We start from the raw sequence: 111591 nt of genomic DNA, 5'->3' as shown, positions 1-111591 counted from the left end.
CTCGCCGCAACACGCGAAAATCGCAAATTCTGGCGAAAAGCCAACACGACACCGAAAGAAAAAACGACAAGCTCGGGCACAAAAAAAGCTCGACTGGGTGGTCGAGCGCGACAACACTGGTTTTCGAGTTTTTATGCAAATCGCTTGGACGAACGAAGCAACCTCCGCTGTAGGATCGCGCCCATTATTCGGGCCGCACCTTACAACAATTTTACATTACTTCCAGCCAAGGGGAATTGCCGGATATCCAATACCCGTCGGCACGCTTCCGCCCGCATCAGCGCCAAGGGACATGCGGCGAATACCGCGAGTGGAGACGACGCGGGCAAGCCCGGAAGAGACCGTCAGGCGGGCCTGCAGACGGGCGACCTGCTCAGAGTTGCAGGTGCAGGAACGCGGCCACGCCCGCCATGAACATCTGTACCGACAGCGCGATCAGCAGCATGCCCATCACGCGCTCCAGTGCGGTCAGCACGCTCTCCCCCAGCCAGCGGAACAGGTAGGTGGAGCACAGCAGGATCACCGCGGTGGCCAGCCAGGCGCCGACCAGCGCGATCGCCCAGTCGGCGGTGCGTCCCGGCTGGGTGTTGGTGAGCAGCAGCAACGCGGCCATCGCCGAGGGCCCGGCCACGCCGGGGATCGCCATCGGCACGATGAAGGGCTCGCCGCCGCCGGACTTGCCGAAGATGCCACCACCATCCGCCGGCGGGAACACCATGCGGATGCCGATCAGGAACAGCACGATGCCGCCGGCGATGCTGATCGAGTCGGACTTCAGCTGCAGCAGGTTCAGCAGCCCCTGCCCGCCTATCAGGAAGCCCAGCAGCACGCCCAGCGCGATCAGCAATTCGCGCACCATCACGCGGCGGCGGCGCTTCGGCGGCACGTCCTTGAGCAGGCTGAGGAAGATCGGGATGTTGCCCAGCGGGTCCATGATCAGGAACAGCATGATTCCCGCCGCCAGCGTGGTCATCTGCGTTTCCATTCAGCGCGCCCCCGTTCGACGATGCCCGTTCGTCATGCCGTTTCCCGCAGATCGAGCGCATGGCCACGCACCGACGCGGCCTGCGCGCCGAGCAGCCAGACCATGGCTTGCGCCGTCGCATCCGGCAACGGGTGCTGCATGGTGTCCTCGCCGAAGTACGCCTGCCGGCGCAGCCGGGTGCGCATCGGCGCGGGCAGCAGCGCGTGCACGCGCAGCGGACTCTCGTCGGTCTCCTCGTGCAGGATCGCGGCGAAGCGCTCCAGCGCCGCCTTCGAGGCGCCATACGCGCCCCAGTGCGCGCGCGCCAGCCGCGCCGGATCGTCCAGCACGAACACCACCGCGCTGTCAGCCGCCTCCTGCAGCAGCGGCAGGCAGGCCTGGGTCAGGGCGAACGGCGCGTTGACGTTGACGTGCATCGCACGCAGCCAGTCGTCGGGCTTGTGCATGGCGAGCGGCGTGAGCCCGGCGAAGCTGGCCGCGCAGTGCGCAATGCCGTCGAGCCGGCCGAAATCGTGGCGCAGGCCGTCGGCCAGTGCGGCGTACTCGCGCGGCGTGGCGGTTTCCATGTCCAGCGGATGGATCACCGGCTCGGCCAGGCCCTCGGCCAGCATCGCGTCGTACAGCTGTTCCAGCTGGCGCTTGCGCTTGCCGCTGACCACCACGGTGGCGCCGGCGCGTGCTGCAGCGCGCGCCACCGCACCGCCCAGGCCGCCGTAGGCGCCGGTGACCAGCACCACGCGACCGGCCAGCGTGTCGCTTGCGGGCATCCAGTCCGCGGGAAGACGCGCCGTCGGCAGCGTCATTCCTGCGCTGCCCCGGTCACGTCGCCGGCCATGCGCGCCAGCTCGCCGGAAGCCTGCAGGTCCACCACGATGTCGCAGCCGCCGATCAGCTCGCCCTCGATGAACAGCTGCGGGAAGGTCGGCCAGTTCGCGTAGTGCGGCAGGGCCGCGCGGATCTCCGGATCAGCCAGCACGTTCACCGCATGGAACGGCGCGCCGGCCTGCTGCAGCGCCTGTGCGGCGCGGCTGGAAAAGCCGCACATCGGAAACTCCGGCGTGCCCTTCATGAAGAGCACGATCGGGTGCGCGGCGAGCAGCGACTTGATTCGCTCGTTTACGTCCATGGCTGGATGCTTCATCTTTACAATGCAGGCGAACCGGTATTGTATCAGCCGTTCATCGGCAACCGATGCCGCCACGCCCTCTTCCCCCAGCCACCCTCAAGGAGCCACTCATGGCGATCGAACTTCCCCCGCTGCCCTACGAAAAGAACGCGCTCGAACCGCACATCTCCGCCGAGACGCTGGAGTACCACTACGGCAAGCACCACCAGGCCTACGTGACCAACCTCAACAAGCTGATCGAGGGCACCGAATTTGCGGACGCGGCACTGGAAGACATCATCCGGAAGTCGTCCGGCGGCGTGTTCAACAACGCCGCGCAGATCTGGAACCATACCTTCTACTGGAATTCGCTGAGCCCGAAGGGCGGCAACGAGCCCGCCGGCAAGCTGGCCGACGCGATCACCAAGGCGTTCGGCTCGTTCGAGAAGTTCAAGGAGGAGTTCACCAAGTCCGCCGCCGGCAACTTCGGTTCGGGCTGGACCTGGCTGGTGCAGCGCCCGGACGGCGCGCTGGGCATCGTCAACACCTCCAACGCGGCCACCCCGATCACCGGCAGCGACAAGCCGCTGCTCACCGTGGACGTGTGGGAACACGCCTACTACATCGACTACCGCAACGCCCGCCCGAAGTACCTGGAGGCGTTCTGGAACCTGGTGAACTGGAAGTTCGCGGCGAAGAACCTCGCCTGAGCCTTCCCGGTGCCGGAACGAAAGGCGGGGCCATCGCGGCCCCGCCTTTTCCGTATCCGCGCTCGCCGCAGGTAGCTGCAATCGCTACAATGCGCCGGTTTGCGCCACCACAATCCGGAGACCCTATGAGCGACCAGCCCCAGTACCGCCGCATCCTGCTCAAGCTCTCCGGCGAGGCGCTGATGGGCGCGGCCGACTACGGCATCGACCCGAAGGTGATCGGCCGGCTGGCCGACGAGATCATCGAGGTGCGCAAGGCCGGCGTGGAAGTCGGCGTGGTGATCGGCGGCGGCAACATCTTCCGCGGCGAAGGCCTGGCGGCGTCCGGCATGGACCGCGTCACCGGCGACCACATGGGCATGCTGGCCACCGTGATGAATGCGCTCGCGATGGCCGACGCGATCGAGAAGCGCGGCGGTTACGCCCGCGTGATGAGCGCGATCCAGATCCATGACGTGGCCGAGGACTTCATCCGCCGCCGCGCGATCCGCCACATCGAGAAGGGCCGCATCGCGCTGTTCGCGGCCGGCACCGGCAACCCGTTCTTCACCACCGACTCGGCCGCCGCCCTGCGCGCGGTGGAGATCGGCGCCGACCTGCTGCTCAAGGCCACCAAGGTCGACGGCGTGTACACCGCCGACCCCGCCCGCCACCCGGACGCCACGCGCTACGACCAGCTCACCTACGACGAGGTGATCCAGCGCAACCTCAAGGTGATGGACACCGCCGCGATCGCGCTGTGCCGCGACCACAACACGCCGCTGCGCATCTACGACATGACCGTGCCGGGCAACCTGCTGCGCATCATGCGCGGCGAACCGGTGGGCACCCTGGTCCGCAACTGAACCGGCCCCGCGATGCGCGCTGCTATACTCGCCGGCTAGCCAGATCCACCGGGACACGCCCATGATCAACGACATCAAGACCGATGCCCAGACCCGCATGGGCAAGAGCATCGACGCGCTCAGGCACGAGCTCACCCGCCTGCGCACCGGCCGCGCCAGCACCGCGCTGGTGGACGGCATCAAGGTGCCTGCCTACGGCTCGGAGATGCCGCTGAACCAGGTGGCCTCGGTCGCGCTGGGCGACGCCCGCTCCATCATCATCACTCCGTTCGACAAGAGCCTGGTCGGCCCGGTCGAGAAGGCCATCCTGGCCTCGGACATCGGCATCACGCCCACCACCGCCGGCACCGTGATCCGCCTCAACATGCCGCCGCTCACCGAGGAACGCCGCCGCGAGCTGGCCAGGCACGTGTCGCACGAGGGCGAGAACGCGAAGATCGCGATCCGCAACGTGCGCCGCGACGCGATCCAGAAGGTGAAGGACCTGCTCAAGGACAAGCAGATCAGCGAGGACGAGGAGCGCCGCGCCGACGACGAGATCCAGAAGCTCACCGACCGCTTCGTGAAGGACGTGGACGGCGTGGTGAAGGCCAAGGAAGACGAGCTGATGTCCATGTAGTTAGGTGCCGCGGCAAAACCGGAGCGCCCGCGCCACCTCGACGCTCGCAACGGCAAACCCGCAGGCACCACGTGTTTCCCTCTCCCCGCCGGGGAGGGGGCAAAGGGAGAGAGGACACGTTGCGACAACCTCGCAACCAGGCTCGCGTCCATGCAACCCCGCCGCGAGCGCCCGCCCCTCATCCGCCCCTATGGGGTGCCTTCTCCCCGGCGGGGAGAAGGAAACCGATGCCTCCGACCATGACCACTTCCTCCGCCATCCCACGCCACATCGCCATCGTGATGGACGGCAACGGCCGCTGGGCGAAAGCGCGCCGCCGGCCGCGCAGCTTCGGCCACAACGCCGGCCGCAAGGCGGTGCGCGAGGTGGTGGAGTGCTGCTTGCGCGAGGGTGTCGAGGCACTCACCCTGTTCGCCTTCTCCAGCGAGAACTGGCAACGTCCCGAGGAGGAAGTCGGCGCGCTGATGACGCTGTTCCTGCGCGCGCTGGACAAGGAAACCGGCGAACTGCATGCCCAGGGCGTGCGCCTGCGCTTCGTGGGCGACCTCACCGCCTTCGACGCGCCACTGCGCGAGCGGATGCAGGCCGCGATGGCACAGACCACCGGCAACCGCAAGCTGCATCTCAATGTGGCCGTGAACTACGGCGGCCGCTGGGACATCGTGCAGGCGGCGCGACAGGCCGCCGCCGCCGTCGCGCGCGGCGAGCTGCGTGCCGAAGCGATCGACGAGGCCGCGCTGGGCGACCGGATGTGCCTGGCCGAGCTGCCGCCGCTGGACCTGTTCATCCGCACCGGCGGCGAATGCCGGCTCAGCAACTTCCTGCTGTGGCAGGCGGCCTATGCCGAACTGCATTTCACCGATACCCTGTGGCCGGACTTCGACCAGGCCAGCCTGCACCGGGCGATCGAGGAATACGGCCGGCGCGAACGCCGCTACGGCCGCACCGGCGACCAGCTCGCCACGGACAAGGGGTAAGAAGCCTTGCTGCGCCAACGCGTATTCACCGCCCTGCTGCTCGCGCCGCTGGCGATAGCCATGATCCTGCTGTTGCCCACGCCGTGGTTCGCCCTGGTGATCGCCGTGGTGTTCCTGGGTGCGCTGGAGGAATGGACCCATCTCGCCGGCGTGCAGAAGCCGGCCACGCGCATGGCCTTGCTCGTGCCGGCCGCCGTGTCGTTTGCCCTGCTGTGGCTTGTACACGGCCGCGCGTCGACGCTGCTGCTGGCGTTGGGCGTGGCCTGGTGGCTGGCAGCTTGCCTGTGGCTTCGTCATTTCGCCTTCGGCGCTGCGCCGACTCCGGAAAACCGCGCCCTGAAACTCGCGGCCGGTGCCTGCGTGGTATTCCCTGCGTGGGTTGCACCGGTCGTCCTGCACAGGCGCGAGCCGCACGGCCACTGGTGGGTGCTGCTGGCGCTGCTCATCGTGTGGGCAGCCGATATCGGCGCGTATTTCAGTGGGCGCAGCTTCGGCAAGCGCAAGCTGGCGCCGCAGATCAGCCCGGGCAAGACCTGGGCGGGTGCGTACGGCGCGATGGTTGCCGGCGTGCTGGTCGCCCTGGCCGGCGGCTGGCTGCTCGACCTGCGCGGCATGGCGCTGCTCGGCCTCGGCGCATTGGCCGCGGTCACCGTGGCCATCTCCATCGTGGGCGACCTGTTGGAAAGCCTGATGAAACGCCATGCCGGCATCAAGGATTCGGGCAGCATCTTCCCCGGCCATGGCGGCCTGCTGGACCGGCTGGACAGCGTGTTCGCGGCACTGCCGGTGTTTGCGCTGGGCATGCAATTGCTGGGGTTGTGAGATGAGGCTGAGGCGATGAAACGAATCGCGGTACTCGGCGCCACCGGCTCGATCGGCACCAGCACGCTGGACGTGATCGCGCGGCATCCGGACCGCTTCCGCGCCAGTGTGCTGGGCGCGCACCGCAACGTGGCGGCGCTCGCCGGGCTGTGCGTCGCACACCGTCCCGAGCTGGCGGTGATCGCCGACCCCGCGCTGGAAGGCGAGCTGGCGCGCCGGCTCGGCGCCGCCGGCGTGCGCTGCGCGGTGGCCAGCGGCCATGCCGCGCTCACCGCCGCCGTGTCCGGCGCATTGTGCGACACCGTGGTGGCCGCGATCGTGGGCGCCGCCGGGCTGGACTCCACGCTTGCCGCCGCGCGCGCCGGCAAGCGCCTGCTGCTGGCGAACAAGGAATCCATCGTACTGGCCGGCCCCTTGCTGCTGGAGGCGCTGCGCGCCGGCGGCGGCGAACTGATTCCGGTCGACTCCGAGCACAACGCGATCTTCCAGTGCCTGCCCGGCGGGCGCCCGGACCTGCGGGCCAGCGGCGTGCGCAAGCTGATCCTCACCGCCTCCGGCGGCCCGTTCCGCGGCCGCACGCGCGCCGAACTGGCGACGGTGACGCCGGACCAGGCCTGCAGGCACCCGAAGTGGTCGATGGGCCGCAAGATCTCGGTGGACTCGGCCACCCTGATGAACAAGGGCCTGGAAGTGATCGAGGCGCACCACCTGTTCGGCGCGCCGGCGGACGCGATCGAAGTGCTGGTGCACCCGCAAAGCCTGGTCCACTCGCTGGTGGAATACGCGGATGGCTCGGTGCTGGCCCAGCTCGGCAACCCCGACATGCGCACCGCGATCGCCCATGCGCTGGCCTGGCCGGAACGGGTGGCGGCGGGCGTGGCCCCGCTGGATCTCGCCGCCAGCGGCACGCTGCAGTTCGAGGCACCGGACCTGGCAACCTTCCGCTGCCTCGCCCTCGCCTTCCAGGCGCTGCTCGCCGGCGGCGATGCGCCGGCCATCCTGAATGCGGCGAACGAGGTGGCGGTGGAAGCCTTCCTGGCCGGTGCGCTGCCGTTCCTGGCGATCGCCGAGGTGGTGGAAGCCGTGCTCGCGGAACTGCCGCCGCAAGCCGCGGTCGATGTGGAGTCTCTGGTCGCGCGCGACGGCCAGGCGCGGGCCACGGCCCGGCGCCTGCTGCGGCGGGCTTGCTGATATCCTGTCACCGATGGTTTCCTCTCACGGCGTTTGATGAATTCCTTTTTCGGCTCGGTGTTCTGGTTGCTGGTCACGCTGGGCGTGCTGGTGACGTTTCATGAGTTCGGCCACTACTGGGTCGCGCGCCGCTGCGGCGTGAAGGTGCTGCGCTTCTCGGTGGGCTTCGGCAAGGCGGTGTGGAAACGCATCGGCCGCGATGGCACCGAGTACCAGATCGCCGCGATCCCGCTGGGCGGCTACGTGAAGATGCTGGACGCCCGCGAAGGCGTGGTGCCGTCGCAGTTCCAGAACCAGGAATTCACCAGCCAGCCGGTGTGGAAGCGCATCCTGATCGTGCTGGCCGGACCCGGCTTCAACCTGATCTTCACCGTGGCCGCGCTGTGGCTGATGTTCATGCTGGGCCGGCCCGATGCGGCACCGATCGTCACCGCCAGGCCGCAGGGCATGGCGGCCGTGGCGGGCATCCAGCCGGGCGACCGCATCCTGCGCATCGACGGCCGCGAAATGCATACGTGGAGCGATTCGCTGGACGCGATCGCCAACGCCCTGCTGGGCCGCAGCCCGCTGCCGGTAACCGTGCGCGACCCCGACGGCGCGCAACGGCAGTTGCTGCTGCCGCTGGACAAGCTGCCGCTCGGGCAGCCTATCGACCAGTACCTCGTCACCCTGGGCCTGCAGCTGGCGCCGCCGCCGCCGGTGGCCGCCACCGTGCTGGACAGCCAACCGGCCGCATTGGCGGGCATGCGAGGCGGTGACCGCATCCTCAGCGTGAACGGCCAGCCGGTGGCAGACTTCGAGGCGATGGGCAAACTGGTGCAGCAGGACGCGGCCATCTCGCCCAAGCTGGCGATCGTGGTCGAGCGCAACGGTCGCACGATCCCGCTGGAAGTCGTGGCGAAACATGAGTCGCTGCAAGGCCAGCCCGCCGACTGGATGATCGGCATCAGCGCGCCGCCGATGGAGGCCGCCACGCTGCGCTACGGCCCGCTGCGCGCGCTGCGCGAGGCGCTGGCCGGCACCTGGCGCAACGTCACGCAGACCTTCGCCATGATCGGCAAGATGCTTGGCGGCGAGGCCTCGCCCAGGAACCTGTCCAGCGTGATCGGCATCGCGCAGATGGCCAACACCAGCGCCCAGATGGGCCTGGCCTGGTTCCTGCAGTTCCTCGCCATGGTGTCGCTGAGCCTGGCGGTGCTGAACCTGCTGCCCATCCCCGTCTTGGATGGCGGCCACCTGCTGTATTACCTTATTGAGTTGCTCAAGGGCAGCCCGCTCAGTGAACAGGCCATGGCGATCGGCCAGTACATCGGGATGGTGCTGCTGTTCAGCCTGATGGGCCTGGTGTTCTACAACGACATCCACCGCCTGTTGCTGTCGTGACGCCGATGACCCGCGCTCCCGGTTCGTCGACGCCACAAACGTTCGTGCCCGCCGCGCCATCGCGCGGCGGCTTGCTGCACCCGGTGCTCCTCGCGGACACCAGTTCTTTCTCGCGGCGGGGTACTGTCCTGCTGCGTGCCTTGATCGGGCCGGCGGCCTGATCGAAACCATCCACCGGAACCGACGATGAAGCGTATCGCCGCCCTGCTGCTGCTTGCCTCCCTCTCCGCCAAAGCGTTCGCCTTCGATCCGTTCGTGATCTCGGACATTCGCATCGACGGCCTCAGCCGCATCTCTGCCGGCACGGTGTTCAACTACCTGCCGATCAGCCGCGGCGACCGCATGACCGACGCCGTGGCGCAGCGGGCGATCCGTGCGCTGTACCAGACCAAGTTCTTCAGCGACGTGGAGATGGAGCGTGACGGCAACATCCTGGTGATCAAGGTGACGGAGCGGCCGTCGATCGCCAAGCTCACCATCCGCGGCAACAAGGACATCAAGACCGACGACCTGATGAAGGGCCTGAAGTCGATCGGCCTGGCCGAGGGCGAGACCTTCGACCGGCTGGCGCTGGACAACGTGCAGCAGGAGCTGATCCGCCAGTACTACAACCGCGGCAAGTACAGCGTCTCGGTGATCCCGCACGTGGTGCGGCTGGAACGCAACCGCGTGGCGATCGACGTCGAGATCCGCGAGGGCCAGGTGGCGAAGATCAAGGAGATCAACATCGCCGGCAACCACGCCTACACCGACAAGCAGATCCGCTCGGACTTCGAGCTGGGCACGCCGAACTGGATGTCCTGGTACTCGAAGAACGACCAGTATTCGCAGGAAAAGCTCAAGGGCGACCTGGAGAAGCTGCAGTCCTACTACATGAACCGCGGCTACGCCGACTTCGGCGTCGACTCCACCCAGGTGACGATCGCGCCGGACAAGCAGTCGATGTACATCGCCGCCGACGTGAAGGAAGGCGAGATCTACAAGATTGCCGACGTGAAGCTGCTCGGCACCCTGGTGTTGCCGGAAGCCACGCTGCGCCAGCTGGTGTTCGTCAAGCCCGGCGAGGTGTTCAACCGCGGCGCGATCGAGAACAGCACCAAGGCGATCAAGGCGCTGCTGGCCAACATCGGCTACGCCTACGCCAAGGTCACGCCGTATCCTAAGCTGGACAAGGACAAGCGCACCGTCGACCTCACGCTCTACATCGAGCCGGGCCAGCGCGTGTACGTGCGCCGCGTGATCTTCGAGGGCAACACGCTCACCGAGGACAACGTGATGCGCCGCCAGATGCGCCAGCTCGAGGGCTCCTGGTACTCGCAGGCGGCAATCGACCGCTCCAAGATCCGCCTGCAGCAGCTGGGCTATTTCAAGAAGGTCGACGTCGACAAGAAGCTGGTGCCGGGCTCCAGCGACCAGGTGGACGTCACCGTCAAGGTCGAGGAGCAGTCCGCCGGCAGCCTGCAGTTCGGCGTCGGCTACTCGCAGTACTCGGGCATCATCCTGTCGGCCTCGGTGTCGCAGCGCAACCTGTTCGGCACCGGCGACAGCGCGTCGATCAGCGGCGAGCGCAGCAGCTACTACACCCGCTTCGACGTCAACTACTACAACCCCTTCCTCACCGACAACGGCGTGGGCATCGGCTACAACGCCACCTACTCCAAGACCGACTACGGCAACGTCGACAACAGCGAGTTCGCGAACTACTCCACCAGCCAGAAGGCGTTCTCCACCTACCTCGGCATCCCGATCACCGACTTCCAGAGCATCCGCGCGGGCCTGGGCCTCAGCAGCAACAAGATCAACTCGATCGCCGGCTACACGCCGCAGCAGCTGATCGACTACCAGAACGAGATCGGCAACCAGACCGTGCACTCGATCATCGGCACCCTGGGCTGGAACCTCGACACCCGCAACGGCTACTGGGCACCGACCCGCGGCGGCGTGCTGTCGCTGAATTCCGAAGTGGCGCTGCCCAGTTCCACGGTGAAGTACTGGAAGCTGACCGGCGAGGCGAACCACTACTGGCCGATCGGCCACGGCTTCGTGCTCTACCTCGACGGCCAGGTGGGCTACGGCAAGACCTACGGTCAGAACGGCATCAGCGATGCGCAGTTCGACCAGCTCAAGGCCGCCTACGCCGCCGCCGGAACGCCGGTGCCGACCGACATGCGCAACGACTTCCCGTTCTGGGAGAACTTCTACTCCGGCGGCGTGCGCGACGTGCGCGGCTTCCAGGACAACACGCTGGGTCCGCGCATCTGCTCGGGCACCGGCCAGCCGAGCGCCGACGGCACCTGCCAGAACAGCTACTACTCCTATGCGCAGCCGATCGGCGGCGCGTTCAAGGTACTGGGCACCGCCGAGCTGTACCTGCCGCTGCCCTTCCTCAAGGACGTCAACACCGCCCGCGTGTCCTGGTTCGTCGACGTGGGCAACGCCTACGCGAACTGGCAGAGCTTCGACGCCAGCACGCTGCGCGCCTCCACCGGCCTGTCCCTGCACTGGCAGTCGCCGATGGGCCCGATGATCATCAACTTCGCGATGCCGTTCCGCACCCAGCCCGACGACGGCCACTACGAGGAACGCATCCAGTTCACCTTCGGCTCCACGTTCTGACGCGAGCAGCAGCGGCTGCGGTCCGGCAAAAAGCGCGGCCTGCCGCGCTTTTTGTTTTGTGACACACGAACCGGGCGCTGCCGATACAATGGCCGCCCCGCCGCGGAGAAGCTCTTGAGCACGCATCCCAGCCATACCCTCGCCGACCTGGCCGAACGCTTCGGCCTGCGCCTGCGCGGCGACGGCAGCCGCCGCATCGAGGGCGTCGCCACGCTGGCGAACGCCGGCGCCGGCCAGCTGGCCTTCCTCTCCAACGGCAAGTACGCCGCGCAACTGGCCGCCACCGGCGCTGGCGCGGTGATTCTGCGCGAGGAGCACCTCGCCGATTGCCCGGTCGACGCCCTCGTCGCTGCCGATCCCTATGTGGCCTACGCCAAGGTCGCCGCGCTGTTCGACCGCCTGCCCGCCGCGGCGCCCGGCATCCACCCCAGCGCCGTGGTGGACGCTGGCGCCAGCATCGGTGCCGGCGCCAGCATCGGCCCCTGCTGCGTGGTCGCCGCCGGCACGGTGATCGGCGAAGGCGCCGTGCTCGGACCGCACTGCATCGTGGGCGAGGATTGCACGGTGGGCGCGCAGTCGCGGCTGGTGGCGCGGGTCACCCTGGTGACGCGGGTGACCCTGGGCATGCGCGTGCTGGTGCATCCCGGCGCGGTGATCGGTTCCGACGGCTTCGGCCTCGCCTTCGAGCGCGATCACTGGGTGAAGATCCCCCAGCTAGGCGGCGTGCGCATCGGCGACGACTGCGAGATCGGCGCCAACACCACGATCGACCGCGGCGCGCTGGACGATACCGTGCTGGAGGAGGACGTGCGGCTGGACAACCAGATCCAGATCGCCCACAACGTCTTCATCGGCGCGCATACCGCCATGGCCGGCTGCTCGGCGGTGGCGGGCAGCGCCAGGATCGGCCGCTGGTGCCAGATCGGCGGCAACGCCGGCGTGCTCGGCCATCTGGAACTCGCCGACCGGGTTACCATTACCGCCAAGAGCCTGGTCACGCACTCGATACGCGAGCCGGGCGAGTATTCCTCCGGCACCCCGCTGCAGGACAACCGCCAGTGGCGCAAGAGCGCTGCCCGCTTCAAGCACCTGGACGATTTCGCGCGCCGCCTCGCGGCGCTGGAAAAGGGAAAGAACGATGAGTGACAACGCCGCGACCGTGACCCTGCCGGTGAACGTGGAACAGATCCAGCAGCTGCTGCCGCACCGCTATCCGTTCCTGCTGGTCGACCGGGTGATCGAGATCGTGCCCGACCAGAGCGTGGTAGCGCTGAAGAACGTCACCATCAACGAGCCGTTCTTCAACGGCCACTTTCCCGGCCATCCGGTGATGCCGGGCGTGCTGCTGGTGGAGGCGATGGCGCAGGCCGCAGGCCTGCTCACGCAGATCAGCAACCGCATCAAGGGCAACACCGGCAATCCGCTGTTCTACCTGGTCAAGGTGGACAACGCGCGCTTCAGCGCGCCGGTGGTGCCGGGCGACCAGCTGCGGCTGGAGGTGTCGGTGAAGCGCGTGATGCGCGGCATGGGCCTGTTCGCCGCGCGCACGCTGGTGGACGGCAAGGAAGTGGCCAGCTGCGAGCTGATGTGCGCGGCGAGGTCGGACAAATGATCCATCCCAGCGCGCAGATCGACCCGGCGGCGAAGATCGGCGCCAACGTCAGCATCGGCGCCTACAGCGTGATCGGTGCCGAGGTGGAGATCGGCGACGGCACGGTGATCGGCCCGCACGTGGTGATCGAGGGGCCGACGAGGATCGGCCGCGACAACCGCATCGCGCAGTTCGTCTCGCTGGGCGGCGACCCGCAGGACAAGAAGTGGGCCGGCGAACGCACCGAGCTGGTGGTCGGCGACCGCAACCTGATCCGCGAATTCGTCACCGTCAACCGCGGCACCGGCGAAGGCGGCGGCATCACCCGCATCGGCAACGACAACTGGCTGCTGGCCTATGTGCATATCGCGCACGACTGCCAGGTCGGCAATCACGTGGTGTTTTCCAACTACTCGGCGTTGGCCGGGCACGTGGAAATCGGCGACTGGGTGATCATCTCCGGCTACGCCGGCGTGCACCAGTTCGGCAAGGTGGGGGCGCACGCCTTCATCGGGATGGGCTGCCTGGTCGGCGCCGACGTGCCGCCGTTCCTGATGATGGCGAACGAGCAGGGCGGCCGCCCGCGCGGCATCAACAGCGAAGGCCTGAAGCGCCGCGGCTTCGACAGCGCGCGCGTCGCCGCGATCAAGCGCGCCTACCGCACGCTGTACATGGCCGGGCTGTCGCAGGCCGAAGCGCGCGAACAACTCGCCGCGCAGGCACAGGACAGCGCCGACGTGCGCGCGATGCTGGACTTCATCGAACGCAGCGAGAGGTCGCTCGCCAGATAAGCGCCCCGCTTATCTGGCAATCAGGCACGGGTCTTTGCTCTTGCACTACGCATGACCAACACACAGCCTCCACTCATCGCCCTCCTCGCCGGCGAAGACTCCGGCGACCAGCTCGGCGCCGACCTGCTCACCGCCCTGCGCAGGCGCTGGCCGGACGCCCGCTTCGTCGGCATCGGCGGCAAGCGCATGCAGGCGCAGGGCTTCGAATCCTGGTACGACATCCACGAACTGTCGCTGTTCGGCTTCGCCGAGGTGGTGTCGCACCTGCCGCGCCTGCTCAGGCTGCGCAAGGCCCTGGTCGCGCGCCTGCTCGCCGCGCGACCGGCCGTGGTGGTCGGCATCGACGCGCCGGATTTCAACCTGGGCGTGGAACGGCGGCTGAAGCAGGCCGGCCTGCGCACCGTGCACTACGTCAGCCCATCGGTGTGGGCGTGGCGCGAAAAGCGCGCCGAAAAGATCGGACGCTCGGCCGACCGCGTGCTCTGCCTGTTTCCGATGGAACCCGCGATCTACGCGCGGCATGGCGTCGATGCGCGCTTCACCGGCCACCCGCTGGCCGACCGCTTTCCGCTGGTGTCCGACCGCGCCGCCGCGCGCGAGGCGCTGCAACTGCCGCAGGACGCCCCGGTGCTGGCCGTGCTGCCGGGCAGCCGCGGCAGCGAGCTGGCCCGGCTGGGCGAACCCTTCCTCGACGCCGCGCGGCGCGCGGCAGCCGCCCTCCCTGGCCTGCGTGTGGTGATACCCGCCGCCAACCCGCGCATGCTGGAAATGCTGCGTACCCGGCTCGCCACGACCACGCACGATGCCTCCGCACCGTTGCTGCTGGACGGCCACGCCCACGAGGCGATGCAGGCTGCCGACGTGGTGCTGCTCGCCTCCGGTACCGCCACGCTGGAGGCGATGCTGGCCAAGCGACCGATGGTGGTGGGCTACCGGGTCTCGCCCGCCAGCTACCGCATCGCGAAGCTGCTGCGCATGCTCAAGACCGATGTCTACGCGCTGCCTAACATCCTCGCCCGCGCCTGCGGCATGGGCGAGCACACGGTGCTGGTGCCCGAGCTGATGCAGGACGACTGCACCGCCGCGAAACTCGCCGACGCCACCCTGGCGCTGTTCAACGACAGCGAGCGCCGCGGCGCCATCGTGAGCGCGTTCGAGCAACTGCACCGGGCCTTGCGCGCGGATCTGGACGGCAGCGCGGCGGATGCGGCGGCCGAGGCGATCGGCGAGTTGATGGAGCCGCCCGGTCCCCTCTCTCCAGGGCCGGGGTGAGGGGCACGCTCGCGATAAAGCTGTATCAGGGCATGCTCAGATTCTGTCCTTTGCAAGCCTCGGCCCCTCTCCTCAATCCTCTCCCCGGAGGGGAGAGGAGGCGAACGTGCCGTGCGGATCTGTATTCACTCAACATTTTGACTAACGTGAACATCTCGACTTCGGCAGGTCATGTTTTTTTAAGAGCGGGGGTGGACGAGGCCGGCCGCGGCCCGCTGGCCGGCCCGGTGGTGGTGGCCGCGGTGATCCTCGACCCCGGCCGCCCCATCGCCGGTCTCGACGACTCCAAGAAGCTCAGCGAGAAGCGGCGCGAGACGCTGTATCCGCTGATCCTGGAGCGCGCGCTGGCGCACTGCGTGGTCGTGGTCGAGGCCGAGGAGATCGACCGCCTCAACATCTTCCAGGCGACCATGGCCGGGATGAGCCGCGCCGTGGCCGGCCTCGCGCCCGCCGCGCAGCAGGCGCTGGTGGACGGCAACAAGCTGCCGAAGGACCTGCCCTGCCCCGGCCGCGCCATCGTGGGCGGCGACGCGCTGGAGCCGGCGATCAGCGCCGCCTCGATCCTCGCCAAGGTGACCCGCGACCGCCTGATGGTGGCGCTGGACGCCAGCCATCCCGGCTACGGCTTCGCCGTGCACAAGGGCTACCCCACGCCGGCCCACCTGGCCGCGCTGCAACGGCTCGGTCCCTGCGTGCAGCACCGGCGCAGCTTCGCGCCGGTACGCCTGCTGCTGGACCAGGCAAGCCTGTTCCCGGGCGGCGCCGGCTGCTGATCGCTGCTAGTGAAATCGGCCGGCACAGGCCACCGGTCCATGCAACTTTTTCCTGCGCGGGAGCATCATTCACTGCAGGAAACCACGTCCGCATGGACGCGTCCGCGGCAGCGGCGACGTCCCGCCAGACCGGCCCCGCCGACCGCCGCCACCGTTGCGCACAACGCGCATCGCCGACCGCAGGAGTCGTGCCATGATGCTCCCGTCCAGCCACCCGAACGCTCCCCCCGTACCGGCCGGCATGTTCCCGCCTGCACCGGTCGAGCCAGCCACCGACGGCGTCGGGAAAAACTTCCCGCCGCACGCCGACTACAACCTCCAGCCACTGCAGGTGGACAGCCTCGGCCACTACCTGCCGCCCGGCGAGGAACCGGAGGAGGAGCGCTTCCACGTCCGTTGAATGGCGGCGCTTCCCTGGTCCTGCGCCGCTCGCTACGCTGGCGGCACTGCACGGGGGAAGGGACGAGATGCGCCGCATGGCAGCCGTACTGCTCGGACTGATGTTCTGCGTGGCCGCCCATGCCCATGTGCAACCGGGCGACACGCCACCGGACGCGCTCGGCACGACCCGGGACGGTCGGCAGCTGAGGGTTTCGTCACTGCACGGCAAGGTCGTGGTGGTCAGCTTCTGGGCCACCTGGTGCGGCTACTGCATGAAGGAGATGCCGGTACTGGCGAACCTTCAGTCGTTGGCGACCCGGCGCGGCCTGCCGCTGCAGGTGGTCGCCATCGACTATCGCGAGGACCGGCGCACTTTCGTGAGCACCGTGCGCGTCTTGCGCCCGCGCCTGCCGGGCCTGCTGATGACCTGGGACCCCGACGGCACACTGGGCAGGCCCTACGGCAGCGACCAGGGCATCCCGGTGATGGTGATGCTGCACCGCGACGGCCGCGTGGCCCAGGTACACGTGGGCTACGGCGAGGACATGCTGGACAGCCTGGTGGCCGAGATCAACGCCCTGCTCGTCGAGCCCGCGCCGGTCGTGGCGGCCGCCGCGGCGCACTGACCGCGCGCCGCGCAAACCACGCACAAGTCAATCTTGCCGCTGCACACGGCGCCGGGTAGCCTGCAAGGCCTGACTGCGCCTGATCGCATGACCATCCGCTATACCCATCTGCACCTGCACAGCGAGTATTCGCTGGTCGACTCGACCATCCGCATCAAGGCGATGGTCGCCGCGTGCGCGCAGGCGGGCATGCCGGCGGTGGCGCTCACCGACGAATGCAACATGTTCGCGCTGGTGAAGTTCTACAAGGCGTGCAGCGCGGCGGGCATCAAGCCGATCTGCGGCAGCGACCTGTGGATCGCCGCGCCGGACGATCCGCGCCCGTGGCGGCTCACCCTGCTGTGCCAGCATCGCGAGGGCTACCTCAACCTGTCGCGCCTGGTTTCGCGCGCGTGGCAGGAAGGCCAGCACGGCGGTCGCGCCCTGGTGGAAGCAGGCTGGCTCACCGCGGCCGCGACGGATGGCCTGATCGCCCTGCTCGGCCGCGAGAGCGAAACGGCGCGCGTCGCGCTGTCGCAGGGCCACGACGCCGCGCTGGCAAAGCTGCGCCCGCTGACGCGGCTGTTCCCGGATCGCCTCTACCTCGAACTCGTCCGTTGCGGCCGCGAGGGCGAGGAAGCGTGGAATTCGGCCGCGCTGGCGCTGGCCGTCGAGCTGGACCTGCCGGTGGTGGCCAGCAACGACGTGCGCTTCCTCAAGCGCGACGACTTCGAGGCGCACGAGGCGCGCGTGTGCATCCACCAGGGTCGCGTGCTGGCCGACCCCAAGCGCCCGCGCGACTACAGCGACCAGCAGTACCTGAAATCCCCCGAGGAAATGGCCGCGCTGTTCGCGGACATCCCGGAGGCGCTGGAAAACACCGTCGAGCTGGCCAGGCGCTGCAACCTCGAACTGACGTTCGGCAAGTACTACCTGCCCGACTTCCCGGTACCCGAGGGCTACGACCTCGACAGCTACATCCGCGAACTCGCGCGGCAAGGGCTGAAGGAACGCCTCGCCACCGCGCCGCTGGCCGCGGGCTGCAGCCTCGCCGACTACGAGGCGCGGCTGGAACGCGAGCTGGGCATCATCATCGAGATGGGCTTCCCCGGCTACTTCCTGATCGTGGCCGACTTCATCAACTGGGGCAAGCAGAACGGCATCCCGGTCGGCCCGGGCCGCGGTTCGGGCGCGGGCTCGCTGGTGGCCTGGGTGCTGAAGATCACCGACCTCGACCCGCTGCAGTTCAACCTGCTGTTCGAGCGCTTCCTCAACCCCGAACGTGTGTCGATGCCGGACTTCGACATCGACTTCTGCATGGACCGCCGCGACGAGGTGATCGACTACGTGGCGCGCAAGTACGGCCGCGACCACGTCAGCCAGATCATCACCTACGGCTCGATGGCGGCGAAGGCGGTGCTGCGCGATTCCGGCCGTGTGCTCGGCATGGGCTACGGCGCGGTGGACAAGATCGCCAAGCTGATCCCCGCGCGCCCGCTCGATCTCACCCTGTCCGACGCGCTGGGCCGCACCGAGAAATCGAAGAAGGAACCCGAGCGCGTCGTCAAGGAATTCTGCGAGCTGTACGAGCAGGACGAGGACGAGGCGCGTCCGCTGATCGACCTCGCGCTGAAGCTGGAAAGCCTCACCCGCAACGCCGGCAAGCACGCCGGCGGCGTGGTGATCGCGCCGACGCCGCTGACCGACTTCGCGCCGCTGTACTGCGAAGCCGGCGGTGGCAGCGTGGTCACCCAGTACGACAAGGACGACGTGGAAGCCGTGGGCCTGGTGAAGTTCGACTTCCTCGGCCTGCGCACGCTCACCATCATCGACTGGGCGGTGAAGGCGATCAACGCGCGCCGCGCGCAGAGCGGCGAGGAACCGCTGGACATTTCCAAGCTGCCGCTGGACGACGCCGCCACCTACGCCGAGGTCTTCGCCAAGGCGAAGACGGTGGCGATCTTCCAGTTCGAATCGTCGGGCATGCAGCGCATGCTGAAGGACGCCCGGCCCGACCGCTTCGACGACCTGATCGCACTGGGCGCGCTGTACCGCCCCGGCCCGATGGACCTGATTCCCAACTTCGTGGCGCGCAAGCACGGCCGCGAGGAAGTGGTCTACCCCGACCCGCGCGTCGAACCCGTCCTGAAAGAGACCTACGGCATCATGGTCTACCAGGAGCAGGTGATGCAGATGGCGCAGATCGTGGGCGGCTACACGCTCGGCGGCGCCGACCTGCTGCGCCGCGCGATGGGCAAGAAGAAAGTCGAGGAGATGGCGAAGGAGCGCGCCAAGTTCCGCGCAGGCGCGGCCAAGGACGGCGTCGGCAGCGACAAGGCCGACGAAATCTTCGACGTGATGGAGAAGTTCGCCGGCTACGGCTTCAACAAGTCGCACGCCGCCGCCTATGCGCTGGTCTCCTACCAGACCGCGTGGCTGAAGACGCACTACCCCGCCGAGTTCATGGCCGCGACGATCTCGTCGGACATGGACAACACCGACAAGGCGGTGACCTTCATCGACGAGTCGAAGGCGATCGGCCTCGCCGTGCTGCCGCCGGACGTGAACGCGTCGGAATTCATGTTCGTGGCCGTCGAACCGAAGGTGATCCGCTACGGCCTGGGCGCGATCAAGGGCGTGGGCCAGGGCGCCTGCGAGTCCATCGTCGCGGAACGCCGGCGCGGCGGCGCATACAGGGATCTCGCCGACTTCTGCCGGCGCGTGGATCCCACCAAACTCAACCGCCGCGTGCTGGAAGCGCTGATCCTCTCCGGTTCGCTCGACGCGCTGGCGCCCAACCGCGCCAGCCTGATGCTGCAGCTGCCCGACGCGATCAAGGCCGCCGAGCAGCACCTGCGCGACCGCCAGTCCGGCCAGAACGACATGTTCGGCGCCGTGATGGGCGCTTCCGCGCCGGTGGTGCAGATCGACCTGCCCACCGCGCCCGACTGGCCGCTGGAACAGAAACTGCAGGGCGAGCGCGACACGCTGGGCCACTACCTCTCCGGCCATCCCGTCGACCCGTGGCGCGAGGAACTGGCCCAGCTCGCCACCTGCCCGCTGGGCGAGATCGCCGAACGCTACCAGCCGCCCCGGCCACGCAAGAGCGACGGCGACGACGGCAACCGTTTCCGCCGCGGTCCCGACACGCCGTGGATCGCTGCCGGCATGGTCGTCGCCGTGCGCAAGCGTGGCGACAGCGACGCCTTCGTGCGGCTGGAGGACGGCACCGGCGCGATCGAAGTGAGCTTTTTCGGCGAGCTGTACCAGCAGGTCGCGCCGCTGCTGGTGCGCGACGAGATGCTGATCGTCGAAGGCGGCCTGCGCATCGACGAATTCTCCGGCGGCGGCTTCCAGATCCGTGCCCGCAGCGCCACCACGCTGGCCGACGCGTGCCGGCGCCATGCACGCCTGCTGCAGGTGAAGCTCAACGGCATCACCCCCGGTTTTCCCGAGCAGCTGCGCCATGCCCTCGCCGGCTACCGCGGCGGCCGCACCAGCGTCAGCCTGCACGGCTACCACAACGCCACGGCCCAGGCCGACCTGGAGCTGGGCGAGGACTGGCGGGTGGAAGCCATCCCCGACCTGCTGCGCGCGGTGCGTGCGTTGCCGGGGGTGCAGGCGGTGCGGTTGCGGATGGTGAAGGGCGAGTCTTGAAGTTTCCGGCCTGCATGCAAGCTCAGAGCCAGAGCCTTTATTGATCTCACCGCGCCGCCTTCCTGGCGGCTCGGTGAGTCGGCAGGGCCGGCATCGCCGACCCTGCCTCCGCCGCGCAGGCGCCAAGTGCCTGCGCGCGGGCGGCACATCCCTGTGCCGCCATGGCTGGCGCCGCAAGCGGCGCCAGCCATACGCGCCCGTTCCCCCGTTTTTTACGCGCCCGGTATACTGCCGGGCTTCCGCGTCACGAACCCCGGCGAATGAATCCCAACTTCCTCGAATTCGAACAACCCATTGCCGAGCTCGAGGCGAAGATCGAGGAGCTGCGCCATACCAGCAACGGCCAGGCGCTCGACATCGATGAGGAAGTCGACCGGTTGCGCGAGAAGCTCAAGCTCAAGACCAACGACATCTTCAGGAACCTCAGCTCGTGGCAGATCGCCCAGCTGTCGCGCCATCCGGCGCGGCCGTACACGCTGGATTACATCGGCGTGATGTGCGAGGAGTTCCACGAGCTGGCCGGCGACCGCATGTACGCCGACGACGGCGCCATCGTGGGCGGCCTGGGCCGCATCAACGGCCGCGCCGTGATGATCGTGGGCCACCAGAAGGCGCGCGACACCAAGGGCAAGCTCAGGCGCAACTTCGGCATGCCGCGCCCCGAGGGCTACCGCAAGGCGCTGCGCCTGATGAAGATGGCCGAGCGCTTCGGCCTGCCCGTGCTCACCCTGATCGACACCATGGGCGCCTACCCCGGCATCGGCGCCGAGGAACGCGGCCAGAGCGAGGCGATCGCGCGCAACCTGCTGGAGATGGCCGACCTCAAGACGCCGATCATCTGCACCGTGATCGGCGAAGGCGGCTCCGGCGGCGCGCTGGCGATCGGCGTGGGCGACCGTACCAACATGCTGCAGTACTCGACCTATTCGGTAATCACGCCGGAAGGCTGCGCCACCATCCTGTGGCGCAGCGCCGAACGCGCCAAGGACGCCGCCGAGGCGCTGGGCCTCACCGCGCCGCGCCTGCTGGAACTGGGCCTGATCGACAAGCTGATCCGCGAACCGCTGGGCGGCGCGCACCGCAACCCGCGCTCGATGGCGATCCGCCTCAAGGCCGTGCTGATGAAGCAGCTGGACGAACTGCAGGCGGTGCCGACGGCGGACCTGCTGGAACAGCGCTACGCCCGCCTGCGGGGCTATGGCGCGTTCCAGGAATAAGGAACACGGCCCGAGGGCTGCGATCCACGGCGCGACAACGCGCCCGGCGTTACCATCGGCTGCACTGCCACGCCGCCGGGAAATGCCATGGCCCACGACAAGCTCGCCGTACTGATCGACGCCGACAACGCGCGCCCCGCCATCGTCGAGGGCCTGCTGGCCGAGATCGCCAAGTACGGCACCGCGCACGTCAAGCGCATCTACGGCGACTGGACCAAGCCGGACCTCAACGGCTGGAAGGAAGTCCTGCTGCGCCACTCGATCCAGCCGATCCAGCAGTTCCGCTACACCGTGGGCAAGAACGCCACCGACTCGGCGATGATCATCGACGCGATGGACCTGCTCTATTCCGGGCGCTTCGACGGCTTCTGCATCGTCTCCAGCGACAGCGACTTCACCCGGCTCGCCTCGCGCATCCGCGAATCCGGCCTCACCGTGTACGGCTTCGGCGAGAAGAAGACTCCCGAGCCGTTCCGCACCGCCTGCGACAAGTTCATCTACACCGAGGTGCTGGTCAGCGTGGGCGAAAGCGAGCCCGCGGCCGCGCCGAAGCCGCGCTCGGCCAAGGAGCTGCGTGGCGATGCGCGGCTGATGAACCTGCTGCGTGGCACCATCGAGGCCGCCTCCGACGAGGCAGGCTGGGCCAGCCTCGGTGCGGTGGGCAGCATCGTCAACAAGCAGTCGCCCGACTTCGATCCGCGCAACTACGGCTATGCCAAGCTCAGTGGCCTGATCAAGGGCATCGGCCTGTTCGAGATCGAGGAACGCCACATCGGCAACGGCAAGCACCTGTACCTGCGCCTGCGCAGCGGCAAGAAGTGAGCCACCCGCTGCCGGCACTGCTGTCCGAGGCACTGGGAAAGGCACCGCCGGGACCGTTGTGCGTGGCGTACAGCGGCGGCCCGGATTCCACCGCCCTGCTGCACGCGCTGGCGCAGCTGCCCGCGGCACGCACCCGCGGCCTGCGTGCGCTGCACGTCGACCATGGCCTGCATGCGGACAGTGCGGCCTGGGCCGAACACTGCCGCCGCTTCTGCGCCGGTCTCGACCTGCCCTGCGAGATGGTGCGCGTGCAGGTCGAAACGCATCGCGGCGAGGGCATGGAAGCCGCCGCCCGCGATGCCCGCTACGCCGCTTTCGCCGCCCACCTGCGCGCGGGCGAAACCCTGCTGCTGGCCCATCATCGCGATGACCAGGCCGAAACCGTGCTGCTGAAGCTGCTGCGCGGCGCCGGTCCGGAAGGGCTGGGCGGCATGCGCGGGCGCCGGCCGCTGGGCCGCGGCGAGCTGTGGCGACCGCTGCTCGACGGCATCGCGCGCGAACCATTGCGCGATTACGTCGCCCTGCACGGCCTGCCCTGCATCGACGATCCCGCCAACGCCGACACCCGGCTCGCGCGCAACCAGCTGCGCCACGAGATCCTGCCGCGCCTTGCCGCGCACTGGCCGCAGGCGGTGGATTCGATCCTGCACAGCGCCACGCTCAGCCGCGCCGCCGCCGACGCCTTGCGCGGGCAATGGCTGGCGGCATTCGATGCGTTGCGCGACGAGGACAATCGCAGCCTCGACGCCGCCGGCTGGCTGGCGCTCGCCCCCGCGCTGCGCGGGCCCCTGCTCGACCATTGGCTGCACGCACGCGGCCTCGCCGCGCCCACCACCGCACAGCGCGCACAGATCGAACGCCAGTGCACCGCCCGCCCGGGCCAGTCGCCGTGCATCCGCTGGCCCGGCACGGAGCTGCACGTGTGGAAGGGGCGGCTGTGGGCGCGCCCGCCGCAGCCCGCTGTCGATTCCTCCTGGCAGGCCTCCTGGCGCGGTGAGCCGCTCGCCCTGCCCGGTGGCGGCCAACTGGCACTGCGCGACGAGCGCGCACGCCTGTCCGCGCCGCTCACGGTGCGCCTGCGCCAGGGCGGCGAACGCATCAAGCCGGACGGCGACGCGCACACCCGCGAGCTGCGCGACCTGTTCCAGCAGGCGGCACTGCCGCCATGGCAGCGTGCCACCTGCCCCCTGCTTTACGAGAATGGGCAACTGGTCGCCGTGGCCGACCGCTGGGCCAGCGCGCGCGGCCGGCAACTGTTCGGGAACGCCGGCAGCCGAACCGCCTGGCGACCCGGCCCGTGATGCGCCGACCGACCTGCGGAAGCGCACCTTCATCGATTCGGCGATGCCCTGTCGCATTGATTCCCGCAGGCTGCTGCGCTAGCGTTGCGGGCCATGGCCAAGACCGCTTCCACCGCCGCCAAGACCCCGCCCGCCGCCGACTTCGAACACTCGCTGGACGAGCTCGAGCAGCTGGTGGCGAAGATGGAGGGCGGCGAGTTGAGCCTGGACGAGTCGCTGGCCTCCTTCGAGCGCGGCATCGGCCTGTATCGCCACTGCCAGCAGGCACTGGAACAGGCCGAACTGCGCGTGCGCCTGCTGCTCGACCCCGAAGCCCCCGACCACGCCGAACCGTTTGAACCCGAACACTGAACTGGGGCCGGCACTGCAAGCGCTGATCCGCCGCGCCGAACAGGCGCTGGACGCCTGCCTGCCGAACGCCGAGCAATTTCCCGTCGAACTGCACCGCGCCATGCGCTACGCCGTGCTGGGTGGCGGCAAGCGCCTGCGCCCGCTGCTGGTCTACGCCGCCGCCCATGCGCTGGGCCGCGATGACGCCGCGCTCGATGCTTCCGCCTGCGCCGTGGAACTGATCCACGCCTACTCGCTGGTGCACGACGACCTGCCCGCGATGGACGACGACGCGCTGCGCCGCGGCCGCCCCACCTGCCACATCGTGTTCGGCGAGGCGATGGCGATACTCGCCGGCGACGCGCTGCAGGCACTCGCCTTCGAACTGCTGGCCGCCCCCGGCACCGCACCCGATGCCGCCACCGGCATGCGCATGCTGCATGCGCTGGGCCGCGCCTGCGGCGCCGAAGGCATGGCCGGCGGCCAGGCGCTGGATCTCGCCGCGGTGGGCCGCAGGCTCACCCTGGCCGAACTCGAGCACATGCACGCCTGCAAGACCGGCGCGCTGATCCGCGCCTCGGTGCAGCTGGGTGCGCTGGCCGCCGGCGCGGACGCCGGCACGCTGGCCGCGCTGGACCGCTACGCCGCCGCCGTGGGCCTGGCCTTCCAGGTGCGCGACGACATCCTCGACGTGGAAGGCGAATCCGCCGTGATCGGCAAGACCGCCGGCAAGGACGCCGCCGCCGACAAGCCCACCTTTCCCTCGATCATCGGCCTCGAAGCCTCGCGTGCGCGGCTGGCCGAACTCACTGCGGCCGCGCTGGACGCGATCGCCACGCTGGGGCCACGTGGCAAGCTGCTGGCCGAGCTGGCCTGCTATGCCGCGCAGCGTCATCGCTGAAACGAAATGAAACGGCCCGCCGAAGCGGGCCTCCTCACGTCGATCAAACGGCGATTCAGTTCACCAGCCGCAGCGCGAACGGGTAGCGATAGCTGCCGTCCGAGCTGACCTTGACCGCGGCGATGATGCAGAACACCAGGTTCGCCAGCCACAGCAGCCATCCCAGCAACGCACCGATCAGGATGACGGCAAGCACGCCGCAGATCACGTAGCCGATCAGCACGGTGATCTGGAAGTTCAGCGCCTCCTTGGCTTCCTTCACCAGGTAGGCCTTGTCGGTGCGGTCCTTGTGCATCAGCCACACGATCAAGGGCACGATCACGCTGAAGATGAAACCCGACAGGTGGGTGAGCATGGCCACGTTGCGGTCGTCGCTGCTCGCCCCGGTGGCGACAGGCGGCGGTGGCATCTGGTCAGACGGTGTACTCATGAGCAATCCTCCCCGGTGAGTGAGCCGCGCGCCGCAGACAGCCGGCCCTGCGCGGGCGGGTCAAACGCCCGCACAGCATGCCGCAGGAATCACTCGCCCGCCACTGTCATCCGGTTCACCAGGATCGAGCCGCACAGGATGTGCGAGCGCGGATCGACGTCCGCGCCGGTGGCGAGGATGCCGGCGTACATGTCGCGCAGGTTCGCGGCGATGGTGATTTCCTCGACCGGGTGGGCGATGGCGCCGTTTTCCACCCAGAAACCGGCGGCGCCGCGCGAGTAGTCGCCGGTGATCGTGTTCACGCCCTGCCCCATCACCTCGGTGACCAGCAGGCCCGTGCCCAGGCGGCGCAACATGCCGGCGAAATCGCTGGCCTCGCCGTCGGCCGCGCCGGGCGCCACCTGCAGGTTGTGGATGCCGCCGGCGTTGCCGGTGGAGGCCAGGCCCAGCTTGCGCGCCGAATAGCTGCCAAGCACGTAGCGCGCCAGCACGCCCCGCTCGACCAGCGCGCTGTCGCGCGTCGCCACGCCCTCGGCGTCGAAGTTGCCCGAACCATGGCCACGCAGCAGATGCGGCCGCTCGTCGATGTCGAGCCAGCCCGGCATGATCGCCTTGCCCGCATGGTCGAGCAGGAAGCTGGCGCGCCGGTACAGCGCCCCGCCGCTCACCGCGCCCACCAGGTGGCCGACCAGGCCGCGCGCGATTTCCGGCGCGAACAGCACCGGGCATTCGCGGGTGGACAGGCTGCGCGCATCCAGCCGCGCCAGCGTGCGCTCGGCGGCCTTGTCGCCCAGCGCCTGCGCGCCCATGAAATCGCCGGCGCTGCGCACGCTGTCGTACCAGTAGTCGCGCTGCATGCGCTCGCCTTCGCCGGCGATCAGCGACAGCGACAGCGAATGCCGGGTGCCGCGCTCGCGGCCGACGAAGCCGTGCGAGTTCGCGTACACCGACAGGCTTTCGCCCGCCTGCACGCCGGCGCCGTCGGAGTTGGCGATGCCCGCATGCGCGCGGCCGGCATCCTCGATGCGCCGGCCCAGTTCGATCGCCGCAGCGGTGTCGATGGCCCAGGGGTGCCACAGGTCGAGGTCGGGGAAATCGGTGGCCATGCGCGCGGCCTCGGCCAGCCCGGCGGCGGGATCCTCCTCGGTGAACTTCGCGATGGCACAGGCCTGGTCCAGCGTGGCCTGGATCGAATCGGGGTTGAGGTCGGCGGTGCTGGCCGAACCCTTGCGCTGGCCGAAGTAGACGGTGAGCCCGAAGCCGCGGTCGCGGGTGTGCTCCACCGTCTCCACCTCGCCGAGGCGCACGTTCACGTTGAGGCCGGTGTCGATGCTGGCGGCCACCTCGGCAGCGCTGGCGCCGGCCGCGCGGGCGCGGCGGATCACGTCCTCGGCCAGCCCGGCGAGGCGATCCAGGTCCTGCAGGCTGCGTTCGGTGGCGGGGGCGATGTCGCTCACGTGGGGGTTCCGGGCAAGTCAAACGGGTAGAATGCACGATCCGCGCCGTGCCGTCTCCACATGGGGGCACCACGGCCCACCCGCAACGCCCCGCGGAGCCAAGCCCATGCCGGTCGTCCCCGGCCTCTACCGTCACTACAAAGGCCAGCGCTATCGCGTGCTGGGCACCGCCAGCCACAGCGAGACGCTGGAACCGCTGGTGGTGTACCAGGCGCTGTACGGCGAGCGCGGCCTGTGGGTGCGTCCCGCGGCGATGTTCGCCGAAACCGTGACGGTGGACGGCCAGACCATGCCCCGCTTCGCGCTGGAGCAGGCCGATTCCCAGGAAAGCCCGTGAACCGCAACTACACCGACGATCCCGAACACGACTACGGCCCCACCCGCACCCAGCAGCGCCGCGACGCGCTGGCCGTGCTGGAGCTGGCCGGCCAGCTGGTCGAGCTGCCGCCGACGCGGCTCGCAAAGCTGGAATTGCCCGATGACGTGCGCGACGAAATCGCCCACCTGCGGCGCATCACTTCGCACATCGCCCGCAAGCGCGAGCTGGCCTTCCTCGCCAAGCTGATGCGCCGCCACGACAGCACGGCGTTTGACGCCGTGCGCGCGGCGCTGGGCGAGAACCGCGACCGCCAGCGCCAGGAAACCGCCGCGATGCATCGGCTGGAAGCATTGCGCGAACGCCTGCTGGGCGAGGACGGCGACAGCGTCGCCTCCGAACTGATCGAACGGCACCCCGGCATCGACCGCCAGCACCTGCGCGCACTGATCCGCCAGGCGCGCGTGGAGCAGGCCACGCCGAACAAGCCGCCGCGCGCCTACCGCGAGCTGTTCCAGCTGCTGAAGTCGCTGCAGGGCGACGAAGCGTAGTGGCGCGTCCCGCGCGCGAAGGCTTTCTGCCGCCATCCGCGCGCTTAGCCATCGCGCACGGCCTGCGCCCCTACGGCCAGCGCCAGAAGCCGCGTATCCCCGCCACGCCTTGAGCGCCCGCCGCGCGCGCCTGCGCCCCTTGCGCCGGTGCCATGCCACCCAGCGCATAGACCGGCATCGCGGCGGCCTCGGCCAGCGCCTGGAAACGCGTCCAGCCCAGCGGCTGCGCCTGCGGATGGCTGGCCGTGGCCGCCACCGGCGACAGCGTGGCGAAATCCACGCCCAGCCGCAGCGCCCGCGACAGCTGCGCGGCATCGTGACAGCTGGCGGCAACCGTCTGCTGAAGCGGGAGTGGCCGCTCGTCGAGCGCAACCAGTTGCGCAGCGGTCAGATGCACGCCGATACCGAGCATCTGCGCGCCCTCGATGTCCGCGTTGAGCAGCAGTTGCGCGCCGTGTTCGCGCAGCATGGGCAGCAGGGTCGCGGCAAACCCGCGCACTTCCTCACGCGGCCACAGCGGCAGGCGCAATTGCACCAGCCGCTCGCCCGCATCGATGGCACGGCCTATCTGCTTGAACCATGCTCCCCGCTCCGCCGGCAACACCTCGGCCGGCGAGATCAGGTAATGCGGCGGCAGGCGCAGCGCCTGCAGGATCGCGCGGTCGGCGGGCGCCAGCGCCGCCGGGTCCGCTTCCGCTGGCCGGCACCAGCGCAGGCCCTGCCCCTCCAGCGAGCGCGGCTCGCCCCGCCACTGGGTCACGCACCAGGCGTCCAGCAGCAGTTCGCGTTCGTGGTAGCGCCAGGGCACGCGGATCAGCGGCTCGGCCTCGACCAGGGCGATGCCCAGCTCCTCGTCCAGCTCGCGCGCCAGTGCCGCCAGCGGCGCCTCGCCGGGCTCGCGCTTGCCGCCGGGGAATTCCCACAGCCCCGCCAGATGCTTGCCGGCGGGACGTTCGGCCAGCAGCACGCGACCCTCGCGGTCGCGCAGCGCGCCGGCCAGCACGTGCAGCCGCGCGGCGCCCACCCGCTCAGCGGCCGCGCACGTACTCGACCATGTCGAAGTCGTAGGCGTGCTCGGTGTCCTTCTTGTGGTGCACGCGCGAGACCTCGGTCCAGTCGCTGAAGTGCACGCCGGGGAAGAAGGTGTCCGCGCCGTCGATCGCCGCGCTGACCCAGGTCAGGTACAGCCGGCGCGCCAGCGGCAGCGCCTCGCGGAACACCTGGCCGCCACCGATCACCATCAGGCCGGTGTGATCGCAACGCGCCTGCGCCTCGTCGATCGAGCGCACGGTGACCTGCCCCGGGAACGGCGCCTCGTGCTTGCGCGACATCACCAGGTTGGTGCGCTCCGGCAGCGCACGGCCGATCGACACCGCGGTGTTGTAGCCCATCAGCACGTGCTTGCCCACGGTGAGCTGCTTGAACCAGCGCAGGTCGTCCGGCAGGTGCCAGGGCAGGTGTCCCTTGCGGCCGATGGCGAAGTTCTCGTCCAGTGCGGCGATCAGCGAAATGGCCATCGGTGCTCCAAATGAAAGTGTTGTAGATCGAACGGCACATGCGGCCGCCAGCGTGGCCGGCCCATTCTGACCGTCCATTGTAGCGATTCGGGGAGGCCGCGAGCATGGTGATCGTCATGGGTCTGCTGGCCGCCGCGCTGGCCTCTGGCCCGGCGCCCGCCACGCCCGTCACGGCACAGGCGCAGGTGCTGCCGACCGTGTACGAGGCGGGGCATTTTTACGCGATGCCGGAGACGGTGAAAGGGCAGCGCCTCAGGCTGGTGGTCGATACCGGTGGCGGCGGCGGTCTCGGCATGTACTGGATCACTGCCGGAGCCGCGAGGCGCCTGCATCTGAAAACCCATGCCTGCAAGCTCGGCGACGACTCCATCACGGTGGCCGACTTGCCCGAGTACAAGCCAGGCCAAGGCCTGCCGCCGCCGGCATCGAGTCCTTGCGGCAAGGTGGCCATGGTTCAGGACGTCCCCAAGGACTATGGCTGGAATGCCCACGACGAGGGCCAGTTCAGCGGCAGCTACCTGTATGCGCAGGGCGTCTGGACCTTCGACTATCCTGGCGAACGCCTTACGCTGCAAAGCCATTCATGGCGCCCCGATTCCGCCGCCCATGCAATTCGCCTCGGATTCCAGCGGGACAGTCATGGACGGGCGCCCCACGGCTATGCCCGCCTCACCATCCGTGTCGACGGCCAGCCGCTGGACATGCTGCTCGATACGGGCGCCACTGCCCACCCGACCGCCGAGGGCGAGAAAGCGAGCGGCACGCCCACGGTCAACGGCCTCGGCACAACGAGTTACGTGGTCGCCAGCGTATTCGAGCGCTGGCACAAGACCCATCCGGACTGGCGCGTGGTGGCAGACGGCGACGCCGCTTCGCCGAAGCATCCCATGCCCTTGATCGAAGTGCCGCGGGTGGACATCGCCGGCTGGTCGGTCGGCCCGGCGTGGTTCACCGAACGCCCGGACCCCGCTTTCCACGACATGATGTCCAGCATGATGGACAAGCAGGTGGAAGGTGCCGTGGGCGGCAATGTCTTCGAGCACTTCGTGATGACCATCGACTACCCGCACGAGGCGGCATACTTCCGCTGCGTGACCGGCTGCAAGACCGTCGCTATACCGCCACCGGCGCCTTGATCGCGGGGTGCGGATCGTAACCCTCGATGGCGATGTCCCCGTAGCGGAAATCCTCCAGCGCGCGCACGTCCGGGTTCAGCACCAGGCGCGGCAGCGGGCGCGGTTCGCGCGTCAGTTGCAGCCGCGCCTGCTCGACGTGGTTGCTGTACAGGTGCGCATCGCCCAGCGTGTGCACGAAATCGCCCACGCCCAGTCCGCACACCTGCGCCACCATGTGGGTGAGCAGCGCGTAGCTGGCGATGTTGAACGGCACGCCGAGGAAGATGTCGCCGGAGCGCTGGTACAGCTGGCAGCTCAGCTTGCCGTCCGCCACGTAGAACTGGAACAGCGAGTGGCAGGGCATCAACGCCATCTTCGGCAGTTCGCCCACGTTCCACGCGCTGACGATCAGCCGGCGCGAGTCGGGATTGCGCCGGATCTCGTCCACCACCCAGCGGATCTGGTCCACCGCGCCGCCGTCGGCGGTGGGCCAGGCGCGCCACTGCTGGCCGTAGACCGGACCGAGGTTGCCGTCGGCATCGGCCCATTCGTCCCAGATGCTGACCCCGTGTTCCTTGAGGTAGGCGATATTGGTGTCGCCCTGCAGGAACCAGATCAGCTCGTGGATGATGGACTTCAGGTGCAGCTTCTTGGTGGTGACCAGCGGGAAGCCTTCGGCGAGGTCGAAGCGCATCTGCCAGCCGAACACGCTGCGCGTGCCGGTGCCGGTGCGGTCGGATTTCTCCGTGCCGTGTTCCAGCACGTGGCGCAGCAGGTCGAGGTAGGCGCGCATCGGCTTACTCTCCCTCTCCGTCCTTCGCCGGCATCGCCACTTCGTACAGGCGCAGCGTGGGTGCGCGACGCGAGAGCCAAAGCAGCCACAGGCCCACCACGATCAGGGGCAGCGACAGGATCTGCCCCATCGTCACCCAGCCGAACGCGAGGTAACCGAGCTGGATGTCGGGCAGGCGCACGAATTCCACCGCGAAGCGGAAGCAGCCGTACATCAGCGCGAACAGCCCGGAGACCAGGTAGCGCGGCCGCGGCTTCATCGACACCAGCCACAGCACGGCGAACATCGCCACGCCCTCCAGCGCCATCTCGTACAGCTGCGAGGGCTGCCGCACCAGGCCGCCGAACTGCTGCAACTGCGCCTGCCAGGCCGGATGCGTGGCCGCGTAGGCCGCGTCCTCGCCGTGCGCATGCGGAAAGATCATGCCCCACGGCAGTTGCGTGGGCTTGCCCCACAGCTCGCCGTTGATGAAGTTGCCCAGCCGCCCCAGCCCCAGTCCGATCGGTACCAGCGGCGCCACGAAATCCACGGTGTCGAAGAAGTGCAGCTGCTGCCGGCGCGACCACCACAGCCCCGCCACCAGCACGCCGAGCAGGCCGCCGTGGAAGCTCATGCCGCCGTCCCACACGCGGAACAGCGCCAGCGGGTCGGTCCAGATCCAGCGCAGGCCGCCGGCGTAATAGAACAGCATGTAGCCGATCCGTCCGCCCACGATCACGCCCATCATGCCGTAGAAGAACAGGTCGCCCAGCGCGTCGCGCGTCACCGGCAGGCGGCCGCGCCGGCGCCGGTACTCGCCCAGCACCGCGGCGCTGAAGAAGCCCACCAGGTACATCAGCCCGTACCAGTGCACCTGCACCGGGCCGAGGTGGAAGGCGATGGGGTTGATATCGACGACGAGGGGTAGCGACATGCGGCTGCGAAATCGAGGCAGACAAGGCCGTCAGTGTAACGGGACAAGGCCCGGCACGGGCGGCTAAACTGCCGCCCAGCCGGTCGGCCCTGGTGCAGGGGAGCATCCGCCATGACCGGGCCGCATCGTTGCCAACAGGGGAGAGCAAGGATGGTGTCTTTGCGCAAGCTGCACGCCGCGCTGGTCGTGGCGTGCCTGGTGTCACCCGCCGCCGCTGCCGCGGCAAACCTGATTCCGGTGGAGGATTTCGCCCGCCACGCCAGCCTGTCGATGCCGCGGCTCTCGCCCGACGGCCAGCACATCGCACTGCGCATGGACGACGGCGACAGCCATGCGCTGGTGATCTTCGATGTCGCCGACATGAGCAGGCCGGTCAGCATGTTGCGCATGCCCGTGAACGAGGTGCCGGCCAACGTGGCATGGGTCAGCCCGACCCGGCTGATCGTGGAAAAGGGCAAGCTGTTCGGCTCCATCGACCGCCCCCAGCTCACCGGCGAGATCCTCGCCACCAATGTGGACGGCAGCCACCAGGACTACCTGTTCGGCTACCAGGCCGGTTACGGCACTCGCGGCAGCACCCGCCAGGCCGACGATGGCTGGGGCTCCGTGGATGGCCTGCCGGCGAAGGCCAACGGTCATTTCTATCTCGGCGCCCACGACTGGGTCGAACGTGACCGCAGCGTGCTGTACGACGTCGACGCCATGAAGAACGTGCGCCACCTGATCGGCGACATCGGCGTGGGCCAGCTCGACTTCCTGGTCGGCCCCGACGGCAAGGTGGAATTCGCCTTCGGCACGGATACCGGCTTCGAGTACGTGGCCTACCAGAGCATCAACGGCCACTGGGCGCAGTTGGGCCGGGCGCAGGCCGGCAAGTTCTTCGCGCCGTTCGCCACGACCCCCGACGGCCGGCACGTCTACGCCTGGTACAGCGTGGAAGGCGGCCCTGCCGAACTGATCGAGCAGCAGCTGGACGGCGGCGACCGCAAGGTGCTGGCCAAGGACGACTTCGGCAGCATCGACGATGTCCAGTGGACCGCGCCGCCGCGACAACCCTTCGCGGTGGCCACGGCGACCGGCGCGCCACGCCCGATCTATATCGACCCCGCCCTGCCGGCGGCCAAGCTGTACGCCGCCATCAGCCAGAAATTCCCCGGCGAGTTCGTCGACTTCATCGACTTCAGCGAGGATGGCCGCGAACTGCTGTTCTCCGTGGGCAGCGACCGCGATCCGGGAAGCTACTACCTGATCGACACCGGGCACTACAAGGTACGCAGGCTGTTCGCGGCGGCGCCGTGGATCGACCCGGCGAAGATGGCCGAGCGCGTGCCGATGCATTTCAAGGCCAGCGACGGCATGGAGCTGGAAGCCATCCTCACCGTCCCCAACGGCGTGCCGATGAACAAGCTGCCGATGGTGCTGCTGCCGCACGGCGGCCCGCACGGCGTCAGCGACGACTGGTTCTTCGACTGGGACGCGCAGTTCCTCGCCAGCCGCGGCTACCTGGTGCTGCAGGTGAACTACCGCGGCTCCAGCGGCCGCGGGGTGAACTTCGAGCAGGCCGGCTACCTCCAGTGGGGCACGCGCATCCAGCAGGACCTGATCGACGGCGTGCAATGGGCCGAGCAGCAGCAGTACGCCGATCCGGACCGGGTCTGCGTCTACGGCGGCAGCTTCGGCGGCTACTCGGCGCTGATGTCGGTGATCCGCGCGCCGAAGCTGTTCAAGTGCGCGATCGGCTACGCCGGCGTCTATGACCTGGCGATGATGTACAGGAAAGGCAGCATCGGCTCGGACACCTTCGGCAAGAACTACCTTACCGCCGTGATCGGTAAGGACGACGCGGCACTGGCCGCCAATTCGCCCGACAAGCTGGCCGACCGGATCGACGTGCCCGTGCTGCTGATCCACGGCGAAGCCGACCAGCGCGTGCCGTTCGCCCAGGCCAAGGCCATGCGCGCCGCGCTGGACGCCGCGCACAAGCCCTACGAATGGATGGCCAAATCCGGCGAAGGCCATGGCTTCTATACCGAGGCGAACAACGTGGATCGCCTGAACCTCATGCAGGCGTTCCTGGCCAAGTACATCGGCAAGGGCACCACCCCGCCCTGATCCCGCGCAACCGCCTGCCGCGCCCGTGACCGGACGCGGCAGGCGGCTCAGAGCAGCACGGGCCTGTCCGGCAGTTCGTCCTGCCGCGGCTGGCCGTCGGCGGGGAAGTGCCGTTCGAGCAACGCATGCACGGCCTCGATGCCGCGCAGGCTGCCCTCGCGCCACTGGCCGCGCGCATAGGCTTCGCGCATGTGCTGGCACACCACGCTCCACTCGCCGGGCGCCACGTGACGGGCGATGCCGCGGTCGGCGACGACCTCGATGCGGTGCTCGGCCAGCAGCACGTAGAGCAGCACGCCGTTGTTGTGCTCGGTATCCCAGATGCCGAGCTGGCCGAACAGCTGGCGTGCGCGCGCCGGGGCATCGAGCCCGGCGAGCAGCGCCAGCGGCGACAGCCGCGACTCCACGACCAGGCGCACTTCGCCGCGATGGGCGTGCTCGCCTTCCGCCACAGCCGCGGCGATCTCGTCCAGCAGGGCGGCAGGAAAGCGGCGGCGGAGCTGGAACCAGCCTTCGCCCAGATTCATCAGCAGACGCGACAGGCGGGTCATCTCACCAGCTCCCCGAGGCGCCGCCGCCGTTGAAGCTGCCGCCGCCTCCGCTGAACCCGCCGCCGCCACCGAAACCACCGCCCCCGCCGAAGCCGCCGCCGCCCCAGCCACCGAAACCGCCCCAGCCGCCGCCACCGATCGAGCGACCGGCGCCGGCCGGCAGCAGCATCAGGAGTCCACCCACGATGCCGCCGAAAATGCCCATGCCCGCGGAGGCCACCAGCCAGAACAGGCCGCCGATCACCAGTCCGCCGACCGGCGCGCGCACCAGCGCATGCGCGCGGCCCAGCACGCCGCGCAGGAAGATCCACGCAAAGAAACCGATCCCCAGCAGGCCGTTGAGATCCGGGCCACGCCGTTCGTGCGGCGCCCCCTGCACCGGCGGCGGCAGTGGCTCGCCGTTGACCAGCAGGGTCAGCGCGCCCACCGCGTCGCTGATGCCGCCGTAATAGTCGCCGGTGCGGAACTTCGGCGCGAGGTACTCGCGGATGATGCGCGCCGCGGCGGCGTCGGGAATCGCGCCTTCCAGTCCCGCTCCCACCTCGATGCGCACGGCGCGGTCGTCCTTGGCGACGAGCAGCAGCACGCCGTCGTCGATGCCCTTGCGGCCCACCTTGTTCGTCATCGACACGTCCAGCGAATAGCTGTCGATGTCCTGCGGCCGGGTGCTGCCCACCATCAGCACCACCAGCTGCGCGCCCTTGGCCTTCTCCAGCGCCACCAGTTGCGCATCGAGCCGGTCCACCTGCTGCGCGTCGAGCGTGCCGGTGAGGTCGGTGACGTGCCGCGCGAGCTTCGGCACCGCGGCATCGGCGTGCAACAGCGCCGGCAGCAGCAACGCAACGGCCAGCAGCCACACCCACCGCGCCCGCGGGCAGCTCCGCATCATCTCAATGCGCCGAGGCGGCAGGCGCCGGCGCGGCGGCGCCGCCGAAATCGACCTTGGGCGCGCTGGAGATCGCCTGTTCGTTCTGCACGCTGAAATTCGGCTTCACGGTGTAGCCGAACATCTTCGCGGTGAGGTTGTTCGGGAAGGTGCGGATCAGCCCGTTGTACTGCTGCACCGCCTGCACGTAGCGCTGGCGCGCCACGGTGATGCGGTTCTCGGTGCCTTCCAGCTGCGCCTGCAGGTTCTGGAACAGGCCGTCGGCCTTGAGCGTGGGATAGTTCTCGCTCACCGCCATCAGCCGTGACAGCGCGTTGCCGAGCTGGCCTTGCGCGGCCTGGAACTTCGCCAGCGCCTGCGGATCGTTCGCCAGTTCCGGCGTCGCCTGGATGCTGCCCACCTTGGCGCGCGCGTCGGCCACCTCGGTGAACACCTTTTCCTCGTGCTGGGCATAGCCCTTCACCGTGGCGACCAGGTTCGGCACCAGGTCGGCGCGGCGCTGGTACTGGTTGAGCACTTCCGACCACGCGGCCTTGACAGCCTCGTCCTGCCGCTGCATGGCGTTGTAGCCGCAGCCGGTGAGCCCCACGACGAGCAGCAACAGCACGAGATTGCGCAGCAGTTTCATGGCGGGGCTCCGTTCCGGTGAGGGCGCCATTGCAGCATCCCGCGCCGAACCGCGCAATCAGAGGAAGCGCGCGCCCAGCACCAGACCCCAGCTCAACACCATCAGCACCAGCAGCAGGAACACCGCGGCGGAACCCATGTCCTTGGCGCGGCCGGCCAGTTCGTGGAACTCGGGGCTGACCTTGTCCACCACCGCCTCGACCGCGGAGTTGAGCAGCTCGGCGGACAGCACCAGGAAGGCCGGCGCCACCAGGGCGAGTTTCTCCAGTGCGCCCTGCCCCAGCCACAGGCCCAGCGGGATCAGCACCACCGCCAGCATCGCCTCCAGCCGGAACGAGGCTTCGTGCCGCCAGCCCGCGCGCAGGCCCAGCATCGACCAGCGGAAGGCGTTCCAGAGTTGGCGCGGGTTGCCGCGGAATCCGTGGCCAGGCATGGGTAGCGAGTCTCTGCCGAGTGGCGCTCCGCAACACGGAGCCAAACCCCAATGATGCCACAGGGTGGCCGCGCACTTCCGTGCCGCCGTCCTTGATATTGCGTCGCAGCGAAGCCGCCATGACGGATGGGTTACCCTTCGTCGGTTGTGGTGCCGTCCAGCGCCGCAACTCGCCGGCCGCGCTTGCGCGGCCGTTGTACTCCTCAGCACGGAATCGTTGCATGGCCATCCAGAATCCACCCGTTTCGCAAACTCGGTCGTTCAGTACCGTCTTCCTGATCGAGATGTGGGAGCGCTTCGGCTTCTACGGCATGCAGGTGCTGATGGTCACCTACATGATGAAGAAGCTGGGCTTCGTCGACACCAAGGCGAACCTGATCTGGGGCGCGGCCGCCGCGCTGATCTACGTGACGCCGGCGATCGGCGGCTGGGTGGGCGACAAGCTGATCGGCACCCGCCGCACCATGCGCATGGGCGCGATCGTGCTGATGCTGGGCTACGCGCTGCTGTGGATTCCCACCGACAACGCCTTGTTCCTGTACTTCTCGCTGGGCGTGATCATCGTCGGCAACGGCATGTTCAAGCCGAATGCCGGCAACCTGGTGCGCAAGATCTACGAAGGCGACGACACCAAGATCGACAGCGCGTTCACCATCTACTACATGGCGGTGAACATCGGCTCGACCATCTCGATGCTGCTCACGCCGTGGATCCGCGATTACGTGGGCAGCCATGTCAGCGACGACTGGGGCTGGCACACCGCCTTCGGCGCCTGCGCGGTCGGCCTGCTGCTGGGCCTGTTCAATTACGCGCTGATGAGTCGCACGCTGAAGCACATCGGCTCGCCGGCCGACGACGCACCTGTCGACCTGAAGAAGCTGTCCGGCGTGCTCGGCAGCGCCCTGGCGCTGGTGTTCGTCTCGGCCTTCATCCTGCACAGCGAGCTGGTGGCGCGCATCTGCGTGTATGCCGCCGGTGTCGTCGTGCTCGGCATCTTTGTCCACCTGATCCGCTCCAGCCACCAGGACGAACGCGCCGGCCTCATCGCGGCGCTGGTGTTGACGGTGCAGACGATCTTCTTCTTCATCTTCTACCAGCAGATGTCCACGTCGCTGAACCTGTTCGCGCAGAAGAACGTGGACCTGGACTTCAGCCTGTTCGGCTGGCACATCCTCACCTGGATCCCGGAGCAGTTCCAGTCGCTCAATGCGATCTGGATCGTGCTGCTGAGCCCGGTGCTGGTACTCATCTACAACACGCTGGGCCGCGTCGGCAAGGATATTTCCGTCGCCGCCAAGTTCGCCTGGGGCTTCGCGGCGGTGGCCGCCGGCTTCTTCATCTACGGCGTCGGCGCGCACTGGGCCGTTAACGGCCAGGTTTCCTCGTGGACCATGGTCTGGGGCTACGGCCTGTACTCGCTGGGCGAGCTGCTGGTGTCCGGCCTGGGCCTGGCGATGATCGCCCGCTACGTGCCGGAACGCATGGGCGGCTTCATGATGGGTGCCTACTTCGTGGCCTCGGGCATCTCGCAGTACCTCGGCAGCGTGGTGGCCAACTACGCGCACATCCCCGCGGGGCTCACCGACCCGGTGCAGTCGCTGGACATCTACACCAGCCTGTTCAACAAGCTCGGCCTGGTCGGCGTGGGCTGCACCGTGGTCGCGCTGGCCGTGCTGCCGCTGATGAGCAAGCTGTCGGCCAGCCACGCCGACGTGGCAAGCCACCGTGAGCCGCTGCCCGCCGTGCGCAGCGAGGAGTTCGACACGCCCTGACCCGGCGGCTCCGTCGTCGCACGGCGACGGAGCCATGGCAACAGGACGGATCGCATGTCGCATCGCCCGCTCAAGAACCGCATCGGCCCGTTTGCGCTGGCGCGCGCGCTGGCGTGGCTGCGCCTGTGCGCGATCGGCGGACAGAGCGTGGCCGCATTGGTCTGCGCGTTCTGGCTGCACCTGGCGATACCGCTGCTGCCGCTGCTGGCCTGCATCGGCCTGCTCGCGGTGTTCTCGGTGCTGGCTGCGTGGCGGCTGGGCCGCCCCTGGCCGGTAAGCGAGGGGGAGACGATCGCCCATATCGGCATCGACACCCTGGTGCTGGGCGTACTGCTCTACTTTACCGGCGGCGCCAGCAACCCCTTCGTCACCCTGCTGCTGGTGCCGATCGCGCTCTCCGCGGCGGCGCTGTCGATACGCGCCATCCTCGCGGTGGCCGCCCTCGCCGGCACCGCCTACCTGCTGCTGCTCCGTCGCTACGTGCCGCTGCCGGTGCTGGACGGCATGCACGACCACGGCTACTCGCTGCACGTGATCGGCATGGGGGTGAACTTCGTCATCATGGCGTTGCTGCTGGGCTTCTTCATCAACCGGTTGGCGCGTGCGCTGCGCGTGCAGCAGTTGGCGATGCAGCGCGTGCACGAGCGGGCGCTGCGCGACGAGGGCATCCTCGCCATCGCCACCCAGGCCGCCGGTGCCGCGCACGAGCTCAACACGCCGCTCTCCACCATGCGCACCCTGCTGCCGGAGCTGCGCCGCGAGCACGCCGGCGACGCCGGGCTGGCCGAGGATCTCTCCCTGCTCGAAGGCCAGGTGGACCGCTGCCGCGACATCCTGCGCGAGATGGTGGCGTTCGGCCAGGCCCAGCTCTCGCAGGAGCCCGAGCGGCTGGACGTGGCGCAGTTCCTGCACAGCTGCACCGAGCGCTTCCAGTTGCTGCGCCCCGAGGCCGAGCTGGAACTGCAGCTGGACGAGGACACCGCACGGCTGCCGCTGCACGTGCCGCCCGGCCTGCGCCATGCACTGCTGAACTTGCTGAACAACGCCGCCGACGCCTCCGCCCTGCGCGACTCGCGCGAAGTGCTGCTGCAGGTGGAGCGCGAAGGCGACTGGCTGCAGTTCCTGGTGATCGACCGCGGTCCCGGCTTCGCCAGCACCGAAGGCAATGCACGGCTTGGCCACTCGCAGAAACAGGCCGGCCTGGGCCTCGGCCTCACCCTCGCCGTGGCCACCGCCGAGCGCCTCAGCGGCGAACTGGTGGCACGCAACACCGACGACGGCGCCGTGGTCCGCCTGCGCCTGCCGCTGGCGGTGATTTCGCGGCGTTGAACCGCATGCGGCAAAATGGACGGCGCCGCCCCACCGGAATCCCCGCATGAACGAGCCTGCCTACCCTTCCCCCGCACGCCCCCTGCTGCTGGTGGACGACGACGCCACCTTCGTGCGCGTGCTGACCCGCGCGTTGACCTCGCGCGGCTTCGAGGTGATCTCGGCCACCAACCTCGGCGATGCGCGCATGCTGGCGCGCCGCCACCAGCCGCGCTACTGCGTGCTCGACCTGAAGCTGGGCGAGGAGAACGGCCTGCGGCTGATCCCCGAGCTGCACACCCTGGTGCCGGACATGCGCGTGCTGCTGCTCACCGGCTACGCCTCGATCGCCACCGCGGTGGAGGCGATCAAGCGCGGTGCGCACGACTACCTCGCGAAACCGGTGGATGCCGACGCGGTGGTACGCGCCCTGCTCGACGGCGACAGCGGAACGGAAGGCGAGGACGAGGACCTGCCCGACGCTCCCGAGGCGCCGCTGGCGCTGCGCCGGCTGGAGTGGGAACACATCCAGCGCGTGCTCACCGAGTGCAACGGCAACATCTCCGAGACCGCGCGCCGGCTCGGCATGCACCGCCGCACCCTGCAGCGCAAGCTGGGCAAGCATCCGGTGCGCGAGCGCCCCGGCGACGAGAACTGACCCGCAGCGGCTGCGACAACGCGCCGTCTGGCGCCGTTGCGGGAAGCGGCTAAGCTAGCAACCTTGGACCGGGGTCAAGGGTTGTTGCGTGGACATCCGTATTCCCATCGCGCTGCTGCTGGCCGCCACCGGCGGCGTGGTGCATGCCGACGACCCGCCGCAGGCCACCACGCTGGCCCCGGTGCAGGTGCACGCCAGCGATACCGCCGTGCTGAACACGCCCGGCGTGACGGTGCGCATCGACCGCAAGCGCCTGCAGCAGCAGAACCTGGTCGACAGCGCCGATGCGCTGCGCTACGCGCCCAACCTGCAGGTGCGCCAGCGCTACATCGGCGACCCCAACGCCACGATCAGCGGCCGCAACAGCGGCACGCTGCAGAACGCGCGCAGCCTGCTCTACGTCGACGGCCTGCTGCTCTCCAACCTGATGAGCAACAGCTGGGACGGCGCGCCGCGCTGGGGCATGGTGGCGCCCGCGCAGATCGGCGCGGTGGACGTGCTGTACGGTCCGTATTCGGCGCTCTACCCCGGCAACTCGATGGGCACCACGGTGCTGATCCACACCCGCATGCCGGATCGGCTGATCGCCAGCGCCAACGCCCAGTATTTCAGCCAGGGCTATGGCGACCATTACGGCGCCGGTGGGAATTACGACGGCCATCGCCTCGCCGCCCAGCTCGGCGACAAACAGGGCCGCTGGCGCTGGCTGTTCTCGCTCAACCGGCTCGACAACCATGGCCAGCCGATGCAGTACGCCACCGCCGGCGCCGGCGGCGATGCGGCCGCCGCCGTGCCGGTGGAAGGCGCCACGCTGGACCGCAACCCCAACGGCACGCCGCGGCTGGTCTACGGCGCCAACACCATCGAGCACACCCGGCAGACCCAGGCGTCGTTGCAACTGGGCGTGGACATCACCCCCGCGGTCAACGCGCTGTTCACGCTGGGCTGGTGGCACAACCGGGCGTACGACGCCACCCGCAGCCTGATCCGCAACGCGGCCGGACAAGCGGTGTACGGCGGCGGCATCCTCGCCGACGGCCGGGTCTGGACGCTGCCCGCCAGCGGCCTCGCCCCCAGCGCCTTCGACCAGACCCACGTGCTCTACGGCGCCGAGCTCGCCGGCCATCTCGACAACAGCTGGCACTGGGACGCCGTGGCCAGCCGCTACGACTACCGGCACAACCTTGAGCACGACGCGGCCGGCTCGTCCGCCAGCAGTGCATGGAGCGGCCCCGGCACGGTGAACGACATGGGCGGTTCCGGCTGGAGCACGCTCGACCTGCGCAGTTCCGGCCCGCTGGGCGACGAGAACATGCTGTATGCCGGCGCCCACCTCGACCGCTACCGGCTCGACTCGCGCGTGCGCGCGGCCAGCGACTGGCTGGGCGCCGCCGACGGCCCGCTGGTCCGCGCCTACGCCGGCCGCACGCAGACCAGCGCGCTCTACCTGCAGGACGTGTGGAGCTTCGCCGAGGCCTGGGCGCTGACCCTGGGCACGCGCTGGGAACAGTGGCGCGCCCGGGACGGCCTGCTGGCGAGCGCCAGCACCGCGCTCGACTACCCCTCGCGCCGGCGCAGCGACTTCTCGCCCAAGGCCGCGCTGAGCTGGGATCTCGCGAGCGACTGGCAGCTGCGCCTGTCCTGGGGCAAGGCGGTGCGCTACCCCACCGTCGAGGAACTGTTCCAGGGTTCGGTCTCCAACGGCGCGATCATCAACAACAACCCCGACCTGCAGCCCGAGCGCGACTGGTCCACCGACCTCAGCCTGATCCGCACGCTGCCGCAAGCAGGCCACTGGCGCGTGTCGCTGTACCAGGACCGCGTGGCCGACACGCTGTACTCGCAGACCGACATCACCCTGCCGGTGCCGGTGACCAATGTGCAGAACATAACCAGCGTGCGCACGCGCGGCATCGAGGGCGAGCTGGTGCTGACCGACATCGGCGGTTCCCATGTCGACCTCAGCGCCAGCGCCGCCTGGAACCAGGCGACCACGCTGCGCGACCTGCAGTTTCCCACCGCGGACGGCAAGACTTTCCCGCGCATCCCGCGCCTGCGCGCCAGCCTGTTCGCCGACTGGCGCTTCGCGCCGGGCTGGGACACGTCGCTGGGCCTGCGCCATTCCGGCCGCCAGTACGGCACGCTGGACGACAGCGACCACGTGGACACCTACGGCGCAGTGAGCAGCTTCACCGTGGCCGACGCCAGGCTGCGCTGGCGCTTCGCGCCGCAATGGACCGCCTCGCTGGGCGTGGACAACCTCACCAACGAGCACTACTGGGTCTACCATCCCTATGCCGGCCGCACCTGGTTCGGCGAACTGCGCTGGGATCTGTAGCGACGCGCTTTCTCCGCTCCCGCCAGCGGGAAGAGGCCGCCTCCCGACGAATTCCATGACCTGACCTGCCATGCGCAAACTGATCGCCGCCCTGCTCTGCCTGCTGTCGTTCGCCGTCGCCGCCCACGACATGCACGGCATGAAGATGCCCCATGGCCCCGCGCTGGGCGCCAGCGCCGCCTTCGACGCACACGGCCGGCTGTGGGTGGTGGACGCGGCGGACGGCCACGTCCGCCTGCGCCACTCCGACGACCTCGGCAAGACCCTGAGCGCACCGGTGGACGTCAATGCCGTCGCCGAGCCGATCTACGAGTCGGGCGAGAACCGGCCGAAGATCGCGTTCGGCTCAAAGGGTGAGCTGTACGTCAGCTGGTCGCAACCGCGCGCGAAGCCGTGGAGCGGCTACGTGCGCTTCGCCCGCTCGCTGGACGGCGGCGCACACTTCGCCGCGCCGATCACCGTGCAGCACGACCTCGCCGACATCACCCACCGCTTCGACGCGCTGGCCGTGGACGGCCGGGGCCGCGTGGTGATCGCCTGGATCGACAAGCGCGACCTGGAAGCAGCGAAGGCCAAGGGCCGCCCCTACCTCGGCGCCGCGGTGTACTACAGCTGGTCGGACGACGCGGGTCGCAGCTTCGTGCCCGAGCGCAAGGTGATGGACCATTCCTGCGAGTGCTGCCGCATCGCGCTGGCGCTCACGCCAAAGAGCGAAATCGCCACGTTCTTCCGCGGCGTCTACGGCGACAACGTCCGCGACCACGCCTTCGCCCTGCTGCCCGTCGATGGCACGCCCGTGCATGCCGAGCGCGCCACCTTCAGCGGCTGGCGCATCGCCGCCTGCCCGGAGCAGGGCCCCGGCCTGGCCATCGGCGCCGACGGCGTGCGCCATGCCGTGTGGTACGAGGCCAGCCACGGTCCCGCGATCTGGTACGGCCAGCTCGATCCCGGCCAACCGCCGAAGCACCTGCTGCAGCTCGCCGGCCCTGGCGCCAGCCACGCCGACGTGGCCGTCCACGGCAGGACCGTGTGGCTGGCATGGAACCAGGTCGACGCGAACGGCTACACGCTGATGCTGCGCAGCTCCACTGACGACGGCCTGCACTTCGGCACGCCGCGTGCCATCGCCCACTCCAGCGCCGCCGTCGGCTCGCCGCAGCTGCTGACCTGGCAGGGCCGCGCCTTCGTGGCGTGGAACACCGCCGCCGGTTTCCGGCTGGTTCCCGGCGAGGCTCCCTGATGCGCAGCCTTGCCCTCGCCACCCTGCTCGCGCTGGCGCTACCGGCCCTCGCCCATGCCGGCACGCTCACGCCGCTGTCCGCCGCCGAAGTGCCGACCCTGCTCAAGCCGCCGGCCCATGGCGTGCGCATCCTCGCCGTGTGGGCGCTGGATTGCGCCTACTGCGAGGCGAACATGCAGGCGCTGGCGAAGCTGCAACGTGCGCACCCGCAGGAGATCGAGCTGGTCACCGTGGCCACCGACGGCATCGCGCACGACGCGGAGATCGCCGCGCGGCTCAAGGCCATGCGGATGGACGGCTATCCGTCGCGCGCCTACGCCGAAGCCTCGCCCGAGCGCCTCGATTACCTGATCGATCCGGACTGGGGCGGCGAGACCCCGCACACCGAAATCATCCGTGCCGACGGCAGCCGGCAAGGCATCAGCGGCGAGCTCACCGCGGCACAGCTGCAGAAGCTTTTGTAGGAGCGGCTTCAAGCCGCGATTTCACGCGCCGGTCGCGGCTGAAGCCGCTCCTACGGCTGCTCGCCGGCATCGTCCGTGCTGGCGGCCGACGCGGGTGCGGGCGGCGCGGAGCTGCCATCGTCCTCGTCGCCGTAGATCGCCACGTGCGGCACGCCGCTGGCGTCGATCCAGCCGCGGTACATGCCGTCGGTGTTGAACGGGATCGCGATGTTGCCGTGCACGTCCAGCGCGATCGCGCCGCCGTTGCCGCCCAGCGCGGGGATCTCCTGGTTGATGACCACGGCCGCCGCACGCTTGATCGGCACGCGCATCTGGCTCACCTGCATGCAGATCGCGTGCGCCGCCACGGTGCGGATGTAGTACTCGCCCCAGCCGGTGCCGGACACCGCGCAGTCGCTGTTCGCGTAGGTGCCCGCGCCGATGATCGGCGAGTCGCCGATGCGGCCCCAGCGCTTGTCGACCATGCCACCGGTGGAGGTGCCGGCGGCGAGATGCCCTTGCGCATCCAGCGCCACCGCACCCACGGTGCCGAAGTGCTTCGCGGTTTCCTCGCTCTCGTGCCGCTTGCCGGCGGCGTCCTCCCTGAGCGCCTTCTGCAACTGCTGCCAGCGTTCCTCGGTGCGGAACCAGGAGGGGTCGACCAGCGGCATGCCGATGCTTTGCGCGAACGCCTCGGCGCCCGTGCCGGACAGCATCACGTACGGCGTCTTTTCCATCACCGCGCGCGCCAGCAGGATCGGGTTCCTGATCCGCTCCACGCCGGCCACCGCACCGGCGCGACGGCTGTCGCCGTCCATGATCGCCGCGTCCAGTTCGTTCCTGCCGTCGTGGGTGAACACCGCGCCCTTGCCGGCGTTGAAGTCCGGATCGTCCTCCAGCACCACGATCGCCGCGCTTACCGCGTCCACCGCGCTCTTGCCGGCCTTCAGTTCGGCGTAGCCGCTCTGCAAGGCCTTCGTCATCGCCGCGCGTATCGCCTTCTCCTTCGCGGGGGTCAGGTCGTGCTTGATGACCCCGGCGCCGCCGTGGATCACCAGCACGGGCGGCACGGCGGCGTGGCTCATCGTGGCGACTCCGAGGGCGGCAAGGACAGGCAGCAGGCGGCGCGGCTTCACGGGACTCTTTCCCTGAGGACAACGGGGAAAAGTATAGCGAGACGCGCCTGCCAACCCCATGCAGCGATACTCAGCAGCCGATGCTTGGCGTCAGGTCGATCCTGATCGTGTCGTCCTCGACGACCTTGCCATCCTTGTCGGCAAGCTTGCTGCCCACCTGGATGGTGCCCTGCTGCCCGGGCAGCATGCGAATCCGCGGGTTGGCAGGCCTGGCCAGCGGGCCGCCACTCATGGTCGCCTGGACCTCCAATTGCCCGTGCTCGGCGGGAACCACGGTGAAGCGTCCTTGCCATTGCGGCAACTTGCCAAGGTTGGTCTCGATCATGTCGTGGAACTGGCCCGGCTTCAGGCACAGGGTGCCGTGATAGCGTGGCGGCTCGCCGCCGAACCCGAGCACCAGTTTCAACGTGTAACGCTGCGCGGAAACCTCCTGCGTGGCCATTGCCGTTGACGACCCCGGCTGCGTCGTCGCGTAGACGCTGCCCGCAAGCGCCAGCGCCATGCCCAGGACAACGAGCGAACCACACGCGCGACGAACCTTTCCCGGCTGATGCTTCCCCAACATGGCAATACGCTCCGTAAGTGGATGGCGAGGGGACCACGTGCAGCCCACCGGCAACGCGAATGCGGCCGACTGGGTTTTCAACATCGCATTCGCATAGCTGCGGCGCTGCGCGCCGTGTTCGCGCAGCACGGCGGCGTCGCAGGCCAGTTCCTGGTCCTGGCGCAGCGCGGCAAGCGCCCACCACGCCAACGGGTGGCACCACAGCAGCGCGACATGCGCCTGCGCAAGCAGGCACCACCAGCCATCGCCACGCCGCGCATGCGCGGCCTCGTGGGCGAGGATCAGCGCCTGCTCGGTGGTGTCGTAGCGTTGATGGAAATCCGCGGGCAGCACGATGCGGCTGCGCCATGCACCGACCAGGGCAGGTCCGACGCCGGCGCTCGTGGCGCGCAGTACCGGCCGGGATGCCGACACGCCAGTCACCGGCGCGGCGCCGCGCAAACGCTCACGGTAGCGGAGCTGCACCGCGACGGCGGACCCGAGCACCACGGCGATGCCGGCCAGCCACAGCAGCAGGGCGGCAGTGCGCCAGTCGAAACCGCCGGCGGCATCCGCATGCGACGCCGTTGCGCCGACCACCGAGGTGATCGTGTACACCAGCGGGGGCAGCGGCGCCGACGATGTGGCGGCATGCGGCAGTTGGCTGGCCAGCATGGCCAGCGGCGGCAGCAGCCACAGCTGGAAGGCGTGCTCCGCACCGAACCAGCGGCGGCACGGCCTGCGCAGCCCGGCAACGAGCAGCACCGCCGCGGTGAAGGCCAGCTGCGCCAGCCAGCCGCGCGCGGCCCAATCCATCGCGAACGATTCAAGAGTGTTCATCGTCGAGCTCCTTGAGCAGCTTGCGCAGTTCGGCGATGTCCTTCTTGCCGAGCTTGCGCTGCTCGGAGAAGTGCGCCACCAGCGGCGCCACGCGGCCGTCGAACAGGCGGTCGAGCAGGCCCTTGCTCTCCTGCGACACGTATTTCTCGCGGCTGAGCAGCGGCGTGTAGAGGTAGCGGCGGCCATCCTTCTCCGCCTTCACCGCCTTCTTCTTCAGCAGGCGGTTGAGCAGGGATTTCACCGTGCCCTCCTGCCAGTCCTGCGCCGGACCGACCTCGGCCAGGATCTCCTCGGCGCTGCGTGGCGCCGTGCGCCACAGCACCTCCATCACCACCGCCTCGGCTTCGCTGATCGCCATGATGCCACCGTTTACACGTGTAAGTGAATTGATGTTTACATGCGTAAATGCTAGACGTCAAGCCTCGGCATAAGCCGCCGCGGAAGCACTTGCGACCTTGGTACAGCACGGCCCGGCGGCAATCCGTCGTATCCTTGGCAACTGGTTCCCCTGCATGAAGGCACGGCAATGGACAAGGTCTACGCAACGGCGGCCAAGGCGCTAGCCGGCCTGCTGTTCGACAACATGACGATCGCGGCGGGCGGTTTCGGCCTGTGCGGCATCCCCGAGAACCTGATCGGCGCGCTGCTGGAAGCCGGCACCAAGGGGCTGACCATCGTGGGCAACAACGCCGGCGTGGACGACTTCGGCATGGGTCCGCTGCTGAAGACGCATCAGGTGAAGCGCGTGTACGCCTCCTACGTGGGCGAGAACAAGGAATTCGAGCGCCAGGTGCTGGCCGGCGAGCTGGAGCTGCACCTCACCCCGCAGGGCACGCTGGCCGAGAAGCTGCGCGCCGGCGGCGCCGGCATCCCCGGCTTCTACACCCGCACCGCGTTCGGCACCAAGCTGGCCGAGGGCAAGGAAACCAAGGTGTTCGACGGCAAGGAATACGTGCTGGAGGAGGCGATCCGCGCCGACGTCTCCATCGTCAAGGCGTGGAAGGGCGACCGCCTCGGCAACCTGGTGTTCCGCGAGACCGCGCGCAACTTCAATCCGATGATCGCCACCTGCGGCAAGGTCTGCGTGGCCGAGGTGGAACACCTGGTCGAGGTGGGCGAGCTGGACCCGAACAACATCCACGTGCCGGGCATCTACGTCGACCGCATCATCCAGGGCGCGAAGTACGAGAAGCGCATCGAGATCCGCACCCTCGCCGGCGCGAACACCGGCAAGGAGAACCCCACGCGCACCGCGATGGCGCAGCGCGCCGCAAAGGAACTGCGCGACGGTTTCTACGTGAACCTCGGCATCGGCATCCCGACCCTGGTGGCGAACTACATCCCCGCCGGGATGGACGTGGTGCTGCAATCGGAGAACGGCCTGCTCGGCATCGGCCCGTTCCCCACCGAGGAGCAGGTCGACCCCGACCTGATCAACGCGGGCAAGCAGACCATCACCACCCTGCCCGGCTCCAGCTTCTTCTCCAGCGCGGACTCGTTCGCGATGATCCGCGGCGGCCACATCGACCTGTCGATCCTGGGCGGCATGGAAGTCTCCGCCACCGGCGACCTCGCCAACTGGATGGTGCCGGGCAAGATGGTGAAGGGCCCGGGCGGCGCGATGGACCTGGTCAGCGGCGTGCGCCGCGTGGTGGTGCTGATGGAGCACTGCGCGAAGGATGGCTCGCCGAAGATCAAGGAGCAGTGCGAGCTGCCGATCACCGGCAAGGAATGCGTGGACCTGATCATCACCGAGCTGTGCGTGTTCGCCGTCGAGAAGGGCAAGGGCCTCACCCTGATCGAGCTGAACCCCGGCGTGACGGTGGACGAGGTGAAGGCGAAGACCGGCTGCGCGTTCGCGGCGGGTTCCGCGCTGAAACAGTAACCGGCGGCGTCCTGCGCATCGCGAAGCCGGCGCTTCGCGATGGGCCTCAGGCCCTCATCGGCAAGATATCCGGGAAGCGCACGCGGGCCACGCCGGGCCTGCCTGACGCATGCAGCTCCAGCGGCCAGGCGAAACGGTCGCTGATGCGCTGGGCGATCGCGAGCTCGAAGCTGAGTCGTTCGCCGCCGGCACGGGTCGCGGCGGCGCTGCCCGCCGCATGGCTCACGGTGATCGCGCCCGGCAACACGGTGACCACCACACGGCCCGCCTCGGCATGCTGGCAGGCGTCGCGGATCAGTTGCCAGCACAACACCGAGAACGCGCGCGCGGAACCGTGCAACGCGAAGCGCGCCGGCTCCTCCAACTGCAGCTCCACCGGCGTGCCCGCCATCAGGTCGCGCGCGGTTTCCAGTTCGTGCCGCAGCACGTCGTTCACCACGAACTGTTCGGCGGTGCCGCCGGGGTCGGATTCGCGCGCCAGGATCAGCAGCACCTCGACCAGCGCCTCCAGTTCGCGCGTGGCGCGGTGGATGCGCCGCACCGAGCGTCTCCCGCGTTCGTCGAGGCCACCCTCGTCGGCCAGCATGTCCACCGCCATGCGGATCACCGTGAGCGGCGTGCGCAACTCGTGGCTGGCGTCGCGGGTGAAGTTGCGTTCGCGCTGGCCGTAGTCGGCGATGCGCGCGGCGAAGCCCTGCAACCCGCGCGCCAGCACGGCGAGGTCGGCGTCGGTACGCCGCGAGAGACGTTCGGGCTGCAGCGCGGCCGGGTCGGACTGGCCGTCGTGCCACTCGCTGATCAACCGCGCCAGCGCACTCACCGGCTGCCACTCGCGGCGCGTGGCCAGCCAGGCCAGGCCGGTGACGAGCACGATTACCGCGATCGCCGCCGGGAGCGGCGCCTGGTCGTACGCGCCCATCACGCAGACGATCGCCACCGCGACGAACTGCAGCGCGAACACCCAGGCGATGCGACGCCGGAAGGCGCCGGCGCGGAACACCACCGCGCCCTGCACTTCTTTCGCTTTCATCGCTGCCTGCACGTCACGCCATGTGGGCGGCCGTGGCCACTTCCGCGTCGAGATCCGCGAGCCGGTAGCCAGCCGAATGGATGGTGTGTAGCAGGGGCCGCGGGAAGGGTTTGTCAATGACCCGGCGCAGGTTGTACAGGTGCGAGCGCAGCGTGTCGGAGTCGGGCAGCATGTCGCCCCAGATCTCGCGCTCGATGTCGCGCCGGCTCACCACGCGCGGCGACTCGCGCATCAGGATCGCCAGCAGCTTCAGGCCGATCGGCGACACGGTGAGCTCCTGCCCCGCGCGGGTCAGCCGCAGCGTGGCGGTATCCAGCGTCATGTCGCCCACGTTGAGCACCTCTGCCGAAACCTGGCGGCGGTCGCGGCGGATCAGCGCGCGCAGCCGCGCCTCCAGTTCGCGCACCTCGAACGGCTTCACGAGGTAATCGTCGGCGCCGGCTTCCAGCCCGATCAGCTTGTCCTCCAGGGTGTCGCGCGCGGTGAGCATCAGCACCGGGGTGGCCTTCTTCGCCTCGCGGCGCAGCTTGCGGCAGACCTCCAGGCCATCGAGGCCGGGCAGCATCAGGTCCAGCACGATCACGTCGTAGCTGCTGGTCACCGCCAGGTGCAGCCCGCTGGCGCCATCGGCCGCGTAGTCCACGGAATAGCCGCAACGTTCGAGGAACTCGCCCACCGCCTCGGCGATCTGGCGGTTGTCCTCCACCAGCAGAATCAGGCCGGCCTGCTCGTCGTGTCCGCTCATGTCGCTCCTCCTGCGTGGCTTCACAAATGTGAAGAGCTAACCGGGCACCGGGTGATGAAGGCGTGAAAACCGCGGGGAAACATTCAGCTCACGGGCGCAGCAACGGTTGCAGCACGCGCCACACGTTTTCCAGCACCCTCGGTTCGCCGGCGGCCGTCGGATGGAGGCCGTCGGCCTGCATCAGGGCCGGATCCAGTGCCACGCCATCGAGCAGGAACGGCAGCAAGGCCACGTGCTTCTGTTTCGCCAGGTCGGCATAGATCGCGCGCAGGCCGTCGCGGTATTGCGGACCGTAGTTCACCGGGAGTTCGATGCCGAGCAGCAGCACCCTGGCATGCGTGGCCTGGGCCGCGGAGACCATCGCCATGAGGTTGTCGCGCAGCCGGTTCAACGGCAGGCCCTGCAGGCCGTCGTTCGCGCCCAGCTCGATCACCACCACACCCGGACGATAAGTGGCCAGCAACGCCGGCAGCCGGTTGCGCCCGGACAGCGAGGTTTCGCCGCTGATGCTGGCATTGACCACGGCCCACGGCGGCACCATCTTGCCAAGACGGACTTCCAGCAGATGCACCCAGCCCTGCTCCGTCGCAATGTTGTGCGCGGCGGACAGCGAATCGCCCAGCACCAATACGCTACGCGCGGGCGCGGCCTGCACCGCGACGACGGCACCGGCAAGCCACAGCAGCAAGCACAGGAAACGACGCATGAGCGACATGCCCCACTCTGTCCTGGAAGCTCACGATGTTAGCAAGTCGGTGGACGGTCCCGAGGGGCGGCTGCAGATCCTCGATCGGGTGGGCCTGCGCGTCGGAGCGGGCGAGAGCTTCGCCATCGTCGGTGCCTCCGGCTCGGGCAAGACCACCCTGCTCGGCCTGCTCGCGGGGCTGGACACGCCGAGTTCCGGCGGCATCCGCCTCGACGGCCATGCGCTGGAGACGCTGGGCGAGGAAGCGCGCGCCGACCTGCGCCGGCGCCTGGTGGGCTTCGTGTTCCAGTCCTTCCACCTGCTTCCAGCGCTCAGCGCCGAGGAGAACGTGATGCTGCCGCTGGAACTGGAAGGCGACGCGCAGGCGCGTGCCAAGGCACGCGAGGCACTGGACGCGGTGGGCCTCTCCGCGCGGCGCCGGCATTACCCTGCCCAGCTCTCCGGCGGCGAGCAGCAACGCGTGGCGATCGCCCGCGCCTTCGTGCACGGCCCGCGCCTGCTGCTCGCCGACGAGCCCACCGGCAACCTCGACCAGCGCACCGGCCACCACGTCGCCGACCTGCTGTTCGCGCTGAACCGCGACCACCGCACCACCCTGGTACTGGTGACCCACGACGCGCAGCTTGCCGCGCGCTGCCAGCGGCGCATCGAGTTGCAGGAGGGGCGCGTGCTGGCGCACGCGGCGGCGGTGGACGCATGAGCGCGCGCATTCCTCCCTTTGCCCGCTTGCGGGAAGAAGCAAACATTCCTCCCCTCGCCCGCTTGCGGGAGAGGGGTCGGGGGAGAGGGGGTTTTGCTTCTGCTTGCACGCAAGGAACGAAGCGGTTTCGTGCGCCTGCCGGCGCCCGAGTTACTTCTCCTTTGCTTGTCCACGCCGCCGCAGGAGCGGCGGCGAACAGCGAAGCTGGCCCGCGAGGGTGGAGGGCAGGATGCCCGGAATCAAGGAGAAGCAACCAAGAGGAAACGACACCCCGATGGCGCGCCCTCCGGGCATCCTGCCCTGCGGGTGCGCGGGCGGGTGGCGGGGTTTTTCGGCGGGACTCCTGCCCCGGCGAAAAACTGGCCCGCATCCCTGCGGGCCATCCTGCGGACTTTCCCCCAGCCGCCCGCCGCGCCATAGGGGCCCCAGAAAAGCAGCGCGCTCCTGCGCGCAGATGCAACAGCCAAAACAAGAGCAAGAGCGCCGCACTGGCGCGGCGCTCTGCTGTGGCTTCTGGCGCGCACGACGCGCGCCTGCTCTTAACGGGGCCCCTCGGCGGCGGTGAGGCGGGGACGAGAAGGCCGCGCAGCGGGCGAGCCCATGGATGGGCTCGCCTTTTCGCGCGGGCAGGAGCCCGCTCGAAAAGCCCGGCACCGCCTCACGCACTTGCCGGGCAGGACGCCCGGCAAGCGCCGCCGCGGGGTGGCCTTCTCTTTTGGTTACTTTTCTCTTGGCCACGCAAGAGAAAAGTAACTCGGGCCGCGGCAGCGGCTCGAAACCGCTTTGAAACTTGCGTAACCGCAAAAGCCAAAGCCCCCCTCGCCCCAACCCTCTCCTCCAACGATGAAACCGTTGGGGGAGAGGAAAACAAAGCGGCGCAGGACGCCGCGCACGCGTCCACCGGAGCCCAGCCATGAAGCTGCTGCGCCTAGCCCTGCGCAACCTGCGCCGCGAGTGGCGCCTGCCCGAGTTGCGCACCCTGGCCGGCTCCCTGCTGCTGGCGGTGCTGGCGCTGGGCGTGGTGGCCACGCTGGCCACGCGGGTGGAGCGCGGCATCCTTGCCAGCGCGGCGGAGCTGATCGGTGGCGACATCGGCGTGTCGGCGCCGCAGGCCGTGCCGGATGTCTTTGCCGACCAGGCACGCCGCGACGGCCTCGCCATGAGCCGTACCGCCGGCTTCCCCAGCGTGGCATTCGCCCACGAGCACAGCCAGCTGCTCGATGTGCAGGCCACCGACGGCGCGTATCCGCTGCGCGGCAAGCTGTTGCTCGCCGACGCTGCCGGGCGCCAGCGCAACGGCCATGGCCCCGCCGCGGGCGCGGTCTACCTCGACCATCGGGCGCTGGTGGCGCTCTCGCTCAAGGTGGGCGACACGCTGCAGCTGGGCGGCAAGCAGCTGCGCATCGCCGCGGAGCTGGTGCAGCAGCCCGACGGCGGCGCGCTGGTGACGCTGGCGCCGCGCGCGCTGATGAGCCTGCAGGACGCCGAGCAGGCCGGCCTGCTCGGCACCGGCAGCCGCGCGCATTTGCGCCTGCTGCTGGCGGGTTCGCCGGAGGCCGTGCGTCGCTGGCGGGCGTGGGCCGAACGGCAGGCCTTGCCGCAGGGCGCGGAACTGGTCACGCCGGAGCAGACCCAGGAACGCATGCGCACGGCCTTCGACCGCGCCGGCGCCTTCCTGCATCTCACCGCCCTGCTGGCCGCCCTGCTCGCCGGCGTGGCGATCGCGCTGTCCGCGCAGCGTTATGCGCGGCGGAAGACGCCCGAGGTGGCGCTGCTGCGCGCGCTGGGTACGCCGCGCCGGCGCGTGCTCGGCCTCTTGCTGCTCACGCTCACCGCGCTGGCGGTGCCGGTGGCACTCGTCGGCGTGCTGCTCACGCTGGGCGCGGCTCAGCTGGCCTGGCAGTTCGCCCGCACCTTGTTCGGCGGCATTCCCACCGAGTTGCCGCTGCTGCCCGCGCTGGGCGCCGCGGCGGTGGGCGTGGCCGTGCTGGCCGGCTTCGCGCTGCCGCCGCTGCTGCGACTCGCCGACGTGCCACCAGTCGCCGTGTTCCGCGAGAGCCTGGCGCGCCGCGTGCGCCGCTTCGACGCCCTGTATCTGCTGCCCGCGCTGGTGGCGCTGGCGCTGATCTGGAGCCAGAGCGGCTCGTTGAAACTCGCCGGCATCCTCGCCGCAAGCCTCGCCGGCGTGGCGCTGATGGCCGCACTGCTGGCGACCGTGCTGCTGTGGCTGGCGCGACGCGTGGCACCGGGTGCGCACCCTGCCCTGCGGCTGGGCCTGGCGGCGCTGGCGCGACGGCGCGGGCTCAGCGTGGTGCAGGCCACCGCACTGAGCCTGGGCCTCACCGCCCTGCTGTTGCTGTCCGTCGTGGCGCCCGCGCTGCTCGACGGCTGGCGCAAGGAACTGCCCGCCGACACGCCGAACTGGTTCGCGCTGAACCTGCAGGACGACCAGCATGCCGGCTTCACGCAGGCGCTGGCGCGCATCGGCGCCGACCAGCTCAACATGATGCCGCTGGCGGTGGGCAAGCTCACCGCGATCAACGGTCGCCCCATCGACGGCCAGCACTTCGCCGACCCGCGCGCGAAGGACTGGGCCGACCGCCAGCTGCGCCTGTCCTGGTCCGCCGCGCTGCCGCCCGCGAACCAGGTGATCGCCGGGCACTGGTTCGAGGAGCGACCGGCGCAGGCCGAGGTATCGGTGGACCGCATGTGGCGCGACATGTTCGCGCTGAAGCTGGGCGACACGATGAGCTTCGACGTGGGCGAGGGGCGCATCGACGCGAAGGTGACCAGCTTCCGCCAGGTCGACTGGAGCTCGTTCCGGGTCAACTTCTTCCTGCTGCTCGACCCCGCGCATGCCGACGCGCTGCCGCACACCTGGCTGGCCAGCTTCCACCTGCCGCGCGGCCACGCGCAGGCCATGGCGCAACTGTCGCGCGACTATGCCAACCTCAGCCTGGTGGACGTGGACGACCTGCTCGACCGCATCCGCCAGATCGTCGACCGCGTGGGCGGCGCGGTGCGCTGGATCCTGGGTTTCAGCCTGCTCGCCGGCGCGCTGGTGCTGGCCGCCTCGCTGGCGGCCAGCGCCGCCGAACGCCGCCACGAGGCGGCCCTGCTGCGCACCCTGGGCGCCCGTCGCGCGCAACTGCGTGTGGCCGCCGCCTGCGAGTTCGCCCTGCTCGGCCTGATCGCCGGCCTCACCGCCGCGCTGGGCGCCGCCGCCGCGGGCCTGTGGCTGGGCCGCAGCGTGTTCCACATCGACGGCTTCGCGCCGCCGCCGTGGCCGCTGGCGCTGGGTGCGCTGGGCTGCGCCTTCGTGGTGATGCTGCTGGGGCTGGCAGGCACGCGCAAGGTGACGCGCACCTCGCCGATGCGCTTGTTGCGGGAAGGGTGAGCGAGCCGTCAACATCGGCGGATCCACTCTGCGGTGCGGAGGCCTCATGTACACCCTCTACTACTCCCCCGGCACCGCCAGCATGGTGGTGCACCTCGCATTGCTCGAGATCGGCGCGCCGTACGAGCTGCGGCTGGTGGATTTCGACCAGGACGCGCAGCACGGCGCCGATTACCTGAAGCTCAACCCACGCGGTGTGGTGCCCACCCTGGTGATCGACGGCCGGCCGCGCGCCGAATCGGCGGCGCTGCTGCAGATGCTGGCCGAGCGGCATCCGGAGGCGAAGCTGATCCCGCCCGCCGGCGCGCCGGAACGCGAGGCCTGGCTGCAGTGGACGGTCTATCTCAGCAATACGCTGATGTCGTCGTACCGCTTCTGGTTCTATCCCGCGGAACTCGGCACCGCGGAACACACGCCGGAAGTCCGCGCCGCACTGCAGGCGAAGATCGCCGCGGTGTGGGACCTGCTCGATGCCCAGCTCGCGGCGCACGGGCCCTACCTGCTGGGCCGCGACTTCTCCGGCGCCGACCTGCTGCTGACCATGCTGATGCGCTGGTCGCGCAACATGCCGCGCCCCGCCACCGGTTGGCCTGCGCTGAAACGATTGGCCGACCTGGTGCGCGCACGGCCAAGCTGGAAGAAGCTGTACGAGCTGGAAGGCTTGAGCGAATGGTGACGCCCGCTGGGCCGACGCCGTAACTCGCACAAGCCGAACCCCTTCACCAGGACACGCCATGGCCGACCAGAATCCATCCGGCAAACCCGACCCCGAACGCCAGCGCAAGCTCGGCATCGGCATCAGCATCGGCGTGGCCATCGGCGCCGCACTTGGCGTCGCGATGCACAACCTCGCGGTGGGCATAGGCGTGGGTATCGTCATCGGCGTCGCCATGGGCATCGGCGGGGGCAGGAACGACAGGCAGGGCCGCAGGTGACGTCGGACCCTGCCACCAGCAACTGGCTGGCCAGGCTGAAATCCGAGTGGCTGCTGCTTCTGTTCGCCGCACTCGCGGTGGTGCTGGCGCTGCTCGACCCGCAGCCGGCGGCCAGCCACCGGCGCTGGCTGCAGATTCCCACGCTGGCCGGCCTGCTGGGCCTGCTGGTGGCGATCCAGGGCATCCGCGACAGCGGGCTGGTGCAGCACGCAGCCGGTGCGCTGGTGGCGCGCGTGCACGGCTTGCGCAGCCTGGGCCTGTTGCTGGTGGGCGCCACCGCCCTGCTGGCGATGGTGCTGACCAACGACGTGAGCCTGTTCCTGATCGTGCCGCTGACCCTGGCGATCGGCGCCATCTCCAACCTGCCGGTGGCGCGCATGGCGGTGCTGGAGGCGCTGGCGGTGAACGCGGGCAGCACGCTGAGCCCGATCGGCAATCCGCAGAACCTGCTGCTGTGGCAGCACTCGGGCCTGCCGTTCCTGCGCTTCGCGCTGGCGATGCTGCCCGCGGCGGCGGTGATGTTCACGCTGGTGGCCCTGTGCACGCTGGCATGGCTGCCGAAGGGGCGGGTGACGCTTGCGCCTGCACAAGTGGATGGCCACGTGGTTTCCGCCCCGCTGGCCGCGGGTTCGGTGGTGGCGCTGGTGGCGATGGTGCTGGCGATGGACCACGGCCACGCCGTGACCGCAGCCCTTTCGCTGGTGCTGGCGTTCGCGCTGCTGGCGCGGCATAGCCTGGCGCGCCTCGACTGGCTGCTGCTCGCCACCTTCGCCGCGATCTTCCTCGGCCTCGGCCATTTCGCCGAACTGCCACTGGTGCAGCACGGCCTCGACCGGCTCGCGCTCGGCCGGCCGCTGGCGCTGTATGCCGCCGGCATCGCGGCATCGCAGCTGATCAGCAACGTGCCGGCCACGGTGCTGCTGCTGGATCACGCGCGCGACAACGTTGCGCTCGCGGTGGCGGTGAACGTGGGCGGTTTCGGCCTGGCGATCGGCTCGCTGGCGAACCTGATCGCGCTGCGGCTGGCCAGGCAGCCGCAGGATTGGCGGCTGTTCCACCGCGTGTCGGTGCCGTTCCTGCTGGCGTGTGCGCCGCTGGTGTACTTGGCTTGGCGGTGGCTGGGGTAGCCCCCGCCCTTTCCGCCATTCCGCCCGCGCAGGTCAGTCGTCGTCGCGCGGCACGCTGACCTTGCCCTTCACGCCGCTGTGGTTGACGTCGCCGCTGCCCTTGGCGCCGAGGCTGAGGTCGCCGCCCACGTCGTGCGCGCCCAGGTCGCCCGAACCCAGCGTGTCCACGTGCACGCTGCCGCCGACGCCGCGCAGGGTCACGTCGCCGGAGCCGATGCTGCCGACCTTCGCGTCGCCCTTCACGTCGCGCGCCTTGAGGTCGCCCGAGCCCACCGAGCCGGCCTGCAGGCTGCCGACGCCGCTGGCGTCGACATCGCCCGAGCCCACGCTGGTGCTGAAGGCGCCGCTGATGTTGCTGACGTGCAGGTCACCCGACCCCACCATGGTGCGCAGCTGCTGCAGGCCGGCCACGGTGGCGTCGCCGGAACCCACGCGCACCGTCACCGGCAATTCCGGCGGCAGTTGCACGTTGGCCTCGATGTTTGTGGAGAAGCTGCCGAACAGGTGGAACGAGAACGTGTTCTGCCCGCCCAGTTCGATGATGAGCTGGTCGCCCTCGCGGCGCTGGGTGATCTGCAGTTTGTCCAGCAGCGACTGGTCGGAGGCGCAGGCGCGGCCGGTCACCACCAGCTGCCTCGCGCCCGGCGCGCCGTTCACGTGCAGGTCGTAGCTGTTGACGTCGATCTGCACGCCGTGCACGCCGGCAAGATCGACCTGCAGGTTGCGCGGCGCCTGGTATTTGCATCCGTCGGCGGCGAAGGCGGCGAGCGGGGCGAGCAGCAGCAAGGCAAGGGCGATACGGCGCATGACGGAACTCCTCGGGTGGGTGTCGACCGGTTCTGATGCGGCTCACGGGCAAAAGGTTGCAAGCTCGTGAAGAGTGCGGCCATGGATGGCCGCCCGTTTGACCTTCGCGATCAGGGATGACCGCAGAGGTTTAGCACTCGTCCTGCTTGGCGCGCCGCCACAGATCTTCCTGCGCAGGCAGGTCATGGGCGGAGAGCGTGCTGCCGGCGTCGGCGGCCAGCTGTTCCATGCGGCGGAAACGCCGCTCGAACTTCGCGTTGGCGTGGCGCAGCGCACGCGAGAAGTCCACGCCGGCGTGACGGGCGAGGTTCGCCACCACGAACAGCACGTCGCCGATCTCGTCCTCCAGCCGCGCCGGATCGGCGCCCGCCTCGAATTCGGCGCGCACCTCGGCCATCTCCTCGGCCAGCTTGTCCAGCACCGGCCGGTGGTCCGGCCAGTCGAAGCCCACGGCGGCAGCGCGCTGCTGCAGCCTGGTCGCGCGCTTCCACTCCGGCAGGCCGTGCGAGATGCCGGCCAGCGCACTGGCGTCATGTGCCTCGCCTTTGGTGGCGCGCTCGGCGGCCTTGAGTTCCTCCCAGGCCTGCTTCTGCGTGTCGAGGTCCGCGTATTGCACCTCGCCGAACACGTGCGGGTGGCGGCGGATCATCTTGGCGCTGATCGCATGCGCCACGTCGGCGAAATCGAAGCGTCCCTGCTCGGCCGCCATCTGCGCGTGGAACACCACCTGCAGCAGCAGGTCGCCCAGTTCCTCGCGCAGGTCGTCGAAGTCGCCACGGTCGATCGCGTCGGCCACCTCGTAGGCTTCCTCGATGGTGTAGGGCGCGATGCTGGCGAAGTCCTGCTGCACGTCCCACGGGCAGCCGCGCTCGGGATCGCGCAACCGGGCCATGATCGCCAGCAGGTCGTCGAGGCTGTGGCGCGCGGCCGCGCTCATTGCAGGCCGGCGTCGCGCAGCTTGGCGGGCCAGTCGAGGCTGGCGTCGCCCACCGCGATGAACTCGGGGTTGAGCAGCGACTCGCCGCGGTCGTAGCGCAGCGGCTGGCCGTGCAGGTCGAGCACGGCGCCGCCGGCCTCCTCCAGCACGCATTGCGCGGCGGCGGTGTCCCACTCGCTGGTGGGGCCGCGGCGCAGGTAGACGTCCGCGCCGCCGCGCGCGAGCAGGCAGAACTTCAGCGAGGAGCCCAGCGGCTGCAGGCTGTAGTCGTCGCCGACCAGGCGGCGCAGGGCCTCCTCCTGCGAGCCGCCGTGCGAACGGCTGCCGGCGGCGGTGGCCGGCCGCGCCAGCGTGCGGGTGCTGACGCGCTCCCAGTCGCCGCCTTCTGCCGCCTGCCACCACGCGCCGATGCCGCGCGCAGCGGCGTACAGGTCGCCGGTGACCGGCGCCAGCACCACGCCCAGCACGGGTTCGTGGTGGTCGACCAGGGCGATGTTGACGGTGAACTCGCCGTTGCGCTTCACGAACTCGCGCGTGCCATCCAGCGGATCGACCAGCCAGTGCCGCGTCCACGCGCGGCGCTGCTCCCACGACGCCTGGCTGGCTTCCTCGGACACCAGGGGCAACACGGGCCCGATGCGCGCCAGGCCCTCGGCGATCACCTTCTGCGCGGCCAGGTCGGCGGCGGTGAGCGGGGAACGATCGTCCTTCAGCTCGACGTCGAAGTCCTGCCGGTAGACCTCGAGAATCGCTTCGCCCGCGCGACGTGCCAGCGTGGCGATATCGAGCAGCAGGGAATGCTGGAACGGTGCGCTCACTTCAGTTGCATCCTTCCGGCGAGGTATTCGCGCGCCATGAACAGCGCGGCGATGGAACGGCCCTCGGTGACGTCGTCGCGCGCCACCAGGGTGTGCAGTTCGGCCAGCTTCCACGGCACCACTTCCAGCGGCTCGGGCTCGTCGCCTTCCAGGCGCTGCGGGTAGAGATCCTGCGCCAGCACCGCGTGCGCCATGTGGGTCATGTAGGACGGCGACAGCGAGAGCGCGTGCAGCGGCGTGAGGCGGCGGGCGCCATAGCCCACCTCTTCCTTCAGTTCGCGGTTGGCGCCCTCTTCCACCGTTTCGCCGGGATCGAGCCGCCCCTTGGGCAGGCCCAGTTCGTAACGCTCCAGGCCCACGCCGTACTCGCGCACCAGCAGCACGGTTTCCGCATCCAGCATCGGCACGATGATGACCGCGCCCAGGCCGCCGGGCTTCATGCGCTCGTAGGTGCGGCGCTCGCCGTTGGAGAACTCCAGATCGACCTGTTCGAGACGCAGGAAGCGGCTGTCGGCGACATCGCGCGTGGCGTGGATGATGGGCGGCTTGGGCATCGGTCGATTGTAGCTTCAGCGGCTCAGGCGCCGCAGGGCCTCGGCATGGATCGCCGGCGTGCCGGCCAGCACGCTGCGCGTTTCCAGCGTGGGCGTCTGGCCGTCCAGATCGGTGAACACGCCGCCGGCCTCGCACACGATCACCGCCAGTGCGGCGACGTCGAGGATGTTCACGTCGGACTCGACCACCAGGTCCAGCGCACCGCGCGCCAGCAGGTGGTAGTGGCAGAAATCGCCGTAGCCACGGATGCGGTTGGAGTCGCGGATCATCGCGCCCAGCGCGGCCCAGCGCGCATCGCCGGTGAGCGTCTTGACGTTGCCGGTGGAGATCGACGCCTGCGAAAAATCCGTGGTGTCGGCCACGCGCACGCGCTCGCCCTCGAACCAGGCGCCGTCGCCCGCGCTGGCCCACATCGTCTCGCCGTAGACCGGCGCGCTGGACACGCCCAGCACCAGTTCGCCGCGGTCCATCAGCGCGATCTGGGTGGAGAAGAACGGCGTGCGCCGCACGAAGCTCTTGGTGCCGTCCAGCGGATCGACCAGCCACAGCAGGCCGTCGCGCGCGCCGTCGAGGCCGAACTCCTCGCCATAGATCGCCGCCTCCGGCAGCGCCGCGCGCAGCACTTTGCGGATCGCCTGCTCGGCCTCGCGATCGGCCACCGTCACCGGCGTGGCGTCGCCCTTGATCTCCACGTCCACGCCACGCTTCCAGTAATGCAGGATCACCTCGGCGGCGGCGGCGGCGGCTTCGCGGGCGGCCGCCAGGGCCTGCGCGGCGGTTTCGGCGTTCATCGTGCGGTCTTCCCCGTGATGGCGGCGGCCATGCCGCCGCTGCGTGCGATGTGGAGGGTGCCGTCGGCGGCGGGCCGGCCCAGCGTGGCGATCCAGCGTTGCAACGCCGGATCGTTTTGCCGCGACTGCAATTCGGCTCCGAGCCGCCAGCCCAGCAGGCTCAGGTCCAGCTTGCCGGTGGTGCGCAGCGGGCCCTGGCCGTCATCCTGCCATTCTGCATGGATCACGCCGCCCTGCGCAGCGAGCGTGCCATGAAGATCGCCCAGCGCCACATCATCGTTCTTCATATGCAGGGCGGCCTGCCGCCATTGCCAGTCGGCCTGCAGCTCCAGCGGCCAGCCGCCCTGCAGCAAGGCATGCCGCGCGTTCAACGCAAGCTCGCCGCGCGGCTGGCCCAGCGGCAGGCGCAGGTCAGCCAGTGCCGCGAGGTCCACATGTGCCTGCAGGTCGCTCCATGCCGACTGGCTCGCCGGCAACTGCTGCATGTGCCCGCGCAGGCCGAATTGCGGCCCCTCGAAATCGATCTGCAATTCGGCTCGCCCGAACAGCGCGCGATGCGACAACTGCCATTGCACGTGACCCAGCCCGCGACCGGCCGACGACAGCACCTGGCCCGCGCTGCCATTCCACACGGTGCCGCCCAGCTCTTGCAGGCGCAGGCCGTGCAACTGTGGCTGCAACAACGGCATCGCCCAGCGCGCGGGCAGCCACCACAGCAGGAGCGCGGCGGCCAGCAGCAACACGGCCACGGCCGCGAGGATTTTCCTGAGGATCTTCAAACGGCGATTCCGGAAATTTCGCGCGCGCACTTGAGCGCGCGTCAACGCAAGTCGATCATAACCGGATGACGAACCCCGCCGACCGCAACGCCGCGCTCGCCGCGCGCGACCTGAAGCACATCTGGCACCCCTGCACCCAGATGCACGACCACGAAACGATCCCGATGCTGCCCATCGTGCGCGGCGAGGGCGCGTGGCTGATCGACGCCGAGGGCCGCCGCTATCTCGACGGCATCAGCTCGTGGTGGACCAACCTGTTCGGCCACGCCAACCCGCGCATCGCCGCCGCACTGGCCGAGCAGGCGAAGACGCTGGAGCACGTGATCTTCGCCGGCTTCACCCATCCGCCCGCGATCGAACTGGCCGAGGAACTGGTGCGCGTCACGCCTGCCGGGCTGGACAAGGTGTTCTTCGCCGACAACGGCTCGGCGGCGATCGAGGTGGCGCTGAAGATGAGCTTCCACTACTGGCTGAACCAGGGCCATGGCGAGAAGACCCGCTTCATCGCGCTCACCGGCAGCTACCACGGCGAGACGCTGGGCGCGCTGTCGGTGAGCGACGTGGCGCTGTACCGCAAGACCTACGCGCCGCTGCTGCTGACGCCGATCCTCGCGCCCTCGCCGGACGCGTACGAAGGCGAACCGGGCGAAGCGCCGGCACAGGTCGCCGTGCGCCGTCTCGGCGACCTGCGCGCGCTGCTGGAACGCCATGCGCACGAGACCTGCGCGGTGATCGTGGAACCGCTGGTGCAATGCGCCGGCGGCATGCGCATGTACCACCCCGACTACCTCGCCGGCCTGCGCCGGCTGTGCGATGAATTCGCGGTGCACTTCATCGCCGACGAGATCGCGGTGGGCTTCGGCCGCACCGGCACGTTGTTCGCATGCGAGCAGGCGAAGGTGTCGCCCGACTTCATGTGCCTGTCCAAGGGGCTCACCGGCGGCACCCTGCCGTTGTCGGCCGTGCTCACCACGCAGCACGTGTACGAGGCGTTCTACGCCGAATACAGCGCCGGCAAGGCCTTCCTGCATTCGCACAGCTACACCGGCAACCCGCTGGCCTGCAGCGCGGCGCTGGCCACGCTGGCGATCTTCCGCGACGAGCCGGTGCTGGAACGCAACCGCATGCTGGCCGCCCACCTCGCGCGCCGGCTGCAACCGCTGCGCGAACACCCGCACGTGGCCGAGGTGCGCCAGACCGGCATGATTGCCGCGGTGGAACTGGTGGCGGACAAGGCCACGCGCCACCCCTTCCCCGCCGGGGATCGCCGCGGCCTGCGCGTGTACCTGCATGGCCTGCAGCACGAGGCGCTGCTGCGCCCGCTGGGCAACGTGGTCTACTTCATGCCGCCCTACGTGGTGAGCGAGGCGGAGATCGACCATCTGGTCGAGGTGGCGGTGGCAGGCATCGAGCGCGCCGTGGCGGACTGAGCCGCCCGACGACTCGGCGATCGCGATCAGTGGATCGCCGGATCCAGCATGCGCAGCGCGTCCCCCACCTTCGGCTGGCCGGTGTCGCGCAGCTCCTTGGCGCTGTAGCTCCGCCCGAATGCGCCCTGCAGGCACTGGCCCGGCTTCGCCGGAATCAGGCTGCCGGTGTCGCGGATGCAGTCGCGGTCTCCCGGCTTGATCACCTGATGCCGCTGGTTCGCCGGCCGGGATGGGGCCGCAGGCGCCGGCGCGAGATGCGGCGCGTATCGGGAAGGCTGCAACGCCTGCGCGGTCGCGAAGGCACTCATACCGAGGCCGAACGCCGCCGCCAGTGAAAGCATGGCTGTCTTGAGCATGGCGGTTACCTCCAGCCGCTCGGTGACTTCGCCATCCTGCGCCGGCGCGGGGTGGCAGGCAAGCGATGCCGGCCTGCCGGCGCGGCGGCATTCAGCTTGCGGAACGGCTCGATTATGCTTGCGCTTTGCCGCGAATCTCCCGCATGCGCACCATCCGCATCCACGTCGATCTGCCGCTTGCCACCGGCGCCGAACTGGCCCTGCCGGCCCAGGCCGGCGAGCACGTGGCGCGCGTGCTGCGCCTCGTGGCGGGCGACCCGCTGACCCTGTTCAACGGTGACGGCGCCGACTACGCCGCCACGATCCTCGCCGCCGGCAAGCGCGAGGTGCAGGTGCAGGTGCTGGATCGGCAAGTCGTGGGCCGCGAATCCCCGCTGCGGCTGACCCTGGCGCAAGGCGTGGCGCGCGGCGAGAAGATGGACCTGATCGTGCAGAAGGCCACCGAGCTGGGCGTCGCGCGCATCGTGCCGCTGCTCACCGAGCGCGCGGAGGTGAAGCTGGATGCCGCCCGCGCGGAGAAACGCCTGGCGCATTGGCGCGCGGTGGCGGCCAGCGCCTGCGAACAATGCGGCCGCGCCTGCCTGCCCGAGATCCTTCCCGCCCTGCTGCTGCCGGCCTGGCTGGCGGCGCTGGCCGACGACGGCGCATTGCGGCTGGCCCTGCTGCCCGAGGCGGAATCCTCGGCACGGGAACTGCGTCCCGGCGATGCCGGCGTCCTGCTCGTTGTGGGTCCGGAAGGCGGGCTGGGCGAACGCGACGTCGCGGCACTGGGCGAAGCCGGCTTCACCGGCCTGCGCCTGGGGCCCCGCATCCTGCGCACCGAAACCGCCGGGCTGGCCGCACTGGCCGCGCTGCAGGCGCTGCACGGGGATTTCTGACCGAAAGGAAAGCGCCGGTTACTTCCGCTAGCCGCGCCCACGGGACCAGAAGCCGACGGCGACGCCGGCGAATGCCACGGCAACGCCGTAGAAGGCAGGTTGCCTGCCCACCGCCGCGGCAATCAGGAACATCACGCCCGCCAGCAGGAACAGCGCCGCGCCGGAACGCGCTGGCCGAGGTTCCCTCACGCCGCGCCGTCCAGCTCGGCTTCCGCGTCCAGACCCAGCAGGCGCACCAGTTCACCCTCGATGCCTTCCAGGTCGGGGATCACCGCCACGTCGTCGCGCACCAGCACCTGGGCGCGCACGCCGGGCGACAGCTCGTTGCCGTCGTGGGTGGGAATGATCAGCTCGGCGTTCAGCGTGGTCAGGCGCGGAAAGCCCTGCGTGAGCAGGGCGATGAAAGGCAGCTTCGGGTGGCCGCCCAGCGCCTTCAGCACGGCCACGCGCACGGTCAGCTCGGCATCACCCTCGCCGGCGCCGGCCAGTCGCGCGAACGACACCAGCGGCACGCGCCAGCCACGCCAGGTGATGCGGCCGACCAGCCAGTCGGGCGCGCCGTCCACCGTCTCGTGGGCGGGCTGGGTGATCACTTCCGCCACGGTGGCATTGGGCAGCAGCATGCGCAGGCTGCCGGCCGGCACCAGTACGCAGCGGATTTCGCGGGGCAACACGTCGCTCATGGATAGACCTCGATCAGGTGCGCTGCCAATTCATGCAACGTCCCGGAATAACTCACCAGCCGTTCGGCGAAGATGCCGCTGACCATGTCGGCGAAGTGCTCGCCGTCGGAAGTTTCCACCCACACCTGGCCGCCGCGGTCGTGGATCGCCTGCGCGCCGGCCACCGCGTCGGTGGAGCGGCCGGCGAACACGATGCCGAGCGCGTCGCGCCCGAACACGTTCGCCGCCATGGTGAAGCTGGCATCGATCGACGGCTCCTGCACGCCGTCGGCGTTGCGCACCTCGACGCTGCCGTCGCGGCGCATCTGCACCAACCCCTCGGCCGGCACCAGCAGCACTTCGCCGCTGCGCGCGCGGCTGCCGTGCGCGGCCAGCCGCACCGGCAGGCTGGCGTGGGCCGACAGCCGCTGCAGCACCGCATCGGCCGGTTGTCCGCCGAAGTGCTGGGTGAGCAGGATCGTCAGCCGCGAACTGGCGGGCAGGCTCGCCAGGAAATCGCACACCGCATCCAGGCCATCGACGGCGGCGCCCAGCAACACCACGCGGCTGGGCACGCTGCCGAGATCGTCCAGCAGCATCTCGTTCGGCTCCCAGGCCTGCGGCGCCACGGCCTCCTCCATCGACATCAGTTCCAGGCTCATCGTCGGCTGGAACTCCGGTGCCGCCGGCTCGACGTCCGGCGCGAGGAAATCGGCGGCGCTCAGCTTCTCGATGCCGAAGTCGTCGGCTTCGGCATGCACCGCATCGACGGACACGAGGGCATCGTCGTCGACCAGCGACCAGCTGTCGGGCGCCGCCGGCGCCTTCGGCAACACGGGCGGAGCGGCCTCGACGGGCGCCGCGGGCTGCACGTCGGCGGGCATCGCGAGGCTGAAATCGCCGTCGTGCAGCGGCAGCTCCTGGCGCGGAGCGGCCGGCACGGCATCCTCTTCCGGCAGCGGATCGTCGGCGGCGAGCAACGCGGCCAGTTCCGCTTCCAGGTCGTCCGAGGTGGCACGGCTCTGCGCCACGTGCTCGCCATCGAGAGCGTCGCTCTCGACCGGCGCCGCCTCGCCGTGGCTGTCCGGCTCCACCGGTTCGTGGCTTGCCGGTTCGGGCGAAAGCGCCGCGACCGGCTCGACCAGCGGCGCCACGGCCGGCTCGCCGGCCAGCGGGTCCGCGACCGCCGGTGCCGCCTCCAGCGCCAGCGCGTCCGCCGGCCGCGGCGGATCCACGTCGCCGCTGGCCAGCACCTTGACCGCCAGGTGGCGCGCCCAGCGCGCCCGGTCCCAGCCGCCCAGCGCGCGGCTGGCGCGGGCGTCGTTGAACACCAGGCGCGGACGCTCGCCGTCGATCATCTCGACCAGGCGATCGAAGGCCGCATCGTCCTCGTCGTCCAGGTTCACCACCAGCACGTCGGGATCGAGCCGACGCTGCAAGGCGGCGTCGAAGCTCGCGACGGTGCCTTCGTGCACGATGTTTGCGCCATGCTCCTGCAACACCTGGCGCAGGTGGCCGCCCAGCTCGGCGTCGTCGAACAGCAGCGCCACAGCTGGCCGCGCTTCAACCATGGTCCGGCTCCCGCGCCAGCAGCGCCATCGCGTGCTGCTCCAGCACCTCGCTGATCTGCGTCAGCAGTTCGGCTTCCTGGTACGGCTTGCCGAGGTAGCGGTCCACGCCGATGTCGAACGCGCGCTGGCGGTGCTTTTCGCCGGTGCGGGAGGTGATCATGATGATCGGCACGTTGCGCAGGCGCGGGTCCGCCTTCATGTGGATGGCCAGCTCGTAGCCGTCCATGCGCGGCATCTCGATGTCCAGCAGCATCAGGTCAGGCACGCGCTCGTGCAGTTTTTCCAGTGCGTCGACACCGTCCTTCGCGGTGGCCACCTCGTACTCGTGGCGCTCCAGCACGCGACCGGTGACCTTGCGCATGGTGATCGAATCGTCCACCACCATCACCAGCGGCCGCGTGCGCTGCTCCTCGATCGTCGGCAGCTCGGCCACGCTGAGGCCTTCGGCCAGGCGCTGCTCGCGCCGCACGATGCCGTGGCGGACCAGCGGCGCCAGGTCGAGAATCACCAGCACCGAGCCGTCGCCCATGATGGTGGCGCCCAGCACGCCGGGCACCGAGCTCACCTGCGGGCCGACCGACTTCACCACGATCTCGCGCGAACCCAGCACCGCGTCGATGCGGATCGCCGCGCGCAGGTCGCCCGCGCGGGTAAGCAGCAGCGGCGGCTGTTCGCCCTCCGGTACCCCGCCGGGCGGCAGGCCGAGCAGTTCGGCCAGGTCGTGGATGCCGTACTGCTCGCCGCTGTAGGCGAATACCGGATCGTGCTCGGTCAGCCGCGCCGCCAGTTCGTCCGGACTGATCCGCGCCACGCCTTGCACCGAGGTCATCGGGATCGCGAAGGTGCTCTCGCCGATGCGCACCAGGATCGCCTGGGTCACCGCGAGGGTGAACGGCAGGCGCAGCACGAAGATGGTGCCCTGCCCCGGCTGCGACTCGATCGCCAGCGAACCGCCGAGCTGCTTGATCTCGTTCGCCACCACGTCCATGCCCACGCCGCGGCCCGCCAGCTGGGTCACGGTGCTGGCAGTGGAGAAGCCCGGCTGGGTGATCAACGCGAGCACCTGGTCGTCGCTCAGGCGCGCATCGGCACGGACCAGGCCGCGCTCCACGGCGCGCTTGCGCACGGCCTCGCGGTCGAGGCCGCGGCCATCGTCGCTGACGCGCACCACCACCTCGGTGGCTTCGCGCGTCACGCGGATGCGCACCGCGCCCTCGGCCGGCTTGCCGGCCTTGCGGCGTTCCTCCGGCGACTCGATGCCGTGCGCCACGGCGTTGCGCAACATGTGTTCGAACGGTGCCTTGATGCGGTCGAGCAGGTTGCGGTCCATTTCGCCGTGCGCACCGTCCACGTACAACTGCGCGCTCTTGCCTTCTTCCTGCGCGGCCTGGCGCAGCGTGCGACGCAGGTTCGGCACCATGGTGTCGAACGGCAGCATGCGCGTGCGCAGCAGGCCGTCCTGCAACTCGGTGCTGACGCGCGACTGCTGGATCAGCAGCGTCTCGGCCTGGCGGGTCAATTCGTCCAGCATGCTCTGGATCGACACCAGGTCGGACACCGACTCGGCCAGCGCGCGCGAGTACTGCTGCAGCTGCGAGAAACGGTCGAGTTCCAGCGGATCGAACACGGTGGTGCTGCCCGCCTCGCGATGCTCGCGCTGGAAGCGCGCGATGATCTGTGCCTCGGTCTCGATTTCCAGCATGCGCAGCTGGCTGCGCAGACGCTGCACGGTCTGGTCCAGTTCGACCAGGTTGAAACGGTAGCCGGATATCTGCTGTTCCAGGCGCGAGCGGTAGATCGCCACCTCGCCGGCATGGTTCACCAGGTTGTCGAGCAGTTCGGCGCGGACGCGGATCTGTTCCTGCGCCGAAGGCGCGTCGACGCCCTGTTCCGCCTGCAGCAGTTCGGGCAGCGGCTGCTCCACGGGGGCGGGCGGCGGCGCCGCGCGGGCGGCCAGGGCCGCGTCGTCGGCGAACCGCTGCTCGCCGGCCAACGCCAGCAGATGGTCGATCGCGGACTGCGGATAGGCCGGCGCTTGGCCCTGCGCCACCTGCTGCACCATGGTGTGCAACTGGTCGAAGCTGGTCTCCAGCACGCCGATCAGCGGAATCGCCTGGGCGGCATCGGCCACCGGTTTTTCCAGCAGTGTCTCGATCGCATGCGCCAGGTCGCCCACGGACATCAGCCCGGCGATGCGCGCGCCACCCTTGAGCGTGTGCAGGTCGCGCTGCAGCTCGGGCAGATGGACGGTCGTCGCGGTCGGCTCGGCATGCCACTGCGCCAGCACGCCGTCGGCGTGGTCGAGGATCTCGCGCGCCTCCTCGACGAAGACCTCGATCAGGTCGGCATCGATCGGCAGGGCCGCGTCCGCAACCACTGCGTCGGCGACGGGCGCGGCTTCGGCCTCGCGTTCCGCAGCCTGCCGGGCCCGCTCCGCTGCGGCGGCTTCCGCGGCGCGCTGCTCGGCCGCCGCTTTTTCCGCGGCCGCACGCATCTGTGCCTCGGCCGCTTCGCGGGCGGCGCGTTCCTGTGCCAGCCGTGCCTGCTCGGCGCGTTCCTGCTCGGCGCGTTCCTGCTCGATGCGTTCCTGCTCGATGCGTTCCTGTTCGATACGTTCCTTTTCGGCCTGCTCCTGCGCCGCCCGCGTGGCGGCGGCACGCTCGGCCGCTTCCTGTTCGGCGGCCTCGGCGGCTTGGCGCTCGGCCTCGGCACGTTCGGCGGCCTCGCGTTCGGCCTCGGCCGATGCAACCGGCTCGAATGCGCCGAGCGCGGCCATCAGTTCGCTGGCGTAGTCGTCGTGCGCGCCATCCTCCGGCAGTGCCAGATGCTCCGTGTCTGCGGCGTGGTCGTCCGCGGCGGATGCCGACAGCGTCGCGTCGACGGCCTGTTCCGCGGATTCGGCCGCAGGCTGCGCCGTCTCGGCTGGAGCTTCCGCATGCGGCTCGGCGGCGACGTGCGCCACCTGCGACTCCGGGTAACGGTCACGCAGCTCGATCAACTGCGTGGTCAGCAGGTCGACGCTGGGCAGTTGCGGCACGGCCACGTCGAACTGGGCCATCGTGTGGTCGACCACGTCGGCCGAGCGGTCGAGCAGGCGCACGCCCTCCACCGGCAGCGGCAGCCCGGCGTGGCGCAGGCGCTTGAGCAGGCTCTCCAGCGGCGACAGCAGCTGGGTGAGCAGCGGGATCTCGACCATCGCGATCGCGCCGTGCAGCGTATGCACGGCGCGCAGCAGATCCTCGCTCACCGGCAGTTCGCCGCTGTTGCGCTGGATCGCCGTGCGGATGGCCTGCAGATATTGCGCGACCTCGCTGCGCAGGATCTCCAGCAGCACCGGATCGACCGGCGGCAGCGGCGAGATGGCCAGCGACACCGGCGGTTCGGCCGGTTCCGGCGCGGCGATGCTGTGGGCGTCGGTGATGCCGGCGGACGGGATCGCGGCGGCCGCGTCGTCGAACCGTGGCACGCGGCGGCGCACGGTGCGGCGCACGGTTTCCAGCGCGACCGGCGCATGATCCTCGATCCGCGCGGACGCATCGCCGGCGGCAAGCCGGCTGGCGGTCTGCATGATCGCCTCGACCGGCGCATGCGGCGCACCTTCGCCCTTCAGCGAGGCCAGCAGCTGCGGCAGCGCGTCGATCGCATGACGCACCAGCGTCTGCACGCCCTCGCGCGGCTCGATCGTGTGGTCGAGCACGCGGTTGAGCATGTCCTCCACCTTCCAGGCGAACTCGCCCAGCGCGGGGATGCCGACCAGCCGGCCGGAACCCTTGAGCGTGTGGAAGGAACGGCGGATCGGGGTCAGCGCATCGAGGCGGGCCGGGTCGGCCAGCCACGCTTCTTCGGTGCCGCGCAGGTTGTCGATCTCCTCCTGCATCTCCTCCAGGAAGATCTCGCGGATGTCGTCGTCGATGCCCTCGGCATGGTGGTCGAAGCGGAATGCACCGGCCAGCGCGTCGTGCGCCGGCACCTGCTCCTCGATCTCCTCCTCGACCTCGACCCAGTCGGCGTCGTCGCCGGCCGCATCGGCGGCAAACGGCGGCGCGGTGGGTTCGGTCTGCGCGTAGCGCAGGCCATCGACGTCGTGCGCCGGCGTCTCGCGCGGCGCTTCCGGTGCGACGAACAGGTGGCTGGCGTCGCTGCCGGGATACAGGCTGACCGATTCGGACAACGTTTCGTCGCCGCGATCCTGGGTACCCTGCGCTGGCGCCTCGCCGGGCGCCACGGGCAGCGACCGTTCGTCCGGCAACGGCCAGTAGCCGAGCTGGCCGAGGCTGTGCTCGGCCACGTCGATGATGTGCGCCAGGCCGCCGCGGTGCTCGCGCGCCGCCTCCAGGTAGTACTCCAGCGCGGCCAGTGCATCGGCCAGATGATCCATCTGCGTGCTGCTCGGCACGCGGCGGTCGACCAGCAGTTCGTTGTGGACGAAGCGGCCGATGCCTTCGGCCAGCTCGGCCGGGCGCTCGGCGGACAGCATGCGCGCGGCGCCGGCGACTTCGCTCATCTGGGCCGGCACGGCGGTCAGCCCGCTGTGCTCCCAGCCGGACTCGACGAAGGTGACGATCGCCTCCTTCACCTGCTCCGTGTTGCGGATCGCCTCCTGCATCACCGTGTTGAGGATGCCCTGCGCCTCGCTGCGCGGCAGGCCGGGCGCCGTCGCGTCATGCGGTTCCTCGCCTGCGCCGAGGCTTTCGATGTGGTCGTCCAGCGAGGCTTCGACGTACAGCAGCGCGCCGGCCACATCGAGCAGCGTGTCCTCGTCGGCGGCGCGCATCCGGCTGACGATCTCGTCGAGCACGCGTCGCTGTTCCTCGATCACCCGGCGCGGCACGGCCAGCGCCAGCATGCCCAGGGTGTCGCCCACGCGGCCCAGCAGCTCGCACTGCGGTGCCAGCGAGGCCGGATCGGCGCCGGGCTGGCGCTGGAACAGGTCGAGCGCTTCCTTGACGCGCAGCAGGTCGTCCTTCAGCGCCTTGGCCACCGAATCGAGCAGGGCGCGGTTGTGTCCGGCCATCGAGCCGCGGGCATGCTCCAGCTCGTCGGCGTCGGGCAGCAGGTTGTCCAGCGCATAGGTACGGCGCAACAGCTCCATGTGCGGGCTGTGCTGGCGCGACTGCGCCACGATGTAGAGCAGGCGGTTGCACAGCTCGTCGGCCTCGCCGCCGCGCAGGCCGTCCTCGCCCTGCTCGATCAGCTGGCGGATGTGGCGGTCCGCCTTGCCGATCAGCTGGCGCAGCTCGGTGGCGTGCGCGCCGAGCATGCCGTGCTCGAGTCCTTCCACCACCCCGGCGGTGATCCACCACAGGCGGCGCCCGTGCACGTGGAAGCAGCGCGCGGCGATCGCCAGCAGCGCCTTGCGCATGCCGGCCAGTGGCTGCGCCTGCGACTGGCCGCGGAACCAGGCGAGCATGTGCTGCTGGAACTGCAGGCGCAGCTCGACCAGCTCGCCGCGGCGCGCCGCGGCCTGCGCCTCGCTCATCGCGGCAGGCGCCTGGGTGGGCAGGAATGCGTCGAGGTTGGGGCGGAACAACGCCGCTTCGGACAAGGCCTCCTGGCCGCGGCTGGCGCGCAGGTCGTTCAGCAGCGGCAGCAGCACCACCGGCACGTCGCGATGGCCGCCGGCGAGGCGTTCGAGATAATCGGGCAACTGCATCAGGCCGCGCATCAGCACGGCATAGGCTTCCTCGCGCTGCGCGACGTGGCCCTCCAGCAGCGCGATGGCGAGCGCTTCCATCTCTGTCGCGACCATCGCCGGGCCGGGCAGTTCGACCATCCGCAGCGTGCCCTGCACCTGGTGCAGGCTGCTGGCGCAGGCACGCATGGTGTCGTCGCGGGCGGGATTGTCGACGTAGGATTCCAGCGACTCGCGGGCATCCGACAGCGTCTGCTCCAGCTCGGGGCGAACCCACTGCAAGGTGGTGAAATCAATGTGGTCTTGAAGTCTCATGCGCCTCTCTCAGCGGTCGCGCAACGTGCCGTCACGCCACCATCGAGACTGCCCCCTGTCATGTGGATCGCCATTAGCCCGGCAGCTTGAAGTGCGCCACCGAACGCCGCAGGTCGCTGGCCAGCTGCGCCAGGGTACCGATCGAGTCGGCGGTACGGCTGGCGCCCTGCGAGGTCTGCGAGGTGATTTCCCGGATCGCGTTCATCGATTGCGAGATGTCCGTCGCCGCCGCCGACTGCTGGCGCGCCGCGCTGGAGATGTTCTGAATCAGCGCGGACAGGTCGTGCGACACGCGCTCGATGTCGCCCAGTGCGCTGCCGGCGTCCTCCGCCTTGCGGGCACCGGCCACCACCTCGGCGGTGGTCTGCTCCATCGAGTTCACCGCCTCGTTCGTATCGGACTGAATCGTCTGCACCAGGGTCTCGATTCGCTTCGTGGCGCTGGTGGAGCGTTCCGCCAGTCGCTGCACTTCGTCCGCCACCACCGCGAAACCGCGGCCCGCCTCGCCGGCCGAAGCCGCCTGGATCGCCGCGTTCAAGGCCAGGATGTTGGTCTGCTCGGCGATGTCGTTGATCAGTTCCACGATCGAGCCGATCTCCTGCGAGGATTCGCCCAGCCGCTTGATGCGCTTCGACGTTTCCTGGATCTGGTCGCGGATCGAGTCCATGCCGGAGATCGTCTCGCGCACCACCTCGGCGCCGTGCGAGGCGATCTGCACCGAGCGCTCGGCCACGTCGGCGGACTCGGCGGAGTTCTTCGACACGTGGTCCATCGAGCTGGCGATCTCGTTGATCGCGCTGGTCGCGGTGCTGATCTGCTGCGCCTGCTGTTCGGCCGCGTCGGCCAGGTGGCGGGCGGTGGTCTGGGTTTCCTGCGCCGACGAGGACACCTGCTCGGAGGTCTCGTTGATCGTGGTCACCAGGGTACGCAGCTCGTCGATGGCGTAGTTCACCGAGTCGGCGATCGCGCCGGTGATCTCCTCGGTCACCGTGGTCTTCACCGTCAGGTCGCCTTCGGCCAGCGCGCCCATCTCGTCCAGCAGGCGCATGATCGCCTCCTGGTTGCGCTGGTTGAGCGAGGTGGACTCGGCGAATCGGCGGCGCTGGTCGCGCACCAGGCTGACCACCAGCAGCAGGGCGAACGCCACCGCGCCGATCGCGGCCAGCAGGCCCCACCACACGTTCGGGAACAGGCGGCGCAGCGGCAGCTTGCCGACCTGCTCGGCGAGGTCGTTCGCACGCAACAGCACCGACTGCGAATCCAGCGAGGCCTTGTTGCCGGCCTGCTTCACCGCGGCGAGGTTGCCGGAGGCGGCCACCAGTTTGGCCAGCGGATCGGCCAGCTGGTTCCAGCTGTCCTGCATGCCGGTGAGGATCTTGCGCGCGTTGGCGTCGCCGATCGGCTTGACGCCGCTGCCCGGGTTGCCCTGATTCAGGCCCTGCAGCACGGCGCCATACAGCTGGGCGTCGCGCTGCAGGCCGTCGGCCGCGGCCTGGGCGTTGTCGCCGCCCTGCAGCACTTCCTGCACGCGGCGGATGATGCGGTCGGCCGACAGCATCTGGCGCGAGGTGCCCAGCATCTGTTCGGCGCTGCCGTTGCGCTGCTGCAGGATGTTGACCACCTGGTCCATGCTGGAGTTGAGCAGCGGCATCTGCTGCGACACGGCAGCCGCGCGCTGGCCCGAATCGAGCACCACGGCCTTGTTCGAGATGATCTTGCCAATGTCGTCGTCCAGCTGCTTCCAGGCGCCGTCCAGCGCACTGGCGGCGCGACCGACCTGCGAGGCGTTGTTGTCGGCATAGGCGTGCATGCCGGTGGCCGGATCGCCCTTGTCCAGGCGACGCACGGCCGAATCGATCGCGTTGCGGGTGCTTTCCAGCTCCTTGAACGAATCGGCGTTGCCGTCGGACGACTCCAGCGCGAATTTCGCGGTCTGCTGCGACAGCACCTGGATCTGGGTGGTCAGCGCGACGGCCTGGCGGTCCTCGCCGTTCTTCACGTTGAGCTGCCAGAAATCCAGTGCCGCAAAGCCGATCGCGACCAGCAACAGGACAATGAGTGCGGTATTCCCACGCTCCTTGCCGACGCCCCCTGTAGTGCTCATGTTCACCTCACCCGTCTACTTCGCCGGACCGGCCCCGCCACCGTGGGCGGGGCCGGGTCCAAACCTGCCACCCTGGAGTTTCCGACCCCTGCCGGCGCCGGACCTGCTGCATGTGCCGCCGTGACGTCAGGCCGCGGCCTGGCGGAAATCGGGCGCCCGCACCAGCCGGCTCATGCTCAAAATCGCCATCTGCTGCTCGCCTTCACCCACCCGCTGTTCGGCGAAGCGCGCCAGCCGGGGATCGTCCTCCTGCCCCGCCGTGCGCCGCTGTTCCTCGTCCACCGTACGCTGGCCGAACACCTCGTCGACCAGCAGCGCCACGCTGCCACCGCCCTGGCGCACCACCAGCAGGCGCGCGCGGTCGGTCAGCGAGGTGCGCTCGTCGAACAGGAAGCGGCCGAAGTCCACCACCGGCATCAGGTTGCCGCGCACGTTCGCCACGCCGAGCAGCCACGGCCGGGTGCCGGGCACCACGGTGAGCGGCGGCATCGCCAGCAGCTCGTTGATCTCGCCGATCTCGCTGACCAGCATGCGCGGCCCCACGCGGTAGCCGATGCCGCGCCACAGGCCCGGCGCGTCCATCCGCTCGCGGGTATCCGAGGCATGCGCCAGGGACAGCCGCTCGTAGCGGGCCAGGATCTCGAACGGGGTGAGGCCGGACGGCGCGCTCATGCCGCGCTCGCCAGCAGCTGGTTGATGCAGGCGAGCAGCTCGCCCTCGTTCACCGGCTTGGTGATGAAGGCGCGCGCACCCTGGCGCAGACCCCAGACGCGATCGGTTTCCATCGCCTTGGTGGTGATCATCACGATCGGCACCTCGGACGTGGCCGGATCGCGGGTAAGCGTGCGGGTGGCCTGGAAGCCGTTCATGCCGGGCATGATGACGTCCATGATGACCAGCGCGGGCGGCGCGCTGCGCACGCGCTCGATGCCCTCCTCGGCGTTGCCGACGGAGGCGACCTGGTGACCGGCGCGTTCGAGCAGCGTGGTGAGTACGCGCACGTCGGTCGGCGAGTCGTCGATGATGAGGATGTTGGCCACAGGTTCCCCCGAGAATCTGCGGTCAGCGGCTGGATACCGTGCTGACATGGTGATGGATGGCGCCGAGCAACTCGTCGCGCGTGAATGGCTTGGTGAGGTACTGCTCTGCGCCCACGACACGACCGCGCGCCTTGTCGAACAGGCCGTCCTTGGAGCTCAGCATGATCACCGGGGTGGCGCGGAACTGCGGGTTGTTCTTGATCAGCGCGCAGGTCTGGTAGCCGTCCAGCCGCGGCATCATGATGTCGACGAAGATGATGGCGGGCTTCTGGTCGGCGATCTTGGCCAGCGCCTCGAAGCCGTCCACCGCGGTCAATACGTCGCAGCCTTCCTTCTTCAGCAGGGTCTCTGCCGTGCGACGGATGGTCTTGGAGTCATCGATCACCATGACTCTCAGGCCGGCCAGACCATTCGCGTTCGCGTTCAGATTCATTACTCCCCCCCTGTCACCCATGTCGGGTCCAGGACAACCACCAAGGCAGGCAACAAGCATGCCGCCGGTGCACATGACAAGACAACCCGGTATCGCGATCTGCAACACCCGCTCTGCGGCGGGATGTTCAAGGCTCGTTGTTTACTGCCTGCCTGCCATCGCGTCAAGCAACATTCTCGTTACGGAGCGCCCCACCAGCACGCAATGTGACCTTCATCGGCAGCGTTGAACCTTCTGCGGCACACGGGCAGCCGGCGCGCTTGTCGCAACCGGCGGCGTAGGCGAACATCGTCCCTCTGTTGCCGGCGCCTCGCGTCGCAAAACCTTTCGCGGAGAATCACGATGCCCCTTTCGGTCGCGGTGCTGATGGACCCCATCGGCGCGATCAAGCCGGCCAAGGACACCAGCCTGGCCATGCTGCTGGAGGCGCAGCGCCGCGGCCACGCGCTGCACTACCTGGAGCAGGGCGACCTGGCGCTGCGCGACGGCGCGCCTTGGGCGCGGCTGCGCCCGCTCGCGGTGCGCGACGACGCGCACGACTGGTTCAGCCTGGGCGAGGCGCGCTGGCGCGACCTGCGCGGACTGGACATCGTGCTGATGCGCAAGGATCCGCCGGTGGACGCGCAGTTCATCTACGACACCATGGTGCTGGAAACGGCCCAGCGCGGCGGCGTGAACGTGGTGAACGACCCGCGCGCGCTGCGCGACTGCAACGAGAAGCTGTTCGCGCTGCAGTTTCCCGAGTGCTGCGCACCCACCCTGGTCTCGCGCGATCCGGCCGAGCTGCGCCGCTTCGTGGCCGAATGCGGCGAGGCGGTGCTGAAGCCGCTGGACGGCATGGGCGGGCGCGGCATCTTCCGCGTGAAAGCGGGCGACAGCAACCTCAACTCCATGCTGGAAACCCTGCTGGCCGGCGGCCCGCACGGCGAAGGCCGGCACTTCGCGATCGCGCAGAAGTTCATCCCGGCGATCAGCGCGGGCGACAAGCGCATCCTGCTGATCGACGGCGAGCCGGTGCCCTACGCGCTGGCGCGCATCCCGCAGGGCGACGAGTTCCGCGGCAACCTCGCCGCCGGCGGCCGCGGCGAAGGCGTGCCGCTCAGCGAACGCGACCGCTGGATCGCCGCCCAGGTGGCGCCGGAACTGCTCCGGCGCGGCCTGCGTTTCGTCGGCCTGGACGTGATCGGCGATTACCTCACCGAGATCAACGTGACATCGCCGACCTGCGCGCGCGAACTGGACGCGCAATTCGGCCTTAATATCGCCGGCCTGCTGTTCGACGCCATCGAGCAGCGCCCTGCTGGAAGCCGCGTTCCGTGAGTTCCGCCGCCGCACGCCCCGCCGCCGATCCGATCGGCGCGACCCTGCTGTTCTCGCTGCTGCTACACGGCGTGCTGCTGCTCGGCATCACCTTCCATTTCGCCAAGACCGCCCCCGGCCTGCCCACGCTGGACGTCACCCTGGTCAACGTGGCCAACCGCGAGGCGCCGGACCAGGCCGATTTCCTGGCCCAGGCGAACAACAGCGGCGGCGGCCAGAGCGACCATGCCGCACGGCCCTCGCAGCCGTTCTCCGGCGCGCTGCCCAAGCCCGATCCCGGCACGGCAGTGCAGAACGTCGCCGCCGCCACGCCGCAGCCGCGCGAGGCCACGCCGCAGCGCATGGTCACCACCCGCGGCCAGAGCCGCTTCAGCGTGGACAGCGACACTGCACAGACCGAGGTGCCGCCGCAGGACGCACCCAGCGCGCGGGACCTGCGCCGCCAGCAGGAGATGGCCCAGCTTGCCGCCGAATTGCGCGACCAGACCCAGGCCTATGCCAAGCGCCCGCGCAAGAAGTACATCTCGGCCAACACCAAGGAATACGTCTACGCCGCCTACATGCGCGGCTGGTCCGACCGCGTGCAGCGGGTGGGCAACCTCAATTACCCGGAAGAGGCGCGCCGGCGCGAATTGCACGGCGACCTGCTGCTTACCGTGGGCATCAACCGCGACGGCAGCATCCGCAGCATCGACGTGATCCGCAGCTCCGGCCAGCCGCTGCTGGACGCCGCCGCCGAACGCATCGTGCGGCTGGCCGCGCCGTTCCCGCCGCTGCCGGCCGAGGCGAAGGTGGACGAGCTCTACATCACCCGCACCTGGCAGTTCCTGCCCGGCGGCGTGTTGAGGAGCAAGTAACGACCCGCGGGCTTACAATGGGTGCATGAGCCGCACCGAACCGCCCACCCTCACCGGTCACTTCCTCATCGCCATGCCGGGACTGGCCGAACCGCCGTTCTCGCGCGGCGTGGCCCTGCTCTGCCAGCACAACGAGGATGGCGCGGTGGGCCTGCTGGTGAACCAGCTGTCGCAGTACCGCTTCGGCGACGTGCTGGCGCAGATGAAGCTGGAATGCAGCGACCCCGAGCTGGTCGACGCGCCGGTGCTGATCGGCGGCCCGGTGCAGCAGGAGCGCGGCTTCGTGCTGCACCGCGAGCCCGGCCACTGGGAGTCGAGCTACCGCATCAACGCCGCGTGGTCGGTGACCACCTCGCGCGACATCCTGGTGGCGATGGCCGCCGGCGAAGGCCCGCGCCAGGCGATCATGGCGCTGGGCTACGCCGGCTGGGATGCCGGGCAGCTGGAGCAGGAACTGATGGCGAACGCCTGGCTCACCGCCGAGGCCTGCGAGCGGGTGGTGTTCGACACGCCGCTGGAGGAGCGCTGGAGCGCCGCCGCCGGCCTGGTCGGCGTCGACCCGCTGCAGCTGACCGGCTACGCGGGCCACGCATGAGCTGCGCGTTCGGTTTCGACGTCGGCAGCAAACTGATCGGCGTGGCAGTGGGCAATGCGCTCACCGCCAGTGCCCGCGCACTCGCCGTGCTCGCGGTGCGCGACGGCGAGCCGGACTGGCCGCAACTGGACGCGCTGCGCGGCGAATGGCTGCCCGACACCCTGGTCGTGGGCCTGCCGCTCACGCTCGAAGGCGGGGAACAGCCCGCCAGCAAACGGGCACGCCGCTTCGCCGCCACGCTGCAGCAGCGCTATGCCCTGCCGGTGGCGCTGATCGACGAGCGCCACAGCTCGCGGGAAGCCGCCCGCCGCTTCGCCGCCGCCCGCGCGGCCGGCCTGAAGCGCCGCCGCGATGCCGCGGCGATCGACGCCGAGGCCGCCGCCGTGATCCTAGAGCGCTGGCTGGCCGAGCCCACGCCCCTTTCCGAATTCCCCACTCCCGCCACCACGCCATGAGCCCACGCCTGCGCCACCTCACCACGCTGGAACACCTGCCGCGCGCCAGCGTCGAGCGCCTGCTCGACCGCGCGATCGCGATCCGCGACGCCTGCGCGCACGGCACCCGCAAGCTGGACACGCTGGCCGGCCGCACCGTGCTCAACCTGTTCTTCGAGCCGTCCACGCGCACCCGCACCTCGTTCGAGCTGGCCGCGCGCCGGCTCGGCGCCGACGTGATCAACTTCGACATCGGCTTCTCCTCCACCGCCAAGGGCGAGGCGCTGTACGACACCCTGCACACGCTGGAGGCGATGCACCTGGATGCCATCGTGGTGCGCCACAAGGTCTCCGGCACGCCGGACGAACTGGTGCGCCACGCGATGAGCGGCGTGTCGGTGATCAACGCCGGCGACGGCAACCGCGCCCACCCCACCCAGGGCCTGCTGGATGCGCTGACCATCCGCCAGCACCGGCCGGATTTCGAGAACCTGGTGGTGACGATCTGCGGCGACATCCGCCACTCGCGCGTGGCGCGCTCGGACGTGCATGCGCTCGCCGCGCTGGGCGTGGGCGAGATCCGCCTGTGCGGCCCCGTCGCGCTGCTGCCGGACGCCGCCGAGTTCTCGCAGTGCCGCTACACCGAGGATTTCGACAGCGCCATCGCGGGCGCCGACGTGGCGATCATGCTGCGCCTGCAGAAGGAGCGCATGGCCGCCACCGACCTGCCCGACGAGGCCGCCTACTTCCGCCAGTACGGCCTCGACCAGCGCCGCCTGAAGCAGGCCGCGAAAGGCTGCCTGGTGATGCACCCCGGCCCGCTCAACCGCGGCATCGAGATCGCCGACGAGGTGGCCGACGGCGCGCAGTCGCGCATCCTGGAACAGGTGGCCAACGGCGTGTTCGTGCGCATGGCCGTGCTGGCCGAACTGTTGGCGCGCTGAACGCGGTTTCCAGCGCGACACGACCCTCCGCGGACGGCTGGATGGCCGGCCGTCTTGCACCGCAGCAAGCCGCGGAACAGGCATAATGCGCACGCGGCATCCACCACCGGGGAACACCATGCAATCGAGGACGCGCTTCATCGCGCTGGGGCTGGCCTGCGTCGCGCTGGCGGCCTGCTCGCACAAGGACAAGAACGCGCCACTGGCCTTCGTGCCGGCGGACACGCCGTACGCGGCCGCCAACCTGGCCGTGCTGGACGACGACACGCGCCAGGCACTGCTCGCGCAGGCCGATCTGCAACTGCCCTCGCAGGTCGCCCAGATGGAGGCCTTTGCCGTACGCCTGCAGGCCGACGATCCCGATGCCGCACGCCTGGTGCGCGTCTTCGCCGCCGAGTTCAAGGGCAAGACCATCGAGGGCTTCGCCCAGGCCAACGGCCTCGACCTCAAGGGCCGCTTCGTGTTCTACGGCGAGGGCATGGCGCCGGTGCTGCGCATCGAGCTCGCCGACCCCAAGGCCTTCGAGGGCTTCGTGGGCCGCCTGGAAGCCGCCTATGGCAAGAAGCTCGACAGCGCGACGATCGGCACGCAGGGCTATCGCCGGCAGGTGTTCCCCGCCTCGGGCACCGAACTGGTGCTCGCCGTGGTCGGCAGGCAGATGGTGGCGGCGCTGCTGCCGGCCAACGCCGCCACGCCGCTGCTGCGCCAGACCCTGGGCCTGGACCGCCCGGCAAAGAGCCTGCAGGACGACGGCCGCCTCGCCGCGCTGGTTCAGAACAAGGGCTATGCGAAATGGCTGGTCGGCCAGCTCGACCTCACCCGTGCGCTGCCGCTGGTGGTTTCCGGCAGCGACCCGCTGATCGCGGCGATCGAGAAGGCCCATGCCGGCGCCGAATCGGCCCACACCGGCGAGCCGGTGGCGAACCTGCTGAAGAGCTCGCCGAGCTGCATACCCGAGGCCGGCCGCATCGCCGCGCGCGTGCCGTCGCTGAGCTTCGGCTACACCCGGCTGGACGCCAAGCACCAGGACGGCCGCTTCGACGTGGCGCTGGCCGACGACATCAGCAAGGCCTTCAGCGGCCTCAAGGTGGAGCTGCCCGGCCTGGGCAACGGCGCCAACGTGGCGCCGTTCGACCTCAGCCTCGCGCTGCCGGTCACCGTGCTGCGCACGTTCTGGTCGGCCCAGGCCGACGCGGTGGCGGCCAAGCCGTTCACCTGCCCGATGCTGGTCGACCTCAACGACAGTTTCGCCAAGCTGGGCGAGTCGCTGCCGAAGACGGCGCTCCCGCCGTTCGGCAACCTGCTCGGCGTGCGCCTCGCGCTGGACACGCTGAGCGCCGACAAGACCAGCAGCCTGCCGAACTTCACCGGCCGCATCGTGCTGGGCAGCAGCGACCCCGCCGGCCTGCTCGCCACCGGCCAGATGATGGTGCCCGCGCTGGCCAGGCTGAAGCCGGCCCCGAACGCCGCTCCGGTGGCGCTGCCGCCGGACGTGACCGGCATGCTCGGCGAACCGGCGTGGCTGGCCACGGGCGACAAGGCGCTCGCGCTGGGCATCGGCGCCGGCGAGAACGCCAAGCTCGCCGGCACGCTGCGCGATCCCTCCGGCGAACCCGGCCAGCTGGCGCGCATGCACCTCTCCGGCGCGATGTACCTGGACTGGCTGAAATTCATGGAGATGAAGTCCGACAGCCTCGCCGCGGCGGCCGCCGAGATGAGCAAGAGCGACGAGCCCACGATCACCGGCGAGACCACGCCGGCCGACGAGGCCGCCCAGGCCGCCGCCGACGCGGCCCGCTCCAAGGCGCAGTTCGCCGCGATGGAAGCCCAGGCGCAACGTGTGGACAGCATCGACGCCGAGCTTCACGTGGACGACAGCGGCATCGTGATCACCAGCCAGACCACGCTGAAGTAAGCCGCTGCGCAACGGCCCGGGAAACGAAGAAGGCGCCCCTCGGGCGCCTTCCTCGTTTCTGCCGCCCGCTCGAAGCTCAGCGCTGCAGCAGGCCGCCGCCGAAGCTGTCGCCACCGCGGGTCTGCTCCACTTCCACGCCTTCCAGCCCCTGCGACAGCGTGTGCGCGTCACCGCCCTGCGCCAGCTTGATGCGCAGGCGCACCTCGTTCGCGCTGTCGGCGTGCCGCAGCGCGTCCTCGTAGCTGATCTCGCCGGCGTGGTACAGCTCGACCAGGCTCTGGTCGAAGGTCTTCATGCCGAGCAGGTTGGATTCCTTCATCACGTCCTTGAGCTTGTGCACCTCGCCCTGGCGGATGTAGTCCTGCACCAGCGGCGTGCCCAGCAGGATCTCCACCGCCACGCGGCGCGCCTTGCCGTCCGGCGTCGGGATCAGCTGCTGCGCCACCACGCCCTTGAGGTTCAGCGACAGGTCCATGAACAGCTGCTGGCGGCGGTCCTCAGGGAAGAAGTGCAGGATGCGGTCCATCGCCTGGTTCGCGTTGTTCGCGTGCAGCGTGCAGAGGCACAGGTGGCCGGTCTCGGAGAAGTTGATCGCGTGCTCCATCGTCTCGCGCGTGCGCACCTCGCCGATCATGATCACGTCGGGCGCCTGGCGCAGGGTGTTCTTCAGCGCGTTGTCCCAGCTGTCGGTGTCGATGCCCAGCTCGCGCTGGGTGATGATGCAGCCCTCGTGCTTGTGCACGTACTCGATCGGGTCCTCGATGGTGATGATGTGGCCGGTCGAGTTCTGGTTGCGGTAGCCGATCATCGACGCCAGCGAGGTGGATTTGCCGGTGCCGGTGCCGCCCACGAAGATGATGATGCCGCGCTTGGTCATCGCCAGCTGCTTGATCACCGGCGGCAGGTTCAGCTCCTCGATCGTCGGGATCTTCGACTCGATCCGGCGCAGCACCATGCCCACGCAGTTGCGCTGGTAGAAGCACGACACGCGGAAGCGGCCCACGCCCTGCGCGGAAATCGCGAACTGGCACTCGTGGGTCTTCTCGAATTCCTCGCGCTGCGAGGGCGTCATCACGTTGAGCACCATGTCGCGCGACTGCTGGATGGACAGCGGGCTCTGCGTGATCGGCACGATGCGCCCCTGCACCTTCATCGACGGCGCCACGCCGGCGGTGATGAACAGGTCCGAGGCCTGCTTGTGCACCATCAGCTTGAGGAAGGAGGTGAAATCGAATTCGCTCATGGGTGCGCTCCTCCGGGAGCAGGGAACGGGGAACCGGGAACCGGGAACGCGGAGGGCGAGGAATGCCCGGAGACCCGGCTTCGATCACATGCCCGGGCGAAGCGCACCGTCGAGGGATGCCGTGCCCCGCACATGCCGCGTTCCCCGTATCCCGTTCCCGGCCTCACCTGAAAAGGTCCTTGTTCTTGGCGTAGCTGGACGCCTCCTGCCGCGACACCAGGCCGCGCTTCACCAGGTCCTGCAGGCACTGGTCCAGCGTCTGCATGCCGAACTGCTGGCCGGTCTGGATCGCCGAGTACATCTGCGCCACCTTGTCCTCGCGGATCAGGTTGCGGATCGCCGGCACGGCCACCATGATCTCGTGCGCCGCGATGCGGCCGCCGCCGGTCTTCTTCAGCAGCGACTGCGAGATCACCGCGCGCAGCGACTCGGACAGCATCGAGCGCACCATCGGCTTCTCGCCGGCGGGGAACACGTCGATGATGCGGTCGATGGTCTTGGCCGCCGAGCTGGTGTGCACGGTGCCGAACACCAGGTGGCCGGTTTCCGCGGCGGTGAGCGCCAGGCGGATCGTCTCCAGGTCGCGCAGCTCGCCCACCAGGATGTAGTCCGGGTCCTCGCGCAGCGCCGAGCGCAGCGCCTCGTTGAAGCCGTGCGTGTCGCGGTGCACCTCGCGCTGGTTGACCAGGCACTTCTGCGAGGTGTGCACGAACTCGATCGGATCCTCGACCGTGAGCATGTGGCCGTATTCGTTCTTGTTGATGTGGTCGACCATCGCCGCCAGCGTGGTCGACTTGCCCGAGCCGGTGGGCCCGGTCACCAGGATCAGGCCCTGCGGCTGCTCGATCAGCTCCTTGAACACCTTCGGGCAGCCGAGGTCCTCCAGCGTCAGCACTTCGGAGGGAATCGTGCGGAACACCGCGCCGGCGCCGCGGTTCTGGGTGAACGCGTTGACGCGGAAGCGCGCCAGGCCGGGGATCTCGAACGAGAAGTCGGTCTCCAGGAATTCCTCGTAGTCGCGCCGCTGCTTGTCCGACATGATGTCGTACACCAGCGAATGCACCTGCTTGTGTTCCAGTGGCGGGATGTTGATGCGGCGCACGTCGCCGTCCACGCGGATCATCGGCGGCAGGCCGGCGGAAAGGTGCAGGTCCGATGCCTTGTTCTTCACCGAGAAGGCAAGCAGTTCGGCGATGTCCATCAGGGGTTCCCCTCAACCGGTCGTCAGGATGCTGTGGCGATGGCTGCAGCGGATCGGCGACGGATGGCCGCGGCACGCGGCGCGCGCCTGCAGCCCGGCCATCCGGTTCCCCCATGCAGCGAGCCGATACTACTCGCGCCGCGGGTCGCACGGCCAGCCTTCGCGGCGGTTTGCGCACCCGGTCACCAAAGGATGCCCGGCCTGTCCACCAGGCGGGCTGCGGCGGGCAAGCGGAGCGCGAAAGGGACGCACGCCGACGCCGGCTCCGGTAAGGTATGCGGCCGTCTCCACCATCCAGGGTTCCCCATGACACGCATCGCCTTCATCGGTGGCGGCAACATGGCCCGCAGCCTGATCGGCGGCCTGCTCGCCACCGGCCTGGCACCCGCCGACATCCGCGTGGCCGACCCGCTGGCCGAAACGCGCGAACGGCTGGGCCGCGACTTCGGCGTGGCCACCTGGGCCGAGAACCGGCTGGCCGTGGCCGACGCCGACGTGATCGTGCTGGCGGTGAAGCCGCAGGCCATGCCCAAGGTACACGGCGAGTTGCGCATGGCGCTGCAGGGACAGCGCCCGCTGCTGATCTCGATCGCCGCCGGCGTGCGGCTGGACCAGCTCGAACGCTGGCTGGGCGCGCTGCCGATCGTGCGCTGCATGCCGAACACCCCCGCGCTGATCGGCGCCGGCGCCACCGGCCTCTGCGCCAACCATCGGGTCAGCGCGGCGCAGCGCGCGCAGGCGCAGCACATCATGGACGCCGTCGGGCTCACCCGCTGGATCGACGACGAGGCACTGATGGACACCGTCACCGCGCTCTCCGGCTCCGGCCCGGCCTACTTCTTCGCCCTGGTCGAGGCGCTGGAGGAGGCCGCCGTGGCGCAGGGCCTGCCGCGCGAGACCGCCCGCGCGCTCGCCGCGCAGACCTGTCTCGGCGCGGGCCGCATGCTGGAGGAAACCGGCGAGGCCCCCGCCGAACTGCGCCGCCGCGTCACCTCGCCGAACGGCACCACCCAGGCCGCACTGGAAAGCTTCGCCGCCGACGGCCTGCCGCGCATGACCGCCCGCGCCGTCGCCGCCGCCACCCGCCGCGGCGCCGAACTGGCCGCCGCGCTGGACAACAACGGGAATCCCGCATGAGCTACCTCCTCAACGCCATCGCGCTGCTGGTCGAACTCGCCTTCGACGCCGTCGCCACGCTGTTCCTGCTGCGCCTCGCCGCCGAAGCCTGCCGCGCCGACTTCCACAATCCGCTCAGCCAGTTCATCTACCGCACCACCAACCCGGTGCTGGCGCCGCTTCGCCGCGTGCTGCCGAACTGGCGGCGCATCAACCTCGCCGCGCTGCTGGTGGCGTGGCTGGCGATGCTGCTGAAGCGGCTGGTGCTGTTCGCGCTGATGGGGCTGCTGCCGCGCCTGCCCGGCCTGATCGTGCTGTCGCTGGCCGAGCTGCTCGACTTCGTGCTGCTGTTCTACCTGGTGCTGGTGTTCGGCTGGTCGCTGCTGAGCATGTTCGCCCCCGACCAGCGCCAGCCACTGCTGCGGCTGCTCGGCGTGATCGTCGATCCGCTGCTGCGGCCGCTGCGCGGGCGCCTGGTGGTGGGGATGATCGATTTCTCGCCTACCGTGGTGATCATCGGCTTGCTGCTGGCGCGGATTCTGGTGGCGGCGCCGCTGCTGGATGCCGGCATGCGGCTGGCACTCGTGGGCTGACGCCCGTCGCCCGCCCGGGGGCGAGGCCCATGCCGTCTCCAGCGGCTGGAGAGGGAAGGCCGAGGCAGTCCCCCGGTTTCCGCGCTCCTCAGCGCCGCGCCCAGGCGGCAACCACTGCGTGGATTGCATCCAGCCCGTCGAACAGCGCCGCCGGCCCGGGCTGCAGGATGATCGGCGACTTGATCTCGTGCAGCTCGCCGTCGCGCACCGCGGGGATCGCCTCCCAGCCTGGACGGGCCGCCACCTTCTCCGCACGGAAGCGCTTGCCGCACCATGACCCGAGGATGATGTCGGGCGCGCGCCGCACCACTTCGTCGCCGTTCGGCAGGATGCGCTGTTTCGCCAGCGGCTCGCGGGCCAGTTCGGGGAAGCAGTCCTCGCCGCCGGCGATCTGGATCAGCTCGGCCACCCAGCGGATGCCGGTGATGATGGGTTCGTCCCATTCCTCGAAGTACACCTTCGGCCGGCGCGGCAGGCGTGCGGCGACCGCGCGCACGGCCGCCAGGTGCGCCTCGGCGCGCTGCGCGTAGGCCTCGGCCTTTTCATGCGCGCCGACCATCGCGCCGAGACGGCGGATGTAGGCGAGGATGCCGTCCACGCTGCGGTGGTTGCTGATCCACACCTCGACGCCGGCCTTGATGAGCTCGCGCGCGATGTCGGCCTGGATGTCGGAGAAGCCGATCGCCAGGTCCGGTTCGAGCTTGAGGATCTCGACTATCTTCGCGCTGGTGAAGGCCGAGACCTTGGGCTTTTCCTTGCGCGCCCGCGGCGGGCGCACGGTGAAGCCGGAGATGCCGACGATGCGCTGCTGCTCGCCCAGCGCGTAGAGCACCTCGGTGGGCTCCTCGGTGAGGCAGACGATGCGTCGCGGGTAGTGGTCCGTCACGCGTTCAATGCCCCAGCACGGTCACGGTGACCCTGCGCTGGTGCGGGTCGCGGCGATGCTCCCACAGGAACAGGCCCTGCCAGGTGCCGAGCTGCAGCCGGCCGCCGTGCACCGGCACGACAAGGCTGACGCCGGTGAGCACGGCGCGCACGTGCGCGGGCATGTCGTCGGGCCCTTCGGCGTCGTGCGTGAAGATCGCGTCACCGTCCGGCACGGCGCGCGCCAGCCAGCGCTCGAGATCCTCGCGCACCGCGGGGTCGGCGTTCTCGCTGAGCAGCAGCGAGCAACTGGTGTGCGCGGTGAACACGTGGGCGATGCCCAGCTGCACGCCGCTGGCGGCCACCGCGTCGGCGACCTTGTCGGTGATCTCGGCGAAACCGCGGCCGCGCGTATGCACCACGAAGCCGTGCTGCCCGGCATGCCCGGCGGGCACGGAACGGCTCATGGCGCGGGCCTGCTCACGGGTACAGCAGCCGGCGGGTCCAGGTCTGGCCGTGCCGGCTCCAGCGCACGCGGTCGTGCAGGCGGAACTCGGCGCCGTACCAGAACTCGACCATGTCCGGCTCCACCAGGTAGCCGCCCCAGTGCGGCGGGCGCGGCACCTCGCGGCCTTCGAACTCGTGCTCGTAGCGCGCCACGCGCTCGTCGAAACTGTGGCGGTCGGGCAGCGTCTGTGACTGCAGCGAGGCCCAGGCGCCGATCTGGCTGCCGCGCGGGCGGGTGGCGAAGTACGCGTCCGATTCCTCCACCTGCAGCTTGCGCGCCATGCCCTCCACGCGCACCTGCACGCCGTGGCGCAAGAGTTTCCAGTGGAAGCACAGCGCCACCTGCGGGTGCGCCGCCAGCTGGCCGCCCTTGTCGCTGTCGTAGTTGGTGTGGAAGCGCAGGCCGCGTTCGTCCACGCCCTTGAGCAGCACGATGCGCGAGGCGACGCGACCGTCGGCATCCACCGTGGCCAGGTTCATCGCGGTGGGCTCGGCGTCGCCGGAAGCCTTCGCCTCCTCCAGCAACTGCCGGAAAGTATCAAGAATCTCGGGGCTCAACATGGCTTTGAAACTTTTCCCTTGAAACGTGGCGCGCTCGCGCCATCATGACGCGGATGAAACCGGCACATCTTAACCCAATCCCCCACCCGGCCCGTGCCCACGGCCGGCTGCGCCCGCCCGAAGCGGGAGACCGCCGATGAATGCCCCGAGGCCGCACGTCGCCGCGCCAAACGCCTCGCTGGCCGGCCATCTGCTGGACCAGTACGCGGGGCGCATCGCCCGTTCGCGCCGACCCTACCTCATCGGCCTGTCCGGCCTGCAGGGCAGTGGCAAGAGCACGCTGGCGCGCGAGATGAAGGCACAGGCCGAGGCGCGCGGCTGGCCCACCGAGGTGCTGTCGCTGGACGACTTCTACTACTCGCGCAGCGACCGCGAACTGATGGCCCAGCAGATCCACCCGTTGCTGCGCACCCGCGGCGTGCCGGGCACGCACGAGATCGAGCTGTTGCTCTCGGTGCTGGCCGCGCTGCCGCAGGCTTCGGAAAAGCTGCCGGTGTCGTGGCCGCGCTTCGACAAGGGCCGCGATACGCGCATGCCGCCTTCGCGCTGGCCGCGCGTCACCCGGCCGCCGCAGCTGGTGATCGTGGAGGGTTGGGCGCTGGGCATCCGGCCGCAGTCGCAGGCCGCGCTGGACGAACCGGCGAACCGGCTGGAGCGCGAGGAAGATCCCGATGGCAGCTGGCGCCACTGGGTCAACAAGCAGCTGCGCGGCTACCAGCCCCTGTGGCGCAAGTTCGACGCGTTGATCGTGCTGCAGGCGCCGAACTGGAACGTGGTGCGCCGCTGGCGTGGCGAAACCGAGCAGGAGCTGCTGGCCCGGCATGCGCCGCTGGCGATGGACGCCGCCAACCTGGAACGCTTCCTGCAGCACTACGAGCGGCTCAGCCGCCATGCCCTGGCCACCCTGCCCGCGCTCGCCGACAGCGTCGTGGAATACGACGACGACCGCCACATGACGGGGCTCACGCACGCGTGACGGAGTGCGTCCTTTCCCCCGGGGTCCGGGGCGAGACAAGCCGCGAGATCCAGTGCCTCGCCACTGAATGTCGGAAAAGTGCTTTCCTGCACTTTCCCGACTCGCCGAGTCCGGCACAAGACCGGACTCGGCTCCGCTGGTCAATCACCTGGGTGATTGACCAGCGTGCGACCCATCCGTGGATCGCGTGTAGCAGGCCGCTGTAGCGGCCTGCTACACCGGCTCCACCTGCACCGCCGTGCCGTAGGACAGCACCTCGGTGACGCCTTCGGCCACGTCGTTGGCGTCGTAGCGCATCGCGATCACCGCGTTCGCCCCCATCGCGCCGGCGTGCTGCAGCATCAGCTCGAAGGCCTCCTCGCGCGCCTTCTCGCACAGCTCGGTGTAGATCGTGATGTTGCCGCCCACCAGGGTCTGCAGCGCGGCGCCCAGGTTGCCCACCACGCTGCGCGAACGCACGGTGATGCCGCGCACGATGCCCAGCGTGCGTACCACGCGGTAGCCGTGCAGCTCGTTGCCGGTGCTGACCATGGCGTGCGGGATCGGGAAACTGGCCATCTGCGGACTCCGTGGGGGAAAGCTCAAGTATCCAGCAAGGCCGCGTAACCGTCGCGTGCATCGGGCCATTGCGGCATCCAGCCGCTGGCCCGCAAGCGGGCATTGCTCAGCCGCTTGCTGCCCACGCCGGCGGGCGCCGGGCCTTCGGGCGGCGGCGGCGCGTCGACCAGCTGCGCAAGAAAGTCGTACAGCTCGTCCAGCGGCAGCGGCGTGTCGTCCACGCCCAGGTACAAGGGCCCGGGCACGGGCAGGCGCAACAGGTGCGCGACCGCCGCCGCCGCGTCGTCGACATGGATGCGGTTGGCCCAGTGCGGCACCTCGCGCGGCACGCGCAGCGCCCCGCCGCGCAGGCGCTCGACCAGCTGCAGGCGGCCTGGCCCGTACAGGCCGGCCAGGCGCAGCACGGTGGACGGCACGGCCTGCGCCGCCAGCCACTGCTCGGCTTCGAGCAGCAGCGCGCCGTTGAAGCCCGCCGGCGCGGGCGGCGTGTCTTCGTCCACCCAGTCGCCGTCGTGCTCGCCGTACACCGCGCTGGAGGACACCAGCAGCACCTGCCGCAGCGCGCGGCCGTCCAGCGCCTCCAGCAGGTGGCGCAGCCCGTCCACGAACAGCGCGCGGTACGCCGCCTTGTCGCGCGCGTCCGGCGCGGGCAGGTACACCACGCGGGTGATGCCTGCAGGCAAGCCGCCCAGCGTATGCGGCTGCGCGAGGTCGGCCCCCAGCCAGCGCAGGCCGGGTCCGCCCTGCGGCGGGGGAGTACGGCGCAGCGCCCACGTTTCGTGGCCCTGCGCCAGCAGGCGTGCGGCCACGCGCAAACCAAGGTCGCCACAACCGGCGAGCAAAATCCGTTCGGCCATCCAAACACCTGCTGTTAGAGTTGTCGCATGAATCCGTCGCGCAACCTGTTCCTGATCGGCCCGACCGGCGCGGGCAAGACTTCGCTCGGCCGACGGCTCGCCACGCATTATGGCCTCTCCTTCGTCGACCTCGACCGCGAGATCGAGCGCCGCACCGGCACGGACGTCGCCACCGTGTTCGAGCTCGAGGGCGAGCCCGGCTTCCGCCAGCGCGAGAGCGCACTGCTGGACGAATTCAGCGCCGGAGCCGGCGTGCTGCTGGCCACCGGTGCCGGCGCGGTGCTCGATCCGCGCAATCGCGCCCTGCTGGCGACGCGCGGCTACGTGCTGTGGCTGCAGGCCGGCATCGAGGAACAACTCGAACGGCTGGCGCGCGATACCCAGCGTCCGCTGCTGGCCGGGGCCGACCGCCGCGCGCGCCTCGAAGCGATGGCGGCGATCCGCGAACCGCTGTACCGCGAAACCGCCGACCTCGTGCTGCCCTCCACCCACGGCATCGCGGCGATCGGCATGCGGGCCATCGCGCTGATCGACCTGCACTGGCAACGCCACTCCCTCCCCACGCCCTCGCCCGCCGCATGAACCCTCCCAGCCCCACCACCATCGACGTCGCCCTCGGCGCGCGCAGCTACCCCGTCTGGATCGGCCGCGGGCTGCTCGGCGACAGTGCTCGCTGGCGCGCCATGCTGCGCGGCCGCCATGTCCTGGTGGCGAGCAACACCACGGTGGCGCCGCTCTACCTCGAACGCGTGGCGCGCGGCCTCGACGGCCTGCAGTGGTCGAGCTTCCTGCTCGACGACGGCGAAGCGCACAAGAGCTTCGCCAACGTGGAACGCGCGCTGGCGGCGCTGGCCGGGCTGGGCGCCACCCGCGACGCCTGCGTGATCGCGCTGGGCGGCGGCGTGGTGGGCGACCTCGCCGGCTTCAGCGCGGCATGCTGGATGCGCGGCATCGACTTCATCCAGATGCCCACCACCCTGCTGGCGATGGTGGATTCCTCGGTGGGCGGCAAGACCGGCGTGAACCTGCCGGCCGGCAAGAACCTGGTCGGCGCCTTCCACCAGCCGCGCGCGGTGGTGGCCGACATCGACACCCTGGCCACCCTGCCCGATCGCGAATACCGCGCCGGCCTCGCCGAGGTGATCAAGGGCGCGGCGATCGGCGACGAGCCGTTCTTTGCGTGGCTGGAAGCGCACGCCGGCGCGCTGGCGGCGCGCGACGAGACCGCCGTGGTCGAGGCGATCGCGCGCAAGCTGCGCTACAAGGCCGGCGTGGTGGCGCGCGACGAGACCGAACAGGGCGAGCGCGCCCTGCTCAACCTCGGCCACACCTTCGGCCACGCGCTGGAAACCGCCGGCCGCTACACCACCCTGCTGCACGGCGAAGGCGTGGCGGTCGGCATGCTGCTGGCGGCGCGGCTGTCCGAGCGGCTGGGCATGGCCGGGGCTGCCGACACCGCGCGCCTGCAGCGCCTGCTGGAAACCACGGGCCTGCCCGCCGCCGTGCCTGCCGGCTTCGATCCGGAGCAGTTGCTCGCCCTGATGCGGCTGGACAAGAAGAACACCGCCGGCACCCTGCGGCTGATCCTGTGGCGCGGCATCGGCCGAGCCGAGATCGTGGGCGGGGTGGCCGGGGAGGAAGTGCTGGCCGTGCTGCGCGAGGCGATCGCGTCGGCGTAGGGGCGCACCCTGTGCGCGACGGGCGGCCGTGGGCAGCGAGAGAGGCGCGGGACGCACCGTCGCCATGCCTGCTCTGTCGACTCGTCCCTTTCAGCTGCTTCCCGCTTTCGCGCGCTCCGACAAAGCGCTTGCCCACCTGTAAACTGTGGCTCCCGGCTCACGCCCAACGCCTCGCCCCATGCGCCTCTACCTGCAAAACCTGCCCGGCAGCACCGAGGCGCCCCGCTACGTCCAGATCGTGCTGGAGCAGGATCTGCTCGGCGGCTGGACGCTGTACCGCGAGACGGGCCAGCAGGGCGGCAAGGCCACGCTCAGGCGCGAGCAGTTCCTGGAACGCGAAGCCGCGATCAGCGCGTTCGAGAAGGCGCGCGACGCCCAGCTCAAGCGCGGCTACCGCGTGATGTTCGCCCAGGGCCTGGAAGGCCCTTACGGACGATGAGATGAATCCACCGCTGAAGAACGACCGTTTCCTGCGCGCGTTGCGGCGCGAGCCCGTCGACACCACGCCGGTCTGGGTGATGCGCCAGGCCGGCCGCTACCTGCCCGAATACCGCGCCACGCGCGAGCGCGCCGGCAGCTTCATGGGCCTGGCGCAGAACCCCGAGTTCGCCTGCGAGGTGACGCTGCAGCCGCTGCAGCGCTTCGATCTTGACGCGGCGATCCTGTTCTCCGACATCCTCACCATCCCCGACGCGATGGGCCTCGGTCTCTCCTTCGCGCAGGGCGAAGGCCCGCAGTTCGCGCACCCGCTGCGCAGCGCCACCGACATCGCGCGGCTGGCCGTGCCCGACATGGACGGCGAACTGCGCTACGTGATGGACGCGGTGCGGCTGATCCGCCGCGAGCTGGCCGGCCGCGTGCCGCTGATCGGCTTCGCCGGCAGTCCGTGGACGCTGGCCTGCTACATGGTGGAAGGCAGCGGCTCGCGCGACTTCGCCACGCTGAAGGCGATGTGCTGGAACGAACCTGCGCTGGCCCATCAACTGCTCGACGTGCTGGCGTGCAGCGTGTCCGCCTACCTCGCGGCGCAGGCCGCGGCCGGCGCGCAGGCGCTGATGGTCTTCGACACCTGGGGCGGCCTGCTCGGCCCCGCGCCGTTCCGCGAATTCTCGCTGCGCTACATGGCGCAGATCGTCGCCGCGCTGAAGAACGACGCGCATGCGCGCGAGCTGCCGGTGATCCTGTTCTCCAAGGGGGCCAACGCGCATCTCGCCGAGATGGCGGATTCAGGCTGCGCCGCGCTGGGCGTGGACTGGACGGTCGACCTGGCCGACGCGCGCCGTGCCGTGGGCGGCAAGGTGGCGCTGCAGGGCAACCTCGACCCCGCGATCCTGCGCGCCGGCCCCGAGGTGATCCGCCGCGAGGCGCGCGCCGTGCTCGACAGCTACGGCCCGCACCCCGGCCACGTGTTCAACCTCGGCCACGGCATCACGCCGGAAGTCGATCCCGGACACGTGCGCGTGCTGGTGGACGAGGTGCACACTTACGGGCGGGCGCTGCGCGGCGCGCCGGCCTGATCACCGGGCCGGCCGGCGACGGGGCGTCATCGGAGTCTCCATGAAGACCACGGGTATCGCGTTGTCCGGCTGGCTTGCATTGGCGGGTTTCGCCGCTTCGGCGCAAACCGAGCTGCCCGCCGTGAAGGTCACCGCGCCATCGTTCTCGTCGCAGCGTGGCGGTTACCTGATTTCCGGGGACTTCAAGGTCGATCCGCGCATGCCGTCGGTGGTATTTCCCGCGCAGGCACTGGTGAAGGGCGACATCCTCAGCATCGAGCCGATATCCCTGCAGGACAACGAATACCTGGTGCTGCAGGAGTGCGCGTCGGCCGACTGCCATGAAGCCAGCATCGTGCGCTTCTGGACCGCGGACAACATCGGTGGCGACGATGCACGCTACAACCGCGTGCGGATCACGCACGAGAACAAGTATTTCATCTGGCTGAAGCGCCTTCCGGAGGTATCGGGCCAGAGCTGCGGCCAGGGCTGGTTCAAGTTCAGCAACGACACCACCGAGTGCGGCAGTCACTTCACCAGCTTCCAGCAGATCAGTCCACCGCTGACGCTGATTCCCAACGGCGATCTGGCGGCGTTCCACCAGGAGGCGCTGCAGAAGGCCATGCGTAGCGATCCTGTCCGGGTCAGGCAGCAGGCGCACGAAGGGTCCACCTACGTGGTGACGTACGATGGGGGCAGCATCGCGCGCATCCAGCGCATGCACGCCACGCGCGGGAACCCGCAGGATCAGCAATGACGGCCTGACCGGCAAACATCGGCCCGCAGACGCACGTGCGCATGCTGGCAGTCGGGCTCGCCGGCGCACGCTGCGCGGCGACCGGGCGAGCTGCCGCCGCACCGTCCGGCGGTGCAGGGCGCCTTGGAGTCCCAGGCAGCCTGGCGCGGCTCGTCATCCCGGCAAAGGCCGGAATCCGGCAACTCCGTGGCCATGCAGGCGGCCCCCGGCTGTCGCAAGCCGCTTGCCGGAATGACGTTGCCTCGAGCGCCGCGATCAGCCGCACTGCCCGCAGCAGGTACTGCCGCCGCTGACATGCACCGGCTGCTCCAGCAGCCGCGCCGCGCATCCCAGCTCGTGCAGCCTGTCCAGCACCTGCGCCGCCGTGGCGTTGGCGCGCACTTCCAGCCGGCCGTGCGCGGCCTCCAGCACGACCGAGGCATGGACATCGAGCGCGCGCAACGCGCCGGTCATGGCGGCGGCATCGTGGTGACAGGTGGAGAGTTCGAACTGCATCGGGGCGCCTTGCGGGGAATGCCGGCACACCATGATGCAAGGCGCCGGTGCACCGGCCCCTGATCCAGATCAGCCGATGCGCCCCTCAGCGCATGTGCACCCAATGCACATGGACGCCGTTGGCGCGATCCTCGGCGCGAACGCCCTCGCGCCCATCCACCACGATGCCCCAGCTCGAGCGTGCCGCGCCGGCCTGGATGCGATCCACGCGCACGTGCTCGCCCTTGGGGATGGCGAAGCGCGTCTCGACCACCATCACCCCTTCGCGCTGGTAGACCAGGGTCGCGGCACGGCCCACGCCGGCGCCCCAGCCGATGTGCAGCTCGCAGGCCAGGGGCGCATGCACGCCGCGGTTGTCCAGGCTCCAGCCTTCGGTCTTGCTGAGCAACAGCTGGAGGTCGGGATGACTCCAGTCCACGATGTTGCCGGATGGCGGCTTGCTGTAATGGCTCATGTGCGCGGGACTTCCTGGCCGGACACCGGGCTTGCGGGGTGTCCGGCACGCGCGGGCATGCGCGTACCTTCGCAGGCATCCGCGACCGTACCCGCACAAGGATGAAATTCATGCGATGTCATGGCCGCACTATCGGCGGGAATGGCCCGTTCTTGAGACGATGCAGCCATGCTGCGTTCAGCCGCGGCCGCCTTTTCGCACGGCCTGCGCGGCTGCCCGGGGATGTTCCGATCAAATCCACGCAGGCGGCATGGTGTCCAGAAGGGCCGCCTGCGTGGATTTTGAGCAGGGCATTCCTAGCCCGCTTGCACCCGCGCGCGTCCGCACGATCCGGCGCCCATCAACCGGGCTTGCAACCAACGCCCGCTCGGCACCGACAGCCAGCGCTCCACCGCGAGGCCCAGCAGCCAGCACAACCCCAGCGCCGGCAGGTACCACAGCCAGCCGCGCGCCGGGTCGCCGTCCCAGGCGCGGTACGCGCGCACCACCGCGAACACCACGAACATGTGGGTGAGGTAGATCTCGTAGCTCATGCGCCCCCAGGCACGCAGCCAGCCGAGGCCGCGCCGCGGCGGCACCTCGCCGAGTTCGGCACGCCAACGGCAGCACAGCAGCAGGCACAGGGCGGACAGCGTGAGCACCAGCATGTAGCCGTCGCGCAGCCAGTGCCACAGCGCGCCGCCGTCCAGCAGCACCGCGCCCAGGCCCAGCGCGCCCAGCCAGCCCAGCATGGCGGCGGTGCGCCGTGGCGGCCGGCAGGCATCGGCCAGCAGCGCGCCGAGCACGCCGGTGGCGATCGCCGCCATGCCCGGCAGGTAGGCCTTCTCCAGCCAGATCTCGTTGCCGTGCAGCGCGGCGCGCGCCCACGGCAGGGACAGCGCGAGCAGCACCAGCGGCGGCACCAGCAAGGCACGCCGGCGCAGCAGCAGGCAGGCCAGCGGGAAACCGAGGTAGAACGCCTCCTCGATGGAAAGCGACCACAGCACGTCCCACGAACCGGGCAGGTAACCGGTGCGCCCCTCGTACCCGTTCAGGTGCAGGCCCAGCGCCGACAGCAGCGCACCCGGCAACGACTGGCCGGCGCGATGGATCACGTAATCCTGCACGCCGGACAGGTGCAGCGCGCCGAGCACGACCAGCAAGGCCAGCAGGCAGGGCACGATGCGCGCAAAGCGCCGCGCGTAGAACGCGCGCGCATCGATCGCCGCGAGGCTGCCCCAGCGGCGCAACGTGTTGCCCGCGATCAGGAAGCCGGAGATCACGAAGAACACGTATACGGCCTCGTAGCCGTTCCAGTTCAACCGGTTCAGCAGCCAGGTCGGCAGCACGTCGGCCAGCGCGCTCTGCTCCAGCGGAATGCGTATCCCGAGATGGTTGAACACCACCAGCACGATCGCCAGGCCACGCAGCGCATCGATACCTGGGTTGCGGGAACCCGCGGCCTTCATTTCCGGCACCGCTTCGCGCATGCACCCTGTCTCGTCGTGTCGAGCGGCGATGGTGGCGGCAAGGCGGCCGGCGGGCAAGACGGCCGGGGCCGCCTCAACCCGGCGGCTCGGCCGTCCAGCGCGCCGCCGCGAAGTCGATGAAGGCGCGCGTGCGGGCGGGCAGTTGTTTGCCGGGCGGCCACACGACGTGCAGCGGCAGGCCGGGCAGTTGCCAGTCGTCCAGCACGGTTTCCAGCCGTCCCTGGTCGAGCAGCGGACGCACCTGCCACAGCGCGACCACCGCAATGCCCAGGCCGGCCGCGGCGGCGGCATTGCAGGCGGCGGCGTTGTCCGCGCGGAAGCGGCCGCGCACTTCCACCGATTGGCGGCGATTGCCGCGGGCATAGTCCCAACGCTGCCTAGCGCCGCTGCCCTGGCGCAGGATGCACTCGTGCCGGCCCAGCTCGGCCGGCGTGCGGGGTCGGCCATGCCGCGCGAAGTAACCCGGCGCGCCCACGGTGAGCATGCGCAAGGTACCGAGCTGGCGCGCATGCAGCCGGCTGGGCGCCAGCTCGCCCAGCCGCACGGTGACATCCAGCTTCTCGCGCTGCAGGTCGACATGCTGGTCGGCCACCACCAGTTCCACGGTCACGTCGGGATAACGCTCCATGAAGGCGGCGATCAGCGGCACCAGGTAGGGCGCGCTGAACTGGGTGGAGCCGCCGATGCGCAGCGCACCATCGATGCGCGCGCCGTGCTCGGCCAGTTCGGAGCGGGCGAGGTCGATGTCCGCCAGTGCCGTGCGGATGCGCGCATGGAAGGCCAGCCCCGCCGCGGTGGGTTGCGCGCGGCGCGTCGTGCGCTGGATCAGCTCCACCCCCAGCTCGCGCTCCAGCGCCTGCAGCGAACGGCTCACCGCCTGCAGCGAACGATGCAGATGGCGCGCGGCCGCGCTGAGGTTGCCCTGCTCCACGATGGCGACGAAGACGCGGTAGTCGTCCAGGCTGGCCACGACATTCTCCCGTTTTACGTGATAGTCAGTCCATGCTAACGCCCATTCTCCCTAACCGTTTCCGGGCGAAGAATGGCCGCCTCCCCGTTCCCCACCCGGAGGCATCCCATGTCCACCCTGCTTCCCGCCGCCATCGACGGCAACGAAACGAGGCTCGACCGCGCCTCGCCCCTGGCCGCGCTGAGCGCGTTCTATCGCGCCTTCAACGGCCGCGACATCGAGGCCATGGCGCGCATCTGGCACGATGGTGCCGATGCGGCGATGAGCAATCCGCTGGGCGGCATCGCGCGCGGCTGGCCGGCGATCCGCGCGGTGTACCAGCGCATCTTCGAAGGCAAGGCGCGGGTGCGCGTGGCGTTCCACGACTACACCTTGCACGAGGCCGGCGACGTGTTCTGGGCGGTGGGCCGCGAGCGCGGCGCGCTGGAACGCGAGGGCCTGCGGCTGGAACCGGCGATCCGCACCAGCCGGCTGTTCCGCCGCATCGACGGCGCGTGGCGGCAGGTCCATCACCATGGCTCGTTCGACGACGCGGCCCTGCTCGCCGCCTACCAGGAAGCCGTGCGGTGAACGCGCCGCTGCCGACGGAAGTGCGCACTGCGCGGGCCCCGGTGCTGCTGTTCGCGCTGGCCACCGGCGTGATCGTGCAGAGCCTGTATGTGGCGCAGCCGCTGGTGGGCGTGATTGCCCGTTCACTGGGCCTGCCCGCCGCCGTGGTGAGCCTGGTCGCCACGCTGGCGCTGCTCGGCTATGCGCTCGGCCTGTTCCTGCTGGTGCCGTTGTGCGATCTGGTGGAGAACCGCCGGCTGGTGCTGGCCACGCTGGCGATCAACGCGCTGACCCTGCTGGTCGCCGCGCTGCCGGTACCGGCGCCGGCCTTCCTCGCCGCCAGCCTGCTGGCAGGCTTCAGCGCCACGGCGATCCAGATGCTGATACCGCTGGCGGCGGCGATGACGGCAGAGGCGCAACGAGGCCGCGTGATCGGCAACATCACCAGCGGCATGATGCTGGGCATCATGCTGTCGCGTCCGCTGGCCAGCGTGATCGCCGGCTACCTGGGCTGGCGCGCCAGCTACGCCGTGCTGGCGGCATCCATCGTGCTGCTGTCGCTCGCACTGGCGCGTTCGATGCCCAGCCTGCCGCCGCGGCAGCGCATGGCGTACCCGGCCTTGCTGTCCTCGCTGGCCGCGCTGTGGCGCGCGGAACCGCTGCTGCGCGAACGCGCGCTGTCGGTGGCGCTGTGCTTCGGCGCGTTCAGCGCGTTCTGGGGCATGGTGGCGCTGCGCCTGGCGGCGGCGCCGTTCGGGCTGCACGCGAACGGCATCGCGCTGTTCGCGCTGGCCGGGGTGAGCGGCGCGATCAGCGCGCCGCTGGCCGGACGGCTGGGTGACGCCGGCAAGGCCCGCGCCGCCACGCTCGCGGCGCATGCCTGCGTGGTGCTGGCGGCGCTGCTGGCCTGGCTGGGCGGCGAGGCAGGGCTGTTCGCGTCGCCGACGCTCGCACTGGCGACGCTGGTGGTTGCGGCGATCCTGCTCGATGCGGGCACCATCGGCGACCTCACCCTGGGCCGACGCGAGATCAACCTGCTGCGGCCGGAAGCGCGCGGCCGCATCAACGGCCTGTATACCGGCGTGTTCTTCGTGGGTGGCGCGGTCGGCTCGGCGCTGGCCGGCCTGGCCTGGGCCCGCGCCGGCTGGGACGGCACCTGCCTCGCGGCACTGGGCTTCGGACTGGCCGCGCTGGTCAGCGGCCTGCGCCGCCGCGTGCCCTCGCCGGGGGTTGCCGCCTGCACGTCGTGACCGCGGCTACTCGTCCGCCACGTCCATGCCTGGAAACAGCACCTCGGTGTAGCCGAACTTGCTGAAGTCGGTGATGCGCGAGGGATAGAGCCGGCCGATCAGGTGGTCGCATTCGTGCTGCACCACGCGGGCATGGAAGCCCTCGGCGCGGCGGTCGATCGCGGCTCCCCTGGGGTCGGTGCCCTGGTAGCGGATCAGCGAGTAGCGGTTCACCGCGCCGCGCAGCCCGGGCACGGAGAGGCAGCCTTCCCAGCCTTCCTCCATGTCCTGCGACAGCGGCGTGATGACGGGATTGAGCAGGATGGTGCGCGGCACCTCGGGCGCGTCCGGGTAGCGCTCGGAGTGCTCGAAGCCGAAGATCACCAGCTGCAGGTCCACGCCGATCTGCGGCGCGGCGAGGCCCACGCCGCCGGCATCCTGCATGGTGTCGAACATGTCGGCGATCAGGGCATCCAGTTCCGCGCTGCCGAGCATCGCGTCGGGCACCGGCGGCGCCACGCGCAGCAGGCGCGGGTCGCCCATCTTCAGGATCTCGCGGATCATCGCAACCTCGGCTGGGTGACGTGGCTGGCCACTTTAGCGGCACCGACATGACGCTGGCGTGCCCGCGCATGAACGCACCGGCATTCGACCAATGGCTAAGCCGCGCGGCATTGACCCCCACCACGCCCGGCGAGACCCTTGCCGGGAGTTCCACAGGGGAGTTCCCTGCATGCACAGCACAACCGTCAAACCCGGCCCGGCGGCGAAGATCCTCTGGGTCGCCATCGCCATCGTGGGCGCCTGGTGCCTCGGCGTGGTGGCGTTGCGCCGCGGCGAGCCGATCAATGCGATCTGGCTGGTCGCCGCGGCGATCGCGGTGTTCGTGATCGGCTACCGCTTCTACGGCAAGTTCATCGAGCACTACGTGTTGCAGCTGGACCCCAGCCGCGCACCGCCCTCGGTGCTGCGCAACGACGGCCTGGACTACGTGCCCACCGACAAGTGGGTGGTGTTCGGCCACCACTTCGCCGCGATCGCGGGCGCGGGCCCGCTGGTCGGCCCGGTGCTGGCGGCGCAGATGGGTTACCTGCCCGGCACGATGTGGATCCTGTTCGGCGTGGTGTTCGCCGGCGCGGTGCAGGATTTCATGATACTCGCGCTCTCGCTGCGCCGCGACGGCCGCTCGCTGGGCCACATGCTGCGCGAGGAACTGGGGCCGCTGCCCGGCATCGTGGCGATGATCGGCGTGCTGGTGCTGATGATGATCGTGCTGGCGGTGCTGGCGCTGGTGGTGGTGAAGGCGCTCACGCACAGCCCGTGGGGCACCTTCACGGTGGCCGCCACCATCCCGATCGCGCTGCTGATGGGCGTCTACCTGCGCTGGTTCCGCCCGGGCCGCATCCTGGAAGTGTCGATCATCGGCCTGGTGCTGTTGCTGCTGTCGATCTGGGCCGGCCGGTTCGTGGCCGATTCGGCGGTGCTGGGGCCGGTCTTCGACCTCGACGCCAAGGCGCTGGCCTGGTGGCTGATCGGCTACGGCTTCTGCGCCTCGGTGCTGCCGGTGTGGCTGCTGCTGGCGCCGCGCGACTACCTCAGCACCTTCCTCAAGATCGGCACCATCGCGCTGCTGGCGCTGGCGATCTTCCTCGCCGCGCCGATGCTGCAGATGCCGGCGGTGACGAAGTTCATCGACGGCACCGGCCCGGTGTTCGCCGGCAACCTGTTCCCCTTCCTGTTCATCACCATCGCCTGCGGCGCGGTGTCGGGCTGGCATTCGATCATCGCCTCGGGCACCACGCCCAAGCTGCTGGCGAACGAGGGCCAGGCGCGCCTGGTCGGCTACGGCGGCATGCTGATGGAGGCCTTCGTGGCGATCATGGCGATGGTCGCGGCGGTCTCGCTGCATCCCGGCGTGTATTTCGCGATGAATGCGCCGGGCGCGATCATCGGCACCACGGTGGAGCACGCGGCGCAGACGATCAGCCAGTGGGGCTTCGTGGTGACGCCCGACGAGCTGATCCGCACGGCGAAGGATGTGGGTGAACAGAGCATCCTCAGCCGCGCCGGCGGCGCGCCCACGCTGGCGGTGGGCATGGCCCAGCTGCTGCACAACATCCTGCCCGGCGAAGGCATGATGGCGTTCTGGTACCACTACGCGATCCTGTTCGAGGCGCTGTTCATCCTCACCACGGTGGACGCCGGCACGCGCGTGGGCCGCTTCATGATCCAGGAGATCGCCGGTCTCATCCACCAGCCGCTGCAGGCCACCGAGTCCTGGGCCGGCAACCTGCTCGCCACCGCGGTCTGCGTGGCGCTGTGGGGCTACTTCCTGTACCAGGGCGCGGTCGATCCGCTGGGCGGCATCAATACGCTGTGGCCGCTGTTCGGCATCGCCAACCAGATGCTGGCGGCGATCGCGCTGATGCTGGCCACGGTGGTGGTGGTGAAGCTCAAGCGCGAGCGCTACGTGTGGGTGCCGGGCATCCCCGCGATCTGGCTGATCGTGTGCACGCTGGCCGCGGGCTGGGAAAAACTCAGCGGGCCGATCAGCTTCACCGCGGCCGCCGACAAGTACGCCGCCGCGCTGGCGAACGGCCAGCTGCTGGCGCCGGCCAAGACCACCGCGGCGATGCAGCAGATCATCACCAACAACCGCGTGGACATGGTGATGACCGCGATCTTCATGGCGCTGGTGGTGGTGATGACCCTGTTCTGCTTGAATGCCCTCGTGAAGGCCTGGCGCACCAACCACCCCACCGCCAACGAGGAGCCCTACGTGGCGCTGGCGGACGTGGCACACTGACGCCATGGACCTCCACGCGCGACTGCAGACCTTGCGGAAACGGGCGGTGCAGACCGCCCGCCTGTGCTGCGGCGTGCCGGACTACGAGGTCTACGTGAGGCACCTGCGCGAGCACCACCCCGAGCGCAAGGTGCCCAGCTACGCCGAGTTCTTCCGCGAACGCCAGGAAGCCCGCTACAAGGGCGGCGGAGGGCGCTGCTGCTGATCCCCCGGCCCTTGCCGTGGCCGCGCCGGCTCCCACCGGCGTGGCCGCGCGCTTTTCCCCGCTTCCCTGCAGCTTGGGGATTTTCCGGGCAGCCCCCATGTCTTTGCGCACTGGCCATTCCTGCCGCAGCAGGAACAATGGCGCGACCGATTGGCAGAACATCCCATGTCCGAGATCGAGAACATCGCAGCCGCAGAGCCGGTCGCGCGCCCCGCGCCGCGGGTGTCGCCGCACCGCGCCGGCCTGCGCGTGATCGCGACGTACGAGATCATCAAGACCGTGTGCCTGCTGCTGGTCGCCGTGGCGGCGTTCCACCTAGACCACCAGCAGAATTTCGAGCGGCTGGTGCACTGGCTGGAGCATCTGTCGTTGTCCGACAGCAACGGCCTGCGCTGGCGGATGGTGGCGATGCTGCAGGATTTCGGCCCCAGCCGCTTCGTGGCGGTGGGCCTGGTGGCGCTGGGCTATGCCGTGCTGTTCGGCATCGAGGGCGTGGGCCTGTTGCTGGGCAGGTACTGGGCGGAATGGTTCACGGTGATCGCCACCGCCTCGCTGATCCCGATCGAGCTGTACGAGACCCTGCATCGTTTCGGCTGGCTGAAGCTGGCTGCGTTGGCCGGCAACGTGGCGATCGTGGTGTACCTGGTGCGCGTGGCACTGCAGACCCGCGAGGCGCGCAGGATGGCGGCGCACGCCCGGACTCACTGAGGATTGGGCGCGGGGCGCCGTGATGCGCTCGGCTGATCCGGCTTGCGTGCCGCCTGCGCAAGCGACAAAGCAACTTCGGTCGTCTGCCACAAGTTTCAGAGCGGTTTCGGGCGCCCGAAGCGCGCCCGAAACCGCTCTGTCGCTCGCAAGGCAAGAAAGCCAAAAGCCCCTCTCCAGCCCTTCCGGGCAACCTCTCCCGCAAGCGGGTGAGGCGCAAGCTTCACACCTCGTGATGCACTGCCTCGGCCGGCAACGCGTCGATGGGCTTGCGTCGCGGCGCCAGCTCCACCAGGTACATCGCCCCCAGCACCAGCACGCCACCGGCGAGCATGCGCCAGGTCAGCAGGTCGCTGCCCAGCACCACCGCGAACGCGGCGGCGAACACCGGCTCGGTGGTCATCACGATCGCGGCGCGCGTGGCCGGCAGGTGCGCCTGCGCCCAGGTCTGCATCAGCATCGCGCCGGCGCCGGCGATCAGCGCCATGTAAAGCACGGCCAGCCAGGCGGCACGATCCGGCGGCGCCACCGGGCCGCCGTGCGGCAGCGTGGCGACCAGGCAGACCAGGGCGATGGCGACCATCTGCAGCGCCGACAGGCCGAATGCCTCGCCGTGGCGCGACCACTGTCCCAGCAGCACGATGTGCAACGCGTACAGCACCGCCGAAGCCAGCGTCAGCCACACACCCGCGTCCACCGACACGCCATTGAGCGAGAGCAGCGCGAGGCCGGCGGTGGACAGGCCTACCGCGAGCCACACCACCCCGGGCATGCGCTGGCGCAGCAGCAGCGTCGCCAGGATCGGCGTGAACACCACGTACATGCCGGTGGCGAATCCGCTGACGCTGGGCGCGATCAGCTGCAGGCCACGGGTCTGCAGCAGCTGCCCGATGCCGTAGACCACGCCCAGCGCGAGCCCGCGCGCGATGCCCGCGCGGCCCAGCCGCCAGACATGGCGCGGGAACAGCGCCAGCATCGCCAGCGCGGCGATGGCGAAGCGCACGGCGAGGAAGTCCGCCACCGGCATGCGCGCCACCACGTCCTTGATCATGAAGAACGTGGAGCCCCATACGGCGGTCATCGCCAGCAGGCCCAGGGTGGGGAGGGTCGTGGTGCGTGTGGTCATGCGAGGGGTGAATGACGGCAAGCGGGAGAAAAGCTCGATGCGGCGGGCTTCGCTCTCCCCATTTTCCCACGCCTCTTCACTCACTCCTTGTCTTGCGCAGCAACTGACCGGGGATCTGCGCGAGGAAGTGCGCCCAGATGCCCAGCCACACCGTGGCCGCCACCAGCGGCCGGCGCGCCTCCGGATCGAACTTGCGGAACCAGCGCCACATGCCGCGATGCTTGTGTCGGCTCACGAACACCGGGCGATGCCGGCTGGAACCGCCCTTGCCGTGCAGTACGCGCACGTCGCCGGCCAGCAGCACGCGCCAGCCGGCGTCGCGCACGCGGCGGCACAGGTCCAGGTCCTCGCAATGCAGGAAATAGCCCTCGTCGAAGCCGCCCAGCCGCTCGAACAGGTGGCGCGGCAGCAGCATCAGCGCGCCAGACACCGCCTCGGCCTCGACCAGGTGATCCGGCACCTCGCCGCCGACCTCGACGCGCTCGCCCCGGCCGCCGAACAGGCTGGCCAGCGCGCGGCGCAGCAGCGGATCGCGCCGGTACGAAGCCGGGTCGGGGCTGCCCTGCGCGTCGCAGACCACGGCGCCGAGCAGGCCGACCTGCTGCTCGCTGTCGAACACGGCGAGCAGGCGGTCGAGGCTGGCCTGGTCCAGCAGGCAGTCGGGATTGAGCACCAGCAGCAGCTGGCCGCGCGCCTCCTGTGCCGCGCGGTTCACCGCCGGGCCGAAACCGAGGTTGGCGTGGTTCTGGATCAGGCGGAAACGCGGCTCGTGTTCATGCGCGCGCGCCAGCGCCTGCGGCACGCCGTCGGCCGAGGCGTTGTCGATCAGCAGCAGCTCCAGCGGCGTGGTGCAGGCCAGCACCCGGCGCACGCAATCGCGCAGGCCCTGGCCGCTGTCGGCGGACACCACGATCACGCTGAGCGGCGACGGCGAGGGGACGAGAGGCGTGTTCACGGTGCAAGTATGCGGCAGGAGGCGTGAGACATGCGCGCGCGGCGCGGGTCGACAAAGCGGGAAGATGGCGGCTCAATCATCCTCGTCGCGCCCCAGCACGTGGGAGATCGCCAGCGGCATGCGCTCCTCGTCACGGCTGAGCCACGGCTGGCCTTCGTGCCAGCCGGCCAGCTGCCAGCCACGCAGGCGGTGGCGGCGGTCATGCCGGCGATCGAGCAGCAGCACGCCGCGATGCTTCGCCACGGGAAACACCAGCCAGCGGCCGTCCCCGGCGAAATCGCAACACGGTTCCACGCCGTACAGCCGGCTGCCGTCGGCCAGCAGCACGGCCTCATCGCACCCGTGCAATTCGCCACCCAGCGGATCGACGAGGCCGCCCTCCAGCGGCCGCCACCGCGGCGGCTGCAATTCGATGATCGTGGCGGCCGGCCCGATCGGCGCCATCGCCAGTTCGGGCCATTCGTCCGCGGCCGAAGGCGACGGTTCGCGCCGCCGACCGCGATCCAGCCAGTTCTCCAGCAACACCAGCAGCGAGAAGCCGGCGAGCGCGGCAAGCAGGGTCAGCAGCCAGGCCAGCGCATCGGCGCCGAATACGCGCAGTATCGCCAGCAACAGGCCCGGCAGGCCCCAGCGCAGCGCCCGCCGCAACAGCCACGCCTGCGCCTGCAACGGTCCGCCGCGCCACAGCAGCGCCGGCACGCAGGCCACCAGCAGCGGCAGGTCCAGCCACCACGGCAGGATGGCCAGCAGCAGCAACCATGCGAACGCCGGCAGCCAGTTCCGCCACCGGCGCCACGATGCCGGTGCGCTCAGCCGCACCACACCCGCGCGTTGCGGAACATGCGCATCCAGGGCGAATCCTCGCCCCAGGCCTCCGGCGACCAGCTCATCTGCACGCTGCGGAACACGCGTTCCGGATGCGGCATCAGGATGGTCACGCGGCCGTCGGCGGCGGTGAAGCCGGTGAGGCCGCCGGGCGAACCGTTCGGGTTGAGCGGGAAGTGCTCGGTGGGCTTGCCGCGGTTGTCCACGAAACGCAGCGCCGCCTGCGCCTTGGACGGGCTGCAGGTGTTCGGGAAATGCACGCGTCCCTCGCCGTGCGCCACCGCCACCGGGATGCGCGAGCCGGCCATGCCCTTGAAGAACAGGCTGGGCGAATCGAGCACTTCCAGCGTGGCCACCCGCGCCTCGTACTGTTCCGAGGTGTTGCGCAGGAACTTCGGCCAGTGCTGCGCGCCGGGGATGATGTCCTTGAGCTGGCTCATCATCTGGCAGCCGTTGCACACGCCCAGCGCGAACTTCGAGGGATCGGCGAAGAACGCGGTGAACTCGGCGCGCAGGTAGTCGTTGTACAGGATCGAGGTGGCCCAGCCACGGCCGGCACCGAGCACGTCGCCGTAGGAGAAGCCGCCGCAGGCGGCGAAGCCGCGGAAGTCGGCGAGCTTGACGCGCCCGCTGGCGAGGTCGGACATGTGCACGTCCACTGCCTCGAAGCCGGCGCGCGCGAACGCGGCGGCCATCTCCGCTTGGCCGTTGACGCCCTGCTCGCGCAGGATCGCCACGCGCGGCTTCGCGCCACCGGCGATCGCGGCGTGGATCAGCGGCGCGGCGATGTTCTCGGCGGGGTCGAACGTGAGCCTGGGCGAAAGGCCCGGATCGGCGTCGTCCAGCCGCCACGCCAGCTCGGCGTCGGCGCTGGCCGGGTTGTCGCGCAACTGCTGCATCGCATGGCTGGTCTCGTTCCAGGCGCGGTACAGCGTGCTCCAGTTCCACTTGAACAGCGTCTCGCCACCGGAGTACAGCTTGATGCCGAGCTTTTCCTTGGGCCGGCCGATGCGGTGGCTCATGCTGGCGAGGCCATGCTTCACCAGCAGCGCCTCGAAGGCCTCGCGGTTCGCCGCCGCCACCTGCAGCACCGCGCCCAGCTCCTCGTTGAACAGCGCGCGCAGTGCGGCATCGGCCCAGCCGTCGAGCTGGATCTCCAGGCCGCAGTGGCCGGCGAAGGCCATCTCCAGCAGGGTGACGATGGCGCCGCCGTCGGATCGGTCGTGGTAGGCCAGCAGCAGGCCGCTGCGGTTCGCCTCCTGCACCAGCCCGAACAGCGCCTTGAGGCGCTTCGCATCATCCAGGTCCGGCGGCACGCCGCCGCTGCGGTTGAACACCTGGGTCAGCGCGGAGGAACCGAGGCGGTCGCGACCGGCGCCGAGGTCGAGCAGCCACAGGTCGGTGTCGCCGCGATCGAGCCTGAGCTGCGGGGTGAGCGTGCGGCGCACGTCGTCCACGCGCGCGAAGCCGGTGATCACCAGCGACACCGGCGCCACCGTGCGCTGCGGGGTGTCGCCGTCCTTCCACACGGTCTGCATGGAGAGCGAGTCCTTGCCGACCGGGATGGAGATCTCCAGCTGTGGGCACAGTTCCATGCCCACGGCCTTCACCGCGTCGAACAGCGCGGCGTCCTCGCCGGGGTGGTTCACCGCGGCCATCCAGTTCGCGGAGAGGCGGATCTCGCCCAGCGAAGCGATGGGTGCGGCGGCGAGATTGGTGATCGCCTCGCCCACCGCCAGCCGCGCGGCATCGGCGCTGGAAAGCAGCGCCACCGGGGCGCGCTCGGCCATCGCCATCGCCTCGCCGCGGTAGCCGTCGAAGTCGGCCATCATCACCGCGCAGTCGGCCACCGGCACCTGCCACGGGCCCACCATCGGGTCGCGGTGGTTGAGGCCGCCCACGGTGCGGTCGCCGATGTGGATCAGGAAGCTCTTGCTGCCCACGGTGGGCAGGCGCAGCACGCGCAGCAGCGCCTCGTCCATGCCGATGCCGGTGAGGTCGGGCACCAGGTCCACGCGCGGCTTGAGGCGCTTCGCATCGCGATGCATGCGCGGCGGCTTGCCGAACAGCACGTCCATCGGCAGGTCGATCACCACGAGGTTGCGGCGCGGGTCGCTGACGCGCAGCACGCGCTCGGCGGTGGCGGTGCCGACCACGGCATACGGGCAGCGTTCGCGCGCGCAGTACGCCTCGAACTCCGCCAGGTTTTCCTGCGCGATGGCGAGCACGTAGCGCTCCTGCGACTCGTTGCTCCACACCTGCATCGGCGACAGCGAGGGATCGTCGCAAGGCACCTTGGAGAGGTCGATCTCGCCGCCCACGTCGGCGTCGTTGAGGATTTCCGGAATCGCGTTGGAGAGGCCGCCCGCGCCCACGTCGTGGATGCTGACGATGGGATTGGCCTCGCCGCGCGCCCAGCAGGCGTCGATCACCTGCTGGCAGCGGCGCTCCATCTCGGCGTTGTCACGCTGCACCGAGGCGAAATCCAGCTCCGCGCTCGATGCGCCGGATGCCATCGAGGACGCCGCGCCACCGCCAAGGCCAATCAGCATCGCCGGGCCGCCCAGCACGATCACCGCGTGGCCGGGCTGCACCGCGCGCTTCTGCACGTGGCCGTGGCGGATGTTGGCGAGGCCGCCGGCCAGCATGATCGGCTTGTCGTAGCCGCGGCGCAGGCCGGCTTCGCCGGTCTCGTGCTCGTAGCTGCGGAAATAGCCGCCCAGGCATGGCCGGCCGAATTCGTTGTTGAACGCGGCGGCGCCCAGCGGGCCGTCGCGCATGATCTCGAACGCGCTGGCCATGCGCGGCGGCAGCGGGCGCTCCACCTCCCACGGCTGCGGATGGCCGGGGATGCGCAGGTCGGACACCGAGAAGCCGGTCAGCCCGGCCTTGGGCTTGGCGCCGCGGCCGGTGGCGCCCTCGTCGCGGATCTCGCCGCCGGCGCCGGTGGCCGCGCCGGGCCAGGGTGCGATCGCGGTGGGATGGTTGTGCGTCTCCACCTTGATCGCGTAGTCGATCTGCTCTTCGTGACTGCGCCACACGCCGCGTTCATTGGTGAAAAAGCGCTTGCCGGTACTGCCCTCGATCACCGCCGCATTGTCGTGGTAGGCGGACAGCGTGTGCGCGGGCGAGTGCTGATGGGTGTGCTTGATCATCGCGAACAGGCTCTTGTCCTGTTCCTCGCCGTCCACCGTCCAGCTCGCGTTGAACACCTTGTGGCGGCAGTGCTCGGAGTTCGCCTGGGCGAACATGAAAAGCTCGGCGTCGGTGGGGTCGCGACCCAGTTCCGCGTAACGCTCGGCGAGGTAGTCGATCTCGTCCCCGGCCAGCGCCAGGCCCAGCTCGGCATTGGCCTTGGCGAGCGCGGCGCGGGCGTCATTGCCCAGCGCAATGTGCACCAGGTCGCCCGGCCGGCCGCCAAGGAACAGGCCCTGCGCCTCGTCCAGCGAGGCCAGCACCGACTGCGTCATCGCGTCGTGCAACTGGGCCAGCACGGCTTCGTGGGAAGGGGTGCCCGACGCGGGCAGCCCGGTGAGATGCCACGCCGTGCCGCGCTCCACCCGGTGCAGCTCGAAGCCGGCACCATGCAGGATGTCGGTGGCCTTGCTCGACCACGGCGAGATCGTGCCCAGCCGCGGCACCACCCACAGCGTGGCCGGCGCCGGCGCGGCGTCCTTCGCCTCCAGCACCTCCAGCAGGCGCTGGCGCAGCGCGCCCTCCGGCGCGGCGGCGGCATCGAGGAAATACACGAACCAGGCGGCCTGCACGCGGGTACCGCGATGCAAGGCGTCCAGGCGGGCGTTGAGGCGTTCGAGGCGGAAGGCCGAAAGGGCGTTCTGCCCGTCGAGTGCGATCATGCGGGGAACGGCGCCAAGCAATGGGAGCGCCTATTCTAGCCGATGCACCCGGCCGATGCTGCAGCACGGCATGGCCCCCTGGAAGCCATGGACCTGCCGGCGAGGCGCCCGGCGCAGCCCGCTCAGCCGTCCTTCTGCAGCGCCTGCAGCAGCTGCGCCGGCGTGAGGTAGCCGCCCACCTGGCGGCCGTCGGGAGTGAAGATCGCCGGGGTGCCGTTGACGCCCAGCTTCAGGCCCAGCTCGTACTCGTAGCGCACCGGGTTGGAACAGCTGGCCTGCTTGGGCGCATGGTCTTCCTTCGCGGCGGTGAACGCGGCCTTGCGATCGGCGGCGCACCACACCGAGACCATTTCCTTGTAGATCGGCGTGGGCTGGCCGCGCAGATCGGTCACCCCCTCGCGCGGCCACGCCAGGTAGTCCACCGCGATGCCTTCCTTGTTGAATTCGGCGATGTGCTCGTGCAGCACCTTGCAGTACGGGCAGGAAACGTCGGTGAACACGGTGACCCGGTACTTCGGGTTCGGCGGCGCGAACTCGATGCGCGCGGAAGCCGGCACCTTGGCCAGCTCGGCCTTGCGGAAGACCGCCCAGGCGGCGTCGTTGAGGCTCTTCTTCGCGCCCAGGTCGACCAGGTCGCCGTTCAGCAGGTACTTGCCGTCGGTGCTCACGTAGACCAGCTGGCCCGAGGCGATCACCTGGTAGAAGCCCGGCAGCGGCGCGCGGTTCACCACGTCCACTTCCACGCCCGGCGCCAGCTTCGCCAGCGACTGCTGCACCAGCTTCAGCGCGGCCGCATCGACGCCATCGCCGAGCACGGGGCTGGATGCCGGCGCGCCCGTCGCCGGGGCAGCCGTCGCGGCGTTGTCGGCCGCGCAGGCGGTCAGGGCGAATCCGCTGACGCACGCGGCCAGCACCAGCTTCTTCAACATCCTGCACCTCGATGGCCGCGGGGAATCGGCCGCCTGC

At 69.8% G+C, this 111591-nt stretch carries 108 protein-coding genes and 1 pseudogene; 59 read left to right on the top strand and 50 right to left on the bottom strand.

Translation table 11 applies throughout. From position 1 onward, the window contains the following. Positions 1-373: 373 nt before the first annotated feature. From ABQJ56_RS07695 to grxD, 3 genes are read right to left on the bottom strand one after another with little or no spacing between them, the layout of a single operon-like run. Entirely contained in the window at positions 374-973 is a 600-nt protein-coding gene (locus ABQJ56_RS07695) for a YhgN family NAAT transporter (RefSeq protein ID WP_367844428.1), read from the bottom strand. Between the two features lie 44 nt (positions 974-1017). Beyond that, positions 1018-1788, bottom strand: a complete 771-nt coding sequence (locus ABQJ56_RS07690) for an SDR family NAD(P)-dependent oxidoreductase (RefSeq protein ID WP_367844414.1) — start codon at positions 1786-1788, stop codon at positions 1018-1020. Next, positions 1785-2111 carry a Grx4 family monothiol glutaredoxin gene (grxD, locus tag ABQJ56_RS07685; protein ID WP_367844413.1) on the bottom strand — a complete coding sequence of 109 codons (327 nt, stop codon included), beginning with the start codon at positions 2109-2111 and terminating at the stop codon, positions 1785-1787. The genes ABQJ56_RS07690 and grxD overlap by 4 nt, the downstream gene beginning before the upstream one ends. Before the next feature lie 110 nt (positions 2112-2221). Here grxD and sodB point away from each other — a divergent pair, with 110 nt between their 5' ends. The 21 genes from sodB to ABQJ56_RS07580 all read left to right on the top strand — a co-directional run bounded on the left by sodB (position 2222) and on the right by ABQJ56_RS07580 (position 24894). After that, positions 2222-2800, top strand: a complete 579-nt coding sequence (sodB, locus tag ABQJ56_RS07680; RefSeq protein ID WP_367844412.1) for a superoxide dismutase [Fe] — start codon at positions 2222-2224, stop codon at positions 2798-2800. Between the two features lie 125 nt (positions 2801-2925). Continuing rightward, complete coding sequence (pyrH, locus tag ABQJ56_RS07675) at positions 2926-3645, top strand: UMP kinase (RefSeq protein WP_367844411.1); 720 nt, start codon at positions 2926-2928, stop codon at positions 3643-3645. Between the two features lie 61 nt (positions 3646-3706). Continuing rightward, complete coding sequence (gene frr / locus ABQJ56_RS07670; RefSeq protein ID WP_367844410.1) at positions 3707-4264, top strand: ribosome recycling factor; 558 nt, start codon at positions 3707-3709, stop codon at positions 4262-4264. 239 nt (positions 4265-4503) lie between these two features. Then, complete coding sequence (gene uppS / locus ABQJ56_RS07665) at positions 4504-5241, top strand: polyprenyl diphosphate synthase (protein WP_367844409.1); 738 nt, start codon at positions 4504-4506, stop codon at positions 5239-5241. Positions 5242-5247: 6 nt separating this feature from the next. Next, a complete protein-coding gene (locus ABQJ56_RS07660) occupies positions 5248-6063 on the top strand; it encodes a phosphatidate cytidylyltransferase (protein ID WP_367844408.1) in 816 nt (271 codons plus the stop codon). Between the two features lie 15 nt (positions 6064-6078). Beyond that, on the top strand, positions 6079-7254 hold the full coding sequence (locus tag ABQJ56_RS07655; protein ID WP_367844407.1) for a 1-deoxy-D-xylulose-5-phosphate reductoisomerase: 1176 nt from the start codon (positions 6079-6081) through the stop codon (positions 7252-7254). A gap of 36 nt (positions 7255-7290) precedes the next feature. Next, entirely contained in the window at positions 7291-8637 is a 1347-nt protein-coding gene (gene rseP, locus ABQJ56_RS07650; protein WP_367844406.1) for an RIP metalloprotease RseP, read from the top strand. Between the two features lie 186 nt (positions 8638-8823). Then, a complete protein-coding gene (gene bamA / locus ABQJ56_RS07645; protein ID WP_367844405.1) occupies positions 8824-11253 on the top strand; it encodes an outer membrane protein assembly factor BamA in 2430 nt (809 codons plus the stop codon). A gap of 114 nt (positions 11254-11367) precedes the next feature. Then, positions 11368-12399: a UDP-3-O-(3-hydroxymyristoyl)glucosamine N-acyltransferase gene (lpxD, locus tag ABQJ56_RS07640; protein ID WP_367844404.1), complete on the top strand. Its 1032-nt coding sequence runs from the start codon at positions 11368-11370 to the stop codon at positions 12397-12399. Beyond that, on the top strand, positions 12392-12865 hold the full coding sequence (gene fabZ / locus ABQJ56_RS07635) for a 3-hydroxyacyl-ACP dehydratase FabZ (RefSeq protein ID WP_367844403.1): 474 nt from the start codon (positions 12392-12394) through the stop codon (positions 12863-12865). The genes lpxD and fabZ overlap by 8 nt, the downstream gene beginning before the upstream one ends. Beyond that, entirely contained in the window at positions 12862-13635 is a 774-nt protein-coding gene (gene lpxA, locus ABQJ56_RS07630; RefSeq protein WP_367844402.1) for an acyl-ACP--UDP-N-acetylglucosamine O-acyltransferase, read from the top strand. Before fabZ ends, lpxA begins: the two co-directional genes overlap by 4 nt. A gap of 51 nt (positions 13636-13686) precedes the next feature. Then, a complete protein-coding gene (gene lpxB, locus ABQJ56_RS07625) occupies positions 13687-14907 on the top strand; it encodes a lipid-A-disaccharide synthase (protein WP_367844401.1) in 1221 nt (406 codons plus the stop codon). A gap of 134 nt (positions 14908-15041) precedes the next feature. Then, on the top strand, positions 15042-15680 hold the full coding sequence (rnhB, locus tag ABQJ56_RS07620) for a ribonuclease HII (protein ID WP_367844427.1): 639 nt from the start codon (positions 15042-15044) through the stop codon (positions 15678-15680). Positions 15681-15873: 193 nt separating this feature from the next. Then, positions 15874-16080: a hypothetical protein gene (locus ABQJ56_RS07615; protein ID WP_367844400.1), complete on the top strand. Its 207-nt coding sequence runs from the start codon at positions 15874-15876 to the stop codon at positions 16078-16080. 76 nt (positions 16081-16156) lie between these two features. Further along, positions 16157-16687 (top strand): TlpA family protein disulfide reductase, encoded by a 531-nt coding sequence (locus tag ABQJ56_RS07610; RefSeq protein ID WP_367844399.1) that lies wholly within the window; start codon positions 16157-16159, stop codon positions 16685-16687. 87 nt (positions 16688-16774) lie between these two features. Then, on the top strand, positions 16775-20323 hold the full coding sequence (gene dnaE, locus ABQJ56_RS07605) for a DNA polymerase III subunit alpha (protein WP_367844398.1): 3549 nt from the start codon (positions 16775-16777) through the stop codon (positions 20321-20323). 260 nt (positions 20324-20583) lie between these two features. Further along, on the top strand, positions 20584-21540 hold the full coding sequence (locus ABQJ56_RS07600; protein ID WP_367844397.1) for an acetyl-CoA carboxylase carboxyltransferase subunit alpha: 957 nt from the start codon (positions 20584-20586) through the stop codon (positions 21538-21540). Between the two features lie 87 nt (positions 21541-21627). Then, positions 21628-22362: an NYN domain-containing protein gene (locus ABQJ56_RS07595; RefSeq protein WP_367844396.1), complete on the top strand. Its 735-nt coding sequence runs from the start codon at positions 21628-21630 to the stop codon at positions 22360-22362. Beyond that, entirely contained in the window at positions 22359-23663 is a 1305-nt protein-coding gene (tilS, locus tag ABQJ56_RS07590) for a tRNA lysidine(34) synthetase TilS (RefSeq protein WP_367844395.1), read from the top strand. The genes ABQJ56_RS07595 and tilS overlap by 4 nt, the downstream gene beginning before the upstream one ends. 93 nt (positions 23664-23756) lie before the next feature. Further along, entirely contained in the window at positions 23757-24014 is a 258-nt protein-coding gene (locus ABQJ56_RS07585; RefSeq protein WP_367844394.1) for an exodeoxyribonuclease VII small subunit, read from the top strand. Further along, entirely contained in the window at positions 23998-24894 is an 897-nt protein-coding gene (locus ABQJ56_RS07580) for a polyprenyl synthetase family protein (RefSeq protein WP_367844393.1), read from the top strand. The genes ABQJ56_RS07585 and ABQJ56_RS07580 overlap by 17 nt, the downstream gene beginning before the upstream one ends. A gap of 55 nt (positions 24895-24949) precedes the next feature. Here ABQJ56_RS07580 and ABQJ56_RS07575 read toward each other — a convergent pair whose 3' ends face one another. Together ABQJ56_RS07575 and pmbA are read right to left on the bottom strand one after the other, a co-directional pair. Then, a complete protein-coding gene (locus tag ABQJ56_RS07575; protein WP_367844392.1) occupies positions 24950-25324 on the bottom strand; it encodes a DUF4870 domain-containing protein in 375 nt (124 codons plus the stop codon). An 89-nt stretch (positions 25325-25413) separates the two neighbouring features. Further along, entirely contained in the window at positions 25414-26781 is a 1368-nt protein-coding gene (gene pmbA, locus ABQJ56_RS07570) for a metalloprotease PmbA (RefSeq protein WP_367844391.1), read from the bottom strand. Positions 26782-26887: 106 nt separating this feature from the next. Between pmbA and ABQJ56_RS07565 the strand changes: the two genes are divergently transcribed. Further along, complete coding sequence (locus ABQJ56_RS07565; RefSeq protein WP_367844390.1) at positions 26888-27118, top strand: DUF1653 domain-containing protein; 231 nt, start codon at positions 26888-26890, stop codon at positions 27116-27118. Beyond that, on the top strand, positions 27115-27648 hold the full coding sequence (yjgA, locus tag ABQJ56_RS07560; protein ID WP_367844389.1) for a ribosome biogenesis factor YjgA: 534 nt from the start codon (positions 27115-27117) through the stop codon (positions 27646-27648). The genes ABQJ56_RS07565 and yjgA overlap by 4 nt, the downstream gene beginning before the upstream one ends. A gap of 70 nt (positions 27649-27718) precedes the next feature. Here yjgA and ABQJ56_RS07555 read toward each other — a convergent pair whose 3' ends face one another. Together ABQJ56_RS07555 and ABQJ56_RS07550 are read right to left on the bottom strand one after the other, a co-directional pair. Further along, positions 27719-28672, bottom strand: coding sequence for a Nudix family hydrolase (locus ABQJ56_RS07555; protein WP_367844388.1), 954 nt, complete (start codon positions 28670-28672; stop codon positions 27719-27721). 4 nt (positions 28673-28676) lie between these two features. Then, positions 28677-29165: a dihydrofolate reductase gene (locus ABQJ56_RS07550; protein WP_367844387.1), complete on the bottom strand. Its 489-nt coding sequence runs from the start codon at positions 29163-29165 to the stop codon at positions 28677-28679. Positions 29166-29269: 104 nt separating this feature from the next. On the opposite strand from ABQJ56_RS07550, the gene ABQJ56_RS07545 reads away from it, so the two are divergent. Beyond that, entirely contained in the window at positions 29270-30301 is a 1032-nt protein-coding gene (locus ABQJ56_RS07545; RefSeq protein ID WP_367844386.1) for a hypothetical protein, read from the top strand. Here ABQJ56_RS07545 and ABQJ56_RS07540 read toward each other — a convergent pair. After that, on the bottom strand, positions 30279-31073 hold the full coding sequence (locus ABQJ56_RS07540) for a thymidylate synthase (RefSeq protein WP_367844385.1): 795 nt from the start codon (positions 31071-31073) through the stop codon (positions 30279-30281). The two genes, ABQJ56_RS07545 and ABQJ56_RS07540, sit on opposite strands and share 23 nt — an antisense overlap. A gap of 4 nt (positions 31074-31077) precedes the next feature. Further along, positions 31078-31986, bottom strand: a complete 909-nt coding sequence (gene lgt, locus ABQJ56_RS07535) for a prolipoprotein diacylglyceryl transferase (RefSeq protein WP_367844384.1) — start codon at positions 31984-31986, stop codon at positions 31078-31080. A gap of 159 nt (positions 31987-32145) precedes the next feature. Between lgt and ABQJ56_RS07530 the strand changes: the two genes are divergently transcribed. After that, positions 32146-34098: an alpha/beta hydrolase family protein gene (locus ABQJ56_RS07530; protein ID WP_367844383.1), complete on the top strand. Its 1953-nt coding sequence runs from the start codon at positions 32146-32148 to the stop codon at positions 34096-34098. Between the two features lie 47 nt (positions 34099-34145). Here the strand turns inward: ABQJ56_RS07530 and ABQJ56_RS07525 are convergent, their stop codons facing one another. The 4 genes from ABQJ56_RS07525 to ABQJ56_RS07510 are packed head-to-tail and all read right to left on the bottom strand — an operon-like array spanning position 34146 to position 36595. Continuing rightward, on the bottom strand, positions 34146-34649 hold the full coding sequence (locus ABQJ56_RS07525) for a TPM domain-containing protein (protein WP_367844382.1): 504 nt from the start codon (positions 34647-34649) through the stop codon (positions 34146-34148). Position 34650: 1 nt separating this feature from the next. Then, positions 34651-35535, bottom strand: a complete 885-nt coding sequence (locus ABQJ56_RS07520; protein WP_367844426.1) for a TPM domain-containing protein — start codon at positions 35533-35535, stop codon at positions 34651-34653. Between the two features lie 4 nt (positions 35536-35539). Further along, entirely contained in the window at positions 35540-36163 is a 624-nt protein-coding gene (locus tag ABQJ56_RS07515; RefSeq protein WP_367844381.1) for a LemA family protein, read from the bottom strand. A 57-nt stretch (positions 36164-36220) separates the two neighbouring features. Next, a complete protein-coding gene (locus ABQJ56_RS07510) occupies positions 36221-36595 on the bottom strand; it encodes a diacylglycerol kinase (protein ID WP_367844380.1) in 375 nt (124 codons plus the stop codon). Positions 36596-36816: 221 nt separating this feature from the next. Between ABQJ56_RS07510 and ABQJ56_RS07505 the strand changes: the two genes are divergently transcribed. From ABQJ56_RS07505 to ABQJ56_RS07480, 6 genes are all read left to right on the top strand, one after another. After that, complete coding sequence (locus ABQJ56_RS07505; RefSeq protein WP_367844379.1) at positions 36817-38367, top strand: peptide MFS transporter; 1551 nt, start codon at positions 36817-36819, stop codon at positions 38365-38367. Between the two features lie 54 nt (positions 38368-38421). Beyond that, complete coding sequence (locus ABQJ56_RS07500) at positions 38422-39696, top strand: ATP-binding protein (protein WP_367844378.1); 1275 nt, start codon at positions 38422-38424, stop codon at positions 39694-39696. Positions 39697-39742: 46 nt separating this feature from the next. Continuing rightward, positions 39743-40333 (top strand): response regulator transcription factor, encoded by a 591-nt coding sequence (locus ABQJ56_RS07495; protein WP_367844377.1) that lies wholly within the window; start codon positions 39743-39745, stop codon positions 40331-40333. Positions 40334-40421: 88 nt separating this feature from the next. Then, positions 40422-42671, top strand: a complete 2250-nt coding sequence (locus tag ABQJ56_RS07490; protein WP_367844376.1) for a TonB-dependent receptor — start codon at positions 40422-40424, stop codon at positions 42669-42671. 70 nt (positions 42672-42741) lie between these two features. After that, positions 42742-43911 carry a sialidase family protein gene (locus ABQJ56_RS07485; protein WP_367844375.1) on the top strand — a complete coding sequence of 390 codons (1170 nt, stop codon included), beginning with the start codon at positions 42742-42744 and terminating at the stop codon, positions 43909-43911. Further along, positions 43911-44375: a thioredoxin domain-containing protein gene (locus tag ABQJ56_RS07480; protein ID WP_367844374.1), complete on the top strand. Its 465-nt coding sequence runs from the start codon at positions 43911-43913 to the stop codon at positions 44373-44375. Before ABQJ56_RS07485 ends, ABQJ56_RS07480 begins: the two co-directional genes overlap by 1 nt. Before the next feature lie 50 nt (positions 44376-44425). Here ABQJ56_RS07480 and ABQJ56_RS07475 read toward each other — a convergent pair whose 3' ends face one another. The 3 genes from ABQJ56_RS07475 to ABQJ56_RS07465 form a co-directional block, all read right to left on the bottom strand. Then, entirely contained in the window at positions 44426-45439 is a 1014-nt protein-coding gene (locus tag ABQJ56_RS07475; protein ID WP_367844373.1) for an isoaspartyl peptidase/L-asparaginase family protein, read from the bottom strand. Positions 45440-45560: 121 nt separating this feature from the next. Continuing rightward, positions 45561-46850, bottom strand: a complete 1290-nt coding sequence (locus ABQJ56_RS07470; protein WP_367844425.1) for a M56 family metallopeptidase — start codon at positions 46848-46850, stop codon at positions 45561-45563. Between the two features lie 10 nt (positions 46851-46860). Next, positions 46861-47232, bottom strand: a complete 372-nt coding sequence (locus ABQJ56_RS07465) for a BlaI/MecI/CopY family transcriptional regulator (RefSeq protein ID WP_367844372.1) — start codon at positions 47230-47232, stop codon at positions 46861-46863. 168 nt (positions 47233-47400) lie between these two features. Between ABQJ56_RS07465 and ABQJ56_RS07460 the strand changes: the two are divergent. Continuing rightward, positions 47401-48036 (top strand): annotated as a pseudogene (locus tag ABQJ56_RS07460) (CoA transferase subunit A); the annotation flags it as partial. A gap of 93 nt (positions 48037-48129) precedes the next feature. Beyond that, entirely contained in the window at positions 48130-48759 is a 630-nt protein-coding gene (locus ABQJ56_RS07455; RefSeq protein ID WP_367844424.1) for a 3-oxoacid CoA-transferase subunit B, read from the top strand. 46 nt (positions 48760-48805) lie between these two features. Here the strand turns inward: ABQJ56_RS07455 and ABQJ56_RS07450 are convergent, their stop codons facing one another. The 3 genes from ABQJ56_RS07450 to ABQJ56_RS07440 all read right to left on the bottom strand — a co-directional run bounded on the left by ABQJ56_RS07450 (position 48806) and on the right by ABQJ56_RS07440 (position 51240). After that, complete coding sequence (locus tag ABQJ56_RS07450; protein WP_367844371.1) at positions 48806-49789, bottom strand: histidine kinase dimerization/phospho-acceptor domain-containing protein; 984 nt, start codon at positions 49787-49789, stop codon at positions 48806-48808. A 13-nt stretch (positions 49790-49802) separates the two neighbouring features. Beyond that, positions 49803-50534: a response regulator transcription factor gene (locus ABQJ56_RS07445; RefSeq protein WP_367844370.1), complete on the bottom strand. Its 732-nt coding sequence runs from the start codon at positions 50532-50534 to the stop codon at positions 49803-49805. A gap of 88 nt (positions 50535-50622) precedes the next feature. Next, positions 50623-51240, bottom strand: coding sequence for an arylesterase (locus ABQJ56_RS07440; protein ID WP_367844423.1), 618 nt, complete (start codon positions 51238-51240; stop codon positions 50623-50625). Here ABQJ56_RS07440 and ABQJ56_RS07435 point away from each other — a divergent pair. The 5 genes from ABQJ56_RS07435 to ABQJ56_RS07415 all read left to right on the top strand — a co-directional run bounded on the left by ABQJ56_RS07435 (position 51239) and on the right by ABQJ56_RS07415 (position 57399). Continuing rightward, positions 51239-51940 carry an ABC transporter ATP-binding protein gene (locus ABQJ56_RS07435; protein ID WP_367844369.1) on the top strand — a complete coding sequence of 234 codons (702 nt, stop codon included), beginning with the start codon at positions 51239-51241 and terminating at the stop codon, positions 51938-51940. The genes ABQJ56_RS07440 and ABQJ56_RS07435 overlap by 2 nt on opposite strands. A gap of 913 nt (positions 51941-52853) precedes the next feature. Then, positions 52854-55337: an ABC transporter permease gene (locus ABQJ56_RS07430; RefSeq protein WP_367844368.1), complete on the top strand. Its 2484-nt coding sequence runs from the start codon at positions 52854-52856 to the stop codon at positions 55335-55337. A gap of 46 nt (positions 55338-55383) precedes the next feature. Next, complete coding sequence (locus ABQJ56_RS07425; protein WP_367844367.1) at positions 55384-56013, top strand: glutathione S-transferase family protein; 630 nt, start codon at positions 55384-55386, stop codon at positions 56011-56013. A 58-nt stretch (positions 56014-56071) separates the two neighbouring features. After that, complete coding sequence (locus tag ABQJ56_RS07420) at positions 56072-56272, top strand: glycine zipper domain-containing protein (protein ID WP_367844366.1); 201 nt, start codon at positions 56072-56074, stop codon at positions 56270-56272. Continuing rightward, complete coding sequence (locus ABQJ56_RS07415; RefSeq protein ID WP_367844365.1) at positions 56269-57399, top strand: SLC13 family permease; 1131 nt, start codon at positions 56269-56271, stop codon at positions 57397-57399. Before ABQJ56_RS07420 ends, ABQJ56_RS07415 begins: the two co-directional genes overlap by 4 nt. Positions 57400-57432: 33 nt before the next feature. Here the strand turns inward: ABQJ56_RS07415 and ABQJ56_RS07410 are convergent, their stop codons facing one another. The 6 genes from ABQJ56_RS07410 to ABQJ56_RS07385 all read right to left on the bottom strand — a co-directional run bounded on the left by ABQJ56_RS07410 (position 57433) and on the right by ABQJ56_RS07385 (position 62086). Next, entirely contained in the window at positions 57433-58206 is a 774-nt protein-coding gene (locus ABQJ56_RS07410) for a DUF4097 family beta strand repeat-containing protein (protein WP_367844364.1), read from the bottom strand. A gap of 130 nt (positions 58207-58336) precedes the next feature. Continuing rightward, the gene (gene mazG, locus ABQJ56_RS07405; RefSeq protein WP_367844363.1) at positions 58337-59143 is read right to left on the bottom strand and encodes a nucleoside triphosphate pyrophosphohydrolase; all 807 of its coding nucleotides are present in this window, start codon (positions 59141-59143) and stop codon (positions 58337-58339) included. Next, entirely contained in the window at positions 59140-59961 is an 822-nt protein-coding gene (cysQ, locus tag ABQJ56_RS07400) for a 3'(2'),5'-bisphosphate nucleotidase CysQ (protein WP_367844362.1), read from the bottom strand. The genes mazG and cysQ overlap by 4 nt, the downstream gene beginning before the upstream one ends. Next, complete coding sequence (gene nudE, locus ABQJ56_RS07395) at positions 59958-60515, bottom strand: ADP compounds hydrolase NudE (protein WP_367844361.1); 558 nt, start codon at positions 60513-60515, stop codon at positions 59958-59960. Before nudE ends, cysQ begins: the two co-directional genes overlap by 4 nt. Positions 60516-60530: 15 nt before the next feature. Then, entirely contained in the window at positions 60531-61307 is a 777-nt protein-coding gene (locus tag ABQJ56_RS07390) for an inositol monophosphatase family protein (RefSeq protein WP_367844360.1), read from the bottom strand. Beyond that, positions 61304-62086 carry a type II secretion system protein N gene (locus ABQJ56_RS07385; protein WP_367844359.1) on the bottom strand — a complete coding sequence of 261 codons (783 nt, stop codon included), beginning with the start codon at positions 62084-62086 and terminating at the stop codon, positions 61304-61306. The genes ABQJ56_RS07390 and ABQJ56_RS07385 overlap by 4 nt, the downstream gene beginning before the upstream one ends. A 65-nt stretch (positions 62087-62151) precedes the next feature. On the opposite strand from ABQJ56_RS07385, the gene ABQJ56_RS07380 reads away from it, so the two are divergent. Next, the gene (locus tag ABQJ56_RS07380; RefSeq protein ID WP_367844358.1) at positions 62152-63516 is read left to right on the top strand and encodes an adenosylmethionine--8-amino-7-oxononanoate transaminase; all 1365 of its coding nucleotides are present in this window, start codon (positions 62152-62154) and stop codon (positions 63514-63516) included. Positions 63517-63542: 26 nt separating this feature from the next. Here ABQJ56_RS07380 and ABQJ56_RS07375 read toward each other — a convergent pair whose 3' ends face one another. After that, positions 63543-63872 carry a hypothetical protein gene (locus ABQJ56_RS07375; protein ID WP_367844357.1) on the bottom strand — a complete coding sequence of 110 codons (330 nt, stop codon included), beginning with the start codon at positions 63870-63872 and terminating at the stop codon, positions 63543-63545. A gap of 143 nt (positions 63873-64015) precedes the next feature. On the opposite strand from ABQJ56_RS07375, the gene ABQJ56_RS07370 reads away from it, so the two are divergent. Further along, entirely contained in the window at positions 64016-64750 is a 735-nt protein-coding gene (locus tag ABQJ56_RS07370; protein ID WP_367844356.1) for a 16S rRNA (uracil(1498)-N(3))-methyltransferase, read from the top strand. Positions 64751-64935: 185 nt separating this feature from the next. Here ABQJ56_RS07370 and ABQJ56_RS07365 read toward each other — a convergent pair whose 3' ends face one another. The 7 genes from ABQJ56_RS07365 to ABQJ56_RS07335 all read right to left on the bottom strand — a co-directional run bounded on the left by ABQJ56_RS07365 (position 64936) and on the right by ABQJ56_RS07335 (position 76507). Beyond that, positions 64936-65433: a chemotaxis protein CheW gene (locus ABQJ56_RS07365; protein ID WP_367844355.1), complete on the bottom strand. Its 498-nt coding sequence runs from the start codon at positions 65431-65433 to the stop codon at positions 64936-64938. After that, on the bottom strand, positions 65430-66983 hold the full coding sequence (locus ABQJ56_RS07360) for a chemotaxis protein CheB (RefSeq protein WP_367844354.1): 1554 nt from the start codon (positions 66981-66983) through the stop codon (positions 65430-65432). The genes ABQJ56_RS07365 and ABQJ56_RS07360 overlap by 4 nt, the downstream gene beginning before the upstream one ends. After that, the gene (locus tag ABQJ56_RS07355; RefSeq protein WP_367844353.1) at positions 66976-72930 is read right to left on the bottom strand and encodes an Hpt domain-containing protein; all 5955 of its coding nucleotides are present in this window, start codon (positions 72928-72930) and stop codon (positions 66976-66978) included. The genes ABQJ56_RS07360 and ABQJ56_RS07355 overlap by 8 nt, the downstream gene beginning before the upstream one ends. Positions 72931-73003: 73 nt before the next feature. Continuing rightward, positions 73004-75034 (bottom strand): methyl-accepting chemotaxis protein, encoded by a 2031-nt coding sequence (locus tag ABQJ56_RS07350; RefSeq protein WP_367844352.1) that lies wholly within the window; start codon positions 75032-75034, stop codon positions 73004-73006. A 126-nt stretch (positions 75035-75160) separates the two neighbouring features. After that, the gene (locus ABQJ56_RS07345) at positions 75161-75706 is read right to left on the bottom strand and encodes a chemotaxis protein CheW (protein WP_367844351.1); all 546 of its coding nucleotides are present in this window, start codon (positions 75704-75706) and stop codon (positions 75161-75163) included. Further along, the gene (locus tag ABQJ56_RS07340; RefSeq protein ID WP_367844350.1) at positions 75703-76074 is read right to left on the bottom strand and encodes a response regulator; all 372 of its coding nucleotides are present in this window, start codon (positions 76072-76074) and stop codon (positions 75703-75705) included. The genes ABQJ56_RS07345 and ABQJ56_RS07340 overlap by 4 nt, the downstream gene beginning before the upstream one ends. Before the next feature lie 22 nt (positions 76075-76096). After that, positions 76097-76507: a response regulator gene (locus tag ABQJ56_RS07335; protein ID WP_367844349.1), complete on the bottom strand. Its 411-nt coding sequence runs from the start codon at positions 76505-76507 to the stop codon at positions 76097-76099. Between the two features lie 342 nt (positions 76508-76849). Here ABQJ56_RS07335 and gshB point away from each other — a divergent pair, with 342 nt between their 5' ends. The 6 genes from gshB (at position 76850) to ABQJ56_RS07305 (ending at position 82572) form a co-directional block, all read left to right on the top strand. Beyond that, a complete protein-coding gene (gene gshB, locus ABQJ56_RS07330) occupies positions 76850-77827 on the top strand; it encodes a glutathione synthase (RefSeq protein WP_367844348.1) in 978 nt (325 codons plus the stop codon). Beyond that, a complete protein-coding gene (locus tag ABQJ56_RS07325; RefSeq protein WP_367844347.1) occupies positions 77824-78684 on the top strand; it encodes an energy transducer TonB in 861 nt (286 codons plus the stop codon). Before gshB ends, ABQJ56_RS07325 begins: the two co-directional genes overlap by 4 nt. Before the next feature lie 25 nt (positions 78685-78709). After that, positions 78710-79279, top strand: a complete 570-nt coding sequence (locus ABQJ56_RS07320) for a YqgE/AlgH family protein (RefSeq protein ID WP_367844346.1) — start codon at positions 78710-78712, stop codon at positions 79277-79279. Beyond that, on the top strand, positions 79276-79734 hold the full coding sequence (ruvX, locus tag ABQJ56_RS07315) for a Holliday junction resolvase RuvX (RefSeq protein WP_367844345.1): 459 nt from the start codon (positions 79276-79278) through the stop codon (positions 79732-79734). The genes ABQJ56_RS07320 and ruvX overlap by 4 nt, the downstream gene beginning before the upstream one ends. After that, positions 79731-80657, top strand: a complete 927-nt coding sequence (locus ABQJ56_RS07310) for an aspartate carbamoyltransferase catalytic subunit (RefSeq protein WP_367844344.1) — start codon at positions 79731-79733, stop codon at positions 80655-80657. Before ruvX ends, ABQJ56_RS07310 begins: the two co-directional genes overlap by 4 nt. Before the next feature lie 118 nt (positions 80658-80775). Continuing rightward, entirely contained in the window at positions 80776-82572 is a 1797-nt protein-coding gene (locus ABQJ56_RS07305; RefSeq protein WP_367844343.1) for a hypothetical protein, read from the top strand. A 76-nt stretch (positions 82573-82648) separates the two neighbouring features. Here the strand turns inward: ABQJ56_RS07305 and ABQJ56_RS07300 are convergent, their stop codons facing one another. Further along, positions 82649-83815 (bottom strand): PilT/PilU family type 4a pilus ATPase, encoded by a 1167-nt coding sequence (locus tag ABQJ56_RS07300; RefSeq protein WP_367844342.1) that lies wholly within the window; start codon positions 83813-83815, stop codon positions 82649-82651. Between the two features lie 163 nt (positions 83816-83978). After that, on the bottom strand, positions 83979-85016 hold the full coding sequence (locus ABQJ56_RS07295; RefSeq protein WP_367844341.1) for a type IV pilus twitching motility protein PilT: 1038 nt from the start codon (positions 85014-85016) through the stop codon (positions 83979-83981). 306 nt (positions 85017-85322) lie between these two features. Here ABQJ56_RS07295 and proC point away from each other — a divergent pair, with 306 nt between their 5' ends. After that, complete coding sequence (proC, locus tag ABQJ56_RS07290) at positions 85323-86153, top strand: pyrroline-5-carboxylate reductase (protein WP_367844340.1); 831 nt, start codon at positions 85323-85325, stop codon at positions 86151-86153. Continuing rightward, on the top strand, positions 86150-86725 hold the full coding sequence (locus tag ABQJ56_RS07285) for a YggT family protein (protein ID WP_367844339.1): 576 nt from the start codon (positions 86150-86152) through the stop codon (positions 86723-86725). Before proC ends, ABQJ56_RS07285 begins: the two co-directional genes overlap by 4 nt. Positions 86726-86813: 88 nt before the next feature. Here ABQJ56_RS07285 and ABQJ56_RS07280 read toward each other — a convergent pair whose 3' ends face one another. The 3 genes from ABQJ56_RS07280 to pdxH are packed head-to-tail and all read right to left on the bottom strand — an operon-like array spanning position 86814 to position 88657. Beyond that, positions 86814-87611, bottom strand: a complete 798-nt coding sequence (locus ABQJ56_RS07280) for an ABC transporter substrate-binding protein (protein ID WP_367844338.1) — start codon at positions 87609-87611, stop codon at positions 86814-86816. A gap of 4 nt (positions 87612-87615) precedes the next feature. Next, positions 87616-88056 carry a secondary thiamine-phosphate synthase enzyme YjbQ gene (locus ABQJ56_RS07275; protein WP_367844337.1) on the bottom strand — a complete coding sequence of 147 codons (441 nt, stop codon included), beginning with the start codon at positions 88054-88056 and terminating at the stop codon, positions 87616-87618. Positions 88057-88069: 13 nt separating this feature from the next. Next, positions 88070-88657: a pyridoxamine 5'-phosphate oxidase gene (gene pdxH, locus ABQJ56_RS07270; protein ID WP_367844336.1), complete on the bottom strand. Its 588-nt coding sequence runs from the start codon at positions 88655-88657 to the stop codon at positions 88070-88072. Positions 88658-88793: 136 nt separating this feature from the next. On the opposite strand from pdxH, the gene ABQJ56_RS07265 reads away from it, so the two are divergent. Then, the gene (locus ABQJ56_RS07265) at positions 88794-89633 is read left to right on the top strand and encodes a kinase (RefSeq protein WP_367844335.1); all 840 of its coding nucleotides are present in this window, start codon (positions 88794-88796) and stop codon (positions 89631-89633) included. 213 nt (positions 89634-89846) lie between these two features. On the opposite strand, the gene ABQJ56_RS07260 is transcribed toward ABQJ56_RS07265, so the two are convergent. Continuing rightward, positions 89847-90191, bottom strand: a complete 345-nt coding sequence (locus tag ABQJ56_RS07260; protein ID WP_367844334.1) for a YbjQ family protein — start codon at positions 90189-90191, stop codon at positions 89847-89849. A 23-nt stretch (positions 90192-90214) separates the two neighbouring features. Then, entirely contained in the window at positions 90215-91048 is an 834-nt protein-coding gene (locus ABQJ56_RS07255; protein WP_367844333.1) for an NAD-dependent epimerase/dehydratase family protein, read from the bottom strand. Positions 91049-91075: 27 nt separating this feature from the next. Here ABQJ56_RS07255 and ABQJ56_RS07250 point away from each other — a divergent pair, with 27 nt between their 5' ends. The 5 genes from ABQJ56_RS07250 (at position 91076) to ABQJ56_RS07230 (ending at position 94980) form a co-directional block, all read left to right on the top strand. After that, positions 91076-91630: a shikimate kinase gene (locus ABQJ56_RS07250; protein WP_367844332.1), complete on the top strand. Its 555-nt coding sequence runs from the start codon at positions 91076-91078 to the stop codon at positions 91628-91630. Beyond that, positions 91627-92727 (top strand): 3-dehydroquinate synthase, encoded by a 1101-nt coding sequence (gene aroB / locus ABQJ56_RS07245; protein WP_367844331.1) that lies wholly within the window; start codon positions 91627-91629, stop codon positions 92725-92727. Before ABQJ56_RS07250 ends, aroB begins: the two co-directional genes overlap by 4 nt. Before the next feature lie 178 nt (positions 92728-92905). Then, positions 92906-93166 (top strand): WGR domain-containing protein, encoded by a 261-nt coding sequence (locus ABQJ56_RS07240; protein WP_367844330.1) that lies wholly within the window; start codon positions 92906-92908, stop codon positions 93164-93166. Between the two features lies 1 nt (position 93167). Next, positions 93168-94244, top strand: a complete 1077-nt coding sequence (hemE, locus tag ABQJ56_RS07235) for a uroporphyrinogen decarboxylase (protein ID WP_367844329.1) — start codon at positions 93168-93170, stop codon at positions 94242-94244. A gap of 40 nt (positions 94245-94284) precedes the next feature. Beyond that, on the top strand, positions 94285-94980 hold the full coding sequence (locus ABQJ56_RS07230) for a hypothetical protein (RefSeq protein WP_367844328.1): 696 nt from the start codon (positions 94285-94287) through the stop codon (positions 94978-94980). Positions 94981-95235: 255 nt separating this feature from the next. Here the strand turns inward: ABQJ56_RS07230 and ABQJ56_RS07225 are convergent, their stop codons facing one another. The 4 genes from ABQJ56_RS07225 to ABQJ56_RS07210 form a co-directional block, all read right to left on the bottom strand. Further along, the gene (locus tag ABQJ56_RS07225) at positions 95236-95475 is read right to left on the bottom strand and encodes a hypothetical protein (protein ID WP_367844327.1); all 240 of its coding nucleotides are present in this window, start codon (positions 95473-95475) and stop codon (positions 95236-95238) included. Positions 95476-95560: 85 nt separating this feature from the next. Then, positions 95561-95929, bottom strand: coding sequence for a hypothetical protein (locus ABQJ56_RS07220; RefSeq protein WP_367844326.1), 369 nt, complete (start codon positions 95927-95929; stop codon positions 95561-95563). A gap of 296 nt (positions 95930-96225) precedes the next feature. Further along, entirely contained in the window at positions 96226-97398 is a 1173-nt protein-coding gene (locus tag ABQJ56_RS07215) for an acyltransferase family protein (protein WP_367844325.1), read from the bottom strand. A gap of 73 nt (positions 97399-97471) precedes the next feature. Continuing rightward, positions 97472-98368 carry a LysR family transcriptional regulator gene (locus ABQJ56_RS07210; protein ID WP_367844324.1) on the bottom strand — a complete coding sequence of 299 codons (897 nt, stop codon included), beginning with the start codon at positions 98366-98368 and terminating at the stop codon, positions 97472-97474. A gap of 108 nt (positions 98369-98476) precedes the next feature. Here ABQJ56_RS07210 and ABQJ56_RS07205 point away from each other — a divergent pair, with 108 nt between their 5' ends. Together ABQJ56_RS07205 and ABQJ56_RS07200 are read left to right on the top strand one after the other, a co-directional pair. After that, entirely contained in the window at positions 98477-98938 is a 462-nt protein-coding gene (locus tag ABQJ56_RS07205; protein WP_367844323.1) for a YybH family protein, read from the top strand. Next, entirely contained in the window at positions 98935-100167 is a 1233-nt protein-coding gene (locus tag ABQJ56_RS07200; RefSeq protein ID WP_367844322.1) for an MFS transporter, read from the top strand. Before ABQJ56_RS07205 ends, ABQJ56_RS07200 begins: the two co-directional genes overlap by 4 nt. Before the next feature lie 6 nt (positions 100168-100173). Here the strand turns inward: ABQJ56_RS07200 and def are convergent, their stop codons facing one another. Continuing rightward, complete coding sequence (gene def / locus ABQJ56_RS07195; RefSeq protein ID WP_367844320.1) at positions 100174-100710, bottom strand: peptide deformylase; 537 nt, start codon at positions 100708-100710, stop codon at positions 100174-100176. Between the two features lie 169 nt (positions 100711-100879). Between def and ABQJ56_RS07190 the strand changes: the two genes are divergently transcribed. From ABQJ56_RS07190 to ABQJ56_RS07180, 3 genes are all read left to right on the top strand, one after another. After that, entirely contained in the window at positions 100880-102952 is a 2073-nt protein-coding gene (locus tag ABQJ56_RS07190) for a carbon starvation CstA family protein (RefSeq protein ID WP_367844319.1), read from the top strand. A 4-nt stretch (positions 102953-102956) separates the two neighbouring features. Beyond that, positions 102957-103157, top strand: a complete 201-nt coding sequence (locus ABQJ56_RS07185; protein ID WP_367844318.1) for a YbdD/YjiX family protein — start codon at positions 102957-102959, stop codon at positions 103155-103157. Between the two features lie 165 nt (positions 103158-103322). Then, positions 103323-103865: a DUF2127 domain-containing protein gene (locus ABQJ56_RS07180; RefSeq protein WP_367844317.1), complete on the top strand. Its 543-nt coding sequence runs from the start codon at positions 103323-103325 to the stop codon at positions 103863-103865. A gap of 220 nt (positions 103866-104085) precedes the next feature. Here the strand turns inward: ABQJ56_RS07180 and ABQJ56_RS07175 are convergent, their stop codons facing one another. The 5 genes from ABQJ56_RS07175 to ABQJ56_RS07155 all read right to left on the bottom strand — a co-directional run bounded on the left by ABQJ56_RS07175 (position 104086) and on the right by ABQJ56_RS07155 (position 111554). Further along, on the bottom strand, positions 104086-104988 hold the full coding sequence (locus ABQJ56_RS07175; RefSeq protein ID WP_367844316.1) for a DMT family transporter: 903 nt from the start codon (positions 104986-104988) through the stop codon (positions 104086-104088). A gap of 76 nt (positions 104989-105064) precedes the next feature. Further along, complete coding sequence (locus ABQJ56_RS07170; protein ID WP_367844315.1) at positions 105065-105943, bottom strand: glycosyltransferase family 2 protein; 879 nt, start codon at positions 105941-105943, stop codon at positions 105065-105067. 72 nt (positions 105944-106015) lie between these two features. After that, the gene (locus ABQJ56_RS07165) at positions 106016-106699 is read right to left on the bottom strand and encodes a hypothetical protein (protein WP_367844314.1); all 684 of its coding nucleotides are present in this window, start codon (positions 106697-106699) and stop codon (positions 106016-106018) included. Positions 106700-106752: 53 nt separating this feature from the next. Continuing rightward, complete coding sequence (gene purL, locus ABQJ56_RS07160; protein ID WP_367844313.1) at positions 106753-110625, bottom strand: phosphoribosylformylglycinamidine synthase; 3873 nt, start codon at positions 110623-110625, stop codon at positions 106753-106755. A 122-nt stretch (positions 110626-110747) separates the two neighbouring features. Then, the gene (locus tag ABQJ56_RS07155; RefSeq protein ID WP_367844312.1) at positions 110748-111554 is read right to left on the bottom strand and encodes a DsbC family protein; all 807 of its coding nucleotides are present in this window, start codon (positions 111552-111554) and stop codon (positions 110748-110750) included. Between the last annotated feature and the right edge of the window lie 37 nt (positions 111555-111591).

The sequence above is a fragment of the Rhodanobacter geophilus genome (genome assembly GCF_040812275.1).
GTDB lineage: Bacteria > Pseudomonadota > Gammaproteobacteria > Xanthomonadales > Rhodanobacteraceae > Rhodanobacter_A > Rhodanobacter_A geophilus.
This window is presented reverse-complemented; position numbering and strand designations above follow the sequence as displayed.

Bases quoted from the DNA above. Each gene is read 5' to 3' on its own strand.
- ABQJ56_RS07545 (WP_367844386.1), top strand. From the start codon at position 29,270: ATGGTGATCGTCATGGGTCTGCTGGCCGCCGCGCTGGCCTCTGGCCCG.
- ABQJ56_RS07390 (WP_367844360.1), bottom strand. From the start codon at position 61,307: ATGAACGCCGAAACCGCCGCGCAGGCCCTGGCGGCCGCCCGCGAAGCC.
- ABQJ56_RS07585 (WP_367844394.1), top strand. From the start codon at position 23,757: ATGGCCAAGACCGCTTCCACCGCCGCCAAGACCCCGCCCGCCGCCGAC.
- ABQJ56_RS07345 (WP_367844351.1), bottom strand. From the start codon at position 75,706: ATGAGCGCGCCGTCCGGCCTCACCCCGTTCGAGATCCTGGCCCGCTAC.
- ABQJ56_RS07320 (WP_367844346.1), top strand. From the start codon at position 78,710: ATGAGCCGCACCGAACCGCCCACCCTCACCGGTCACTTCCTCATCGCC.
- dnaE (WP_367844398.1), top strand. From the start codon at position 16,775: ATGACCATCCGCTATACCCATCTGCACCTGCACAGCGAGTATTCGCTG.
- grxD (WP_367844413.1), bottom strand. From the start codon at position 2,111: ATGGACGTAAACGAGCGAATCAAGTCGCTGCTCGCCGCGCACCCGATC.
- ABQJ56_RS07655 (WP_367844407.1), top strand. From the start codon at position 6,079: ATGAAACGAATCGCGGTACTCGGCGCCACCGGCTCGATCGGCACCAGC.
- ABQJ56_RS07185 (WP_367844318.1), top strand. From the start codon at position 102,957: ATGGACCTCCACGCGCGACTGCAGACCTTGCGGAAACGGGCGGTGCAG.
- ABQJ56_RS07525 (WP_367844382.1), bottom strand. From the start codon at position 34,649: ATGACCCGCCTGTCGCGTCTGCTGATGAATCTGGGCGAAGGCTGGTTC.
- ABQJ56_RS07375 (WP_367844357.1), bottom strand. From the start codon at position 63,872: ATGCTCAAGACAGCCATGCTTTCACTGGCGGCGGCGTTCGGCCTCGGT.
- purL (WP_367844313.1), bottom strand. From the start codon at position 110,625: ATGATCGCACTCGACGGGCAGAACGCCCTTTCGGCCTTCCGCCTCGAA.
- ABQJ56_RS07355 (WP_367844353.1), bottom strand. From the start codon at position 72,930: ATGAGACTTCAAGACCACATTGATTTCACCACCTTGCAGTGGGTTCGC.
- ABQJ56_RS07540 (WP_367844385.1), bottom strand. From the start codon at position 31,073: ATGCGCGCCTACCTCGACCTGCTGCGCCACGTGCTGGAACACGGCACG.
- ABQJ56_RS07215 (WP_367844325.1), bottom strand. From the start codon at position 97,398: ATGCGCGAAGCGGTGCCGGAAATGAAGGCCGCGGGTTCCCGCAACCCA.
- ABQJ56_RS07480 (WP_367844374.1), top strand. From the start codon at position 43,911: ATGCGCAGCCTTGCCCTCGCCACCCTGCTCGCGCTGGCGCTACCGGCC.
- ABQJ56_RS07420 (WP_367844366.1), top strand. From the start codon at position 56,072: ATGGCCGACCAGAATCCATCCGGCAAACCCGACCCCGAACGCCAGCGC.
- ABQJ56_RS07510 (WP_367844380.1), bottom strand. From the start codon at position 36,595: ATGCCTGGCCACGGATTCCGCGGCAACCCGCGCCAACTCTGGAACGCC.
- ABQJ56_RS07595 (WP_367844396.1), top strand. From the start codon at position 21,628: ATGGCCCACGACAAGCTCGCCGTACTGATCGACGCCGACAACGCGCGC.
- ABQJ56_RS07440 (WP_367844423.1), bottom strand. From the start codon at position 51,240: ATGCGTCGTTTCCTGTGCTTGCTGCTGTGGCTTGCCGGTGCCGTCGTC.
- ABQJ56_RS07305 (WP_367844343.1), top strand. From the start codon at position 80,776: ATGCAATCGAGGACGCGCTTCATCGCGCTGGGGCTGGCCTGCGTCGCG.
- ABQJ56_RS07485 (WP_367844375.1), top strand. From the start codon at position 42,742: ATGCGCAAACTGATCGCCGCCCTGCTCTGCCTGCTGTCGTTCGCCGTC.
- ABQJ56_RS07190 (WP_367844319.1), top strand. From the start codon at position 100,880: ATGCACAGCACAACCGTCAAACCCGGCCCGGCGGCGAAGATCCTCTGG.
- ABQJ56_RS07255 (WP_367844333.1), bottom strand. From the start codon at position 91,048: ATGGCCGAACGGATTTTGCTCGCCGGTTGTGGCGACCTTGGTTTGCGC.
- ABQJ56_RS07155 (WP_367844312.1), bottom strand. From the start codon at position 111,554: ATGTTGAAGAAGCTGGTGCTGGCCGCGTGCGTCAGCGGATTCGCCCTG.
- nudE (WP_367844361.1), bottom strand. From the start codon at position 60,515: ATGCCCAAGCCGCCCATCATCCACGCCACGCGCGATGTCGCCGACAGC.
- ABQJ56_RS07615 (WP_367844400.1), top strand. From the start codon at position 15,874: ATGATGCTCCCGTCCAGCCACCCGAACGCTCCCCCCGTACCGGCCGGC.
- ABQJ56_RS07565 (WP_367844390.1), top strand. From the start codon at position 26,888: ATGCCGGTCGTCCCCGGCCTCTACCGTCACTACAAAGGCCAGCGCTAT.
- ABQJ56_RS07475 (WP_367844373.1), bottom strand. From the start codon at position 45,439: ATGAGCCACGCCGCCGTGCCGCCCGTGCTGGTGATCCACGGCGGCGCC.
- ABQJ56_RS07180 (WP_367844317.1), top strand. From the start codon at position 103,323: ATGTCCGAGATCGAGAACATCGCAGCCGCAGAGCCGGTCGCGCGCCCC.
- rseP (WP_367844406.1), top strand. From the start codon at position 7,291: ATGAATTCCTTTTTCGGCTCGGTGTTCTGGTTGCTGGTCACGCTGGGC.
- ABQJ56_RS07300 (WP_367844342.1), bottom strand. From the start codon at position 83,815: ATGAGCGAATTCGATTTCACCTCCTTCCTCAAGCTGATGGTGCACAAG.
- pdxH (WP_367844336.1), bottom strand. From the start codon at position 88,657: ATGTTGAGCCCCGAGATTCTTGATACTTTCCGGCAGTTGCTGGAGGAG.
- ABQJ56_RS07370 (WP_367844356.1), top strand. From the start codon at position 64,016: ATGCGCACCATCCGCATCCACGTCGATCTGCCGCTTGCCACCGGCGCC.
- gshB (WP_367844348.1), top strand. From the start codon at position 76,850: ATGCCCCTTTCGGTCGCGGTGCTGATGGACCCCATCGGCGCGATCAAG.
- lpxB (WP_367844401.1), top strand. From the start codon at position 13,687: ATGACCAACACACAGCCTCCACTCATCGCCCTCCTCGCCGGCGAAGAC.
- ABQJ56_RS07425 (WP_367844367.1), top strand. From the start codon at position 55,384: ATGTACACCCTCTACTACTCCCCCGGCACCGCCAGCATGGTGGTGCAC.
- ABQJ56_RS07450 (WP_367844371.1), bottom strand. From the start codon at position 49,789: ATGAAAGCGAAAGAAGTGCAGGGCGCGGTGGTGTTCCGCGCCGGCGCC.
- ABQJ56_RS07690 (WP_367844414.1), bottom strand. From the start codon at position 1,788: ATGACGCTGCCGACGGCGCGTCTTCCCGCGGACTGGATGCCCGCAAGC.
- sodB (WP_367844412.1), top strand. From the start codon at position 2,222: ATGGCGATCGAACTTCCCCCGCTGCCCTACGAAAAGAACGCGCTCGAA.
- ABQJ56_RS07410 (WP_367844364.1), bottom strand. From the start codon at position 58,206: ATGCGCCGTATCGCCCTTGCCTTGCTGCTGCTCGCCCCGCTCGCCGCC.
- ABQJ56_RS07465 (WP_367844372.1), bottom strand. From the start codon at position 47,232: ATGGCGATCAGCGAAGCCGAGGCGGTGGTGATGGAGGTGCTGTGGCGC.
- ABQJ56_RS07430 (WP_367844368.1), top strand. From the start codon at position 52,854: ATGAAGCTGCTGCGCCTAGCCCTGCGCAACCTGCGCCGCGAGTGGCGC.
- ABQJ56_RS07350 (WP_367844352.1), bottom strand. From the start codon at position 75,034: ATGAGCACTACAGGGGGCGTCGGCAAGGAGCGTGGGAATACCGCACTC.
- ABQJ56_RS07220 (WP_367844326.1), bottom strand. From the start codon at position 95,929: ATGAGCCATTACAGCAAGCCGCCATCCGGCAACATCGTGGACTGGAGT.
- ABQJ56_RS07455 (WP_367844424.1), top strand. From the start codon at position 48,130: ATGGCGCAGCGCGCCGCAAAGGAACTGCGCGACGGTTTCTACGTGAAC.
- ABQJ56_RS07610 (WP_367844399.1), top strand. From the start codon at position 16,157: ATGGCAGCCGTACTGCTCGGACTGATGTTCTGCGTGGCCGCCCATGCC.
- ABQJ56_RS07285 (WP_367844339.1), top strand. From the start codon at position 86,150: ATGAGCTACCTCCTCAACGCCATCGCGCTGCTGGTCGAACTCGCCTTC.
- ABQJ56_RS07505 (WP_367844379.1), top strand. From the start codon at position 36,817: ATGGCCATCCAGAATCCACCCGTTTCGCAAACTCGGTCGTTCAGTACC.
- ABQJ56_RS07265 (WP_367844335.1), top strand. From the start codon at position 88,794: ATGAATGCCCCGAGGCCGCACGTCGCCGCGCCAAACGCCTCGCTGGCC.
- ABQJ56_RS07365 (WP_367844355.1), bottom strand. From the start codon at position 65,433: ATGAGCGACGTGTTGCCCCGCGAAATCCGCTGCGTACTGGTGCCGGCC.
- ABQJ56_RS07250 (WP_367844332.1), top strand. From the start codon at position 91,076: ATGAATCCGTCGCGCAACCTGTTCCTGATCGGCCCGACCGGCGCGGGC.
- proC (WP_367844340.1), top strand. From the start codon at position 85,323: ATGACACGCATCGCCTTCATCGGTGGCGGCAACATGGCCCGCAGCCTG.
- fabZ (WP_367844403.1), top strand. From the start codon at position 12,392: ATGAGTGACAACGCCGCGACCGTGACCCTGCCGGTGAACGTGGAACAG.
- ABQJ56_RS07445 (WP_367844370.1), bottom strand. From the start codon at position 50,534: ATGAGCGGACACGACGAGCAGGCCGGCCTGATTCTGCTGGTGGAGGAC.
- ABQJ56_RS07335 (WP_367844349.1), bottom strand. From the start codon at position 76,507: ATGAATCTGAACGCGAACGCGAATGGTCTGGCCGGCCTGAGAGTCATG.
- ABQJ56_RS07310 (WP_367844344.1), top strand. From the start codon at position 79,731: ATGAGCCCACGCCTGCGCCACCTCACCACGCTGGAACACCTGCCGCGC.
- bamA (WP_367844405.1), top strand. From the start codon at position 8,824: ATGAAGCGTATCGCCGCCCTGCTGCTGCTTGCCTCCCTCTCCGCCAAA.
- ABQJ56_RS07515 (WP_367844381.1), bottom strand. From the start codon at position 36,163: ATGAAACTGCTGCGCAATCTCGTGCTGTTGCTGCTCGTCGTGGGGCTC.
- ABQJ56_RS07380 (WP_367844358.1), top strand. From the start codon at position 62,152: ATGACGAACCCCGCCGACCGCAACGCCGCGCTCGCCGCGCGCGACCTG.
- frr (WP_367844410.1), top strand. From the start codon at position 3,707: ATGATCAACGACATCAAGACCGATGCCCAGACCCGCATGGGCAAGAGC.
- aroB (WP_367844331.1), top strand. From the start codon at position 91,627: ATGAACCCTCCCAGCCCCACCACCATCGACGTCGCCCTCGGCGCGCGC.
- ABQJ56_RS07575 (WP_367844392.1), bottom strand. From the start codon at position 25,324: ATGAGTACACCGTCTGACCAGATGCCACCGCCGCCTGTCGCCACCGGG.
- ABQJ56_RS07500 (WP_367844378.1), top strand. From the start codon at position 38,422: ATGTCGCATCGCCCGCTCAAGAACCGCATCGGCCCGTTTGCGCTGGCG.
- ABQJ56_RS07205 (WP_367844323.1), top strand. From the start codon at position 98,477: ATGTCCACCCTGCTTCCCGCCGCCATCGACGGCAACGAAACGAGGCTC.
- lpxA (WP_367844402.1), top strand. From the start codon at position 12,862: ATGATCCATCCCAGCGCGCAGATCGACCCGGCGGCGAAGATCGGCGCC.
- uppS (WP_367844409.1), top strand. From the start codon at position 4,504: ATGACCACTTCCTCCGCCATCCCACGCCACATCGCCATCGTGATGGAC.
- ABQJ56_RS07230 (WP_367844328.1), top strand. From the start codon at position 94,285: ATGAAGACCACGGGTATCGCGTTGTCCGGCTGGCTTGCATTGGCGGGT.
- ABQJ56_RS07275 (WP_367844337.1), bottom strand. From the start codon at position 88,056: ATGAGCCGTTCCGTGCCCGCCGGGCATGCCGGGCAGCACGGCTTCGTG.
- ABQJ56_RS07240 (WP_367844330.1), top strand. From the start codon at position 92,906: ATGCGCCTCTACCTGCAAAACCTGCCCGGCAGCACCGAGGCGCCCCGC.
- ABQJ56_RS07495 (WP_367844377.1), top strand. From the start codon at position 39,743: ATGAACGAGCCTGCCTACCCTTCCCCCGCACGCCCCCTGCTGCTGGTG.
- ABQJ56_RS07225 (WP_367844327.1), bottom strand. From the start codon at position 95,475: ATGCAGTTCGAACTCTCCACCTGTCACCACGATGCCGCCGCCATGACC.
- ABQJ56_RS07550 (WP_367844387.1), bottom strand. From the start codon at position 29,165: ATGGCCATTTCGCTGATCGCCGCACTGGACGAGAACTTCGCCATCGGC.
- ABQJ56_RS07175 (WP_367844316.1), bottom strand. From the start codon at position 104,988: ATGACCACACGCACCACGACCCTCCCCACCCTGGGCCTGCTGGCGATG.
- ruvX (WP_367844345.1), top strand. From the start codon at position 79,276: ATGAGCTGCGCGTTCGGTTTCGACGTCGGCAGCAAACTGATCGGCGTG.
- def (WP_367844320.1), bottom strand. From the start codon at position 100,710: ATGATCCGCGAGATCCTGAAGATGGGCGACCCGCGCCTGCTGCGCGTG.
- hemE (WP_367844329.1), top strand. From the start codon at position 93,168: ATGAATCCACCGCTGAAGAACGACCGTTTCCTGCGCGCGTTGCGGCGC.
- mazG (WP_367844363.1), bottom strand. From the start codon at position 59,143: ATGAGCGCGGCCGCGCGCCACAGCCTCGACGACCTGCTGGCGATCATG.
- ABQJ56_RS07435 (WP_367844369.1), top strand. From the start codon at position 51,239: ATGAGCGACATGCCCCACTCTGTCCTGGAAGCTCACGATGTTAGCAAG.
- ABQJ56_RS07470 (WP_367844425.1), bottom strand. From the start codon at position 46,850: ATGGATTGGGCCGCGCGCGGCTGGCTGGCGCAGCTGGCCTTCACCGCG.
- ABQJ56_RS07295 (WP_367844341.1), bottom strand. From the start codon at position 85,016: ATGGACATCGCCGAACTGCTTGCCTTCTCGGTGAAGAACAAGGCATCG.
- ABQJ56_RS07360 (WP_367844354.1), bottom strand. From the start codon at position 66,983: ATGGTTGAAGCGCGGCCAGCTGTGGCGCTGCTGTTCGACGACGCCGAG.
- ABQJ56_RS07600 (WP_367844397.1), top strand. From the start codon at position 20,584: ATGAATCCCAACTTCCTCGAATTCGAACAACCCATTGCCGAGCTCGAG.
- lgt (WP_367844384.1), bottom strand. From the start codon at position 31,986: ATGTCGCTACCCCTCGTCGTCGATATCAACCCCATCGCCTTCCACCTC.
- ABQJ56_RS07260 (WP_367844334.1), bottom strand. From the start codon at position 90,191: ATGGCCAGTTTCCCGATCCCGCACGCCATGGTCAGCACCGGCAACGAG.
- ABQJ56_RS07695 (WP_367844428.1), bottom strand. From the start codon at position 973: ATGACCACGCTGGCGGCGGGAATCATGCTGTTCCTGATCATGGACCCG.
- ABQJ56_RS07520 (WP_367844426.1), bottom strand. From the start codon at position 35,535: ATGCGGAGCTGCCCGCGGGCGCGGTGGGTGTGGCTGCTGGCCGTTGCG.
- pyrH (WP_367844411.1), top strand. From the start codon at position 2,926: ATGAGCGACCAGCCCCAGTACCGCCGCATCCTGCTCAAGCTCTCCGGC.